General features: G+C 70.4%; 95 protein-coding genes (2 of these 95 only partly in view). 46 read left to right on the plus strand and 49 right to left on the minus strand.

The annotated features are described in order from the left end of the window. From VZQ01_RS42810 to VZQ01_RS42825, 4 genes are all read left to right on the plus strand, one after another. On the plus strand, positions 1–220 hold the 3' end of the coding sequence (locus VZQ01_RS42810; protein WP_223784412.1) for an ABC transporter ATP-binding protein. It extends 725 nt beyond the left edge of the window; 220 of the gene's 945 nt are visible here — the last part of the coding sequence; its start codon lies beyond the left edge, outside the window; it ends in the stop codon at positions 218–220. Continuing rightward, positions 217–1,053 (plus strand): hypothetical protein, encoded by an 837-nt coding sequence (locus VZQ01_RS42815; protein WP_046713530.1) that lies wholly within the window; start codon positions 217–219, stop codon positions 1,051–1,053. Before VZQ01_RS42810 ends, VZQ01_RS42815 begins: the two co-directional genes overlap by 4 nt. A gap of 1 nt (position 1,054) precedes the next feature. Then, entirely contained in the window at positions 1,055–2,218 is a 1,164-nt protein-coding gene (locus VZQ01_RS42820; protein WP_223784410.1) for a hypothetical protein, read from the plus strand. A gap of 162 nt (positions 2,219–2,380) precedes the next feature. After that, positions 2,381–5,641, plus strand: a complete 3,261-nt coding sequence (locus VZQ01_RS42825) for a fused MFS/spermidine synthase (protein WP_426746529.1) — start codon at positions 2,381–2,383, stop codon at positions 5,639–5,641. 37 nt (positions 5,642–5,678) lie between these two features. Here the strand turns inward: VZQ01_RS42825 and VZQ01_RS42830 are convergent, their stop codons facing one another. The 3 genes from VZQ01_RS42830 to VZQ01_RS42840 all read right to left on the minus strand — a co-directional run bounded on the left by VZQ01_RS42830 (position 5,679) and on the right by VZQ01_RS42840 (position 8,927). Then, entirely contained in the window at positions 5,679–6,473 is a 795-nt protein-coding gene (locus VZQ01_RS42830; protein ID WP_426746531.1) for a tRNA1(Val) (adenine(37)-N6)-methyltransferase, read from the minus strand. 9 nt (positions 6,474–6,482) lie between these two features. After that, positions 6,483–7,628: a DUF1015 family protein gene (locus tag VZQ01_RS42835; protein ID WP_426746532.1), complete on the minus strand. Its 1,146-nt coding sequence runs from the start codon at positions 7,626–7,628 to the stop codon at positions 6,483–6,485. Between the two features lie 69 nt (positions 7,629–7,697). After that, positions 7,698–8,927, minus strand: coding sequence for a hypothetical protein (locus VZQ01_RS42840; RefSeq protein WP_426746533.1), 1,230 nt, complete (start codon positions 8,925–8,927; stop codon positions 7,698–7,700). A 182-nt stretch (positions 8,928–9,109) separates the two neighbouring features. Here VZQ01_RS42840 and VZQ01_RS42845 point away from each other — a divergent pair, with 182 nt between their 5' ends. After that, a complete protein-coding gene (locus VZQ01_RS42845; RefSeq protein WP_426749037.1) occupies positions 9,110–10,573 on the plus strand; it encodes a deoxyribodipyrimidine photo-lyase in 1,464 nt (487 codons plus the stop codon). A gap of 107 nt (positions 10,574–10,680) precedes the next feature. Continuing rightward, a complete protein-coding gene (locus VZQ01_RS42850; protein ID WP_046713526.1) occupies positions 10,681–11,001 on the plus strand; it encodes a polyhydroxyalkanoic acid system family protein in 321 nt (106 codons plus the stop codon). Positions 11,002–11,025: 24 nt separating this feature from the next. Here VZQ01_RS42850 and VZQ01_RS42855 read toward each other — a convergent pair whose 3' ends face one another. The 6 genes from VZQ01_RS42855 to VZQ01_RS42880 are packed head-to-tail and all read right to left on the minus strand — an operon-like array spanning position 11,026 to position 18,289. Next, positions 11,026–12,810: a CheR family methyltransferase gene (locus VZQ01_RS42855; RefSeq protein WP_426746534.1), complete on the minus strand. Its 1,785-nt coding sequence runs from the start codon at positions 12,808–12,810 to the stop codon at positions 11,026–11,028. Then, positions 12,804–13,808, minus strand: coding sequence for a chemotaxis protein CheB (locus VZQ01_RS42860; protein WP_223750040.1), 1,005 nt, complete (start codon positions 13,806–13,808; stop codon positions 12,804–12,806). Before VZQ01_RS42860 ends, VZQ01_RS42855 begins: the two co-directional genes overlap by 7 nt. Positions 13,809–13,842: 34 nt before the next feature. Then, positions 13,843–16,119, minus strand: a complete 2,277-nt coding sequence (locus VZQ01_RS42865) for a hybrid sensor histidine kinase/response regulator (protein WP_426746535.1) — start codon at positions 16,117–16,119, stop codon at positions 13,843–13,845. A gap of 39 nt (positions 16,120–16,158) precedes the next feature. Further along, positions 16,159–17,415: a methyl-accepting chemotaxis protein gene (locus VZQ01_RS42870; protein ID WP_223784405.1), complete on the minus strand. Its 1,257-nt coding sequence runs from the start codon at positions 17,413–17,415 to the stop codon at positions 16,159–16,161. Between the two features lie 5 nt (positions 17,416–17,420). Then, on the minus strand, positions 17,421–17,810 hold the full coding sequence (locus tag VZQ01_RS42875; RefSeq protein WP_223749971.1) for a Frizzy aggregation protein FrzB: 390 nt from the start codon (positions 17,808–17,810) through the stop codon (positions 17,421–17,423). Then, on the minus strand, positions 17,807–18,289 hold the full coding sequence (locus tag VZQ01_RS42880) for a chemotaxis protein CheW (protein ID WP_141332955.1): 483 nt from the start codon (positions 18,287–18,289) through the stop codon (positions 17,807–17,809). The genes VZQ01_RS42875 and VZQ01_RS42880 overlap by 4 nt, the downstream gene beginning before the upstream one ends. Before the next feature lie 170 nt (positions 18,290–18,459). On the opposite strand from VZQ01_RS42880, the gene VZQ01_RS42885 reads away from it, so the two are divergent. Next, positions 18,460–19,329, plus strand: coding sequence for a response regulator (locus tag VZQ01_RS42885; RefSeq protein WP_426746536.1), 870 nt, complete (start codon positions 18,460–18,462; stop codon positions 19,327–19,329). A 73-nt stretch (positions 19,330–19,402) separates the two neighbouring features. Here the strand turns inward: VZQ01_RS42885 and VZQ01_RS42890 are convergent, their stop codons facing one another. After that, a complete protein-coding gene (locus VZQ01_RS42890) occupies positions 19,403–20,707 on the minus strand; it encodes a radical SAM family protein (RefSeq protein WP_426746537.1) in 1,305 nt (434 codons plus the stop codon). A 204-nt stretch (positions 20,708–20,911) separates the two neighbouring features. Here VZQ01_RS42890 and ald point away from each other — a divergent pair, with 204 nt between their 5' ends. The 4 genes from ald (at position 20,912) to VZQ01_RS42910 (ending at position 25,778) form a co-directional block, all read left to right on the plus strand. Further along, positions 20,912–22,036 (plus strand): alanine dehydrogenase, encoded by a 1,125-nt coding sequence (ald, locus tag VZQ01_RS42895; protein WP_223749974.1) that lies wholly within the window; start codon positions 20,912–20,914, stop codon positions 22,034–22,036. A 244-nt stretch (positions 22,037–22,280) separates the two neighbouring features. Beyond that, positions 22,281–22,922 (plus strand): sigma-70 family RNA polymerase sigma factor, encoded by a 642-nt coding sequence (locus VZQ01_RS42900; RefSeq protein WP_141331222.1) that lies wholly within the window; start codon positions 22,281–22,283, stop codon positions 22,920–22,922. A gap of 23 nt (positions 22,923–22,945) precedes the next feature. Beyond that, a complete protein-coding gene (locus VZQ01_RS42905; protein WP_426746539.1) occupies positions 22,946–23,827 on the plus strand; it encodes an anti-sigma factor family protein in 882 nt (293 codons plus the stop codon). Positions 23,828–24,005: 178 nt separating this feature from the next. Then, complete coding sequence (locus VZQ01_RS42910; protein WP_223784401.1) at positions 24,006–25,778, plus strand: response regulator; 1,773 nt, start codon at positions 24,006–24,008, stop codon at positions 25,776–25,778. A 109-nt stretch (positions 25,779–25,887) separates the two neighbouring features. Here the strand turns inward: VZQ01_RS42910 and VZQ01_RS42915 are convergent, their stop codons facing one another. The 6 genes from VZQ01_RS42915 to VZQ01_RS42940 form a co-directional block, all read right to left on the minus strand. Continuing rightward, the gene (locus tag VZQ01_RS42915) at positions 25,888–27,030 is read right to left on the minus strand and encodes a hypothetical protein (protein ID WP_141331228.1); all 1,143 of its coding nucleotides are present in this window, start codon (positions 27,028–27,030) and stop codon (positions 25,888–25,890) included. Then, positions 27,027–27,797 carry a type III pantothenate kinase gene (locus tag VZQ01_RS42920; protein WP_223749977.1) on the minus strand — a complete coding sequence of 257 codons (771 nt, stop codon included), beginning with the start codon at positions 27,795–27,797 and terminating at the stop codon, positions 27,027–27,029. Before VZQ01_RS42920 ends, VZQ01_RS42915 begins: the two co-directional genes overlap by 4 nt. A 31-nt stretch (positions 27,798–27,828) precedes the next feature. Further along, complete coding sequence (locus VZQ01_RS42925; protein ID WP_255666032.1) at positions 27,829–28,854, minus strand: biotin--[acetyl-CoA-carboxylase] ligase; 1,026 nt, start codon at positions 28,852–28,854, stop codon at positions 27,829–27,831. 108 nt (positions 28,855–28,962) lie between these two features. Beyond that, complete coding sequence (locus tag VZQ01_RS42930) at positions 28,963–29,616, minus strand: hypothetical protein (protein WP_223784399.1); 654 nt, start codon at positions 29,614–29,616, stop codon at positions 28,963–28,965. Then, complete coding sequence (locus VZQ01_RS42935) at positions 29,594–30,508, minus strand: HEAT repeat domain-containing protein (RefSeq protein WP_223749980.1); 915 nt, start codon at positions 30,506–30,508, stop codon at positions 29,594–29,596. Before VZQ01_RS42935 ends, VZQ01_RS42930 begins: the two co-directional genes overlap by 23 nt. Positions 30,509–30,575: 67 nt before the next feature. Continuing rightward, the gene (locus tag VZQ01_RS42940) at positions 30,576–32,768 is read right to left on the minus strand and encodes an HTH domain-containing protein (RefSeq protein ID WP_426746540.1); all 2,193 of its coding nucleotides are present in this window, start codon (positions 32,766–32,768) and stop codon (positions 30,576–30,578) included. A gap of 98 nt (positions 32,769–32,866) precedes the next feature. Between VZQ01_RS42940 and VZQ01_RS42945 the strand changes: the two genes are divergently transcribed. Further along, a complete protein-coding gene (locus tag VZQ01_RS42945) occupies positions 32,867–35,065 on the plus strand; it encodes an outer membrane protein assembly factor BamB family protein (protein WP_267696366.1) in 2,199 nt (732 codons plus the stop codon). Positions 35,066–35,105: 40 nt separating this feature from the next. On the opposite strand, the gene VZQ01_RS42950 is transcribed toward VZQ01_RS42945, so the two are convergent. Continuing rightward, complete coding sequence (locus VZQ01_RS42950) at positions 35,106–36,014, minus strand: hypothetical protein (RefSeq protein WP_426746541.1); 909 nt, start codon at positions 36,012–36,014, stop codon at positions 35,106–35,108. A gap of 51 nt (positions 36,015–36,065) precedes the next feature. On the opposite strand from VZQ01_RS42950, the gene VZQ01_RS42955 reads away from it, so the two are divergent. Then, entirely contained in the window at positions 36,066–37,100 is a 1,035-nt protein-coding gene (locus VZQ01_RS42955) for a homoserine O-acetyltransferase family protein (RefSeq protein WP_267696367.1), read from the plus strand. 10 nt (positions 37,101–37,110) lie between these two features. On the opposite strand, the gene udk is transcribed toward VZQ01_RS42955, so the two are convergent. Next, complete coding sequence (gene udk / locus VZQ01_RS42960; RefSeq protein ID WP_074956956.1) at positions 37,111–37,749, minus strand: uridine kinase; 639 nt, start codon at positions 37,747–37,749, stop codon at positions 37,111–37,113. An 11-nt stretch (positions 37,750–37,760) separates the two neighbouring features. After that, entirely contained in the window at positions 37,761–39,458 is a 1,698-nt protein-coding gene (locus VZQ01_RS42965; protein WP_426746542.1) for an MbnB/TglH/ChrH family RiPP precursor modification enzyme, read from the minus strand. A 532-nt stretch (positions 39,459–39,990) separates the two neighbouring features. On the opposite strand from VZQ01_RS42965, the gene VZQ01_RS42970 reads away from it, so the two are divergent. The 4 genes from VZQ01_RS42970 (at position 39,991) to VZQ01_RS42985 (ending at position 44,318) form a co-directional block, all read left to right on the plus strand. Further along, entirely contained in the window at positions 39,991–40,380 is a 390-nt protein-coding gene (locus VZQ01_RS42970) for a hypothetical protein (RefSeq protein ID WP_426746543.1), read from the plus strand. A 290-nt stretch (positions 40,381–40,670) separates the two neighbouring features. Continuing rightward, positions 40,671–42,236 carry a vWA domain-containing protein gene (locus tag VZQ01_RS42975; protein ID WP_426746544.1) on the plus strand — a complete coding sequence of 522 codons (1,566 nt, stop codon included), beginning with the start codon at positions 40,671–40,673 and terminating at the stop codon, positions 42,234–42,236. 91 nt (positions 42,237–42,327) lie between these two features. Further along, the gene (locus VZQ01_RS42980) at positions 42,328–43,143 is read left to right on the plus strand and encodes a GNAT family N-acetyltransferase (protein ID WP_426746545.1); all 816 of its coding nucleotides are present in this window, start codon (positions 42,328–42,330) and stop codon (positions 43,141–43,143) included. 350 nt (positions 43,144–43,493) lie between these two features. Beyond that, complete coding sequence (locus tag VZQ01_RS42985; protein ID WP_426746546.1) at positions 43,494–44,318, plus strand: hypothetical protein; 825 nt, start codon at positions 43,494–43,496, stop codon at positions 44,316–44,318. 69 nt (positions 44,319–44,387) lie between these two features. Here the strand turns inward: VZQ01_RS42985 and VZQ01_RS42990 are convergent, their stop codons facing one another. Continuing rightward, positions 44,388–45,395: a hypothetical protein gene (locus VZQ01_RS42990; RefSeq protein WP_223749990.1), complete on the minus strand. Its 1,008-nt coding sequence runs from the start codon at positions 45,393–45,395 to the stop codon at positions 44,388–44,390. A gap of 351 nt (positions 45,396–45,746) precedes the next feature. Here VZQ01_RS42990 and VZQ01_RS42995 point away from each other — a divergent pair, with 351 nt between their 5' ends. From VZQ01_RS42995 to VZQ01_RS43010, 4 genes are all read left to right on the plus strand, one after another. Next, on the plus strand, positions 45,747–46,268 hold the full coding sequence (locus VZQ01_RS42995) for a hypothetical protein (protein ID WP_074956942.1): 522 nt from the start codon (positions 45,747–45,749) through the stop codon (positions 46,266–46,268). 143 nt (positions 46,269–46,411) lie between these two features. Next, on the plus strand, positions 46,412–47,116 hold the full coding sequence (locus VZQ01_RS43000) for a DNA-binding protein (RefSeq protein ID WP_426746547.1): 705 nt from the start codon (positions 46,412–46,414) through the stop codon (positions 47,114–47,116). A 472-nt stretch (positions 47,117–47,588) separates the two neighbouring features. Continuing rightward, positions 47,589–48,284, plus strand: a complete 696-nt coding sequence (locus VZQ01_RS43005) for a response regulator transcription factor (protein ID WP_141329011.1) — start codon at positions 47,589–47,591, stop codon at positions 48,282–48,284. Continuing rightward, on the plus strand, positions 48,253–49,887 hold the full coding sequence (locus VZQ01_RS43010; RefSeq protein WP_426746548.1) for a sensor histidine kinase: 1,635 nt from the start codon (positions 48,253–48,255) through the stop codon (positions 49,885–49,887). Before VZQ01_RS43005 ends, VZQ01_RS43010 begins: the two co-directional genes overlap by 32 nt. Here the strand turns inward: VZQ01_RS43010 and VZQ01_RS43015 are convergent. Next, positions 49,875–51,056, minus strand: coding sequence for a hypothetical protein (locus VZQ01_RS43015; RefSeq protein ID WP_426746549.1), 1,182 nt, complete (start codon positions 51,054–51,056; stop codon positions 49,875–49,877). The two genes, VZQ01_RS43010 and VZQ01_RS43015, sit on opposite strands and share 13 nt — an antisense overlap. Positions 51,057–51,063: 7 nt before the next feature. Continuing rightward, the gene (locus VZQ01_RS43020; protein WP_426746550.1) at positions 51,064–52,377 is read right to left on the minus strand and encodes a hypothetical protein; all 1,314 of its coding nucleotides are present in this window, start codon (positions 52,375–52,377) and stop codon (positions 51,064–51,066) included. A gap of 278 nt (positions 52,378–52,655) precedes the next feature. On the opposite strand from VZQ01_RS43020, the gene VZQ01_RS43025 reads away from it, so the two are divergent. Continuing rightward, positions 52,656–53,324: a class I SAM-dependent methyltransferase gene (locus tag VZQ01_RS43025; protein WP_223749996.1), complete on the plus strand. Its 669-nt coding sequence runs from the start codon at positions 52,656–52,658 to the stop codon at positions 53,322–53,324. 15 nt (positions 53,325–53,339) lie between these two features. Here the strand turns inward: VZQ01_RS43025 and VZQ01_RS43030 are convergent, their stop codons facing one another. The 8 genes from VZQ01_RS43030 to VZQ01_RS43065 form a co-directional block, all read right to left on the minus strand. Continuing rightward, positions 53,340–54,758 carry an RICIN domain-containing protein gene (locus tag VZQ01_RS43030; protein ID WP_426746551.1) on the minus strand — a complete coding sequence of 473 codons (1,419 nt, stop codon included), beginning with the start codon at positions 54,756–54,758 and terminating at the stop codon, positions 53,340–53,342. Between the two features lie 192 nt (positions 54,759–54,950). Beyond that, a complete protein-coding gene (locus tag VZQ01_RS43035; protein ID WP_426746552.1) occupies positions 54,951–55,949 on the minus strand; it encodes a cysteine synthase A in 999 nt (332 codons plus the stop codon). A gap of 56 nt (positions 55,950–56,005) precedes the next feature. Next, positions 56,006–57,238, minus strand: a complete 1,233-nt coding sequence (locus tag VZQ01_RS43040) for an ABC transporter permease (protein ID WP_223749999.1) — start codon at positions 57,236–57,238, stop codon at positions 56,006–56,008. Between the two features lie 4 nt (positions 57,239–57,242). Next, complete coding sequence (locus tag VZQ01_RS43045) at positions 57,243–58,481, minus strand: ABC transporter permease (protein ID WP_223750000.1); 1,239 nt, start codon at positions 58,479–58,481, stop codon at positions 57,243–57,245. Further along, entirely contained in the window at positions 58,478–59,233 is a 756-nt protein-coding gene (locus VZQ01_RS43050) for an ABC transporter ATP-binding protein (protein ID WP_141328993.1), read from the minus strand. Before VZQ01_RS43050 ends, VZQ01_RS43045 begins: the two co-directional genes overlap by 4 nt. Beyond that, entirely contained in the window at positions 59,230–60,498 is a 1,269-nt protein-coding gene (locus tag VZQ01_RS43055) for an efflux RND transporter periplasmic adaptor subunit (RefSeq protein WP_223750001.1), read from the minus strand. The genes VZQ01_RS43050 and VZQ01_RS43055 overlap by 4 nt, the downstream gene beginning before the upstream one ends. Continuing rightward, entirely contained in the window at positions 60,495–61,838 is a 1,344-nt protein-coding gene (locus VZQ01_RS43060) for a TolC family protein (protein WP_223750002.1), read from the minus strand. The genes VZQ01_RS43055 and VZQ01_RS43060 overlap by 4 nt, the downstream gene beginning before the upstream one ends. Further along, complete coding sequence (locus VZQ01_RS43065) at positions 61,835–62,542, minus strand: YIP1 family protein (protein WP_223750003.1); 708 nt, start codon at positions 62,540–62,542, stop codon at positions 61,835–61,837. The genes VZQ01_RS43060 and VZQ01_RS43065 overlap by 4 nt, the downstream gene beginning before the upstream one ends. 229 nt (positions 62,543–62,771) lie before the next feature. On the opposite strand from VZQ01_RS43065, the gene VZQ01_RS43070 reads away from it, so the two are divergent. Continuing rightward, a complete protein-coding gene (locus VZQ01_RS43070) occupies positions 62,772–65,363 on the plus strand; it encodes an AAA family ATPase (protein ID WP_267696386.1) in 2,592 nt (863 codons plus the stop codon). Positions 65,364–65,469: 106 nt separating this feature from the next. On the opposite strand, the gene VZQ01_RS43075 is transcribed toward VZQ01_RS43070, so the two are convergent. Next, complete coding sequence (locus VZQ01_RS43075; RefSeq protein WP_408891844.1) at positions 65,470–65,913, minus strand: hypothetical protein; 444 nt, start codon at positions 65,911–65,913, stop codon at positions 65,470–65,472. A 94-nt stretch (positions 65,914–66,007) separates the two neighbouring features. On the opposite strand from VZQ01_RS43075, the gene VZQ01_RS43080 reads away from it, so the two are divergent. Next, the gene (locus tag VZQ01_RS43080; protein WP_426749038.1) at positions 66,008–66,769 is read left to right on the plus strand and encodes a DUF2520 domain-containing protein; all 762 of its coding nucleotides are present in this window, start codon (positions 66,008–66,010) and stop codon (positions 66,767–66,769) included. Here the strand turns inward: VZQ01_RS43080 and VZQ01_RS43085 are convergent. Beyond that, on the minus strand, positions 66,762–68,078 hold the full coding sequence (locus VZQ01_RS43085) for a hypothetical protein (RefSeq protein ID WP_141329576.1): 1,317 nt from the start codon (positions 68,076–68,078) through the stop codon (positions 66,762–66,764). The two genes, VZQ01_RS43080 and VZQ01_RS43085, sit on opposite strands and share 8 nt — an antisense overlap. Positions 68,079–68,301: 223 nt before the next feature. On the opposite strand from VZQ01_RS43085, the gene VZQ01_RS43090 reads away from it, so the two are divergent. Beyond that, entirely contained in the window at positions 68,302–71,529 is a 3,228-nt protein-coding gene (locus tag VZQ01_RS43090) for a hypothetical protein (RefSeq protein ID WP_426746554.1), read from the plus strand. Here VZQ01_RS43090 and VZQ01_RS43095 read toward each other — a convergent pair. The 6 genes from VZQ01_RS43095 to VZQ01_RS43120 all read right to left on the minus strand — a co-directional run bounded on the left by VZQ01_RS43095 (position 71,526) and on the right by VZQ01_RS43120 (position 76,774). After that, the gene (locus VZQ01_RS43095) at positions 71,526–72,128 is read right to left on the minus strand and encodes a hypothetical protein (protein WP_223750006.1); all 603 of its coding nucleotides are present in this window, start codon (positions 72,126–72,128) and stop codon (positions 71,526–71,528) included. The two genes, VZQ01_RS43090 and VZQ01_RS43095, sit on opposite strands and share 4 nt — an antisense overlap. Positions 72,129–72,158: 30 nt before the next feature. Further along, positions 72,159–72,665, minus strand: coding sequence for a nicotinate-nicotinamide nucleotide adenylyltransferase (locus tag VZQ01_RS43100; protein ID WP_245772468.1), 507 nt, complete (start codon positions 72,663–72,665; stop codon positions 72,159–72,161). Between the two features lie 68 nt (positions 72,666–72,733). Further along, complete coding sequence (locus tag VZQ01_RS43105) at positions 72,734–73,405, minus strand: hypothetical protein (protein ID WP_223750008.1); 672 nt, start codon at positions 73,403–73,405, stop codon at positions 72,734–72,736. A gap of 16 nt (positions 73,406–73,421) precedes the next feature. Then, a complete protein-coding gene (locus VZQ01_RS43110; protein WP_223750009.1) occupies positions 73,422–74,603 on the minus strand; it encodes an exo-beta-N-acetylmuramidase NamZ family protein in 1,182 nt (393 codons plus the stop codon). A 39-nt stretch (positions 74,604–74,642) separates the two neighbouring features. Continuing rightward, positions 74,643–75,968 (minus strand): adenylate/guanylate cyclase domain-containing protein, encoded by a 1,326-nt coding sequence (locus VZQ01_RS43115; RefSeq protein ID WP_223750010.1) that lies wholly within the window; start codon positions 75,966–75,968, stop codon positions 74,643–74,645. A 65-nt stretch (positions 75,969–76,033) separates the two neighbouring features. After that, on the minus strand, positions 76,034–76,774 hold the full coding sequence (locus tag VZQ01_RS43120) for a tetratricopeptide repeat protein (RefSeq protein ID WP_426749039.1): 741 nt from the start codon (positions 76,772–76,774) through the stop codon (positions 76,034–76,036). A 75-nt stretch (positions 76,775–76,849) separates the two neighbouring features. On the opposite strand from VZQ01_RS43120, the gene VZQ01_RS43125 reads away from it, so the two are divergent. Then, positions 76,850–79,255, plus strand: a complete 2,406-nt coding sequence (locus VZQ01_RS43125; RefSeq protein WP_223784462.1) for an endonuclease MutS2 — start codon at positions 76,850–76,852, stop codon at positions 79,253–79,255. A gap of 59 nt (positions 79,256–79,314) precedes the next feature. Continuing rightward, positions 79,315–80,082: an ATP-grasp domain-containing protein gene (locus VZQ01_RS43130; RefSeq protein ID WP_426746555.1), complete on the plus strand. Its 768-nt coding sequence runs from the start codon at positions 79,315–79,317 to the stop codon at positions 80,080–80,082. A gap of 50 nt (positions 80,083–80,132) precedes the next feature. Here VZQ01_RS43130 and VZQ01_RS43135 read toward each other — a convergent pair whose 3' ends face one another. Next, on the minus strand, positions 80,133–81,698 hold the full coding sequence (locus VZQ01_RS43135) for a hydroxymethylglutaryl-CoA reductase (RefSeq protein WP_426746556.1): 1,566 nt from the start codon (positions 81,696–81,698) through the stop codon (positions 80,133–80,135). A 59-nt stretch (positions 81,699–81,757) separates the two neighbouring features. Further along, positions 81,758–83,455: a phosphatidylinositol-specific phospholipase C domain-containing protein gene (locus VZQ01_RS43140; RefSeq protein WP_426746557.1), complete on the minus strand. Its 1,698-nt coding sequence runs from the start codon at positions 83,453–83,455 to the stop codon at positions 81,758–81,760. 135 nt (positions 83,456–83,590) lie between these two features. Between VZQ01_RS43140 and VZQ01_RS43145 the strand changes: the two genes are divergently transcribed. Further along, positions 83,591–83,986: a VOC family protein gene (locus VZQ01_RS43145; RefSeq protein WP_223750014.1), complete on the plus strand. Its 396-nt coding sequence runs from the start codon at positions 83,591–83,593 to the stop codon at positions 83,984–83,986. 10 nt (positions 83,987–83,996) lie between these two features. Here VZQ01_RS43145 and VZQ01_RS43150 read toward each other — a convergent pair whose 3' ends face one another. Then, positions 83,997–84,461 carry a tetratricopeptide repeat protein gene (locus VZQ01_RS43150; RefSeq protein WP_223750015.1) on the minus strand — a complete coding sequence of 155 codons (465 nt, stop codon included), beginning with the start codon at positions 84,459–84,461 and terminating at the stop codon, positions 83,997–83,999. A gap of 99 nt (positions 84,462–84,560) precedes the next feature. Here VZQ01_RS43150 and VZQ01_RS43155 point away from each other — a divergent pair, with 99 nt between their 5' ends. After that, complete coding sequence (locus VZQ01_RS43155) at positions 84,561–85,142, plus strand: hypothetical protein (protein ID WP_223750016.1); 582 nt, start codon at positions 84,561–84,563, stop codon at positions 85,140–85,142. A gap of 16 nt (positions 85,143–85,158) precedes the next feature. Here the strand turns inward: VZQ01_RS43155 and VZQ01_RS43160 are convergent, their stop codons facing one another. Together VZQ01_RS43160 and VZQ01_RS43165 are read right to left on the minus strand one after the other, a co-directional pair. Next, complete coding sequence (locus VZQ01_RS43160) at positions 85,159–86,505, minus strand: sigma-54-dependent transcriptional regulator (protein ID WP_223750017.1); 1,347 nt, start codon at positions 86,503–86,505, stop codon at positions 85,159–85,161. Position 86,506: 1 nt separating this feature from the next. Beyond that, the gene (locus tag VZQ01_RS43165; protein ID WP_408890573.1) at positions 86,507–87,751 is read right to left on the minus strand and encodes a sensor histidine kinase; all 1,245 of its coding nucleotides are present in this window, start codon (positions 87,749–87,751) and stop codon (positions 86,507–86,509) included. 490 nt (positions 87,752–88,241) lie between these two features. Here VZQ01_RS43165 and VZQ01_RS43170 point away from each other — a divergent pair, with 490 nt between their 5' ends. From VZQ01_RS43170 to VZQ01_RS43185, 4 genes are read left to right on the plus strand one after another with little or no spacing between them, the layout of a single operon-like run. After that, positions 88,242–89,726 carry a TolC family protein gene (locus VZQ01_RS43170; protein WP_223750019.1) on the plus strand — a complete coding sequence of 495 codons (1,485 nt, stop codon included), beginning with the start codon at positions 88,242–88,244 and terminating at the stop codon, positions 89,724–89,726. A gap of 8 nt (positions 89,727–89,734) precedes the next feature. Then, positions 89,735–90,469, plus strand: coding sequence for an ABC transporter ATP-binding protein (locus VZQ01_RS43175; RefSeq protein WP_223750044.1), 735 nt, complete (start codon positions 89,735–89,737; stop codon positions 90,467–90,469). A gap of 49 nt (positions 90,470–90,518) precedes the next feature. Continuing rightward, the gene (locus VZQ01_RS43180; protein ID WP_223750020.1) at positions 90,519–91,949 is read left to right on the plus strand and encodes an efflux RND transporter periplasmic adaptor subunit; all 1,431 of its coding nucleotides are present in this window, start codon (positions 90,519–90,521) and stop codon (positions 91,947–91,949) included. Positions 91,950–91,976: 27 nt separating this feature from the next. After that, positions 91,977–93,182: an ABC transporter permease gene (locus VZQ01_RS43185; RefSeq protein WP_223750021.1), complete on the plus strand. Its 1,206-nt coding sequence runs from the start codon at positions 91,977–91,979 to the stop codon at positions 93,180–93,182. A 43-nt stretch (positions 93,183–93,225) separates the two neighbouring features. On the opposite strand, the gene VZQ01_RS43190 is transcribed toward VZQ01_RS43185, so the two are convergent. Then, a complete protein-coding gene (locus VZQ01_RS43190) occupies positions 93,226–93,996 on the minus strand; it encodes an SDR family oxidoreductase (RefSeq protein WP_223784380.1) in 771 nt (256 codons plus the stop codon). A 176-nt stretch (positions 93,997–94,172) separates the two neighbouring features. Between VZQ01_RS43190 and VZQ01_RS43195 the strand changes: the two genes are divergently transcribed. After that, positions 94,173–95,369: a metallophosphoesterase gene (locus VZQ01_RS43195; protein WP_426746558.1), complete on the plus strand. Its 1,197-nt coding sequence runs from the start codon at positions 94,173–94,175 to the stop codon at positions 95,367–95,369. 1 nt (position 95,370) lies between these two features. Here the strand turns inward: VZQ01_RS43195 and VZQ01_RS43200 are convergent, their stop codons facing one another. Then, positions 95,371–95,808, minus strand: a complete 438-nt coding sequence (locus VZQ01_RS43200) for a hypothetical protein (protein WP_223750024.1) — start codon at positions 95,806–95,808, stop codon at positions 95,371–95,373. Then, complete coding sequence (locus tag VZQ01_RS43205) at positions 95,805–97,349, minus strand: alkaline phosphatase D family protein (protein ID WP_223784378.1); 1,545 nt, start codon at positions 97,347–97,349, stop codon at positions 95,805–95,807. Before VZQ01_RS43205 ends, VZQ01_RS43200 begins: the two co-directional genes overlap by 4 nt. Before the next feature lie 284 nt (positions 97,350–97,633). On the opposite strand from VZQ01_RS43205, the gene VZQ01_RS43210 reads away from it, so the two are divergent. The 5 genes from VZQ01_RS43210 (at position 97,634) to VZQ01_RS43230 (ending at position 102,556) form a co-directional block, all read left to right on the plus strand. After that, positions 97,634–98,422 (plus strand): tetratricopeptide repeat protein, encoded by a 789-nt coding sequence (locus VZQ01_RS43210; RefSeq protein ID WP_223750026.1) that lies wholly within the window; start codon positions 97,634–97,636, stop codon positions 98,420–98,422. Positions 98,423–98,597: 175 nt separating this feature from the next. After that, a complete protein-coding gene (locus VZQ01_RS43215) occupies positions 98,598–99,710 on the plus strand; it encodes an S-(hydroxymethyl)glutathione dehydrogenase/class III alcohol dehydrogenase (RefSeq protein WP_046713461.1) in 1,113 nt (370 codons plus the stop codon). Continuing rightward, positions 99,707–100,558: an S-formylglutathione hydrolase gene (gene fghA, locus VZQ01_RS43220; RefSeq protein WP_223750027.1), complete on the plus strand. Its 852-nt coding sequence runs from the start codon at positions 99,707–99,709 to the stop codon at positions 100,556–100,558. The genes VZQ01_RS43215 and fghA overlap by 4 nt, the downstream gene beginning before the upstream one ends. A gap of 95 nt (positions 100,559–100,653) precedes the next feature. After that, on the plus strand, positions 100,654–101,397 hold the full coding sequence (locus VZQ01_RS43225; protein WP_223750028.1) for a head GIN domain-containing protein: 744 nt from the start codon (positions 100,654–100,656) through the stop codon (positions 101,395–101,397). Between the two features lie 82 nt (positions 101,398–101,479). Beyond that, a complete protein-coding gene (locus VZQ01_RS43230; protein ID WP_223750029.1) occupies positions 101,480–102,556 on the plus strand; it encodes an aquaporin in 1,077 nt (358 codons plus the stop codon). 225 nt (positions 102,557–102,781) lie between these two features. Here VZQ01_RS43230 and VZQ01_RS43235 read toward each other — a convergent pair whose 3' ends face one another. After that, complete coding sequence (locus VZQ01_RS43235) at positions 102,782–103,003, minus strand: DUF3185 family protein (protein ID WP_174816766.1); 222 nt, start codon at positions 103,001–103,003, stop codon at positions 102,782–102,784. Between the two features lie 442 nt (positions 103,004–103,445). Here VZQ01_RS43235 and VZQ01_RS43240 point away from each other — a divergent pair, with 442 nt between their 5' ends. From VZQ01_RS43240 to VZQ01_RS43270, 7 genes are all read left to right on the plus strand, one after another. Then, a complete protein-coding gene (locus tag VZQ01_RS43240) occupies positions 103,446–104,954 on the plus strand; it encodes a hypothetical protein (protein ID WP_426746560.1) in 1,509 nt (502 codons plus the stop codon). Between the two features lie 172 nt (positions 104,955–105,126). Next, a complete protein-coding gene (locus VZQ01_RS43245) occupies positions 105,127–108,222 on the plus strand; it encodes an amino acid adenylation domain-containing protein (RefSeq protein WP_426746561.1) in 3,096 nt (1,031 codons plus the stop codon). Positions 108,223–108,424: 202 nt separating this feature from the next. Next, complete coding sequence (locus VZQ01_RS43250) at positions 108,425–110,023, plus strand: hypothetical protein (RefSeq protein ID WP_426746562.1); 1,599 nt, start codon at positions 108,425–108,427, stop codon at positions 110,021–110,023. A 278-nt stretch (positions 110,024–110,301) separates the two neighbouring features. Next, a complete protein-coding gene (locus VZQ01_RS43255) occupies positions 110,302–110,838 on the plus strand; it encodes a DUF4833 domain-containing protein (protein WP_223751126.1) in 537 nt (178 codons plus the stop codon). A gap of 232 nt (positions 110,839–111,070) precedes the next feature. Further along, positions 111,071–112,228 carry an endonuclease gene (locus VZQ01_RS43260; protein ID WP_426746563.1) on the plus strand — a complete coding sequence of 386 codons (1,158 nt, stop codon included), beginning with the start codon at positions 111,071–111,073 and terminating at the stop codon, positions 112,226–112,228. Positions 112,229–112,486: 258 nt separating this feature from the next. Continuing rightward, entirely contained in the window at positions 112,487–113,140 is a 654-nt protein-coding gene (locus VZQ01_RS43265) for a hypothetical protein (RefSeq protein WP_426746564.1), read from the plus strand. Between the two features lie 276 nt (positions 113,141–113,416). After that, the gene (locus tag VZQ01_RS43270) at positions 113,417–114,463 is read left to right on the plus strand and encodes a serine/threonine-protein kinase (protein WP_426746565.1); all 1,047 of its coding nucleotides are present in this window, start codon (positions 113,417–113,419) and stop codon (positions 114,461–114,463) included. 66 nt (positions 114,464–114,529) lie between these two features. Here the strand turns inward: VZQ01_RS43270 and VZQ01_RS43275 are convergent, their stop codons facing one another. Beyond that, positions 114,530–115,051 (minus strand): hypothetical protein, encoded by a 522-nt coding sequence (locus tag VZQ01_RS43275; protein ID WP_223784368.1) that lies wholly within the window; start codon positions 115,049–115,051, stop codon positions 114,530–114,532. A gap of 12 nt (positions 115,052–115,063) precedes the next feature. Then, on the minus strand, positions 115,064–115,343 hold the 3' end of the coding sequence (locus VZQ01_RS43280) for a DUF6923 family protein (RefSeq protein WP_426746566.1). It continues 1,289 nt past the right edge of the window; only the last 280 of its 1,569 coding nucleotides appear in the window; its start codon lies off the right edge, out of view; it ends in the stop codon at positions 115,064–115,066.

Genomic DNA, 115,343 nt, shown 5'->3' on the forward strand with positions numbered 1-115,343 from the left:
GAGCGCCGAGGCGCTGGCCGTCGCGGGCTTCACCCAGGCGCGGGCGGACGGCGTGTACCACGTGGAGGCCGAGGACCCGGCGGCGCTCAACGGCGCGCTGGACCGGGCGCGGGCCACCGGGGCGTTGCTGGTCGAGCTGCGGCGGGACGGGATGGATCTGGAGTCGGTGCTGCTGGGGACGATGGGCGCCGGCGCGGGGCGGGCGGAGGTGGCGGCATGAGGCCGGTGGTGGGAATCGCGGGTTACGTGCTGCGCGAGGCGGTGTCGCGCAAGTTCATCCTCGCCTTCATGGTGGGCATCACCCTGGTGCTGGCGGTGGTGGCGCTGAGCCTGAGGCTGGAGGTCATCGACGGGGCGCTGGCGGCGTCGCGGCTGTTCGGTCAGGACATCCGCGCGAACATCCAGTCCGTCGACGTGGCGTTGCGGCCGGTGTACCAGGCGGCGGCGTTCATCGTGTTCTACGGGGGCATCCTGTTCGGCATCGTCGCGTGCTCGGACTTCGCGCCCAGCCTGATGTCGCCGGGGAGAATCGAGCACCTGCTCGCGCTGCCCATCCAGCGCTGGCACCTGCTCGCGGGGACGTTCCTGGGGGTGATGACGCTGGCGCTGGGCGGGACGCTGTATGGCACCACGGGGCTGGTGCTCATCTTCGGGGTGAAGGCGGGGTACTGGACGGTGGGGCCGCTCGTCGCGGGGTTGATGGCGTGCGTGGGCTTCGCGGCGGTGTACGCGGTGATGTTGACCACGGCGACGCTGGTGCGCAGCGCGGCCTTGTGCGCGGCGGCGGGCTTCGCCTTCATGGTGGGCGGCATCATCGCGGGCAACCGGCAGCAGATCGCCCGGTTCTTCGAGGAGGGGCTGAGCCGCGACGCGTTCCTGGGGGTGACGCTGCTGCTCCCCCGGCTGTCCGCGCTGGCGGAGGCCGCCGGGGACCTGGCCGCGTCGCTGCCCCTGGAGGTGAGCTCGCTGGGGACGCTGCTGCTGGGCGTCTTCGTCTTCGGGATGGCGGCGCTGGTGGTGGGATTCTGGCGGTTCGAGGGAAAGGACTACTGAGATGGAGAGGCGCCAGAAGCGAGGGGCGTGGTTGGCGATGGCGGCGCTGCTGTTCGTGGCCGCGGCGGTGTTGATGTTCCTGGGTCAGGGAGACAAGACCGAGACCGAGGAGCCCAAGGTGGAGTTCCCCCGACGGATGCGCGCGCCGGAGCGGGAGCGCGCGGAGCGGCGCAGGACGCAGCCGACGCCCGTCGCGCCGGACGCGGGCGAGCAGGCCGCGGTGCCCGCGAAGCCGAGGGATCCACTGCTCGCGGCGCTGCCCCGGGGTCCGGGCAAGACGGCGGTGGTCATCGAGGCCAACGCGCTGAGGCACTCGCCCATCGGCGCGCTGCTGCTGGACTGCATGATGCGCGACGGCGGCAAGCAGCTGGAGCAGTTCCGCCAGAAGAGCGGCGTGGATCCGCTCCAGGACCTGGACCGGCTGGTCATCACCGACGAGGGGATGATGCTGTCGGGCAACTTCAGCAACGCGCGCTACCAGGAGCTGTTGGGCGACCGCGTGTCCGCGGACTACGGCCAGGGCGCGCGCGTGTACGAGCCGGGCGAGTCCACCGACACGCTGAAGGACGGCACCACCGTCACGCGACGGGGTGGGCCCTCCATCGGGACGTGGAACAACCAGTTGCTCGTCATGGGCAGGTCCCCCGATGAGGTGAAGGCCGCCATCGACCGCGTCGAGGGGCGCGGGCCGGACGAGCCGCCCGCCATCTCCGAGAACAGCACGTACGGAGAGATGTACGGTGTGCTGTCCGTGGAGCACATCGCCCGGCTGCTGCCGAAGGAGCAGGCGGCGCTCGCGCAACGGCTGCGTGACGTGGCCCAGAACGTGGAACTGCACCTGGACGCCAGCTCGGACGTGGCGCTGGTGGCGGAGATCCAGGGCGCCAACGCGGACGACGTGACGGACCTGGGCAAGTCCCTGGGCGCCGCGCTGTCACTGGCGCGCATCAAGGCCCAGGCGGGCGAGGACAAGGACCTGGCCCAGCTGCTCGACTTCGCCAAGGTGAAGCCGGATGGCAACTCCTTCACCCTGGAGATGGCCGTCCCCCTGGCCGTCATCCAGGAGCGGCTGGCCTTCTGCAAGGAGGAGCGCCGCGCCGCCGAGGCCGCTGTCCCCACCGGGAGCGAGGCCAAGGTGGGGGTCGAGCAGGCCCCAGCGCCCTGATCCACGGCCGGACGCCCGGTGGGCGCATGCTCTCCGAGCGTCCGGAGGACCGAGCGCCATGGCCAAGTCGCGGGGATCTCTGCGACACTCTCGCGCCGTAAGGCCTGTCTCACCCCCCTCGAGACAGTCCCCCGACGAGAGAACCGATTGATGATTTCACGTGTGTCGAGGGTCGCCCCGTTGCTGTTCGGCTCGGGGCTCTGCGCCCTTGTCTACCAGACGGTGTGGCTGCGGGAGTTCCGTCTCATCTTCGGCGCCAGCACCGCGGCGTCGGCGGCCGTGCTGGCCATCTTCATGGCGGGGCTGGGACTGGGCGGTGTGCTCCTCGGCGCGCGCGCGGACCGGAACCCACGCCCGCTGAACTACTACGCCAACCTGGAGCTGCTCATCGCGGCCAGCGCGGGCCTGAGCCCGTTCCTGGTGGAGCTGGCGCGCGCGGCCTACATCGGCGTCGGCGGCACGCCCAGCCTGGGGCTCTTCGGCGGCAGCGTGGCGCGGCTGGTGCTCTCCACGCTCGTGCTCGCCGTGCCGACGGTGCTGATGGGCGGCACGCTGCCGGCCGCCGCGCGCGCGGTGCAGTCGGATGAGGACCCCGCGCGTCGACACCTCGCCATCCTCTACGGCGTCAACACGCTGGGCGCCGTCACCGGCGCGACGCTGTCCACCTTCTTCATGCTGGAGGTGTACGGCAACCGCACCACGCTGTGGATCGCCTGCCTCCTCAACGCGGCCGTCGCCATCTGCGCGCGCAGCGTGAGCCGCTCCATGGAGCCGGAGGCCGCGACGGCGAAGCCCCAGGCCGCGTCCGAGCCCTCCGCCGCGCCCGTCGCTGCTGACGTCGTCGCCGCACCGGTGGCGCAGCCCTCGAGCTCCGTGGCGCGCGCGACGCCGTCGTCCATGTTCGCGCTGGTGGCGGCCCTGCTCGTCGGCTTCTCGTTCCTCCTGATGGAGCTCGTCTGGTACCGGATGCTGGGCCCCATCCTGGGCGGGACCACCTTCACCTTCGGCCTCATCCTGGCCATGGCGTTGCTCGGCATCGGCCTGGGTGGCGCGGCCTACTCCATCGTCTTCCGGCATCGGCCGGCCACGCTGTCGGGCTTCGCGCTGACGTGTGCCCTGGAGGCCGCGTTCATCGCCCTGCCCTTCGCGCTGGGAGACAGGCTCGCGGTGTTCGCCGCGCTGCTACGCCCCTTGGGCGGCGCCGGCTTCGGCGGGATGATGCTGGGTTGGGCGCTGGTGGGCTCGGTGGTCATCCTCCCCGCCGCGTTCATCTCCGGCGTGCAGTTCCCGCTGCTGCTCGCGCTCGTGGGCAAGGGCAGTCAGGACGTGGGCAAGCAGGTGGGCCAGGTCTATGCCTGGAACACGGTGGGCTCCATCGTCGGCTCACTGGCGGGGGGCTTCGGTGTGATTCCGCTGATGAGCGCGCCGGTCACCTGGCAGCTCGTCGCGGGCATCCTCGCCGTGCTGGGCCTCGCGTCCGCGGTGCTGTCGCTGAAGCTGGAGCGCCAGGTGCCGGCGCTGTTCGCTCCCGTCTCCGTCGCCGTGCTCGCGCTGGTGCTGCTGTCGACCCAGGGCCCCACCGCGGCGTGGCGGCACGGGAGCGTGGGCGCCGGACGCGCCGCGCTCGCCAACCCGACGCTCAACCACATCGATGCATGGGTGCGCAGCAAGTCGCGCGGCATCGTGTGGGAGAAGGATGGCGTCGAGAGCAGCGTCGCGCTCAACTCCGACAACGGCCTGTCCTTCATCGTCAACGGCAAGTCGGACGGCAACGCCATCGGTGATGCGCCGACCCAGGTGATGAGCGGGCTGCTGGGCGCCCTGCTCCATCAGGAGGCCCGCAACTCGCTCGTCATCGGCCTGGGAACCGGCAGCACCGCGGGATGGCTGGGCGCCGTGCCGGGCATGGAGCGCGTGGACGTGGTGGAGATCGAGCCCGCCATCCTCGACGTCGCGCGGCGATGCGAGGCGGTCAACCAGAAGGTGATGGACAACCCCAAGGTCCACACGTTCATCGCCGACGCGCGCGAGGTGCTGCTCACCACGCGGCAGCGCTACGACATCATCTTCTCCGAGCCGTCCAATCCCTACCGCGCGGGCATCTCCAGCCTCTTCACGCGCGACTTCTATCAGGCCGTGAAGGAGCGCCTGGCCGAGGGCGGCATCTTCGTCCAGTGGCTCCAGGCCTATGAAGTGGACGCGCTCACGGTGCAGAGCGCCTATGCCACGCTCTCCTCGGAGTTCGAGGCCGTGGAGACGTGGCAGGTCCACTCCGGGGACCTGCTGCTGGTGGCGACGCGCAAGCCGCTGGTCCACGACGTCGACAGGATGCGGACCCGCATCGCCGAAGAGCCCTACCGCAGCGCGCTGCGCGCCACCTGGCGCACGGACGAGGTGGAGGGCGTGCTCGCGCGCTTCGTGGCCGGTCCGGCCTTCACCGCCAAGGTCGCGGAGGAGAGCCAGGAGCTCATCAACACGGACGACGTGTCGTTCATGGAGTTCGCCTTCGCGCGCAGCCTGGGCCGGGACACCGGATTCTCCATCCGCACGCTGTGGTCCATGACGAACGTGCTGGGCACGGGCCGTCCGGACATCAAGGGAAAGGTGGACTGGGACCGGGTGGCCATCAACCGCGCCTGGTACACCATCCCGCTGTCGCGCGAGGAGGCCAACAGCTCCCTCGTGAAGGGCTGGGTTCCCATCATCGATGCGTTCAACAAGGGGCAGCTGGGCGCCATCCACGCGCATTGGAAGAAGGAGCGGTGGGAGCCGGTGGGCCCGCGCGAACAGCTGGTGCTGGCGCGGGTGCTCGCGAGTGTCGGCGACGAGGAGGCCCTGAAGTATCTCGAGCCCATGCGCGCGACGCTCCCCGTGGAGGCGGACCTGCTCGAGGGTGTGCTGCGAATGCGACAGCGCAAGCTGCCCGAGGCCGCCGCCCTGTTCGAGCGAGGACTCATCGCCCTGCGCACGAATCCATGGCCGGCGCGCGAGGTGACCTCCTCCATCTTCGCGGAGCTGGCCGTCATCGCCCGCACGGACAAGGCCCTGGGCCGCAAGCTGGTGGACGTGCTGGCCGTGCCGTTCGCGGCGGACTCGCTGACCGTGGCGCGCGAGGAGACCCGCATCGAGCTCGCGAAGCTCGTGGACTGGATGGGCCTGTGTGTCTCCGTGCTGGAGCCCACCGAGCCCTTCACCGTCTGGGACAGCAAGATGCTGGATGACCGGCGGCGCTGCTACGAGCACCACGGCCACCCCATGGCACTCAACGCGGAAGCGGACCTGCAACGACTCATCTCCCAGGCCCCGGCTGTGTTCATGAGCCAGACGATGGAGACTCCCGCGCCCGTGCAGCAGTCCTCGGATGCGGCCCCCACGCCCGCGGCGCCCACCGCCCCGGGTCAGGCCACCGAGACGGCGCCGTAGCACGGACGCACCGAGGGCGGCCCACACCGGGCCGCCCTCACACCACCATGGCGCGCACCTCGTCCGTGAAGGCGTGCTCGTCCTCGGTGTGCACCACCAACGGTGGCAGGACGGTCAGCTCCGGGGGTCCCCCCTTCACCGCGTGCAACAGCACCAGCTTCGCGGGCCGGTCCGCACGCGGATGGACCCACCGCACCACGCGCGGCTCCAGCCCGAAGACGCGCAGCACCGTCACCAGCTCCGCGAAGCGTGACGCCGGGTACACCATGCACAGCCCTCCCCGGGGTTCGAGCAGGTGCGCAGCGGCCCTCGACACGTCCGACAGCTCGCACGCGAGCTCATGCCTCGCCAGCGCCTTCTCCGTGGACAGGCTGGTGTGCCCCGTCGCCCGCGCGCGGTAGGGCGGATTGCACAGCACCTGCGCGAAGCCGCCCGCCGGGAACTGCTCGTCCACGCGCCGCAAATCCCCCAACACCAGCGACACCTCGCGCTCGCAGTGGTTGAGCAGCACGTTGCGTCGCGCCAGGGAGAACAGGCCCGGCTGCAGCTCGAGCCCGAGGAGGTCCTTGCCGCGCCACCGACAGGCGAGCACCAGCGGGATGATGCCGCAGCCCGTGCCCAGGTCCATCAGCCGCCCGCGCCCCGCGCCGCCCACCGACACCGCGAAGTGCACCAGCAACAGCGGGTCCAACGTGAAGCGATAGCCCAGCCGGCGCTGGAGCACCCGCACCGCTCCGCCACAGATGGCATCCAACGTCTCGCCGGGCCCCGCCTGGAGCTCCGGCGCCGAGCGCCCCGACTCGTCCGGCGCGCTGTGCGTCAGCACCCTCACGCGGGCGGACTACGCTTCCGTGTCGAGGAACAGCAGGCCCGCCGGAGGCAACGGCTCCACACGGAGTGTCCTCGGCGGCAGCGTGGCCTGCGCCTCCATCACCGCGCGCACCTCCCAGATGGGCGGCGGATTGAGCGCGAAGCCGACCTGGAACGTGCCCGACTCCACCCCCTTCACCAGCGTCTCCAGCCCCTGCACCGGGAACACCTGGGGATGTCCCGCCGCCTCGGGCTCGCGGATGCCCAGCACCGTCCTCAGCACCAGCGCGTTGAGCAGCGCCAGGTCCAGGCTGCGCAGCGTCGGGTTGCGCGGCGCGCCCTTCAGGTGCGCCAGGTCCAGCCCCTGCCGGAAGCGCAGGATGCGCCCCCTGCCGCCCGGCAACACCAGCAGCACCGCGTGGTGCCCGGTGATGAGCGTCGCCAGCCGCTCCCGCGCGGCGACGAGCCCTCGAGGTGTGTCGAGCGGCTCGTCCAGCTCGTACACCCGCGCGTACGCGGTGACGAGGGTGAGGAAGGTCTCCTCCTTGAACGTCTCCACGCCCTTGAGCGCGCGGTGGATGGGGAGCACCTCCAGCCCCGGGTCCGACAGGGGCACCACCGCGGCCAGCGTGGGCCCGCCTTCCGCCAGCGCGCTGAGCGGGCGCATGGGGGCCTCGTCCAGCACGGCCTGGATGCGCTTGGAGACGGGCGAAGGTTCGATGCGGCGCAGCGACAGCGGGTGGCCGTCGTAGTCGCCCTCCCACACCAGGGCGGAGCGCTCGCTCGCCTCGGCCAGCAGGCCCCGGAAGACCCCATGGTCGTCCGCGGTCAGCGTGACGGCGGGCTCGGCCTCCCACGCACGGGGCCGGTACGGGTCATCCTCCAGCGGGGTGCCCGCGTCCGGCCGCAGCGAGCACAGCAGGTAGCGGACCGGTGGGCCGCCCAGCTTGCCCGCCGGGCTGTGGACCTCCACCACGTAGAGCGCGGGCCGGGCGTCGCGCAGCAACGTGCCCGACTCCCGCTGGCGTCGCAGCTCCGCCGAGGGGTTGGCGGCCTCCAGCAGGGGCCGGACGTGGGAAGGCTGGGGCACCGCGTTGCTGCGCGGCACGTAGCCGCTGGGCTCGAGGGTCCGAGCCAGCGGGGTCAGCAGGGCCGTGAAGGGATGGACGCGCGCCATGTCGCGAGGAAAGGTGGTGTCTGCCTCCCCTCGGTGCCACGACGCATGCTCGCCCGCCCCCCGGGCCGTCTACCACCAGACGTTGCGGTAGGGCCGGTCCTTGGCGGACTTCAGCGCGGAGCGGTCCACGCTCTCCTCCCACAGCAGGCTCACCGTGGTGATGGCGCCCGCGGAGCCGAGGAAGGACAGCACGTACGGCGTCGACTGGTCGAAGCCGCCCAGCACCAGGCCGGAGATGAGCAGCACCGCCGCGCCCACGCCCGCGCCGAACAGGTCCGCGCGCAGAATCTGCGAGGGCGTCGGGTTGTAGCGCATGGTGGCCAGCGCCAGCGCGCCCGCGCCGATGCCCGGCGCGAGCAGCAGCGTGTCCCGCCACGTCTTCGAGGAGATGTCCGTTCCGGAGAAGTGGATGACGGCCAGCAGCAGCGCCGCGTAGGCCGCGCCCCACCCCGCGCCGGAGGAGATCAACAGGCCGTCGTTCAGCGGGAGCTGCCCGCCGCCGAGCCCCGCCGTCAGCCACGCGCCCAGCTCCGCGCCCAGGAACGCGGACCAGGTGAGCACCCCCGCGTCCTGGGTGAAGAGGTCCATGAAGCCGGCCATGAAGGCGCCGCCCACGCCCGAGTTGATGATGGTGAAGGACGCCATGGGCTTGTCCACCCAGTTGTTGAATTGCCACCAGGAGGACGCGCCGAAGCCCAGGCCCGCGCCAATCAACGTGCCGGCCAGCATCGCCTCGCGCGAGCTCTGGTCGAAGTCGAAGTCATTGGCGAACGCCTGCGTGAAGAAGCCACCCAGCGCGCCCAGCGCGGTGTGATGCGCGATGAAGCGGAAGCTGCCCGGCCCCGACAGGAAGGGCCCCAGGCGCTGACGCCCATCCAGGATGGCGCCGCTGTCCACATACGGCGGCGGCGTGGCCGAGGCCGACGGCGTCAGCGACGCGGGCGTGCCGTCCTGCGTCAGCGGTGACTGGCGCAGGTCCGGCGCGTCCGCGCGCGGCACGTCTGACGTTTGTGGAGGGTTGTCCACGCGAGGCATCGTCGCCGGGTTCGGAGGAGTGGCCGGCACGGTGTTCGACGGCGGCGGCTCGGCCATCCGAGGGTCGGCGTACGGGTCCACGGGCGGCAGCGGCGACGGCTCCGGCGGAGTCGAGGGCGCGGGATCCTGCGGAGGATACGCGGGCTGCGCCGGAGCCGGCTCCGACGGGTACGACGAGCCCACCTGGGCGCGCGCGCCTTCGGGCGTCGCGAGCAGCAGCGTGAAGACGGAGCAGAGACAGAGCCAGTTTCGCAGAGGTGACACGCAAGGACTCCTTGGGTCCAAACGACACAAGACCACAACCCAGGCCCGGGTGGTGTTTTTTGCGCGCACCTGGGCGGGTGGAAGTGTGTCTCGGTGGCTCGAAGCGTCACGGGCACGGCATTCGTGCACGGCTGCTTCAATTCCCTCGCGACCCGGAGCGACCTCGGGCATCCGTGCACATCATGCCCAACGGGTTCTCGTGGTCCGAGCTCGATGTCGACTCCGCTCGTGTGGTCGTCATCAAGGATGTCCCCCTGCCCTCCTCACGTCGGGACTTCGTCCTGTACTGGTGCATGGTCAACCATCGCGCCGAGGAGAACCACGCGCTCGATGCGGCCATCGCGCTGGGCAACCACCTGGGGTTGCCCGTCGTCGTGTATCAAGCGCTGCGTCCGGACTACCCCCATGCATCGGACCGGCTCCACGCGTGGGCGCTGGAGGGCATGGTGGACCTCGCGTCGGCCTTCGCGTCGCGCGGCCTGCCCTACTGGCTGGAGCTGCCGCGCACGACGAAGCAGCATCGCCCCCGACTGGCGGAGCTGGGACGGCGCGCGGCGGCGGTGGTGTCCGACCTCTTCCCCACGTACATCATCCCCGGCCACTTGCGAGGCGCGGCCAAGGCCCTGGATGTGCCGCTGTTCGCGGTGGACGCCTCGTGCGTGGTGCCCATGCAGCGCATCCCCACGGTGCAGGCCGGCGCGTACACGCTGCGCCCCAAGCTCCAGAAGCTGTGGCCCGAGTACCTTGGACGGACGTTGCGCGCGCGTCCGGTGAAGGCCGCGGCCGCGGGGCGCGCCCTGGAGCCGGACTTCGAGCTGGCCGACGCGAAGCAGGCCCGGCAGGAGCTGTCCGCCTTCCACATCGACCACAAGGTGGCGGCGCTCGAGGAGCGCGGTGGACGCAAGGCGGCGCTCAAGACGCTGGAGGCCTTCCTCCACGGCAAGCTCGACGGCTACGACACCGAGCGCAATGACCCCGGCCGCGCGCACCAGTCCGGCCTGTCCCCCTTCTTCCACTGGGGCAACCTCTTCGCGGGCGAGGCGGCCCGGGCGGCCATCCGCGCGCGTGGCACGGACCACCCCGCGGTGAGGAGCTTCCTCGAGGAGCTGCTGGTGCGGCGCGAGCTGGGCTTCAACTTCTGCTTCCACACGCCCGAGGACAAGCAGCTCTCCGTGGAGTCCCTGCCGGGCTGGGCGCGCGAGACGCTGTCCACCCACCAGAAGGACCCGCGCGAGCACCTGTACTCCCTGGAGCAGTTGGAGCACGCGCGCACGGCGGACGGCCTGTGGAACGCGGCGCAGCGCGAGCTCCTGGAGCGCGGCCGCATCCACAACTACCTGCGCATGCTGTGGGGCAAGAAGATCCTCGAGTGGAGCGCCACGCCCGACGAGGGCCTGAAGCGCATCGCCCACCTCAATGACAAGTACGCAGTGGACGGCAGGGACCCCGCGAGCGTGGCCAACTTCATGTGGGTCCTGGGGCTGCACGACAGGCCGTTCCAGGAGCGCAAGGTGCTGGGCAAGGTGCGGCCGATGAGCTCGCCGCGCACGGCGGAGAAGTTCAACCTGGCGCCTTACATGACGCGCTGGGGCCGGCCGGGAGATCCGCCGGTGAAGCTCAAGCGCTCACGCCGCGTCCAGGAGTGATGCGCCGGGCCGTTGACATTCGTGCGCTCAAGGGTGACTCGGCGGTTCCCTTCTCGGCCCGGCGTCGATAAACGAATGGCCAGGACACTGAAATCAGGAGCCGTGCCATGGGCATGCTGAAGTTCGATATCCCCCACTCCCTGCCGAAGGACCAGGTGAAGCAGCGCGTCGAGGAGCTCCTCCGGTACTGGGGTGGCAAGTACGGAGTGAAGGCCGACTGGCAGGGCGAGGGCGCCAAGATTGTCGGCAAGGTGATGGGCATCCAGCTGGACGCCTCGTTCGTCATCACCGACAAGGCCGTCGAGGGCGAGGGCACGGACCCGGGCATGCTCCTGCGCGGGCAGGCCAAGTCCTACCTCCAGAAGAAGTTCGGCGCCGTGCTGGACCCCAGCAAGTCGCTGGACCAGGTGAAGTCCTCGCTGGACTGAGGGCCCTCGGCCTCCGCGCGACACTCAGTGCGGAGGCTGCTCCTCCAGCGCGGCGAGCGCATAGCGCGCCGCGCGGGAGATGGCCTCGGCCGAGTCCAGCATCTCCGGGTAGTGCCCCGCCAGCGTGCGCTGGGGGAAGCGCAGCTGCGCAATCGCGTTGCGGTAGCTGCGACGGGCCGCCTCGGAGTCGTGGCTGCGCTCCTGCACCTGTGCCAGCAGGTAGTGGCCGATGGCGAGCGTGGGCTCCAGGAAGAGCGCCTTGCCCAGCTCCGAGCGCGCCTCCCGCAGCTCCCCGGCCTGCAGCGCGGCCACGCCACCGAACACGCGCGCCTCCACGCACAGCGGCTCGCGCTGGATGGCCTGGGCGAACGCCTCCCGCGCCTCGGTGATGCGGCCGGTGAGCGAGTAGAGATTGCCCAGCGTGAGCAGCGCGTCGAGATCACTCGGCTCGTCCACCAGCAGGCGCTGCACGCCCTGGATGGCGGCGGGGAAATCCCCCTGCGTCATCTTCCGCACCGCCATGGCCAGCCGCTCCGCGGGAGGCAGCAGCTTGGGCCATGCGGTGGCGGCGGGAAGCTCACCGGTGACGGTGCGCGCGGGCGCGGACACCGCCGGCAGCTCCACGGTGGGACGCGTGCGGACCGCGTCCGCGGCGCTCACCGCCGGCAGCTCCACGGTGACGCGGGGACGGCCCAGGTCGTTGGTCTTCGTCGTCGCGGGCGGATGCGTGCCGGAGGCCTGCGTCGTGGACGCGGCGGGCAGCGGGCGCACGGCCGGGAAGGCACCGGAGAGCGCGCCGGGACCTCGGGTGGACGCGGTGTCCGGGGTGCTCGCGCGAGGACGGGCGCCCTGGGCCAGCTCGACCGCGGGGCGGGCGTAGACGGCCGGGGAGAAGGGCTCGGGCTCCGGCGCGCGGGCCTGAGGCTCGGTGGAGACGGGGTACGGGTGGATGCGCAGCGGCGGCGGACGGTAGCCCTTGTCGCTGGGCGGGCGCCGGTACACGAAGGCGCCGTCGACCTCGATCATCTCGAAGCGGTCATAGACCTTGAAGAGGCTCTCCGAGTACCCGAGGAACAAGAGCCCCCCGGGCCGGAGCGCGCTCAGGAAGCGGTCCATCAGCCCGCGGATGGTGGGCAGGTCGAAGTAGATGATGACGTTGCGGCAGAGGATGAGGTCCAGCGAGTTCAGCGCGACCTTGTCGAAGACGGGGACCGCCAGGTTCTGTCCATCGAAGCGGATGTACTCACGCAGCGCGGGCAGCGCCTCGTGGCCATCCTCGACGGGGCGGAAGAAGCGGGCCAGCCGCTCCGGATGGATGCTGATGCTCCGGCGCGTGGAGAACCTCCCCTGCCGGGCGGCCTCCACCGCGGCCAGGTTCAGGTCGGTGGCCCACAGGTCCACCTCCGCGGACAGCGCCCCCAGCTCCGCCAGCACCATGGCCATGCTGTAGGGCTCCTCGCCCGTCGCACAGCCCGCGGACCAGATGGACACCTTGCGCATCTCCCGCCGCGCGCGGGCGAGCAGGTCCGGCAGCACGCTCTTCTCCAGCGCGCGGAACTGCTTGGCGTCGCGGAAGAACTCCGTGTGCCCCACCGTCACCAGGGGCAACAGCGAGCGCAGCTCCTCCTCGCCCCCCACGCCCGTCAGGCGCTGGAGGTAGCGCTCCGGCTCCTCGATGCCGAGCACGGGCATGCGGGTGGACAGGGCCAGCCGCAGGCTGTGGAACCCATCCGGGGTGATCTTCAGCCCCGCGCGCTCCAGGAGGAGCGCGGCCAGCTGCTGAAGCACTTTGTTGCTCACGTTCAGCACGCTTCCACCCACTGCACCAACGTGGGGCCGATGCGCTCCAGCGGCAGCACCTCCTGCGCCGCCCCGAGCAACACCGCCTCGCGAGGCATGCCCCACACCGCGGACGTGCTCTCATCCTGGGCGATGGTCCGCCCTCCCCGCTCCCGGATCTCCTTCATCCCCCGAGCCCCATCCCGCCCCATTCCCGTCAGGATGACTCCGACACAGCGCGAGCCGAAGGACTCCCCGGCCGAAGTGAGCAGCATGTCACACGAGGGCCGGAATCCACGGAGCGCGGGCCCCGAGTCCAGCTCCAACCTGCCCTCGGGTCGCACCAACAGGTGACTGCCCGACGGGGCGATGTACACCGTCCCGGGCACCATCACCATGCCGTGCTCCGCCTCCGTCACTCCCAGCGCCGTCTCCATCGTCAGCCAGTGCGCGAGGCCCTCCGTGAAACCCTCGCTGATGTGCTGGCAGTAGGCGATGGGCGCGGGAAAGTCTCGTGGAATCTTCCGCAGTACCTGTGCGACCGCCTTGGGCCCCCCCAGGGAGGCGGCAATGGCCACCAGGGGATAGGGCGGCGCGGGCAGGTCCTCCTTGGGCAGCTTCGCCGAGGGGCGCGTCTGGGTCTGCCGCACGGCCTTCACCTGGGCCAGCATCACCAGCTTGCGCGACACGTGGGCCCAGAACTCCGGGCCCGGAATCGCGGGGCGCTCCATCACGTCCAGCGCGCCCAGGGCCATGGCCTGGAAGGCCTCCTGGCCGGTGAGGGCCCCGGGGTGGAGCGCCAGCACGGGCACGGGCCGCCCCGCCATCACCTGCTCGATGGCCTCCAGCGCCTCCAGGCCGGTGAGGTCCACCAGCGCCACGTCCGGGAAGTGGCGCTGCACGGCGACGAGCGCGCCGGGGAAGTCGACCTCGGCGGGCCCCACCGGGACGAGCGACTCGCCGTCGAACAGGCCCCGGGCCGCGAGCGCGCGCAGCCCCTTGCCCACCATGAGCACCCTGAACGCCATCGCCGCCGCGACCGGTCCGCCCAAACGCCGCTCCTCAGGTCAGCCGATCGATGGCCTGGGCGAGCACTTCCACGCCCAGCTCTCCCTTGACGAGGTACGCGTCCGCGCCCGCATCCAGGCCGCGCCGCTTGTCCTCGGGCGAGGCGAGCGACGACAGGATGATGACGGGGATGCGTGCCACGGCGGGGGTCGACTTCAGCCTGCGCGCGAGCGAGAAGCCGTCCATCTTCGGCATCTGCACGTCGGTGAGGATGAGGTCGTAGGTGTTGTTCTGCACCTTGCCGTAGGCCTCCTCGCCGTCCTGCGCCTCCTCCACCATGTGCCCCAGCGCCTTGACGAGCGCGCCCTCGGTGGCGCGGGCAATGGGCGAGTCGTCCACCAGCAAGACCCGCAGACGCTTGGCGGCCGGAGCCTGGGTGACGGGCCGCGCCATGCGGCGCACCTCCGTCATGATGTCTGGGACGTGCAGCAGCACGGCGATGCGACCGTCCTCCAGCGCGGCGGTGCCCGCGATGAAGGGCGCGCCCTTGAGGAACTCCCCGCCGCACGGCTTCACCGCCACCTCGCGCTCGTCCACGAAGCCGTCGACGACCAGCGCCGCGTGGTCCTCGCCGTGGCGCACGACGACGGCCGGCGGCTTGTCGAAGCGGTTGCCGCCGTTGAGGCCGAGCAGCGGCCCCAGCGCGACGAGCGCCGTGGGCTTGCCCCGGTGGCGCACCGCGAGGGTGCCGAAGATCTCCAGCCGGTCCTCCGGCTTGACGCGCATCACGGCCTCGACGTCCGCGGCGGGCATGCCGTAGACGTCGTCGCCCAGGCGCACCAGCAGCACCTTCATCAACGCGAGCGACTGGGGCAGCCGCAGGGTGATGGTGGTGCCACGACCGATGCGGCTGTTGACGCCGACGGAGCCGCCGAGCGTCTCCACCTTGCGCTTCACCACGTCCATGCCCACGCCGCGGCCGGACAGCTCGCTGACCTGCTCGCGGGTGGAGAAACCCGGACGGAAGATGAGCTCGATGGCCTCGCGCTCCGACAGCGAGGCGGCCTGCACCGCGGTGATGAGGCGCTTGTTGATGGCCACCTGGCGCAGGCGCTCCGGGTCGATGCCGCGCCCGTCGTCCTCCACCTCGATGTGCAGCATGTCGCCGTCCACGCGCACGCGGATGCGGATGCGGCCCGTCTGCGGCTTGCCCAGCGCCTGGCGCGTGTCCGGGGACTCCAGGCCGTGGTCCACCGAGTTGCGCAAGAGGTGCACCAGCGCGTCGCGCACGTCGCCCAGCATGGATCGGTCCACGCCGATGTCGGCGTTCTCGATGAGCAGGTCCACTTCCTTCGTCTGCGTGCGCGCCATGTCGCGCACCGCACGCGGGAAGGCGTCGAACACCGTGGACAGCGGCACCAGCCGGGCCTCGGCCACGTGGTCCGCCATCTTCGACAGGTTGCCGTGCAGCGTGTTGATGCCGTCGTCGTTGCGCCGCACGAAGCGGAACGCATCGTCGCGCAGCATGTGCAGGTCGCTCTCGACGCGGTCCAGCTGCGCGCGCACCTCCAGCGGGATGTCCAGCGCCTCCGCCAGGCGCAGGAACCGGTCGCCCATGCGGCTGAAGCGCTCGAACAGCTCCTCCGTCTCGGAGCTGCGCAGCCGCCCTCGGGCGCTCTCCACCAGCAGGTCGCCGGCGAGCAGCCCCAGCGAGTCCAGCACCTCCACGTTGACGCGGATGGTGCGGTCGGCGATGGCCGACTTGGCGGCGCTCGGGGCCTCCTCCTCCGCGCGGCCCGACGCGGGCGCGGGAGCATGGGCCACGGGCGCGGCGACGACGGGCGCCTCCACCACCGGAGCCCGGACCACGGGCGCCTGCACCGGCGCGGCCACCACGGGGGCGGGCGCGGGCGGCGGGGGCTTCGCGCCGGGGATGGCGGGCGCGGCCTGACCGGAGACCTCCGCCAGCGCGCGGACCATGTCCTCGCTGGCGGGCGTGCCGGTGTTGGCACCGGACAGGTCCTCGATGAGGTCCGACAGGACGTCGCAGGCACGGAGCATGACGTCCGTGGCGATCTCCGTGGCCGTGCGTCCCTCGCGCTCGGCGCGCAGGACGTCCTCCGCCGCGTGGGCGAGCTGACCGATGGCGGCGAGGCCCAGCATGCGGGCCTCTCCCTTCATCGTGTGCAGCTCGCGCGCGACGTCGTCCGCGGCCTGGTCCGCGGTTTCCTTCTCCAGGTCCAACACGCCCAGCTGAATCTTCTGGAGGCGGTCGGCCGTGACCTCCTGGAACTTCTTCAGGAGGGATTTCTTGAGAGCCTCGGTGTCCATGGGCGGTGAGTGCTGCGCACCCTCCCCTTCCCGGAAGAGCTAGTCGGCCTTGAAGCGCTTGATGAGCTCCGCGAGACGAGCGGCCAGCTGCGTGAGCTCCGCGGCCGCGCCCGTCGCCTGCTTCGACGCCTGCGTCGTCTGACGCGTCACGTCCTCGATCTCCGCCATGGACGCCACCACCTGCTCGGTGGCCGTGCGCTGCTGCTGCGTGGCGAGGTTGATGACGCGCGCGGCGTCGCTCGTCTCCTGCACGCCGGCGAGGATGCCCTCGACGGCCTGCGCGGCGACGGCGCCCAGCTTCTCACCGGACTCGGTGGCGGACTTGGACGCCTCGGCGGCGCCCGCGGCCGCGGCGGTGGCCTCGCGGATCTCCGTGATGAGGTTCTTGATCTCCTTGGTGGAGTCCAGGACGTTCTCCGCCAGCCGGCGCATCTCCGCCGCGACGATGGAGAAGCCCTTGCCCGCCTCACCCGCGCGGCTGCCCTCGAGCGCCGCGTTCAGCGCGAGCAGGTCCGAGCGGTCGGCGATCTCGTCGATGACCTCCACCACGGTGCCGATGCGCTCCACGCGCTTGGACAGCTTGGCGATGGAGTCCGCCACCGCGACGCCGTCGCTGCGGATCTGCTGCATCGCCTGGATGAACTCACCGATGGCGCCCCGGCCCGCGCGCGCCGCGCCCAGCGTCTCCTCGGCCACGCGCGCCACGCTGCCCGCGTTCTCGGCGATCTGCGCGGAGGCGTGCTTGAGCTCCTCCATGGTCGCCGTCGTCTCGTGGATGGCGGCGGCCTGCTCCGTGGAGGACGTCTCGTGCTGCGTGGACGCCGCGAGCACCTGGTTGGCGGACGAGGACAGCCTCAGCGCCGCCTCGTTGATCTCCCGCACGAACGTGCGCAGCGTCTCGATGACCTTGCCGAAGCCCTCGAGCAGCGGCCCCAGCTGGGGGTCCTCGGTGGTGGTGTTCCACCGGGACAAATCGCCCTCGCGCACCAGGCTGATGAGCGCGTCCAGGGCCTGGTCGATCTCCTGCGCCGCCACGTGCTTGCGGTGCTCGGAGCTGGCGAAGTTGTCCAGCACCTGGTTGAGCAGGTGGGCCAGCTCCTCGCCGCCCTCGCCCACCAGCTCCTTGGGGACGCGGGCCTGGAGGTTGCCGGCGAGCACCGTCAACAGCGTGTCGGTGAAGGCCTTGTGGGGGATGGGGGCCGCGGGCGCGGCGGCACCGGCCGCCTTGGAGGCAGGGGCCTTCCGGGCGGAACGGGCCTTGGACGTGGGCTTCTCGTTGGGGGTGTCCAGGGACATTGCGGTCAGTGCCTTCCTTGAGTTCCTCGGGTCCTGGCGGTCTCCACCAGGTCAATCAGCAACACGGTGCGGGCTTCTTCCAGGCACACACCGACGGCATAAGCGGCCGCGCCCGCCGTGGGGGGCATGCGGCGAAGTTGAGTCACGGGGATGGGGCGCACGCCCCGGACGGCGTCCACCTTCAGGTGGCCCTCGCCCTCCGGCGTGTCGAACACCAGCGCGCGATTGCCCCGGTGCAACAGGCCCAGCTCCGGCAGGGTGATGTCCTCCGGCAACGAGCGATCGATCCGCAGCACCTGCGACGCGTCCGTGCCGAACACGCCCCCGCCGATCTCGAAGAAGAGGATGTCCACCTCCTCCACCTTCTCCTCCAGGTCGAGCGACTCGTCGTTCATCGGGCCACCGCGCGCTGCCTGGCCGTCTGCAAGAGCTTGGAGAAGTTGAGCAGGTTGATGCTGTCCTGCGGCGTGGCGCCCGGCACCACGCCCATCAGGTGCTCGGCCGCCGCGTCACCGCCCAGCGGCGGTGGGAGGATGTCCGCCACGGGGATGCGGCGCAGGCCCAGCACCGTGTCGGCGACGACCCCGGCGACGATGCTCCCGGTGATGCCGATGAACAGGCGCGTGCGGGGACCGATGCGCGCCTCGCCCTTGGAGAGGAAGCGCAGGAGGTCCACCACGGGCAGCACCTCGCCGCGGTGGCCCGTGACGCCCATGATGAAGGAGGGCGTCCTCGGCAGGGGGGTGAGCAGGCCGGCGCGGAACACCTCGAGGACGTTCTCGCTGGGCACGCCGAGCCGCAGGTCTCCCACCCGGAAGCAGAAGAACTCCTGCTCCGGTCGGGCTTGGACGGCCACGGCGCGGTCCGGAGCCATCCGGAGTGCTCGCTGGAGGGGAGTCGAGGTCGTGGTCAAGGCGTCCGAGTATCCGGAGGGGACGAAAACCGGTCAAGTGTCGGCATCAAGCTGGCCGGCCGCTCGCCGTTTCGATGGTCCGCGCTGAACCAAAGGTGTAGGGTTCCACCCCGAATCCTTTGAGGAGGACGATGTCGCGCGTACTGGTCATTGATGACAGCCCGATGCTGGTGGAGCTCACCGTCCGGGCCCTCACCGCCGCCGGCTATCAGGTGAGCGGGGCCCAGGACCTGACGAGCCTCAACCAGAAGCTCTCCGAGGGGCCGTTCGCGCTCATCCTCATGGACGTGAACATGCCGGAGATGTTCGGCGACGACGTCGTCGAGTACCTCCGGAGCCAGAAGAAGGTCACCTCCAAGCTGGTGCTCTACTCCGACATCTCGGAGGCGGAGCTGGCCGGCAAGACGAAGGCCTCCGGCGCGGACGGCTACATCCTCAAGAGCGGCGGCCTGGAGGCCGTCATCAGCGGCGTGATGAACCTCATCGGCGCCCCCGCCCTGGGTGTCCCCGCCGCCGTCCCCGCTCCCGCCGCGCCCGCCTCCACGGAGGCCCCCCAGGCGGCCCCCGCCGCGCCCGCGCCCATCGCCTCCACGGGCCTCAAGGCCGCGCCCAGCACGGGCGGCCGCAAGCCGCGCATCCTCATCGTCGACGACAGTGAGATGACCGCGCGGATCATCGAGGCGGACCTGGTCGCCAAGGGCTTCGAGGTCCACGTCGCGGACACCGCGGACAAGGCCACGAAGATCATCCTCAAGAAGCAGACGCGTCCGGACCTGGTGCTGCTGGACGTGCGCATGCCCAACGTGAACGGCGAGCAGTTCTGCCGCTTCATCAAGAGCAACAGCCTCTTCAAGGGCATCAAGGTGCTCTTGTGCTCCGGCGAGAATGTCGAGGAGCTCCAGCGCATCTGCCGCGAGGCTGGCGCCGACGGCTACATCCCCAAGGACGCCGTGATGGGCAACCTGGTGGCCAAGGAGCTGATGCCCCCCGGCGGCGAGTAGCCCTCCGCCCACGTCGTCCCGTCCTGGATGAAGGGCCCTCCTCACCGGGCCCCATCCTCCCGAGTCGAGCGCCCTACCCGCGCCCCGCGGCGTTCTCGCGCTCCTCGAGTCCCCGCGCGAAGTTGCCGATGATGATGCCGGGCCGCGCCGCCTTCAGCCGCTGCAGCAGCGTGCGCACGCCCACCGGCTCTCCGCCCGCGCCCACGTCGCGCGCGGCCTCCAGGTACTGGAGCGGGTCGATGGCCAGCGAGCGCGTCTGCACCTGGTCCACGCGGTACTTCTTCACCAGCCGCTCCAGCGCCTTCACCTCGCCCTCGCGGTCCGTGACGCCGGGGAACAGGAGCAGGTTGAGCGCCAGGTACGCGCCGCGCTCGCGCGCGAGGGCGATGGACGCCTCCACGTCCTCCCAGCCGTACTTCACCGGCTTGTAGTACGCCTCGTAGAGGCCCTTGGTCGCCGCGTTGAGCGACACGCGCACGGCGTCCAGGCCCGCGTCGAGCAGCGCCTCCAGTCCCTGGGTGAGGCTGGCGTTGGTGTTGATGTTGATGGAGCCCTTCTGCGTGCGCGCGCGCATGTAGCGGATGGACTCCGCGATGAACTTCCAGCGCGTGAGCGGCTCGCCCTCGCAGCCCTGGCCGAAGCTCACCATGGTGCGGCCCTGCGCGTTCTCCAGATGGAACAGGCCGATGGCGCCCATCTCCTCCGCGGTGGGCCCGTCATCCATGCGCTCGTGCGACGCGGGAGGCCCGTCCGCCGGCTGGTCGGAGATGCAGCCCACGCATCTGGCGTTGCACATCACCGACGCGGGGATGGCCGCCTCGTCGCGGACGTAGAACGTGTTCTGCGACGTGAAGCACCGGTACAACAGCGCGCACGTCTTGAGCTGCTTGAGCACGCGGTTGTCCGGGAAGCGCTTCAGGTGCGCGTCCACGAGCGCCTTCATGTCCGGCGTGGAGTAGCGCTCCGGATCCCAATGCGAGCGGCGGTCCGTGTGGATGGCCCACGCCACCGGCCCATCCTTCCCCCACGCCGCCGCCGTGTACGCCCACTGCGGCAGCACCGGCCCGTCTCCCTTCACCTCGCCCGGAAGGAACGTGCGCGTGTAGCCCGGGGGCAGCAGCGCGCCCACCGCGTTGGGGACGAACGTCTTGCCACCCACGTTCATCTGCCGCACCAGCTCCAGTTCCCCCGTGTCGGGGTGCAGGCCCACGGGCAGCCTGCCCGGCAGGTGCACCAGCCGCCCGGCGGACGGCAGCGGGATGGGCTTGTCCTGGGGAGGAACGAGCTCTTCTCCGCTGCGCAGCGTGGCCAGCAGGTAGGGATGCTCCATCACCCGGCCCTTGGGGTCGGCGAACAGCAGCTTCGGCGCGGACGTCATGGGGACGCTAACTACCACCGGCCCCCCTTCTGTTTCGATGCCGAACCGTCATCGGACGCACTGCATTCAACGCCGCGCGTCATCCCTCCGAGGTAACAAAGGCTCACCGGTGACATGTGCACCGCTTGGGCGGACGCCTTGATTCCCTCTGGGGGCCCCGTTAGGGTCCGCGCGCTTTTTCAGTCCCCCTCTCGGAGGCAAGTCGTGATCGTCGGAGTTCCCAAGGAGATCAAAACCCGTGAGTACCGCGTCGGCATGGTGCCTGCGGGCGTGCGCGCGCTCACGAGCGCGGGCCACACGGTGCTGGTCGAGACGAACGCCGGCGTCGGCTCTGGCATCCCCGACTCGGAGTACCAGCGCGTGGGCGCGACGCTCGTCGCCAGCGCGGACGAGGTCTGGAAGCGCGCGGAGATGATCGTCAAGGTGAAGGAGCCCATCGCGCCGGAGTACGAGCGCATCCAGCCCGGGCAGATCATCTACACGTACTTCCATCTGGCCGGCGTGGACCCGGAGCTGACGAAGACGCTGGTGAAGAAGAAGGCCGCGGCCGTCGCCTACGAGACGCTGCAGCTGGATGACGGCAGCCTGCCCCTGCTCAAGCCCATGTCCGAGGTGGCCGGGAAGATGGCCATCCAGGTGGGCGCCGCGTGCCTGGAGAAGGCGCACGGTGGCAAGGGCATCCTGCTGGGCGGCGTGCCCGGCGTGCGCCGCGGCCGCGTCACCGTCATCGGTGGCGGCGTCGTCGGCCTGTGCGCCGCGAAGGTCGCCGTGGGCATGGGCGCCGAGGTCACCATCCTCGACGTCAACCTGGAGCGCCTGACCTACCTGGACGACGTGTTCCTCGGCCGCGTCAGCGTGCTCGCCTCCGACACGGAGAGCATCGCCGCCTCCGTGCGCGAGGCCGACCTGGTCGTGGGCGCGGTGCTCATCCCCGGCGGCAAGGCCCCCAAGCTCGTCTCCGAGTCGCTCATCTCCGAGATGACCCCGGGCTCCGTCGTCGTCGACGTCGCGGTGGACCAGGGCGGCTGCATCGAGACCTGCAAGCCCACCACGCACGACAACCCGACGTTCGAGGTGCACGGCGTCGTCCACTACTGCGTCGCCAACATGCCCGGCGCCGTCCCCCAGACGTCCACGTACGCCCTCACCAACACCACCCGTCCCTACTCGCGGAAGATCGCCGACATGGGCCTGGTGGAGGCCGTGAAGTCGGACCGCGCCCTGGCCCGTGCGATGAACACCTACAACGGCCACGTCACCTACGAGGCCGTCGCCAAGGACCTGGGGTACGAGTACCTCTCCATCTCCGAGGCGCTCGCGCGCAAGTAGCCCGCCCAGCAGCCTGACAGTCAGGGCACTTCCCGAGGGGGAGGCGTGGATGGCGACATCCCGTCTCCCCTTCGTTATTGAAAATGGGGAATAAAGTTCCCCGTCGGGAGTCTGGCGTACCCGAAGCGACCGGACGGGCGGGTGTGACTGGGAAGCCGTTGTTGCCAGTTCTGTTCCCGTGCATACATTGATGGGCAGGCGACAACTCATTCCCCAATTGTTTCGGGCCTCTGGAAGGCGGGACATGTTGGATTTCAGACAACCCAACCGGACGAAGCAGGAATTCGAGGAACTGGCGCTGGCCCACCTGGACCCGCTCTATTCGGCGGCCCTGCGCCTGACGAAGAACGAGCGCGATGCCGAGGACCTGGTGCAGGACACCTGCATGAGGGCCTACCGCTTCTTCGACAAGTTCGAGCGGGGCACCAACATCAAGGCCTGGCTCTTCAAGATCCTCACCAACACGTTCATCAACCGCTACCGGCGCAAGGTGAAGGAGCGCACGGTGGTGGAGGGCGTCGAGCGCGAGGCGGTGCACGAGCGCTTCGTGAGCCGGGACGCGACGGACTTCGCGGCCAACCCGGAGCAGTACTTCTTCGACCGGCTCCTGTCGGACGACGTGCTGCGCGCCATCGACTCCTTGCCCATCGACTTCAGGCTGGTGGTCATCCTCGCGGACCTGCAGGAGTTCTCCTACAAGGAGATCGCCGAGATCCTCGAGTGCCCTGTCGGCACCGTGATGAGCCGCCTGTTCCGAGGCCGCAAGCTCCTGCAGAAGACGCTGCGCGAGTACGCGGTGGGCCAGGGTGTCTTCCGCCACGAGGGAGAGGGCGCGGAGACCCCGGCGAACCTCGAAGAGTATCGTCAAAGGAAGAAGACGGGGTAGAAACAGGTTCCTACCGCGCGCCCATGACCTGCCAGGAACTCGAACGGCTTCTGTATCCGTACCTCGACGGCGAATTCCAGCCGGAGGAGCGGGTCGACCTCGAATCCCACCTCTCCGCGTGCGCTGGATGTCAGCGCCGCGTGGAGGAAGAGCGGAACATGCAGCTCGCCCTGCGGCGGGCCGCCAGACACTCCGTGCAGCGGATGCAGGCCCCGGCCTCGCTCCGCGCGGGCATCGCCCAGGGGCTCCACCAGGAGCACCGCCGCGCGCAATATGGGGTCTGGCTGCGCGCGGGCGCCGTCGCCCTGGTGGTGGTGACGGTGACGAGCGGCTGGTCCGCGTATCAGGCGGGCAAGCGGGAGCGTCTGGCGAAGGAAGAGCTGGTCCTGCGCTTCAAGCGTCCGCTGCCGTACGAAGTCACCGCGTCCAACTCCGAGCAGCTGGAGACGTGGTTCAAGGGCACGGTGGACCCTCGCGTCGCACTGCCGCAGCTGCCTCGCGCCAAGCCGCTGGGCGGCCGCATCTCCATCCTCAACGGCCGCGAAGTGGCGTACATCAGCTACGAGACGCTCCCCGACGAGGGTGGCCCCAGCCGGCGGCTCGGCGTTTTCGTGGTGCCGGACGAGGCGAGCCCCCGTCCCCAGGCGCTGCCCGCGGTGGAGGTCGACTCCGCGCAGGGCTTCAACATCGTGACCTGGCGGGATCACGAGGTCGTCTACGAGATGGTCACCGACATGGACGAGCGTGACATCCTGCGCATGCTCGAGGAGCGCGAGCAAGGCGCCGCGTTGGCCAGCACGCCCCGGGCGATGGAGTCCGCGGACGGGAATTACTCGTACCAGACACTCCCGATGCCCGCGCGCTCGCGCCCCGCCGTCTCCGTCGAGCCCGCGTCGTTTCCCTGAAGCGTGCTGTTGCGCGCGCCGTGGCGCCTGCCCGACTGCCCTGCGGGCGGAGTTTCGTACGGCCCGAACATTTGACGGTCCCTGACATGGCCGATAGCCTCGACGGCGCTTCTTTCCTCGCGCGCCACCGTCACCCGTGGCGCCCGCGCGCGCCGCACCCAGGTCGGGCCGTTCCTACATGTCCAAGAAAATCCTGATCGTCGAAAAGAGCGACACCGCCCTCGCAGCCACCCTGAGGCCCGTCCTGGAGGGACGGGGCTTCACCGTGGAGGACACCGCGGACGGCAAGGGCAGCGTGGAGCAGATTCGCCGCGACAGGCCCGACCTCGTCGTGCTGGCGGTGGAGCTGTCCGCCGGACAGAACGGCTACCTCATCTGCGGCAAGCTGAAGAAGGACGACGACCTCAAGAACGTCCCCATCGTCATCGTCGGCAACCCGGATGGCTTCGCGCAGCACCGCAAGCTGAAGGCGCACGCGGACGAGTACGTGCCCATGCCGGTGGACGCCAACCTGCTCACCGAGCGCGTGGGCGCCATCATCGGCTTCCCCGAAGTGGCCGTCTCCGAGGACGTGGTCGACGAGAGCCTCACGCTGGACGCGCTCGGCGACGAGCCGATGACGGCGGACTTCGGTGAGGAGATCTCCGTCGACACCGGCGAGGACGAGGAGCCCGCGGTCGCCGGCGAGGAGCTGGACCTGGACGCGGCGTTCAGCGACATGTCGTCGCCGGAGCCCGAGCCCGCCGCCATCGTCGAGGAGCCCGTGGAGGCCCCGCCCGACGCCGTCGTCGAGGGCGTGGAGGAGGACTTCTCCGGCCTGGACGCGCTCGGCTCGGACGCGGACGACGCGCTGGACTCGCTGGACGACTCGGAGAAGACGGTCGTGGGCTTCATGCCCGTCGCCACCGCGCCGGTGGCGCCCGCCCCGCTGAAGGTCATCGAGCCGCCCAAGGCCACCACCCCGCCCCCCGCGCGCACGCCGACGCCGCCCGCGCGCACGCCCGCGGTGGCCACCAGCGCGCCCGTGGCCGCGGCGCCTGTCACCTCCGCCGCGGACGCCGCCGAGCTGCGCAGCCTGCGCGCGAAGGTGGCCGAGCTGCAGGCCGCGTTGGAGGACTCGCGCGGCACCGCCTCCCAGGCCGAGGACCGGGTGCGTGAGCTGGAGGCCGAGCTGGAGGGCAAGGCCACCGAGCTGGAGACGGCCCGCGCCGCCACCGGCAAGAACGACAAGGACACCTTCGCGCTGCGCGACGCCGTCAACAAGCGCGACAAGGAGATCCTCCGCCTCAAGACGGAGCTGAACCAGAAGGACCAGGAGATCGTCGAGCTCAAGGACCAGCACCTGGAGCTCGAGCAGGCGTCCAGCACGACCGAGTCGGAGATGGCCCGGCGCGACGCGCAGATCAAGACGCTCACCACCCGCGTGGACACGCTGACGGCGGAGCGCAAGCGCGTGGACCAGCAGCTCGCCACCTCCAAGGAGGAGGCGCGTGGCGCCGCCGCCCAGGTGACGACGCTCCAGGAGGAGCTGGATCAGCAGGCCGCGCAGACGGCGGGCCTCAACGCGGAGCTGGAGGAGCTGCGCAACCGCACCGGTCAGCTCGAGGTCGACGTGCAGACCGCGCGCGAGGAGGCCGACACCCTGCGCGGCCAGGTGGAGAGCGCCCAGCGCGAGGCCGAGGAGCTGCGCTCCCAGCTGGAGCAGACGCAGACAGAGCTGTCCGAGCAGGGCACCCGCGCGGCCGAGGAGGCCGACGAGCTGCGCCGCCGCATCGCCGAGCTGGAGGCCACCGCCGTGCGCAACGAGGAGCGGGTCACCAAGCTCTACGCGCGCATCAAGAACGACGAGAAGCTGCGCGAGAAGACGAAGAAGGCGCTCGCCATCGCCCAGCAGCTGCTCGAGGAGAACGCCTCCTCCGTGGCCGACGACGCCGACGAAGCGGCGGCCTGAGGCAGCCCCCACGCCGCTCCCGCCACTGGCTCGACGCAAGGCGCTGGAGCGGCGGTGGAACCCGGGGTCGAAGCCCTCTTTGAAAGAGGGCTCCCCCACCCCGCCCCGTCTACTTGTCGTCGGTCTTCTTGGGGGCGGTCTTCTTCTCCAGCAGCTTCTTGGCGAACGTCTGCACCGCGGCCGGCACGTTCTTGTCGCGGCTCAGGTCCTTGAGCTCGCCGTCGCGCAGGGCGTTGAGGAACTTCATCGTGACGGTGAGCGGCACCTTGGGGTTCTTCACCAGGGCCAGCTTCACCTTCATGTTCTTGGTCCACTCGCGGTTGTTGTAGATGACGCGCAGCACGTCATCCATCATCGCGCGGTTGGAGGCGCACGCGAGCACCTCGCCGTCGGTGATGCGCGGGCTGCGGATGACCGCGACGGCGACCAGCTTGTTCGTCTCGCGGATGAGCGCGCCGCGGGCCTCCTTGTTGCCCAGCGTGGCCAGCTTGATCTTCTCCGCGATGGACATCTTCATCAGCCGCTGGGCCAGCGTCAGGCGCTTGCCCTCCTCCATGGGCGCGGCGTTCTCGTCCGCCACCTCGCCGCCCATCTCCTGGAGCACCTCCTGCGCGGTGGGGCCCGGGTCCGGCGGGGCCTCGGCGGCCTCGGGGCCGAACAGGCGCACGCGCGCGGCCTTCATCTGCGGCACGTCCGTCAGCTGCAGGCCGCTGCGCACCGCGAAGTCACAGACGCTGTCGATGAGGGACACCGGCGCCTGGGCGTTGGCGCACAGGCCGCGCAGGATGTCCTCGTAGCGCAACAGGCGCAGCTGGTTCTGCCCGATGATCTCCGCCAGCTTCGGTCCACACTCGCGCGCCACCTGGGCCACGGCCTCGTCGGGCGTGTTCGAGTTGAGGACGAGCATCTCCGCGTAGGCATCCTTGTCCTTGAGCAGCCCGAGGAAGTAGCCCAGCACCTGGGGCTGCACCTCCTCGTCGCGCAGCGCGGAGCCGAGGATCTTCTCGGGCAGGCCCGCGGACGTCTTCGCCGCCGTCTCGCGCACGCCCGCGTCCGGGTCGTACGTCAGCATGTACAGCGCGCCCAGCATGTCGGACGGGCTGAGCGGCACGAGCGACTTGGCGGCCATCATCCGCAGCGGCACCGGCGCGGCCGGGTCCACGTGCTTGCGCAGGTTGGGCGGGAGGAACTCCGCGTTGAAGGGGCAGCCCGGGGGAGGCGCCGGGACGTTGCTGGGGGCGGCGGTGGTCATGTCGCGTGGTTCCTTCCGTAGATGATGCGCAGGCCCTCGAGCGTGAGGAACTCGTCCACTTCGTGGATGGCCTTGGATTCACTGGCCACCAGCGGCGCGAGCCCTCCGGTGGCGACGACCCTCACGGGGTGGCCCAGGTCGGCCTGCATGCGCGCGCAGATGCCGTCCACCATCCCGACGTAGCCGTACACGAGCCCCGACTGCATCGAGTGCACCGTGTTGCGGCCGATGACATGCGGCGGCCGCGCGAACTCCACGCGCGGCAGCTTGGAGGCGTTCTGGAACAAGGCCTCCATGGAGATGTTGATGCCCGGGCAGATGCAGCCGCCCAGGTACTCGCCCCGCGCGGACACCGCGTCGAACGTGGTGGCGGTGCCGAAGTCCACGACGATGAGCGCCGAGCGGTGCTTCTCGTACGCGGACACCGCGTTGACGATGCGGTCCGCGCCCACCTCGCGAGGGTTGTCGTAGAGGATGGGCATGCCCGTCTTCACGCCAGGCCCCACGAACATGGGCCGCATGCGGAAGTAGCGCTCGCTCATCTTCTCCAGGCTGAACTGGAGCGGCGGCACCACGCTGGACACCGCCACCGCGCCCACCTTCGCCGCGTCGATGCCGCTGTGCGAGAAGAGCTGGCGCACCAGGATGCCGTACTCATCCGAGGTGCGCCGGGTGCTCGTCTCCACGCGCCAGTGGTCGAGCAGCCGTCGGCCCTCGAACACCCCGAGGGCGGTGTTGGTGTTGCCAACGTCGATGGCCAGGAGCATCACCCCGCGCACTCTACTCCGAAGGCGCCGCTCAGCGGGGCGTCTGGCGCGAGCGCGGCGACTGCCTGGGGCGCAGCTGCTCCACGTCTCCGGCCAGCACGCGCTCCAGCTGTCCGCCCTCCGTGCGCACCAGCAGCGCGCCGGATGGGTCGATGTCCTCGGCCAGGCCCCGCAGCTCGCTGCGGTCCGTGCGCACCAGCACGTCCTGCCCCAGGGTGGACGACAGCTCCTTCCACCGGGCGCGCACCGCGTCGAAGCCCGTCTCCAGGTACAGGTCCAGCCACTCCTCCATGCGCGTCCACAGGGAGGCGGCGAACCGGGCACGGTGCACCTTCTCGCCCCGGGCCAGCGACAGCGAGGTGGCCACCCCGCGCAGCTCCTCGGGGAAGTGCTCGTCCTGGCAGTTGAGGTTGACCCCCACCCCGACGATGACGAAGTGCACCCGCTCCGGCTCGGCCGACAGCTCCGTGAGGATGCCCGCCACCTTGCGCCCGTCGATGTGCACGTCGTTGGGCCACTTGATGGCGGCGTCCACCCCGCACTCGCGCAGCGTCTCCGCCAGCGCGACGGCGGCCACCAGCGTCAGCTCCGGCGCGCGCTGGGGGGGCAGCTCCGGGCGGAGGATGGCGGAGAAGTACAGGTTCAGCCCCGGCGGCGACACCCAGGCGCGGCCCCGGCGGCCCTTGCCAGAGGTCTGCTGCTCGGCCACCACCACCTCGCCGTGCTCGGCGCCGTCCTGCGCCAGCCGGAACGCCACCTCGTTGGTGGAGCCCAGCACCGCGTGGTGATGGACCGTCCGGCCCAGGTCATGGGTCTCCAGCAGCGGCGCGACCTCCAGCGCGGTGAGGCGGTCCGGGACCTCCACCAGCCGGTAGCCCCGGGCGGGGATGGCCTCGATGCGATAGCCCTTGATGCGCAGGGCCTCCACCCGCTTCCAGACCGCCGTGCGGGACAGCCCCAGCTTGCCCGACAGGGCCTCCCCGGAGGTGTAGTCCTCACCACTCTCGGAGAGGAACCCGAGGATGAGTTCCTCCTGCGTCTGCTCGGTCGATTCCAGGGCCACGGCGACACCTCACGAGAGCGCAAGGGTACGGAGCGGCGGCCGGGCTTTCAACTCGCCGGGCCGGGGCCCTCGGCGGCCCCTCCTCGCCCTCCGTCCCGGCCTTCAGCCGGCCGGTGGGGTGCTCGCCCCGGGGGCACGACTCCCACCCACCTCGTAGGCGGTGAGCTCCAGGTGCGTCTGGGGGATGCGCTGCTGGCTCGCCGTCTCCAGGAAGATCTCCATGCGCACCATCCCGACGCCCGGCGCGAACGTCATCGCGTTGACGAGCGTGGCCTGGGCATCCACCCGGTTGCGCCCCTCCACCTGCACGCAGGACGGGAAGGTGCCCGCGGGGGTGTCACACGCGCTGCCCGCCTGGACGATGCGATAGCGCTCGGTGGACGACACCGACACCACGTTCGTCCACGCGTGCCCGGTCTCCAGGGGGCCCCGCAGCAGGTAGCGCTTGGGGTCCCTCAGCCCGTAGGCATCCACGGCGAGCTGGCCGCCCTGGTTGTCGTGGAAGAAGCCCTCCTCCTGCTTGAGGATCTCCACCGTGACGAGCTTGTCGGCGCGGCCGTTCTGCCGGTACGTCCAGCTGTTGCCCACCGCGAGCGGGTAGTAGTCCGCCACGCTCCCGGCCACGGCCGACGTCTGCGACTCCGACTCCACGCGCTTGGAGCAGCCGCTCCCCAGCATCATCGTGGCCAGCAGGGCGGCGGCGCCCACTCCGAACGAACGGTTCATCTCGATGTCAGTCCGCGTGGTCCCGGCCACGCGCCTCCGCGGTGATGTGCTTGCGTGAAGCGTAGAGCGTCTCCAGGGCCTGCTGCGCCGCGGCCTGCACGGCGGGCGCGTCATGCCCCTGGGCCACCGTATACAGGTACGCCTCCGCCTCCGGGCCACCAATCTCGCCCACCGCGAAGACGAGCTCCTGCACGAAGCCGTTGTCCTTGCCGCGCGCCAGGTCGATGAGCGCCGGCACGGCCACGCGCGCCTTCATCTCCACCAGCGCGCCAATCGTCTTGCGCAGCACGTCCCCGTCCGAGGACTCCTTGAGCCGCTCGATGAGCAGCGGCGCCGCGGCGGGGTGCTGGCGCTCGGCCAGCGTGCGCAGCGCGAACTCACGCAGCCGCGCATCGTCCGCGCGCAGCTCCTGCACCAGCACGTCGTCCGTGCGCTCCAGCGCGTTGAGCTGCATCACCGCGGAGTCCGTCACCTGCTTGAGCACGGCGTCCAGCGCGGCGCGCATGGCGGCCTGCCGGCCCGCGGGCGAGTCCTCCATCACCGGCGCCTCGCCCAGTCCCACCACCTCGTAGTGCTGGGGCAGCTCCCCTCCGAAGCGCTCCAGCACGAGGTTGGCGCCCACCTCGGCGAAGCTGCGCGGATCCCCGTCCTTCAGGACCTCGCGCGTGAAGGGCACGTCCAACGTCAGGCGCCAGGGCCGGACGTCCTTCGTCACCTCGTCGCCCTTCAGCTCGAAGCGGCCGGAGGACTTCAGGGACTGGGTGAACAACGTCGCCACGCCCTCAGGCGCCAGGCCCAGGAGGGCGTTGTCCTTCACCGTCGCTCCGGAGACATCCACCGGAGAGACGGGGTAGCGCGGCGCCTGCGAGCGGCAGGCGCCGAGGAGGACGGCGCAGAAGGCGAGAATCAGGGCCGGCTTCATCGCCCCCTCAGGGTAACACCCGAAGCGGGCCCGCGCCGGCCATTCCCGCCCTCCGCGCCAGACGGTGTCAGCCCTCTCCCCCTTCGGACGGGCTCTTCGCGGGACGGTGCGCATCCTCTCGCACCTCGTGCGACTCCGCTTCCGGACCGGACACGGACGGGACGACCGCCTCCGGCTGGACCTGCGCCTCGCGGACCGGCGCCTCGGGCTCGGTGATGCCCTCGGTCCGGGTGCTGGCCTCCAGCGCCTCGGCCAGGGAACCCGCCACGGGGACGGCCTCCGGGCTCGGCGCGGTGGCCTCGCTCACGCCGACCTCGGGCGCGGCCGCCAGGTCCTGGTGCTTCGCGATGCCCGCCTCACCGTCGGGAGAGGGGGTGCCCTCCGCCTGGGGCTGGGGCGCGGCGATGCTCGCCTCACCCTCGGGAGCCGGAGCGCCCTCCGCCTGCGCCTGGGGCGCGCTCGCGGCCTCGCCCGTGGGAGCGGCGCCGCTCGCGGCCTCCGCCGGAGTTCCACCCGCCGGAGTGGCGCCAGCCTCGGCGCCCCGGTTCCCACGACCCCGACGTCCACGACGGCGACGGCGGCGGCGCTTGCGGTCTCCCTGGCCGGGCTCGCCGTTCGCTTCGGCGCCCTCCGGACGGGCCCCCACGAAGGCGCTCGCGGCCTCCAGGTCGTCGTCATCACCCTCGTCGTCGTCCTCGCCCTCCTCGTCCTCGGAGCCCGTATTCTGCGGCGCGGGCGCGGACACGGCGGGAGCGGCCTCGACCGCGACGTCGCCCTGGGCGCGAGCCTCACCGCCCTCGGAGGAGACCTCCACCTCGTCGGACGAAGGCGAAGCGGACGCGCGCTTCTCGCCACGCTCGCGGCGACGCTTCTCGCGCGGGCGCTCCGACGACGCGGCGACCTCGGGGGACTCGTCCTCGCGGGACTGCTTCTCGCGCTGACGCTCCTCGCGGCGCTTCTGGGCCTCCTCGGCGTCCAGCTTGGCGGCCTCGAAGAAGCGCTCGTCGATCTCGTACAGCTCCACCCGGGTGACGGTGACGGCCGTCTCGGCCTCCAGGAACTTCTCACCCAGCGCGTCGCCGCACCACAGCATCACCAGCGAGCCGCTGGCCTGCGCCTCGGTGCGCGCGTCTCCACGCACGTCGCCCGCGCTCACCAGCAGGCCCACCTGCGCCGAGTAGTGGCTCAGGTCGCGCCGCAGCTCCTGCACGGCCTTGCGGTCGATGCCGGGCGTGCCCTTGAGCATCCGAACCGCGTAGCGCAGCTCCACGCTGCCCTCGCGCTTGCGCGCCGTGAGCAGGGGGCCTTCCTTGGAGCGCTTGGCCACCTTCAGCTCGCGGAAGCCCAGCCCGTGCATCATCTTCACGACGGACTTCTCGAACGTGCCCACGTCCGCGTCGCCCAGGCGCTTGCGCAGCCCTCGCGCCACCGCGCGGCGCGCGTCCTTGAGCGACGTGCGCAGCGTGGTGAGCAGCGCCGCGTCCACCACCGGCTCGCCCGCGACCGCCGCGGCCGAGGAGCGCGCCAGCACCGGCCGGCCCGCCTCCAGCGGAATCCCCAGCGCCTGCGCGAACGCGGCCTGCAGCTCCAGCGACGGCGCCTCGCTCGGCGAGCCCGCGCGCTCCAGCGTCACCTCGCCGGAGTCCTTGTTGAACGCGTACTGCGGCCGGCGACCCGCGTCGATGCGACGCTGGTTGTCCTCCAGGAGCGCCGTGAGCACCGCCTCCACCGTGAGGTCCTCGGCGCACAGCTCCTTGCTCCGGGCGCGCTCGATGATGGCCTCCGTGCGCAGCCCACCGTCGGCGTCGCTGAGGATCTCGAACACCACCTCCGGCAGCGGCGGGAAGCGCTTGCGCTTTCCACCCCGCTCCTCGTCCTCGTCCCGGCGGCGCTTGCGCTCACTGCCCCGGCCCGCCGCTCGCACGTTGTCCGTGCGCGGCTCCGGGTGGCGCTCCGCCGGCCTGAGCGGCGGCAGGTCCTCTTCCGGATTCGGCTCGATTACGCCTGTCTGCGCAAGCGCCTCCACGTCCTCGGGAATCGACCAGTCCACCAGGGCGAAGGTGTCCTTCGCCGTCACAATCACCTTGCGATCCCTCGTGCGACGCGCCATGGCGGCCAGGCGCGAGAGCATCGTCACCTCGGGCGTCTTGCCGACGTGGGAGAGCAGGCTTTGTTGGATGGACTTCTCGGTGATTTCAAGGAAGTGGAGGGGACGTCCTTCGCTCTCCAGGATGCGGAGCGCGGCCTCGTAAAATGTCATCGAGTATTCCCCAAGAATTCCGAACGGTTACAAAAATGTAGGTCCGTATGGGCGGCGGATGCTAGCCATCGCTAAACTGGCTTGTCAACGAACGGAAGATGACCCGCATACGCATCGGACAGCGCTGGAAACGCGAACCCTCGGCCTCCCCGCTGGATTCCATCGCACTGGAACTGGACGGCGTGGACCTGCTGTCCGGAGCGGTGGAGGAGTCCTTAGCAGAAGTGGTGCCCGCTTTGGTGCGCGCAGTGGCCTCTCTTCGCACGGGGGGCCGGCCCATGGCCCAGGTCTCCCTGGCGGAGGCCCACCTGGAGCTGGTCCTGAGACGGGTGGGCGCCGAGGTGGAGCTGCTCGTGGTGAGCCTGGCCCGCCCCGCCCGGCTGATGCGGCCCCCCGTGAGGGTGGACGCCGAGGAGCTGACCGAGGCCGTGAAGGCCACCGGCGCGCGCTTCCTCGCGGACGTCACCCAGGTGGCGCCCAAGGGTGTCTCCGCCCCCCTCGCCCAGGCGCTGGCGGAGCCGCTCAAGCAGCTCGCGAGGCCTTCGCGGCCCCCGGATGAGGAGCCCGCCCGCCCCTCGGTGAAGCGCGTGGAGCCGCCCCAGACGCCCGGCTTCGGCTTCGAGCTCCGGGACGCCGGCGCCCGGGGGCATCGCTCCGGAGGCAAGCGGAGCCCGTCCGGGACGCTGGCCCCCCTGCTGGGCCCAGGCGAGGTGTGGCTCGCCCTGCCCGGCAAGCCGGAGGCGTGGAAGGTCCAGGCGCCGCCGTTCCTCACGGTGCTGGAGCTGTCGCGGCAGGCGGTGGAGCTGGCTCGGGCGGTGGAGCTCAAGGAGCCCCGGTTCCAGCTGGAGCCCGCGGGCACCCGCTCCCCGCTGCTGCTCGACCTGGAGGCCGGCAAGGCCCGGGTGGGCCGCGCGGGCGTGCCCTTCCCGCTCACCGGCATGCAGCTCGCGGCCAGCCTCTTCCACCTGGGCGAGGCGCTCGCGGCCACCTTCGCGGAGGAGGACCGGACGCAGGTGGGCAACCCCTACCTGGTGGAGCTGGCGGAGCGCTGCCGGGAGGGCCTCTCCCATCTGCGCGGCCCCGTGGAGCCCCCCGAGCAGTCCGGCGCGGCGAGGGAGAAGCGCACCCGGACGACGGAGAGCGCCTCCAAGCCGCTCAAGGTCCCCGGCCGGCTGCGACGGCTGCGCTTCGAGCGGCTGTGGGAGCAGCGCGGGCTCGAGGACGCGGAGGAGTCGCGGCTGCTGCTCGGACGTCACGGGCCGGTGTGCTGCTCGCCTCAAGCGGCGGTGGCCTTCTCGCGCAAGGACGGGTCTCGGCTGTGGCGCCGCGCCGCGGCGCTGGGCGTGGCGGCCTCGGCGGACGGCCACGCGGTGGCGGCGGACCTCTCCCGCGTGTACGGCTTCACGGGCCGGGGCGCGGGGGCGCGCTGGCTGCATGACCACGACGGCATCCCCCTGGGGCCGCTGCTCCTGCGCAAGGACGGGCTCTTGCTCACGCTGTCCGAGGACCGCACCGTGGTGGCCTTCGCGGAGGCCACCGGGCGCGAGGTGTGGCGGCTGGCCCCTCCGCGCACGCAGCGAAGCTGGCTGACGACGCAGGGCCACCGCGCCCTCGTCACCACGGACTCCGGCTATGTCTACGGGCTCGACCTGGAGGATGGACAGGTGCGCTACCGGATGCGCGCGCCCCTGCCCTTCCACGGCGCTCCGGTGCCGTGGGGTCGTCGGTTCCTCGCGCTGCTCGGTCGGGGTTCGCACTGGGCGCTGCTGCTCGCGGACGCGCACACGGGCGAGGCGGCGTGGACGCACGAGCCGGACCTCACCCACCCGTCGGCGCCGCTGCCGGTGGGCTCGCGCGTCTTCATCGCCGGGGAGCGCGAGCGCGAAGGCATGCTCTTGTGCCTGGACGCCAAGGGCCAGCGCGTGTGGGAGCGGCCGCTGAACCTGGGGCCGGGGCCGTACGCGCTCTCGCCCCTGCCTCGCGCCGTGGTGGTGACCAGCGCCTCGGGGGCCGCGGCGCGCGTGGCCTCGTCGGGCACCGTGGACTGGCGCGTGGGCGCCGCGGGGGAGCCGCTCATCGGCGCACTGCCGGCACGCACCGCGCGCGGGGTGACGCTGGTGCCGGGTGAGCGGGTGCGCGCGGTGGACCCTCGAGGAGGTCAGGTGCTGGCCGAGGTGCGCGCGGGGGCGGGGCTCGTCGCGCTCCAGGCCGACGTGCGCCTCAACCTCTACTTCCTGGACGACACCGGCGCGCTGTCCGCGTACCGGCTGGGCTCCCACTTCACCGTGGTGGAGTGAGGGCGAACACCCGCTTCGCCCTCCCCCACCCGGCACACCGCTAGTTCGCGGCGGCCTTCTTCGCCGGGTCGATCTCCTCCTCGGGACGCTCCTCCTGCGTGGCGCCCTCCCACGTCTCACCCGCGCCCAGCTTCCACTCCGAGGGCACGTCCAGCTTCCACACGTACGTGGCCGTGGCGTCCCCGCCCGAGGGCGAGCGCGACGAGACGGTGATGGTCATGTCCAGCTTCGCCACCTCGTTGGGCATCAGGTCCAGGTCGTAGTGGCCCAGCACCAGCTGCGGCGGGAACTCCGCGATGAAGCGCTCCGGGTGGTCGATCTTCATCGACGGATCCCCACCGCGCATCTCGCCCAGGAGCTTCCCCTTCGCGTCGGTGAGCTTCCACACCGTGTCGAACGTGGCGCTGGTCAGCATCTTGAGGACCTTGCCCTCGTCCTTGAGCTGCCGCTGCGCGCCCCACAGCGCGAGCTGCAGCCGGATCTGCGGCTTGCCCATCACCATGATGGTGTCCGAGGACACCACGTCCAGGCGCATGCCCTTGTCCGTCGCCGTCCACACCGGGCGGTAGCGACCCTCGCGCAGGCTGTCGAACACCTTGCGCGTGTAGTCGTAGAACGCCTTGCGGTCCCCGGCGCGCTCGTCCTTCTCCGCCCGCTTCTCCAGCTCCTGGAGATAGCCGTCGAAGTTCTTGTTCCCGTTGAACGCCTTCAGGTGGTCATCCACCTGCTCGAAGTACGTCTTGAAGAACGGCTTGAGCTCCTCGCGATAGGCGTTCTCGTCCGGATTGACCCGGAGCCAGGCCACGCGCTCCAGATAGTCCGCGCGGATGCGCTGGACGTCTGCCTCGCGCTGCGCCTCCTGGGTGCGGGCACTGGCGCTGCGGTAGCTCATGATGGCGCCCAGCAGCACACCAGCGACGAGGACAATGACTCCGAAATAGCGCTTCAAGCGGCAGTCTCCTGTGCGGTGGAGCAGGCAGTGATATGAAAATTCCCCAACGTGATCCAGGCCACCGGCACCCACCTGTTCACCTCCCTGCTCCCTCTGGAGGAAGGCGAGCTGCTGCGCAACCCCCAGGTGGCGTGGGAGGCGTACGGAGAACCGTGCGACGGCAAAGCGGTGGTGCTGCTGCACGACCTGTCGCATTCGCACCGGGCGGTGGGGCCGGCGGAGGACTCCGCGTATCAGCCGTCGGGTTGGGCGCGTGAGCTGGTGGGGCCGGGGCTGCCGTTGGACCCGGACATCATGCCGGTCATCGTCCCGGGGCTCTTGGGCAGTCCGTTCGGCAGCACCTCGAACGCGTCGATGGACCGGGAGACGGGCGAGCGACTGGGCCTGAGCCTGCCTCCCCTCACGGTGCTCGACATGGCGCGCGGGGTGTCCGCGCTGCTGCGAGCCCGGGGGCTGAACCACGTGCGCGCGCTGGTCGGTGTTGGCCTGGGGGCGCAGGTGGCGCTGCGGCTGGCGGCGCTGTTCCCGGAGCTGTCGGACTCGGTGGTGGCCATCGGCTCGGCGCGCGCGCTGCCGGAGGGCGTGCGCGAGAAGCTGGGCCTGGCGTGGCAACTGTTGCGCGCGGACCCGGACTTCCGCGAGGGCCTCTATGCGCCGGACGCGCAGCCTCGCAAGACGATGCGGCGGCTGAGGCTGGACTTCCAGAAGCTGCTCTACGGCCGCGAGTACCTGTCGCAGCGCTTCGCCGACGCCGAGGCGGCGAGGCTCGCGCTGGACGCGGAGGCGGACGCCTTCTCCGAGTCGTTCGACGCGTCGTCATGGGCGACGCTGTGCTCGGCCTACTCGGGCTGTGACGTGGCGGACTGCTTCGCGCAGATCCGGGCGCGGGTGCTGCTGGTGGCGGGGAGCTCGGACGTGCTCGCGCCGGTGAACCGGGTGCGGGACACCTACCACCTGCTGTCCGCCGCGGGCGTGAGCGCCCGGCTGGTGGAGCTGCCCGGCCCGGGGGACCATGGCGCGCTCCTGACGGAGACCGAGCGGCTGCGCGCGCCACTCGGAGACTTCCTGCGGCGCGTGGGCTGAGGCGCTGGGGCTACTCGCGCGGCTGCGGAGCGGAGAGCTTCCCGCGCAGCGCGCCCACCAGCATGCTGATGGCGATCTCGTTGTTGCCGCCGTGCGGGATGATGATGTCCGCGAAGTGCTTGGACGGCTCGACGAAGCCCATGTGCATGGGGCGCACGTGGCGCAGGTACTGGCTGACGACGTGGTCGAAGTCGCGGCCGCGGTCCTTGATGTCGCGGGTGAGGCGACGAAGGATGCGCAGGTCATCATCCGCGTCGACGTAGATCTTCACGTCCATCAGCTCGCGCACTTCCTTCATGTGCAGGACGAGGATGCCCTCGATGAGGATGATGTCCCCCGGGTCCACGCCCATGGTGCGGGGCTGACGCGACGAGGTGACGAAGTCGTAGACGGGCTTCTGGATGGGCCGCCCGGCCTTCAACTCCCGGAGGTGACTCACCAGCAACTCGGTGTCGAACGCGTCGGGATGGTCGAAGTTCACCTCCCGGCGGTCCGCGATGGGGAGGTCCTTCAGGTCTCGGTAGTACGAGTCCTGATCGATGAAGGCCACGCGGCAGTCGGCAAGCGCCTCACGAACCTTTCGGGCGACGGTGGTCTTGCCGGACGCGGTGCCACCCGCGATGCCGATAACGAGGGGTGACGACGTCATTGCGGCGCGACCTACCCTACCGGACGCACAGGCGCAAGGGTTCGGTCCACCCCGGAAGCATCCCCCAGGCGGATCATCCGCTGATTCAGCCCCTCCGCCAGGACCTCCGGGGGCACCGACTCCACCGGCACGGGCCTGGAACCCAACTCCCGGAGCAGCACCGCCAGCCCCCGTGACACGCCCGACACCTCGAATCCCGGGGCCTTGCGTCGCACGGCGAAGCTCCACGGGGTGCCCCCCGGACGCCGGGCCACCTGGGCCAGCGCCTCCAGCCCGGACAGCTCCAGCGCCCCACATGCCCACGCACGGGCGGTGAGGTGGCGGCGGACGGCGCGCGCGGCGAAGACGAGCTCGGACAGGTCCACGGGGAAGCTACCGGGCCGGACGTCCTCCGCGAGCCCCACCTGTCCGGGGCCCGGCGCCGGGGCGGTCTTCAGGAAGGTGGTGGGCGCGAGCATCTCCAGGCTCAGCGCGGCGGAGGCGCCCTCGTCGGGCTGCTCCCGGAGCCGGCGCATCGCCCAGGCGGAGAAGACCTGCGGCAGTGAGCGCCCTCCCCCGCCGAAGAGGCCGCGGTACTCGCGCGAGCGGGTGAAGTCGAGCAGCGCCTCGCGCGTGCCGGCCAGGAGCAGGCGCGTCAGCGGCCAGTCCTTGTCCAGCGTCTCGGCGACCACCGCGAGGCGGAAGTCCTGGTCGGCGGCGGTGCCCTCCGGGTCCTCGCTCGCGTCCGGGGCCGACACGCCGTGGCCCGCGTCGAACAGCTCCCACGGACGGCTGTCGCCCGAGAGCACCGGAGGCGCGCTCACGCCGGGCGCGCGCAGCGTCAGCGGCTCGCGAGGGCCCTGGGGGATGAGCGTGCGCAGCCGCCGCAGGGAGAGTCGAGCCACCTCGGGGGGATGACCGTCACCCTCGAAGGTGACGGCGCGCAGGGACGGACAACGCGGTAGCAAGGACTCCAACAGATTGAACAGCTCCTCGCGCACCGGCTGCGTGTGGTCGTCGACGTAGAACCGACGCGAGCCCCGGCGCGTCACCACACCGCCCGCGAGGTGGATCTCCACGACCTGCTCCAGCGGGAAGCCGTCCAGGCCCGCCTCGAGCGGCAGCCCGGCGGAGAGCTGGTGGCTGAACAGGTGGCCCAGGTCCAGGAGCAGCGGCAGCCCCGTGCGCTGGTGCAGCTTCGCGAGGAAGTCGAGCGCGTGCAGCTCGCCTCGGCGCGCCAGCACCGCGGGGTTCTCCAGCACGAGCGGCATGGAGAGGTGTGACTGGACATGGAGCGCGTGCGCGGCGCAGTCCGCGAGCCCGGCCTCGTTGAACGGGGGCGTGATGTAGAGGTAGCCGGGGAACGGCTGGCCCTGCACGTGCCACCACCCCACGTCATTGCCCACCCACGGGCTGCCCACGGCGCGCGCGTGCGCGTCCAGGGCCTTCAGCGTGGCGGCGGGCTCCAGCTCCGGCCCCCACAGGTTGAGGTGCACGGGGTGGAAGAGCACGGGCACGTCGGCGCGGCGGCGCCACATCTCCGGAAACAGCGAGGCCTGGGCACGCGCCTCCTCCAGGTCCAACGGAGCGCTGTACTCGACGAAGTCGAAGAGCCCCGGCGACGCGTCCAACAGCCGGTACGGCTGCGGCACATCCGCGGTGCTCAGGTTGCTGCTCAGCCCCAGACCCCGCCAGGGCAACGTCCATGCGTCCGAAACGGCCTGCGTCATGCGGCGCAACCTAGTCCACCGCTCGCGTCTGTTGTGCTCGGAGTTGCGGGCGACCGGGCGAGCCCGCGTGAGGCCCGCACACCCTCCGTGGGCATTTGAAAAACAACATCGAGCGGCCCCTCGGTGATTCATCGTGATGACAACCCAGCGCCGGGTTCACAGACATCGAACATGGCCCGTGTCGACGAATCAGACAGCCTTGAAGTCAACCTGCCCTCCATTCTCGAGCGCATCCATCCGGAGCGAGCGTTGCACGGAGACGAAGCGCGTCCCCGCTTCGACGAGTCCGCGCAAGACGTGCTCCACGCCAGGAAGGCCAGCGCGGACTCGCCCTTCGCGGACCAGGGCCCGCCTGCGAGGCACCGCGGAGGGAGCGCCGTCGAAGGCAGACCTGGCCTGGAGGGTGAGCGTCCATGGCGAGGACGGCCTCGTCCGGGAGGTCCTCCAACGCGCGCGAGCAGGCGCCAACCAGGGCCGGAGCACCAAGTCCTCGGAGGTCTCCGGCTGCACGCATCCGCTGTGACAGCAGACGATGAACGAACAGGGCCTGAGAGGCACAGCGGGCTACCCCACGTTCGCCGTGGCGGTGCTCGGCGAACTCAGCACGGGGGAGTTCGGGGACTGGCGGCAGGACTACCTGGCCACCCTCATCTATGGCTTCTACGTCGAATACACCGTGGACATGTCGGGCGGCGAGCACCACAGCAAGCCTCCGACCACAGGCATGCCATCTGGCGCTGTGAGCAACACGCCAGGAAGGTCCTCCGCGAGGAGGCTGGCGAATACTTCGACCGAACTACACGGCGGACCTGAGCTGGGGATGGATGACACCAGCGCGAGGCCTCGGGTGAATCCGCGGAACCTTTTCCACGGACCGCTGTCGGAGCACTGGCGAATCCAGGAACAGGGAGGCAGTGAATGAGGCGGAACCTCAAGGCCGTCACGGGTGTCGTGTGTGCGCTCGCGTTGAGCGGAGTGGTGTTCTCGTGCCGGTCATCGGACGTGGACACGAAGAACCTGGCCCCTCGTGACGCGCACGCGGGACAGATGGCCTCCAAGTCCCCCCCTTCCCAGGCAGACACGGCCCTGGCGCCAGCCGCCGGGACCACGAGCCCTGATGCCCCCTCCCCCGTCGCCGCTCTCGAAAAACCTGCCCCCGCACCGAGCGCGGCGCCCCCGCCCTCCGGGAACTCCGCGCGCCTGCGCTCCGCGATGGGCAACATGTTCGGAGCGGCCGGCGCGGCCCATGGCCAGAGCGGACTGGGGGTCAAGGGCAGCGGCTCCGGTGGCGGTGGCGTCGCGATACTGGGTGGCAAGAGCAGCGGCATCACGGGTATCGGCACCATGGGTCGCGGCAGCGGACGCCTCGCGGGCTCGTCCCGAGGTCCTGCTGCCGACGCCACTTCCAGCCAGGAGGGCTACCGCGACCACGGCGTGAATCCCTTCGTCTCCACGGAGAAGGACCGCCTCTCCACGTTCGCGGCGGATGTCGACACGGCCTCGTACACGCTGGCACGGCGCAAGCTCAAGGAAGGCACCCTGCCGCCGCGTGAAGCCGTGCGCGTGGAGGAGATGCTCAACTACTTCCGCTACACGTACCCCGCGCCCGCACCGGACGAGGGCCCCTTCGCCGTGCACCTCGACGCCGCGCCCTCCCCCTTCACGCCCGGACGACACCTGCTGCGCGTCGGCGTGCAGGGCAAGCGCCTGAGCGTCTCCGAGCGCAAGCCCGCGCACCTCACCTTCCTCGTGGACGTCTCCGGGTCGATGCAGTCCCCGGACCGCCTGCCGCTCGCGAAGCGCGCCCTGCGGATGCTCGTGGACCAGCTCCGCGACGGCGACACCGTGGCGCTCGTCACCTACGCGAGCGCGGTGCGCCGCGTCCTGCCGCCCACGGGCATGGAGCACAAGGCCCGCATCCACGCCGCCATCGAGGACCTGACCGCGGGCGGGAGCACCGCGATGGGCTCCGGCATCCAGCTGGCCTACCAGGAGGCGATGAAGACGCTAGATGGCGAGTCGGTGTCGCGCGTCGTCATCCTGTCCGACGGCGACGCCAACGTGGGGAGCACCTCCCACGAGGAGATCCTGAAGACCATCCGAGGCCACGTGAAGGAAGGCATCACCGTCACCACGGTGGGCTTCGGGATGGGCAACTACCAGGACACGATGATGGAGCAGCTCGCGGACCAGGGGAACGGAAACCACCACTACGTGGACTCGCTGATGGCCGCGCGGCGCATCTTCGTGGAGCAGCTCGGAGGCACGCTGGAGGTCATCGCGAAGGACGTGAAGCTCCAGGTGGAGTTCGACCCCAAGCAGGTGTCCCGCTATCGCCTCGTCGGCTACGAGAACCGCGACATCGCGGACGAGGACTTCCGCAATGACCGCGTGGACGCGGGAGAGCTGGGCTCGGGCCACTCCGTCACCGCGCTGTACGAGCTGGAGCTCATGCCCGGCGCGGGCGAGGGTCTGGCCACGGTGCGCGTGCGCGCCAAGCGCCCTCGTGGAGAGAGTGCCTCCGAGCGCGCCTTCCCCTTCCCCGCCAGCGCGCTCTCCCCCACGTTCAAGCAGGCCCCTTCGGACCTGCGCTTCGCGACCGCGGTGATGGGCGCGGCGGAGCTGTTGCGACGCAGCCCCCACGCGGAGAAATGGAGCCTGGACCAGGTGCGGGAGATCGCGCGCTCCGCGACGCCCTCGGGCAACGAGGAGCGTGAGGAGTTCCTCGCGCTGCTGGGCGAGGCGCATCACCTGCTGCGCGACGTGGCCGCGCGTTGAGTCAGGAACAGAGGGCACCGGGGGCACCGCGCCTCCAGACGGAGCACCTGGGGTACAATCGATCCTTCACCCCTCGCCCCTGGAGCCCTCCATGCACTCCGCGACGCAGGCAGAGATCGACGAGTCCCATGCGCAATTCCGAGGCGCCTGGCGGAAGATGGCCCTGGGCGGCAGGGCGGGCGAGGTGGTGGAGCGCCCCGAGGTCTTCATCGCGTCGAGCCATGTCTCCTGGGCGATGATGAACGCGGCCTTCCTGCGCGCGCCCGCCACGACGGAGCAGGCGCTCTCGGCCGCCGTCGCGTCCGCGGCCCGCTACTTCTCCACCGGCCGTCATCCGTGGACGTTCGTCATCTCGGACGACTGGCTCGCGCCCCAGGTGCGCGAGCGCGCCGAATCCATCCTCGCCTGGTACAAGCTGCGCCCGCTCACCACCGTCACCGGCATGGTGTGCGAGCGGCTCTCGGAGCCCGTGCGCGCCCTGCCCTCGCTCGACGTGCGCCCCGTGAAGGACACCTGGGGACGCCAGGCCGTGGCCGACATCAACTCGCTCGCCTACGACGTGAGCCGCGAGTCGGGGCGCGAGGCCCTGGACGCGGAGGCCCTGTACGACGAGGAGATCCGAGGCTTCGTGGCCTGCCGCGATGGCGCTCCCGCGAGCAGCACCGTGGTGCTCCGGGTGGACGGCCTCGCGTACATCGCGCTCGTCGCCACGTCCCCCGGCCACCGGCGGCTCGGCGCCGCGGAGCTCGTCATGAGGCACGCGCTGCGCGAGGCTCGCGACACGTGGGGCATCGAGCGCTCCGTGCTCCACGCCACCGACGCCGGCGCGCCCGTGTATCAACGCATGGGCTATCGCCCCGTGACGCGCTTCCGAATGTACGAGGCCCCCGCGCCCGGGAGCACCTGACACGCACGCGGCTCCCGCCACGAGGACGTCCTCACCCCTCCCTCGCGAACGAGGGCTCTGCACGAAATCCCACCCTGGAGGGCACGAAGGACCCATGGGCCCGAGGCCTCATCATTCTCGCGGTACCAATCCAGCAATGTGCGACAGCCTCGCGAAGAAACGTGACCTCACGAGAACACGGGCACCATTTTCTGCCGGGCCTGAAAGCGCGCGGCCATTCAGGGATGAGAGAGCGAGAGGCGGTGGCGGAAGCGCTGACCCAGGCTCGTGAAACCGCGTGGCTGTGGCAGACTTGGTCTCCAGGGGGATCGCCGGAGACAAGAGGCGCCGCAGCACACGGGAGTCCGCGAATGGCGACGTGGAATGACCTCATCCTGGCCACACCTCGACAGGTGAACGGCAGGCATCAGGAAGAGGGACCGGTGGCGCTGCAGGAGGCGCTGCTTGGGACGGAGGGAGAGCAGCTGGTCCTGCTGGGCCATCTGCATCGGGAGCCGCACCTGCTGCGCGAGGGCGCATTCCACGCCGGGCGCGCGCACCTGGAGGCCTCCACCCGGCCCTCGTGTACGCGCGACGAGCGGCTGGAGCAGATCAGGGCCGCGGGCCACCGCTTCACGGAGGCGCTGGGCGCCGAGCGCGACACGGCCCGCGTCTCGCTCATCTCCCTGCACCTGGGCCTGTGCCGGTTGCTGCTGGGCAGCCCGAAGGACGCGCGCGAGTGGCTGGGGATGGCGAACCAGTCCGCGGTGGAGACGCTCAAGGACATCCTCACCGAAGCGACGGGCGAGCAGGGCTTCACCCGCAACCGGCTGCTCGGGGGGATGCTCAACTTCGTGATGTTCTTCACCAGCTCCGCCACGCTCGGCGCGGGCTACCTGGTGTGGGATCGCGTGATGAGCAAGCGCTCGGACAAGGTGCTGCGGCGCGCGCTCGCGAGGATGGAGCCGCTGGCGGGCTACATCGACGCCGTGCGGGAGATGCGCCTGCGCCTGGGTGAGCCCGCCTCCAGCGTGCCGCGCTACGTGGTGACGCACACCGTGGATGACAGCCAGTGCCTGTCGCGCATCACCATCCGCACGCTGGTGGGCGAAGGCGAGGCCGTGGACTTCAACGGCCGGGAGACCCGCCGCGTGTCGAGGACCGGCTCGGAGCGCACCACCCCGCTCATCCGCTGAAGGCATGCGCGGGGGGCAGCGGCGGAATCCCCTGCCCCCGTGAAGCCGCTCAACCGCGGACGCCCGGAGTCACGGCGCGGGCGTGGAGACGACGCACAGCTTCACCGAGCCGGAGCGGACGCCACCGCGGCTGTCCCGAGCCGTCATGGTGACACTGCAGTTGTTGCACGCGCCGGACGGCACTTCCGTCGGCGTGAAGTTCGAGGACTGCCCGGTCGGCGTGCTGAACGTGCCGGGGCAGGACGCGGTCCACTGGTAGGTCACCGCATCGCGCTCCTGGTCGAACACGTTCGCGATGACGGCCGTGCTCTGTCCGAGCACCACCCGGCCCTCGCTCGCGTGCACGTAGAGCACCAGCGGCGGCCTGTTGAAGCTCACGTGGACCTCCGCGCTCCCGCCCGGGGGAGGCGGCGCTCCGACGACCTCCACCGTGAGGCGCGCGGTGCTGACGCCATTGCGCTGGTCGCGCACCGTCAGCGTGAGCGTCACCGTCTGCGGCGACGTCGGCGCCGTCCACGTGGGGTTGGCCACCGTGGTGCTGCTCAGCTGCCCCGCCGTGGCGCCCCACGAGTACGACAGCAGGTCGTTCGGCACCGGGTCATGCGCCGTGGCGCCCAGCGTGAGCTGCTCCCCGACCACCACCGTGCTCGACGACACCGACACCGAGTCGATGATGGGCACGTCGTTGTCGTCGTGATGGCCGAACGTCATGTCATGCAGCGTGACGGCCACCAGCGCCGTCTCGCCCCCGACGATGGTGACGCCCGTCGCCTGGCCCTGGTACTCGAGCCCGTTGTTCGCCGCGAAGGCCGACACCGTGAGCGTCCTGTCGGTGCCCGCGGGAATCCCGGCGATGGTGCCTCCCCAGACCGAGCCCGTCTTCACCAGGTCCTGCTGGATGTCCGCGAAGTCCGCGCCGGAGACGACCACCTGGATGCGGACGACGCTCGCCTCCGTCGCCGCCGCCTCCTGGTCGCCAATCACCAACTGCACGGCCCCCGACTGCGAACCGGAGCCACAGCCCACCACCATCGCCAGCAGGAAGCCGACGACGCAGACACTCTTCGCCATGCGCATGGATGTTCCCCTTCTCGCACGCAGTCGCGAATCGCCTGGCCGTGCGCGGAGCCCCAGCCTGCAACAATGACAGACACGCCGGAAGTGGAATCAGACACAATCACAACCGGGGCCAGGTCGACACCCGTGCGCAAATCATGCGCGTCGGTTTTGGACCGCCCACCCGGCCCACGCCCCAGGGAGGGATGGGTCATTCCGGATGCCTCCGCAAGCGCCCCACGTCACGAGACGATGTTTCACGGACCCGACAACTCCCGGGGAAAGGAGGAGTGAACAGACATACAGGGAGTTCACGAGAACCCACCCTCGTGATAGAGACACGCGCCGAACCAATCACCTGGGAGTCTCTTCATGACCTCGGCTGTCCGAAAGCTCTGCGCCCTCGCGCTGTTCCTCGCGTCCTCGTCGTCCTTCGCCATCGAGCACTGGGCGGATGGCCGCGCGTCGCTGCACTCCTGTCTGTACGCCAGCTCCTACGAGGCGGAGATCCGGATGTCGTACCGGAACCTCTCCCTGCCGTGGGGCACGTCGGTGGAGCTCATCCACGGCTGGGGCGGGCTGGACAACTGGGTCGCCTTCGACTGGGACAACACGCAGACGGTCGCCGCGCCCGCGTCCGCGCCGTGGACCTGGACGGTGACGGTGCGCAGCTTCATCTCCCACCGCACGTCCCCCAAGTGGTACGACAGCTTCAACTTCGTGTGGAAGGTCACCCTGCCCGGCGGCAGCGTGTTCTACGAGAAGGGCAACGGCTCCACCTTCGGCTTCTACTCGGCCAACCTGGGTGACATCGCCGAGCGGCCCTGCACCAACAACTCCAGCTTCTCCGGCCCCCCGTTCGCGCTGACCATCACCTCCATCGAGCGGTGGTAGTCCCGCGCCACGTCCTCCGGGCAGGGCTGCTCCTTGGAGCCCCTGCCCCGCTGTACCTCCAGTCCTCCGCGTGGTGTCGACGAGCCACCGCGCACGCACTCCCCGGATTGAATGCGAGGCACGGAAGGCCCTAGACAGGTGGGATGCTCGATTCCCCTGGAAGGCTCCGTACCAGCTCGCGCTCCGTGTTCCGCGCGAAGAGCTGGGTGCTGCTCGCGCTTCTCGCCCTCGTCGCTCCGGCGTGTGACGACTCGGACGACCCCTCACCCGCGACGCCCATCGGCGAGGCGCGCGGACGCGCCACCGGCGAGGCCGTCACCGTCGAAGGCCACGTCACCGTCCCGCCTGGCGCCTTCAGCTCAGCGCTCGGAGATCAGGGCTTCGCGGTGCAGGACGACACCGGCGGCGTCTACGTCAAGCTGGAGGAGAAGCTGTCGCTCGCCGTGGGCGCCCGCGTTCGCGTCACCGGGACGCTCGACGAGCAGAACCAGCTCCGCATCCTGAAGGCCGTGCCCGCGGACGTGTCGACGCGAAGTGGAACCCAGACACCCACCCCGAAGAACATCAGCACCGGCTCCGTCAAGGAGCCCGTCGAAGGCCAGCTCATCCGCGTCACCGGCGCCGTGACCAAGACCTTCGAGGATGACTCGCCCTACGGGTACAAGCTCTACATCGACGATGGGTCCGGAGAGGTCCAGGTGTTCGTCCACGCCTCCGCCGGCTTCAACCCGGACACGCTGCGAGCCCTGCCCCTCGGCCAGAGCATCACCGTCGTGGGGCTCGCCGCCCAGTACGAGACGACCTACGAGGTCGCCCCCCGGGAACCCGCCGACCTGAGCATCCCCTGAGCCGGAGCGTCACACCTCTCCTGACACCGGGAGTCCGGGGTATTTCAGGTTTTCCGGAGAAGGAACGTCAGACCCCTCCGCCATAGTGCATGGAGGAGGGAGACGGTGACGGCTCAAACGTTGTTGGTGTTCGTTCCGGTGGTGTTGATGCTCGCGGCGGCGGTGGCCATCCGTCGCCCGCGACGGCGCTCGCGGCGACTGAAGGTTCGCGAAGCCCACTGACAGGCTGAGCCGGGGCGCAGGCAGCCGCCCCGGCTCGAACCGGACGAGCCCCTCCCCCGAGGTCGCTCGTCCTTCCGTCAATCAGGTGGCGCTGACTTCCCCCGAAGCCAGACGACCGCATTCCTTGGGGTTATCGGTCCTGCCCGCACCGGGTTGCGTCCGACCCGAATAAAAAATGGAAAGGTGACTGTACGCCCAGGTCCGGGCGTGTCGGAGGTAGACTCCACGCCCTCCCCAACCCGAGTGCCGCGTGGCTGAACGTCCCACCGTCCTGGTCGTCGATGATGATCCGCACCTGCGGGACATCGTCCGTTTCGCGCTGGAGCAAGGCGGCTTCCGCGTGGAGGAGGCCGCGGAGGGGCGAGCGGCGCTGGCCCACGTCCAGCGCTCGCCCCCCGCGCTCATCGTCCTGGACATCATGATGCCGGAGATGGACGGGCTCACGGTGTGCCGCGAGGTGCGGCGCACGCACGAACTGCCCATCGTCTTCCTCTCCTCGCGGGACGACGAGGTGGACCGCATCCTCGGCCTGGAGCTGGGCGGCGACGACTACCTCACCAAGCCCTTCAGCCCGCGCGAGCTGGTGGCGCGCGTGAAGGCGGTGCTGCGCCGCGCGCGGCCCGCGCCCGAGAACCCGGCCTCCGCGGCGTCGAAGCCGTTGATGCGCGGCCCCTTGAAGCTGGACGAGGAGCGCTTCCGTGCCTGGTGGGGCGAGCACGAGGTGGTGCTCACCGTGACGGAGTTCCACCTGCTCGCGGCGCTGTTGCGCGTGCCGGGCAAGGTCTTCACCCGGGACGAGGTCATGACGCGCGTCTACGACGACGGCGTGGTGAGTGACCGGACCATCGACAGCCACGTGCGTCGGGTGCGGCAGAAGTTCGCCGGCGTCGGCGGCGAAGTCATCGAGACGGTGCATGGCCTCGGCTATCGGCTCGCCATCCCGTAGCCGCCGCCCGCAGCCCCGGCTGTGGATGGTCTTCGCGGCCGTGGGGCTCGCGGGCTTCGTGCTCACGCTGGGTGGGCTCGCCTTCGTGCGCGTCTATGACAACCAGCTCATCCGCCAGACGGAGATGGAGCTGCTCACGCAGGGCGCGGTGGTGGTGGAGCTCTATCGCGCCACGCTGGCCGAGCGCGTCGGCGACGGCGACTACGGACGGGCTCGCACCGCGAAGTGGCCCTTCCCCATCCCCGATGACAAGCGGCTGCGGCCCATCCTCCCCTCGCTCAAGGCCTCGGACGAGCCGCTCCCTGCGGACGAGGAGCCGCCGCGCGCGCTCGTGCCCGGCGAGCCGTGGGCCCTGGAGACGGGCCTGAAGCTCAACCCGCTCCTGGAGAACGTGCGCGCCGCCACGCTCGCGGGCATCCGGGTGGTCGACACCAGCGGCGTGGTGGTGGCCAGCAGCAGCCCGGCCGTGCTGGGCACGACGCTGGCCGACCGACCCGAGGTGCAGCAGGCCCTGCGAGGAGAGCCCGCGAGCGTGCTGCGCCGCCGCCACTCCGAGGCCGAGGACACACCCCTGGCCTCGCTCAGTCGAGACACCGGCATCCGCGTCTCGGTGGCGCTGCCCGTCCTTCAAGGCGAGCGCGTCTGGGGCGTGGTGGTGCTGGCGCGCACGCCGATGACCTTCGCCAAGGCCACGTACGCGGACCGCTGGAACCTGACGGCCACGGGCCTGGTGCTGCTCGGCGCGCTCGGGTTGATGTCGCTGGCCGCCGCCGCGCTGCTGGGCCGCCCGGTGCGAGCCCTGGTGAAGCAGACGCGCGCCATCGCCGCCAGCGCGCCGGAGGGCTACGAGCCTTTGGCCCGTCCCGTCGTCGCGGAGCTGGCCGAGCTGTCCGAGTCGCTCGCCGGCATGGCCACCGCGCTCAGGGACCGCAACCAGTACATCCGCTCCTTCGCGGCCAACGTCTCGCACGAGTTCAAGACCCCGCTGGCCTCCATCCAGGGCGCGGTGGAGCTGTTGCGCGACAGCGCGGACGCGATGACACCCGAGCAGCGCACGCGCTTCCTCTCCAACATCGACGCCGACGCTCGCCGCCTCACGCGGCTGGTGCAGCGGCTGCTGGAGCTGGCCCGCGCCGACTCCATCACCGCCACGCCCGCCCAGGTGGAGCTGGCCCCGCTGCTCAAGGCCGTCACCGCGAGGGCCCACGCCGAGGGACTGGAGCGCGTGGACGTGGGCCCCGTTCCCGAGGGCCTCACCGTGGCCCTGCCCTCCGAGGTGATGGAGGACGTGCTCTGGCAGCTCGTCACCAACGCCCGCCAGCACGGTGGCGAGGACGTGCGCGTGTCGCTCGCCGTGGAGACGCAGGCGGACGGCGTCGTGCGCGTCGTGGTGCGGGACGACGGGAGAGGCATCTCCGAGTCGAACCGCGCCCGCATCTTCGACGCCTTCTTCACCACGGCGCGCGAGCGCGGAGGCACGGGCCTGGGTCTCACCATCTCCCAGTCCATGCTGCGCGCGTTCGGCTCCACCCTGGAACTCCTGCCCGCGAGCCCGGAGACGAAGGGCTCCGCCTTCGCCGTCGCCGTGCATCAGCGGAAGTAGCTGTTGGAGATGTCCACCGAGTAGCCCAGCTCGAGCGTGGGCGAGGACGCGGCCACCAGGTATTGACGGAAGTGCAGCACCTTGCCCGGCAACGTCGCGCCCTGGCTCGTGGCCTCGGCCGCCTCGAACTGCTCCAGGCTGCCGCCCTCCCGCCGGTAGTTGAACACCGCGGGGAAGTGCGCGCGGGCTCGCAGCTCCGCCACCGGCCACGAGACGCGCGGCAGCGCCAGCTTCAACCGACCGGACAGGTGGAACACGCCCAGCTCCCGCGTCATCACCACCTCGAGCGCACCCGACGTCTCGCCCAGCCGCGCGGGCGCCACCTTCAGCCGCAGCACCCCCTCCGTCACCGCCTCCACCGGCACCGGGATGGCGTTGAGCGTGACGCGCTCCAATGCGTGGCCCTCCGGGATGCTCAGCTCCAGCGCCTGCTCGCGGTCCAGGCTCAACGTGTAGCCGACACGGAGCGTGGCCCGGCCCTCCAGCGTGGACACCCACGTCGCGGTGGCCTCGGAGATGCGCGGCTCCAGCGGAGGACGCACCTGCGGCTTCGTCGCCTGCGACACCTGGGACGCCGCCCTCCAACCGACGCGCAGCGCGCCCTGCACGGGATAGAGCGCATAGCCCTCACCCGAGGACGGCAGCGACTCCAGCAGCGTGAACACGGACGTGTCCGCCTCCAGCGCCAGCGGCACCGGCGAGGCATGAGGACCGAAGCGGAGCTGCGCGCGACGCTCCGGCCCCGTGCCCGACGAGCGCACGGTGAGGCTCACGTCGAAGCTCTGGCGCCCCGCCTTGCGGGTGAGGAGGCACAGGTAGCCATCCACCACGCCCACCGTGGCGCCCTCCAGCGTGGGCAGGGCCGTGGGGTACGTGTCCGCGTCGAGTTGCAGCAAGCGCACCTGCGTCCAGCGTCCATCCGCGAGCACCTCCACCTCGAAGCTCGCCTCCACTTGCAGCGCGTCCGCGGACAACCGTCCGCTCAGCTCGGTCTTCACCAGCGCCTCGGTGGGAGGCGCGGGAGGTGGTGTCTGTCGCTGCGAGTACAGCGGGATGAGCTGCTCCAGCGGCACGGTGGCGGTGCCGGCGGGAGCCGGAGTGGACTCGGGCGCGCCCAGTGCCTCGGGAGCGAGCAGCAGGATTCCGACGACGAGAGAAAGCTTCCGCATGATGGGCTCAGCTCGCTTCCGGGGTGACAGGGGTGGACACGGGGGCCGCGCTCGGGGCCGCGCCGGGCTGGGACAGGTCCGACAGGAACGCGCGCACGCTCGCGCGGGTGGAGAGCACCATCAGCCCGAGCAGGCCGGCGAGGATCTCCAGCGTGTAGATGAGGCCCGTGTAGCCCTCCAGGATGACGGCGCCGGTGGGCACCAGCAGCGTCGCGGCCCACAGCCCCGCGAGCACCGACGTGCGCTCCTTCGGGAACAGCCACCGGGCATACGCCACCACCGCCGCGCCCAGGCCCAGCGCGCTCACCGCATAGGCCACGTAGAAGTTCATGAAGGCCGCCAGGTACGCGAGCAGCACGAAGAAGAAGCCGTACACGGCGGCGAGCAGATACGACTCATGCAGCGCGAGCTGCCGCTTGTGCCTCAAGCCCAGCGCCGCGAGCAGCGCCACCAGCACCAGGAACGGCACCCACGCGCGCCCCGCCATGCGCGACACCATCGAGTCGAACGTCTTCTCCGACGGGAGGATGACGCCCAGGTTGACGCCGGACTCGAGCGACTGGAACGCCCAGTCCAGCGTGACGGTGTCGCTGCCCGCCTGCACGGACGACGCGGACAGCACGCCCGCCGGATAGTCGTAGTTGTCCCCGCCCTCGACGGCCAGGTGCACGCGCACGTCGCGCGCGGAGAGCGCCGGATCCAACTTGTAGATGAACGAGTCGAGCCCTCGCGCGCGGTAGCGGATGACGAAGCGGGCCGTGGCCCCCTTGGCGATGCGGCCCGTCCAGACGAGCCGGTTGCCGGACTCGCCCAGGTCCAGGCTGGCTTCCTTGCCGTCCACCAGGAACTGGAGCTCCGACAGGAGCACCTGAGACTTGTCCATCTCCATGGGGAAGATGAACGCCACGTCGATGTCGTGGCCCTCGCGGTTGACCACCGCGTGCTCCGCGCCCAGGTTGAAGTCGAAGCCGGAGAAGTAGCGCAGGCCGCGCTTGCGGTAGTTCATCTTCGCCAGCACCTCCACGTGCTGACGGTCGAACGCCAACGGCTTGAGCTCGGTGAAGATGGTGCCGCTGTGCACGTAGCGCAGCGACGGCGCGGGCTGCACCACGGGCGCGCCCCACCGGTCCTCCACCCCGGCCGCCAGCTCCGAGTTCGCGAAGTCCGTCCGCCCCGCCACCTGACCGGCAATCACCGCGGTGGCGAAGACGACGATGAAGAGACTGCCGAAGACGTGGTGCGCGACGAGCCACCGGAACGCCCCGCGGATGGGGCCATCGGACGTCCTCGGAGCACGAGGCGGGAAGGCAGGAGGATTCATGCACCCAGACTCGTCCCGCGCGGTGCAACGCGGATGGCGCACCCGTGCGCTTCCCGAGGAATGTTCGTGCGGATTTCGTGCAAGCCCTCGTCACAGGCCCCGGAGGTGAGTGCGCGTCGACCCGCACGCGTCGAACGCGGCTGAGCACACCTCGCGACGGAGTCCTCTCGGACCACACCGGCCGCCCCGACTGTGACTTTCCGCGCCCGTCGCGCGCACCGCGCCCGTCGCTGTCACAAAGTTGTCAGCCGCCCCAGGAAGGGGCTCAAATCCAGGAAATGGAGAGAGTCGAGGAGATCTACCAGGGCTTCGTGGTCGATCATCAGCTCGAGCGCGCGGGCCTCTTCGAGGTGCTCCGCGAGCGTTACGTGGCGGTGGACACGGTGCTGTACCCGGGGTGCTTCGTGCACATCACCCCGTCGTTCTTCTTCCAGCACGTGGTCTACGTGGACCGCAACGATCTGGCGCAGGGCTTCTTCGCGAACAAGGACGGCGTGCTGCGGAAGATCAGCTCGCGGCAGCAGTACGCGCAGAAGGCCTACGTGCGCTTCGTCGCGCAGGACTTCACGCAGCCCATCCCCATCCTGGACGAGAGCTTCGACCTGGTGCTCTCGCTCTACGCCGGAGGCATCGCCCGCGCGTGCGGGAAGTACCTGAAGGTGGGCGGCCTGCTGGTGACGAACGACCACCACGGCGACGCGGCCGACGCCGCGGCCGAGGAGAACCTGGCGCTCGTCGCGGTGGTGAAGGAGCTGCGCGGCAAGTTCACCTTCAGCGACCAGGAACTCGACACGTACCTGGTCCCCCGGCAGGCCACGCGGGGGCCTCGCGCGTCACGCTCCGAGGGCCGCCCCGAGTGGACGCGCCACGCGGACTACTACGTGTTCCGCAAGACACACCCGGGCCCCTCGACCCAGGAGCCCGGGCGATTCTCCGCGCCGCACTGAGCGCGCGGACGTGCGCTACCGCGGCTCCAGTCGGAACTGCTGGCAGTCGTTGTTGGACCAAGTCCACTGCTGCAGCACGGTGCCGTTGGTGCTCGACCCGCAGTTCGTCACGTCGAGCACCTTGCCGCTGTGCCGCGCCTCGATGCGGACGTAGCCGCCGGACGTCGCCACCGCGCGGAACTGCTGGTTGGCGCCGCCGCCATAACCCCACTGCTGGATTCCCGCGCCGTCCGCGGTGCTCACGTCCCGCACGTCCAGCGCCTTGCCGCTGTGCAGGGTGACGAAGCGCGAGTAGCCGCTGTCGGTGGGCTCCACCACCCAGATCTGGCTCGCGCCGGTATGGCAATCCCACTGGTGGATGGTGGCGCCGTCCGCCGTGCTGGGCCCGTCGATGTCCAGGCACCGCCCGGTGCTCTTGTTGACGATGCGGTAGCGCTGCGTCGGGCTGCCTTGCGCCGCGTTGTAGATGGCGAGCAGCAGCGACGTGTCGTTGCGCGTGTCCTGGCTCAGCTCCCAGATCATCACCCCGCCGCCGTGCTGCAACGCCAGCCGCGTCTTCGCCTGGATGGTGGCGATGCCGTTGTAGAAGACGTCGCCCACGTTGTCCTTGTACGGCGCCTGCGCGTCGCGAGCGACCAGGTCCGCGTAGCCGACATACGACGACGGCGAGCGCCCGTAGAACGGCACGCCCAGCACCGCCTTGGACGCGGGCAGCCCCCGCCCCTTCCAGTAGTTCAGCGACTGCACCGCGTAGTCGTACGTCGAATGCGGCTGGCCGCCGTCGTACGCCATGATGTTGAGGAAGTCGAAGTCGGTGAACGTCGACGCGGGGACGCCGTCACCGTAGTAGCCGTTGGCCACCACCGCCGCGGTGAGCAGCTTGCCGCGAGCGCGCATCGCCACGCCGAGCTCACGGATGAGCGCCGCGAAGTTCTGCGCGGACGCGCCCGGGTCCGGGTACTCCCAGTCGATGTCCACCCCGTCCAGACCCGCCGTGGTGACGTAGCTCACCAGCGTGTTGACGAACGTGGTCCGCGTGCCCGCGCTCGCCGCGAGCTGCTCGAAGGCGCTGTCGTCGCCGTTGTTCCACCCGCCCACCGCGATGAGCACCTTCACGCCACGCGCGTGCGCCGCGGTGACGAGCGAGCGCAGCCGCGCATCCGTCGCCCCAGGGCCCGTCAGCCCACCCCACGCCGTGGGCACCACGAACGCGTAGTTGATGTGCGTGAGCCGCTCGTAGGGAATCGCGTTGACGTCCCCCGCCCACGTCGGGAAGTAGCCGACCACGCGCGTCGCGAGCGCCGCGTCCTCCCGTCGCTCCAGCGATGCGTCCCTCGGCGCCGCCTCGTCCGGCGGCCCCGAACACGCCATCAGCACCACCGCCAACACCGCTTCGAGGACCAAGGCCCTGGATGTGAATCCCGTGCGCGACATGCGGACTCCCTCGTGAGCCCCCGCCCCGACGCGGGACGGATGGGTCGCGCACCTGTAGCGCCGCCACAAACCAGCAACAACGGTTTTTCCAGAAACCGAAGAAAGACTATCCAGTCCTGTCGGACGTTTGGCGAGGGCCTGGAGCCTCTTGCGGGGGCGTCCGTATTTTCTGCGGGGACTGCACGGCGGGCGTCAGCGGGCGTCGGTGGGGAGCGGCTTCACCTGGAGCTGCTTGGACGCGAGGAACTCCGCGTTGAAGACCTTGGACGCGTAGCGGCTGCCGTGATCACACAGGAAGGTGACGATGCGCAGGCCCTTCCCCGCGTGCTGCCGCGCGATTTCATACGCGGCGCGCACGTTGAGCGCCGCGGAGGTGCCCACCACCAGCGCGTCCTCGCGGGCCAGGTGGTAGAGCATGTCGAGCATCTCGCCGTCGCCCAGCCGCATCGCCTCGTCCACGCGAGCGGCCTGGAAGTTGGCGGTGAGTCGCATGATGCCGATGCCCTCGGTGATGGAGGAACCCGACGACTCCAGCTTCCCCTCGCGCACGTAGCAGTAGAGGCCCGAGCCCGCCGGGTCCACGAGCACCACGCGCAGCGCGGGGTTCTTCTCCTTGAGGAAGCGACTGACGCCGGACATCGTCCCGCCGCTGCCCACGGAGGCGACGAGCACGTCCACCTGCCCCTCGCACTGCTCCCAGATTTCGGGCCCGGTCGTCTCGTAGTGGAAGTCGCCGTTGGCCGTGTTCTCGAACTGGTTGGCCCAGAACCAGCCATGCGCCTCCGACAGCGCGCGGGCCTGGTGGAAGAAGTGGGCCGGGTTGGCGAAGGGCACGGGCGGCACCTTGCGGACCTCCACGCCCATGGCCTCCAGGTACTCGTACTTCTCGCGCGCCTGGTTGTCCGGCATCGTCACCACGACGCGGTAGCCACGCTCGCGGCCGAGCAGCCCCAGGCCGATGCCCGTGTTGCCCGCGGTGCCCTCGACGATGGTGCCGCCGGGCTTCAAGCGCCCCTGCTCCTCCGCGCGGCGGATCATCCCCTTGGCGGCGCGGTCCTTGATGCTGCCGCCCGGGTTCATGAACTCCGCCTTGCCCAGGATGTCGCAGCCGGTGACGCGGCTGAGCGAGCCGATGCGAAGCAGCGGGGTGTTGCCGACCGAGTCCCACAGCGAGCCGATGCGAGGCGCCATGCCCCCTCCCCTAATGGAGTCCGGGGAGGGAGGCAACCGGCCAGGTCCGCTTGCGGCTACTCGTTGCGCATCGCCTCGACGGGGTCCAGCTTCGCGGCGCGGGCGGCCGGGTAGATTCCGAACAACAGGCCCACCCCGCAGCTCATCGACAGCGCCAGGGCCACGGCCCACGGCGGCACGGACATGGGGAAGCCCACCATCCAGTCGCCCAGGAACACCAGGCCGAAGCCCAGGCCCACCCCCATGGCGCCGCCCAGCAGCGCCAGCAGCACCGCCTCCGTGGCGAACTGCCCCAGGATGCGCCGCCGCTTCGCGCCCAGCGCCTTGCGCACGCCAATCTCCCGCGTGCGCTCCATCACCGACACCAACATGATGTTCAGGATGCCGATGCCGCCCACCACCAGCGACAACAGGCACACGCCCACGCCGGCGATGGTGATGACCTGCGAGAGCTGGTTGAACGACGCCGTCACCGACTCGTTGGTGTGCAGCTCGAAGTCGTTGGCCTCGTCGGGCGCCAGGTTGTGCCGGCGGCGCATCAGCGTGGCCACCTCGTCCTGCGCCTTGCGGAACAGGCCGGGGTCCTTCGCCTGGATGTCGATGTCCAGCGAGCGCTCCTTGCCATAGAGCTGCTGGAACACGCGCAGCGGGATCATGGCCTGGTTGTCCAGGCTCACCATGCCCAGGAAGCTGCCGCGCCGCTGGAGCACGCCAATCACCCGGAACGGCCGGCCCTTCAGGCGGACCTCGAAGCCCACCGGGTCGATGCCGGGGAACAGCTCGTCCGCCACGTCCACGCCCAGGATGATGACGTTGCGGCCGTCCAGCCCCTCCACCTCGTTGAAGAAGCGGCCGGACTGCACGGACACCCCGCTCACCGCCGGGTACGTCGTGGACGCGCCCATGATGAGCACCGCGGGCCGCGTCTCCTTGCTCACCGTGGACACCTTCTGCCCGCCCTGGTCGTCCGAGGGCGCCACCAGCCCCACCGACGGACAGAACTGCTCCAGGGCGCGCACGTCCTCCAGGGTCATGTCCGGACGCTTGGCGAACTTGGCCCAGTTGAAGCGGCCGAAGCCGCCCGCGGGCCACTTGGTGAGCTGGAAGGTGTGCGCGCCCAGGCGGCCCAGGTCGCGGTTCACCTTGGTGCGCAGGCCCTCGATGAGCCCCATCATGGTGATGACCGTGGCCACGCCGATGACGATGCCCAGCAGCGTGAGCAGCGAGCGCAGCGGGTTGCCCAGGAACGTGCCCAGCGCCAGCCGGAGGTTGTCGAAGAAGGCTCGCATCGGCTCACTCGTACCGGAGGGCTTCCACCGGGTCCAGGTTCGCCGCGCGCGCCGCCGGCCAGATGCCGAACAAGAGGCCCACCAGCGCCGCGAAGAACACCCCGCCCAGGATGGTGCCCGTCTGCACGTCCGCCGCCAGGGGCGTTATCAGCGACACCACCTTGGCCGTCCCCAGCCCCACTGTCGTCCCCAGCAGGCCGCCCACCGCGGACACGCTGGCGGCCTCCATCAGGAACTGCACCACGATGGTGCGCTTGCGCGCCCCCAGCGCGCGCCGCACGCCGATCTCCCGCGTCCGCTCGCGCACCGACACCAGCATGATGTTCATGATGCCGATGCCGCCCACCAGCAGCGTGATGAGGCCCACGCCCACCGCGACGCCATACAGCGCGCCCGTGAGCTGCGCGTACGTCTGCGCCATGGCCTCCGGCTTGTTGATGTTGAAGTCGTCCGGCTCACCCGGCGTCGTGCCGCGGATGCGCCGGAGGATGCCGATGAGCTGGTCCTCGGCCGCGCGCACCTGGCCCGCGTCCGCCACCGCCATGGCGATCTCGAACGGGCGCCCCTTGCCGAAGCTGCTGTAGAAGGTCTTGAAGGGGATGATGACGAGCAGGTCCATGCTCTGGTTCACCACCTTGCCCTTGCGGCTGAGCGTGCCCACCACCTGGAAGGAGCGGTTGTCCACGCGGATGGTGCGCCCCACCGGGCTGATGCCGGGGAAGAGCCGGTCCGCCACGTCCGCGCCCAGCACCGCCACCGGCCGCGTCACCTCTTCGTCCGCCTCCGTGAGGAAGCGCCCGCTGGTGATGTCGAACCCGGAGATGCTCAGGTACTCGTGGTTGACGCCCTGGATGCGCACCGTGGACATCTGCTCGCTGGCGTACGACACGTCCGCCAGCCGCGACACCGACGGCGACATCGCGCTGATGAAGGGCGCCATGGAGCGCAGCCGCTGCACCTGGTCGAGCGTGAAGTTCTTGCGCCCGCGGTACTTCCACCAGTCGCCCTTGATGATCATCGGGTACTTGCTCACGTAGAGCGTGTTCGCCCCGAAGCTCGCGAGCTGCCGGTGGAAGGACGTGTTGAGCCCCTGGATGATGCCGACGATGGCCAGCAGCGTGGCCACGCCGATGCCGATGCCCATCGTCGTCAGCACGGTGCGCAGGCGGTTGGCGCGCAGCGAGAACAGGGCGATGCGCGCGCCCTCCAGGATGTCCACCCGAAAACCCGCCCAGTGCTTCATGCGCCCCCCGCAGCCATCGCCGCGGCGTTGCCCAGCGCCACCTCGCGCCCCGGCCCGTCGGCGACGATCTCACCGTCGCTCAGGCGGATGGCCCTCGGACACCGGGCCGCCAGCTTCGGCTCGTGCGTGACGAGCACCAGCGTGTGGCCGGCCTGGTGCAACTGCTCGAACAGCCGGACGATCTCCTCGCCCGTGGCCGAGTCCAGGTTGCCCGTGGGCTCGTCCGCCAGCAGCATGGACGGCTCGGACACCAGCGCGCGGGCAATCGCCACGCGCTGACGCTGACCGCCCGACAGCTCGTTGGGCCGGTGGTGCATGCGGTGCGTGAGCTGCACCTTGTCCAGCGCCGCCTTCGCCCGCTCCCGCCGCTCCTTGGCGGGCATGCCGCGGTACACCAGCGGCAGCTCCACGTTGGCCAGCGCCGTCTCCTTCGGCAGCAGCTGGAACGTCTGGAAGATGAAGCCGATCTCCACGTTGCGGATGACGGCCAGCTCGTCGTCGCTCATGCGCGACACGTCCTTGCCGTTGAGCATGTAGCGGCCGCTGGAGGGCGTATCCAGGCAGCCCAGCACGTTCATCATCGTGCTCTTGCCGGAGCCGGACTGACCGATGATGGCCACCCATTCGCCCCGGCCCACGCCGAAGGTGACGCCTCGCAGCGCCCGCACCTCCTCGCCACCGACGTGGAAGACGCGGGTGATGTTGTCCACCTGGATGAGCCGGCCATCGCCGGCGCCGCTGCCGTGGCTCACGACTTCCGCCCGCCCTTCATTCCGCCCGGACCGCCGCCCTGCTCGGGCTCCTGCACGTTGTCCCCGTGGTTGAGCTCCTTCGACAGCGTGCGGTAGGGGCCCTCCACCACGCGGTCGCCATCGTTCAGCCCGGAGAGGATCTCCAGCTCCGTGTCGGACGCGATGCCCGTCTGCACCCGCCGCACCTGCGCCTTGTTCGCCGCGTCCACCACGAACACCACCTTGGCCAGCGACTCGGTGCGCCGCGCCTTGAGCGCGCCACCCTCGATGGGCTCCTTGTAATCGGGCAGCGTGCGCTCCGCACGCACCGTGACCGCCTGGATGGGCACCAGGACGACGTCGCTGCGCGTCTCCGCGGAGATACGGGCCTCCGCGCTCATGCCCGGCAGCACGCCCGGCGGCCGCATGTCCAGCGCCACCGTGACGGGGAAGCTGGTCACCTCGGCCTCCGTGCCCTCGTTCTTGATGAGCGCCTTCTGGGCGATCTCCACCACGGAGCCCGCGAAGGTCTGCCCCTCCAGCGCGTCCAGCGTCACGTCCGCGGGCTGGCCCGGCTTGAGGTGCACCACCTCGTGCTCACCCACCTCGAACTTCACCTCCATGGCGGACAGCGCCGCGATGGTCATCACCACGTCCTCGGCCAGCTCCGAGCCACGCACGCGCTCACCCACCTCGCGCGACAGCTCGATGACGTTGCCGTCGATGGGCGAGAACATCGTCGTGCGCGACAGGTCCGTCTGCGCCTGCTCCACGACGGCGACGTTGCGCGCGAGCAGCTGCCTGGCGGACGCGAGCCGGGCCTCCGCCGTGTTCTTGCTCGCCTTGGCGACGTCCAGCTCCGCCCCGGACGCCAGGCCCTTGGTCACCAGGCCCTCCACGCGTCCGAGCTCCTGCGTGGTGCGGCTGACCTCCACCTCCGCCACCTGGGCGTCGGCGCGCGCCGCGTTCTGCGAGGCCATCGCCTGCTTCAGCGCCGCCTCGTACACGCGCCGGTCGATGCGGGCCAGCACCTGGCCCTTCTTCACCGCGTCGCCATCCTTGACCAGCAGCTCCACCAGGTCTCCAGAGAGGCTGGAGGAGATCTTCACCGTCGTGGCCGCCTGCACCTTGCCCGCGCCGGTGATGGTGCGGGTGATGGTGCCCTTGCGAGCCTTGGCGATCTGCACCTCCTGGGACGGCGGGGGACGCTCCTTCAGGCCTCCCGCCGTGATGGCCGCGGCACCGAGGAACAGCGCACCGGCGATCACACCCTTCCACCACTTCATTTCGTCTCTCCCGGGCTCATCAGGGCGCCCATGGCCCGCATCAAGGTGAAGCGGGCGATTTCGACATCGATTCTGTTTTCCAACAAGCTGAGCTCCGCCTGCGTGAGGCTGAGCTGCGCGTCACGGACCTCCAGCGTGGAGCCCGCACCGGCCTTGAAGCGCTCCTCGGCCAGGTTGAGTCCCTGGACGGCGGCCTCGCGGTTCTCCGCGGCCAGCCGGGCGGCGACGATCTGCGCCTCCAGCGACTGGTGCGCGGTGCGCACCTCGGCCTCGATCTCCCGCGCGGACTGCGCCAGCTGCAGCTGGGCCTTGCGGATGTTGGCCTCTGCCCGCTTGGTCTGCGCGGGGGTGATGAAGCCGTTGAAGATGTTCCAGTCCAGGTTGAGGCGGGCGATGACGTTGTTCTGCAGCCGCGGCTCGGTGAAGACCTGGCCGGCGTCCGGGCCCTGGCGGGTGTAGAGGCCCTGGGCCGACAGCTTCGGGATGTAGTCCGCGCGGGCGATGGCGCGCTCCAGCTCCGCCGCGCTCACCCGCGCCTCGAGCGCCTTGAGCAGCGGGCGCTGCTCGCGGGCCACGCTGATGGCCTGCTCGATGGTGGGCGCGGGGCCGGGCTCCGACTGGAGCACGCCCGGGTCCACCGCCTCCACGGGCTGGGTGCCCGGACGCGTCAGCCACACCGCGAGCTGGCCCTGGTCCGTGACGAGCTGGCTGAGCGACTGGACGAAGGAGATGCGATCATTGCCCAGGTTCACCAGGGCGGAGATCTCCTCCACCTTGCCCACGCGGCCGGCCAGGAACAGGGAGCGGGCGCGCTCGAGCTGCTCCTCGCTGCGCTTGACGGTGGCGTCCAGCACCTGGCGGGTGGCCTGGGTGCGGAAGAGCGTGAAGAAGCGGCGGATGGCCTCCAGCTCCGCGGTGTCCGCCTCCTCCTTGGCCTGGCTCGCCTGCGCGTCGCGCAGCACCCCGGCCTGCTCCAGCTGCTTCCAGAGCGCGCGGTCATAGACGCTCTGGCTCAGGACGGCGCCCAGGTCGTAGTCGCCCGTGCTGGTCGGCTTGGACTCGACGGAGATCTGCACGAACTCGCCGGGGTTGTTCACATCCGGCACCAGGTCGAACTGCTGCCGGCGGCCCAGCCAACGCTTGCCCACGAAGCCATTGATGGAGAGCTGGGGCAGGAGCGCGGAGCGGCGGATGTTCACGTCCTGCTGGCTGACCTCCAGGTCCTGGAGCGCCGTGAGGGCGGTGGTGCTCTGGCGGCCCTCCTCGCGGGCCTGCTGCAGGGTGATGGGCGTGGGCGCGGGGGACGCGGACAGGAGCGTCGCGACGATGAGGGCGTTCATTGGCCACCTCCCGCCGAGCCGGGCAAGCCCACCATCATGACGCCCGCGAACATCGCGTAGAGCGCCAGGGACAGCAGCAGCGCGCGGGTGCGCGGCATGCCGGTGGCGGCGGAGAAGCCCAGGCCGAGCAGCGCGGTGCTCCAGAGGTTGAAGAAGTCCACGGTGGAGGCGACGCGCGCCATCTTCGGGCTCAGCTCCCCCAGGAACGCGCCCAGGTGGGACGGGACCAGCTGGAGCACGCGCGAGACGGAGACGGTGTGCTGCGCCGCGAGGCAGCCGGTGAGGATGAGGTGGTACAGCGCGATGGGCAGCAGCGCGATGGCTGCCACCGACATCAGCTTCTCGAAGTGGACGGGCCGGTCGAACAGCCACGACACGACCCAGAGCATGGCGGCCAGCAGCAGCGCCATGAACGGCATCACGAAGACGCCCTTGGCGATGCCGCCCACCAGCGCCTTGCGGGAGGCGGTCTGGATCTTGTCGCTCAGGTCCGCCTCGGAGATGGTCGCCATCTCCCCGGAGGACTGGAGCTCACGGATGACATCCGGGGTCGCGTCCCAGCGCAGGGAAAACAGCGTCCCGGAGGCGGACACGCAGAGGGCGAGGATGAGGAGGGGCCAGACCCAACGGCGGGCTTCGACGGCGGCGGGCGTCCCCTCGACAGGGTCGATGAAGACGCGCACGGGTTGGACGAGTGAGGTCATAAGGTGGGTGGTCTCGGAGGGAAGTACGGCAGTCCCCCTCAGGCAATTGCTCGGCCAGTCGAAATTCCGCGGTGAACGGGCAGCCAGCCGGCCGAATTCCATCCGCATGGAAGGTCGGGCGGCTTTCTACTTCAAGGATTCCGCAGACCTGTAGCAACCTGTTGCGGAAATTTTGCCGTCGGGATCGAGAGGGTGTATTCCGCTCGGCTGCACGCCTGCCGGAGCTCGAATGGTCGAAAGCACGGATCTCGCCCAGGTCCTCCAAGAAGCCAACGACATTGCCCGGAGCGTGGCCCAGAAGCTTACCTCGGCCCACGTGCTCCTGGCGCTGTTCACGGTGGAGAACCGGGCGCAGCTGCTCCTCAAGGAGCGGGGCGTGGACGAGGATGCCCTCCTCCAGCTGCTCACCGCCGCCCCCGCCGAGCACGATGGCCTGGTCCGCGAGCTGCGGGAGAAGGCCCGTGAAATCGCGGTGAGCTGCGGTTCCCAGGAGGCGGACTGCCTCCATCTGCTCATCGCGGTGACGCGGGTGCGCTGCGGGGCCCAGGAGCTGCTGATGCACGCGGGCCTGGATCTGGCGACGCTGCGCACCACGGCGGTCTCCTACTTCGTGAGCGGGCGGATGCCGCGCAAGCTGCAGCCAGGGCGCACGCACGTCACCACCTCGCGGCCGGTGCAGAGCCGACCGCTCGGGGCGCCGCCGTCTCCCCTGCCCTTCTCCGCGGTGGCGGTGAGCCTGCCGCGCCCGATGCCGGCCGCGCCGCCGAAGCCTCCTCCCCCCGCCCCCCCGCGCGCGACGACGCCCGCGCTGTCGCCTCGCGACCTCATCGACGTGGACGAGGAGCCGCAGGAGAAGGCCGCGCCCCCCGCTGCCGCTCCGCCGCCTCCGGCTCCCGCTCCGACCGCGCGCGTCACGCCCACCGTGACGCCCCCGGCGCCGACGTCGGCGCCCGTGGCGCGTCCCACGCCGCCCCCCGCGCCCGCTCCGGCGGCGCGTCCCGCCCAGGCGGCCGTGGCGGTGGCGAAGGGCCCCTCGATGGCGCTGGACCCCAAGGCGTTCCCGCTGCTCACGTCGCTGGGTCGCAACCTGAGCCAGGCGGCCCGTGAGGGGAAGCTGGACCCGGTGGTGGGCCGCGCGCGCGAAATCGAGGAGGTCATCGACGTCCTCGGCAAGCGCCGCACGAACAACCCCTGCCTCCTGGGTGAGGCGGGCGTGGGCAAGACGGCGGTGGTGGAGGGCGTGGCGCAGCGGCTGCTGGGGCTGCGTGGCGGGCTGGCGGAGAAGGTGGTGGTGGAGCTGGACATGGCCTCGCTGGTGGCGGGCACCCAGCTTCGCGGCTCGTTCTCCGAGAAGCTCAACGCGTTGAAGGAGGAGGTCCGCCGCGCCGAGGGGCGCGTGATGGTCTTCATCGACGAAATCCACACGCTGGTGGGCGCGGGCTCCACGGGCGACGGGCCGCAGGACGCGGCCAACGAGCTGAAGACGGCGATGGCGCGGGGTGAGTTCCCCTGCATCGGCGCGACGACGCACGACGAGTACCGCAAGTTCATCAGCGCGGACCCGGCGCTCGAGCGGCGCTTCACGGCGGTGGTGGTGCACGAGCCGTCGGTGCCGGAGACGGTGGAGATCCTCCGCGGCATCATCGGCCGGTACGAGGAGCACCACGCGCTGCGCTATCGGCCGGAGGCGCTGGAGGCCGCGGCGTCGCTGGCGAGCCGCTACGTGACGGACCGGTTCATGCCGGACAAGGCCATCTCGGTGGTGGACCTGGCGGGGAGCCGGTGCCACCGCGAGGGGCGTGACGTGGTGGAGCCGTCGGACGTGGCGCGGGTGGTGGCGAAGCTCGCGGGCGTTCCGGAGGAGCGGCTGCTCATGAACGACTCGGCGCGGCTGCTCCGGTTGGAGCAGGACCTGGGCGAGCGGGTCATCGGACACGAGGAGGCGATCGCGCGCATCGCGCGGGTCATCCGTCGCAACTACGCGGGCTTCGCGTCGCGGCGCCCCATGGGCAGCTTCCTGTTCCTGGGCCCCACGGGCGTGGGCAAGACGGAGATGGCGCGCGGGCTGGCGGAGGTGCTCTTCGGCAACCGCGACGCGCTGGTGCGGCTGGACATGAGCGAGATGTCGGAGGCTCACGGGGTGTCGCGCCTCATCGGCTCGCCGGCGGGTTACGTGGGCCATGGCGAGGGTGGCCAGCTGACGGAGCCGGTGCGTCGGCGTCCCTCGTCCGTGGTGGTGCTGGACGAAATCGAGAAGGCGCACCGCGAGGTGCAACTGCTGCTGCTCCAGGTCCTGGAGGAGGGGCGGCTGACGGATGGCAAGGGTCGGCACATCGACTTCTCGAACACCGTCATCGTGCTGACGACCAACCTGGGCGCGGAGGCGTTCTCGCGCACGGGTCGTCCGCTGGGCTTCGGGCAGGAGAGCTCGGGCGCGGCGAGCGCGCTGGAGCACGCGGCGTCGGCCGCGCGTCGGGCGCTTCCGCCGGAGTTGTGGAACCGCATCGACGAGCGGCTCCCCTTCCGTCCGCTGGAGGAGGAGGAGGTCGCGCGCATCGCGACGCTGCTGCTGGAGGAGAGCAGCAAGCGGCTGTCGACCGAGCGCGGCATCGAGTACGTGGCGGGCGACGACGTGGTGGGGCACCTGCTGAAGTCGGGCGGCTTCGACCCGCAGCTCGGCGCGCGTCCCATGCGGCAGATGGTGCAGCGGCTGGTGGAAGGTCCGCTGGCCGAGCGCATCCTGTCCGGTGAGTTCGGCGCGGGAGACCGCGTGCGCGTCGCGCTCCACGCCGGACAGCTCGCGTTCCAGCGGGAGCGATGAGTCAGCGCGCCTCGCGGAAGCGAAGTGCCCCGAGGAAGGAATCCTCCCGGGGCCGCGCGACCGCGAAGCGCCCCGCGTCCGCCAGCGACGGGGGGATAGAGCCTCATCAGGAGAGCTCTCCGACGACCCTCGAGACCGTCATCGGCGCCGCGCAGGTCGAGGTCTCATCGAAGAGACCCGGCGGGAAGCGAGCTACCAGCACCACGAAGCGGTCCGCATCCACTGGCGCCGGGCAGGCTGAAGTCTCATCGAACAGACCCGGCGGGAAGCGAGCTACCAGCACCACGAAGCGGTCCGCATCCGCCGGCGCCGCGCAGGCCGAAGCATCATCGAGAAAACCCGGCGCGAAGCGAGCTACCTCCACCGCGAAGCGGTCAGCCCCCTCAGGCGTCGAGCCCACGGAGGCAGCGCAGGAACTCCCCGTCGCGAACCGCGTCACACCGCCCGCTACGCCTCCTGTCGCCACCAGCGCAAAGCGCGTGAAGCCCCCGCGACGAAGCACCTCCGCGAGCCACACCACCAACATCCGCCCGGCACCCGGCAGCGTCACCAGCGCACCGACTCCACGAGCCACACGCTCAGCGAAGCGTCCCCCTGTCGTCATCGTCGGAACAGGTCGCCTCGGCGGAGCCCTCGGTCTCGCGCTGAGCGCGACGGGCTGGCCCGTGACGCTCCACTCACGCGGTGACGAAGGTCGTCGGCGGATCGCAGCACTCGGCCTGAAGCCATCGACACCCGAGGACTTGCGGCGCGCGCGGCTCATCCTCCTCTGCGTCCCGGATGCGGAGGTCCCCCGCGTCGCGAAAGAGCTCGCCAGCACCCTGCCCCGCTCCGTCGCCCTCGTGCACACGGCCGGAGCGCTGTCACTCCAAGCCCTCGGCGAGCCACGAGGCCGCGCCCTCGGCTCGTTCCATCCGCTCTGCGCCGTGTCGTCCGCGCACGACTCGCTCGCCGGCCACACCGCGTCCATCAGCACGCGCTCCAGCCCCCTGCGCGAAGTGCTTCGCCACATGGCCGAGGACGTGAAGCTCGAAGCCATCGAGGTCCCCGAGGCTCACCGCCCCGCCTACCACGCGGGCGCGGTGATGAGCGCGGGGCTCGTCGTGGCGCTCGCCGACGCGGCCGTCGCGGCGCTCGGCACCGCGGGAATCGCGCCCGACGCAGCACTCCGCGCCCTGCTGCCCCTGATGCGCTCCGCGCTGCGAGGCATGGACGCACGCGGCCTCGCCGGGAGCCTCACCGGTCCCATCGTCCGGGGCGATGCGGGCGTGGTCGGCGCGCACCTGGATGCGCTCCCGGACGACCTCGCCCCCATCTACCGACTGCTGTCGCGGCGCGCGCTGAAGCTCGTCTCGGAGAGACTCAGCCCTGAATCGCGCGCCGCGCTGGAGAAGCGGCTCAGGTGATGATGAGCGAGCCCTGAAGGCCCTTGCGCACCGAACCCAGGGCGCGCTCGGAGGCGGCCTCGGCCTCGGTGAGGCGGCGCAGGCACAGCTCGCCCTTGCCCTCACCCACGCCGCGCTTCAGGTCCGACAGCAGCGTGAGCGAGGCCTGGAGCATTTCCTTGCCCTGCGGCGTGTCGTTGACCGGCTTGCCCGCGGCCGTCGCCACCGTCTCGCCGAACGTCTTGATGCTCGTCGCGAGCTTCTGCGCGTCGAAGCTGGCCAGCAGCGGCTTGATGCGCGTGGGGTCGATGCGGATGAGCCGCAGCGCGCCCACCCGAGCGAAGCCCGGGTGCAAGAGGCCGATGTCGCTCATCTCGAACGCGCCCAGCAGGCCCTCGTCCGGCGCGCTGTGCGCGTGCGGCACCACGTCCACGAACAGCGGCAGCGGGTCCGCGCCGTTGCGGAACAGCTCCAGCTCCTCGTCATCCAGCGGCGGGAACGTGGTCGGCGCGCCGATGAAGAGCAGCGGCAGGACGATGTCGTGCCAGAAGTCCTCGGGCGCCGAACCCGTGCCGTTCACCGTGGCGAACAGGTGCACCATCAGCTCCGCCAGACGCGGGGCGCGCTCGGCCTGCTCGATGAGCGACTTGCTGGGATCCAATCGCTGCAGGGACTGGACGATCTGCCCCTCGAACTGCTGGCGAGCCTCGGCCGGCAGGTCCTGCGCGCGGCCCAGGGCGGCGCGCACGTCACGGGCGAGCACATCCGGCTTGGTCTCCAGCGCCGTCTTCGCCTTCGCCGGGTCCACCACGACGAACTGCAGGAAGCCGGGGTCGAACAGCCGCTGGTAGTCCACCGGCGTCAGCTTGGGGGCCTGCCCCCCCAGCGCCTGGGCCGGGTTGGTGCCGAAGCGGGCCTGGCCCAGCGAACGGCGGATGTCCCCCGCCAGGTCGTCCAGCCGGCTCAGCTTGCTCTGCCCCAGCGCGTCCATCGCCGCGCCGAACGGCGACAGCATGATGATGGCCTCGGGGAAGCCCAGCGTGGCGCCCTCGGGCGAGTCCCGGTTGGGGAACCAGAACGCCTGGTGCTCCATGATGAGGCGCATGGCGAAGGCGCCTGCCAGGCCCAGCGCCAGCGTCTGGTGCTCGGGCTGGTTCACCTGGAACGGGCCACCGAGCACCTTCGCGACCGCCTTCTCCACATCAGCCCAGGGCGCCTTGAGCAGATCGATCGGCTTGCCCTCGGCCTTCTCGAGGGCCGCGGCGACCTGGAGCTGCGCCTGGTGGACATGCTGGGGAACAGGATGCGCCTGGGTATCCGGTTGGGACATGGAGGAATCCGAAATCGTAAGGGAAGCGGAGGGCCTCCCCTTACCGTGAAAAACGCGTTCGTGGCTACGAATTGTGGCCAGTAGGATGGCTCCCATGCCTGCTACCCGCCGGCCCCTCCGCTGGCACGCCTGGGTCGTCTGTCTCCTGCTGACATGCTGGGGGTGCGCTTCCGTCACACCCCGTTTTCCCCAAGACATCCAGACGTCCTTCGCGCGCGACTCGATGCGGAAGCTGACGACGGAGTCACTGGAGCTCTATTACCCGGAGCACCTGCGCGCCTCCGCGTTGCGCATGGCGGCGAGGCTGGAGGGCTGCGTGGAGCGGCTGCGCGGCCACACCGTGCGGCAGAAGCCGAGGGACAAGGTCCTCGTCTACCTGACGAGCGCGAACTTCAACAACGCGTACGTCGTCCCGGACTACGCCAGCGTCCCCCAGCAGATGGTGATGCCGGCGCACATGACGCTGGAGCTGTTCCACCTCTTCGGGCTGGGCGAGGTGGACGTGGGCGACGTGGCCTGCCACGAGGCCGTGCACTACGTGCAGCTCCAGCAGGCGGACGGGCTCTGGGGTTTCCTCAACACCTTCACGGGGGGCCTGTTCCAACCCAACACCTTCACGGAGTCCTGGTTCCTGGAGGGCCTGGCCACGTACTACGAGGGCCGCTTCGGCAAGGACACGGGGCGTCCGCACAGCCCGGTGTGGCGTGGCTGGTTCGAATCGGTGGTGCAGGTGCGTGACGGCAGGATGGACCCGGGGTTCCTGTCGCCGGAGAACCGCGCGCTGGATCCGTTCGGCGGCAACTACCTGACGGGCATGCACTTCGTGGAGTACCTGGCCTCGCAGTACGGCGAGGAGAAGCTCTGGAAGCTGGTGGATGACCAGGGCAGCACCATCATCCCGCCCATCGCGGTGACCCTGCGCTTCAAGCGGGTATACGGCCGGGACATCGGCTCGCTGTTCGCCGAGTTCACCAAGAACCTGCGTGAGCAGCTCATCGTCCGCGAGCGCCCTCCGACGCAGACGGTGTGGCAGCGCGACGCGGGCTACTTCTCGCGGCTCGCCTCGCATCCGGACTCGGGGACGACAGCGCTGGTGAGCGTGGGGCGCACGGAGTATTCGCGGCTGACGGTGCGCGAGAAGGACGGGCGCGTGCGCTTCGAGCGGCCCTTGGTGGAGTTGCTGCCCTTCCGCCGCTGGGTGCTGGGGACGTCCACGCTGGTCAGCGGCATGTCGTTCAGCGCGGATGGCGCGTGGCTGTACCTGGTCATGGCGGACCTGAACGCGGTGGGCGCGTACGAGGCGAAGCTGTGGCGCGTGGACGCGCGCTCGGGCGACGTCGTGCGCGTCTGGGATGGCCTGAAGGGCATGGGCGGGAGCATCACCCCGGACGGCAAGGCGTATGTCTTTGTCCACGTCGAGGGGGATACCGCCAACCTGCGGCGGCTGGAGTTGGACACGGGGAAGCAGGAGCCGCTCACGAGCTTCGAGGCGAGCGCTCCGGTGGGACCGCCCTCCGTGTCTCCGGAGGGGAAGCGCATCGTGTTCCCGCTCGGCGGGAGCCAGGGCTGGGACCTGGTGATGCGCGAGGAGGATGGGCGTCTGAGGTGGCTGACGCGAGATGGTCAGTTCAACTACTCACCCCGCTGGCTGGACGCGGAGCGCATCGTGTTCCTGCGGGAGTACGAGGCGCGCCTCCAGGCGCACGTGATGAACGTCGACACGCGCGCGTTCGAGCGAATCACCGACGCGCCCTTCCTGGTGCTGGATGTGAATCCCGTGGGCACGAAGGAGGTGACGTTCCTGAACAGGGATGGCACCGCGTTCACCATCGACCACGCGCCCATGGTGGACATCCCCGAGCGACAGGCCACGGTGGCTCCCGTCATTGCCCCCACGGGGACGACGTCCTCGCACGCCGAGGCGACCTCGGAGGACTCGCCGATGAGCCCCCCTCCGCTCACCGCCGCCCCCACCGGAACGTCGCCGTCGGAGCAGGGCGCCGCGTCATCGATGCCGGGGCAAGAGGTCACACCGGCACCGGCTCCTTCCCCACCGGATGCAGCGCCGCCAACGGGAGCGGTCGCGTCGACCCCGGAGACGGGAAACGTGACGTCCGAGGCAACGAGCCCGCCCGGTCCGGCGAACACGCCCGTCGCCAACGAACAGGCACCCGCGGGGAGCGAGCCACCACCGAGCGACTTCACGCCAACGCCCTTCCCCGCCGCGCCCGATGCCCCTCTCGCGGAGACCGTTCCCACCGCGCCGCCGCCCATCGCGGTGCCGCCGTCGACCGTGCCCGTCGCGGACCTGGGAGACCTGGACGCGCCCGTGGTCGCGCCGCCTCCGGACCCCGGCAAGGCCGTCACGGTCCTCGGCGATGAGCCCTACTCGACGCTCGAGGGCTTCCTCATCCCCGAGTTCCGTCTGCCCTACGTGTGGCTCGCGACCGAGAGCGAGGACTCGGACGACCTCATCTTCAGCGGCGGCCTCGCGCTCGCGGGACAGGACCGGCTCGGCTTCCACGCCTACGCGCTGTCCTTCGCCTACAGCACGCAGGACAAGGAGCCGAACGTCGCGCTCGCGTACGGCAACGCGCAGCTGGCGCCCTGGTATCTCCAGGCCTCCGTCTCGCGCCTGCGCGAGAACGAGCGCACGGACCTGCAGGCCCTGGCCTACGCGTCGCGCACGTTCTGGACGACGCCCGTGACGATTGGCGTGCTCGCCCTGCGGCGCGAGTACGACGCCGTGGGCCGCTTCCCCGGCCTCGTCACCCGGCTGATCGGTCCGGAGGTCTCCACGTCCTACTTCGCGGGCGATGCGACGTCCTACGGCGGTCTCCAGCGCGGACTGGGCATCAACCTGAGCGCCGCCATCTATCCGGGGGCCTTCGCCCTGGACTCGACGGTGGGTGATCTGCGCGTGGGCCTGGACGCGTTCCTCGCGGGATTCTTCATCGGGAGGGATCACCTCCAGCTCTCCGCGGTGGGCCGCTATCTGCCCGGCGCGCCCGAGGGCCTGCTGGAGGTCGGCGGTCTCACCGCGGGGCAGACCTGGTACAGCAGCCGCCGCTCCACGGAGACGCGCCCCCTCCCCCTCCAGCTCCAGCCCGGAATCGCCTTCAGCGAGTACGTGCGCGGCTACGAGGACATCACCCTCCGCGCGAAGAACGCGATGGTCGGCACGGCGACGTATCGCTACCGCATGCCCATCGACTACGGCTGGGCCTCCGCGCTGTGGCTGTTCCCGTCGCTGTTCGTGAGCAACCTCCAGCTCGAGGTCTTCGGGACGCTGGCGCGCACGGACAACCGGGACAACCACGGGGCCTTCGGCACCGCGCTGTCGCTGCAGTCCACCATCGGCCAGTCGGTGCCGTTCTCCATCTTCTACCAGTTCGCCCGTCGCTACGACGATGGGCTGGGAGACCTGCACCTCGTGGGGTTCGGCCTCTAATCGCGGAAGTGTGACTCCGCCACGGACGCGCCCCAGCAGCACGCGTCCTCGCCCTCCGCATCCGCGGGGAGCGAAGTATGCAGCGGGGCGCCCGGCTTCACGTCCGCGAAGTAGAAGAGGTTCCGAGGCACCAGGACGAGGGCGCGGTCTCCCTGACGCGTGCGCAGGGTGAGCTGGCCGAGCGTCGGCGCGGACAGGTCCGCGGCACCGTCCGGGAAGAACGTCTCCTGCTTCGGAGGCTCGAACGCGCCGCCCACGTTGCAGCCACCGTCCTCCGTGAAGACGTCCACCTCACGCAGCCGGCAGCCCTGCCCCGCCTCGAAGCGGAACACCGCCTGCAGCCGGGTGAAGTAGCAGTCGGGCGTCCCGCAGTCCGCGCTGTGGACATCCGCCATCACCGACAGGCGAACGTCGCCTCCCGCGAGCGACGCCACCATGCCGCCGCGCGCGAAGCGCTCGAACAGCGAGGCCTTCGCGCAATCGGAGGACGACGACGGCTTCACATCCACGGCACGCGACGCGCAGTTCGTCAGACACAGCAGAAGCACGAGGGAGCACAGGGCACGCGTCAGCGACATGCCCACGGTCATATCAAGCACGGGCCCTGATTCCTGGCGAACCGCCACGACCTACCGCGCGCGGCCCAGCCCGTACAGCCCCGCCGCGCGGGCATGGGCCAGCACTCCCGAGGGCACCAGGTCCGAGGGCTCCTTGCCTCGGGCCAGCAGCTCGCGAATCTCCGTGGAGGACACCTCCGCCAAGGGAGGCCCCACGGTGTTGGGCGCCGGATAGCCCGCGCGGTACAGCACCAGCACGCGCGACATCGCCTCGATGCGGTGGAAGTCCTTCCAGTGCGGCAGGTCCCTCAGGATGTCGCTGCCGATGATGATGGACCAGCGCACGTCCGGATGACGCGCCACCAGCAGCTCGAGCGTGTCCACCGTGCGCCCCGTCAACCCCGGCTCGCTCTCGATGCGCGTCGTCCTCAGCCAGCCCGAGGTCTCCCGACACATCGCCTCGCACATCGCGATGCGGTGGTCGAAGTCCTCCATCTGCTTGCCGAACGGGTGCTGCCAGGACGGCATCAGCCACACCTGGTCCACGCCCTGCGTCGCGTGCACATACGAGGCGGCCATCAGGTGCCCCACGTGCGGCGGGTTGAACGAGCCTCCAAGCAGCGCGACCTGCACGTCAGGGCCTCACGTCACTTCAAGGTCAGCTTCGGGGACTTCTTGTCCAGCGTCAGCACGCGGGGCTCCAGCACCACGTGGCCATCCAGCCGGTACGCGGAGAAGCGCAGCTCCCGGTCCACCCGGTCCAACAGCGCGCACGTCTGCTCCGCCGCGCCCACCAGCCTCCCCGGCGTCAGGAAGTAGCGCGGGCCAATCTGCACCACCTTGGGCTCCGGGTCCTTCCCATGGATGAACACCAGCGCGTTGAGCAGGTCCTCGCGCGTCAGGTCGTTCTTGTCGTGCACCACGCAGCACAGCGTGTCGCCCAGCAGGTCCATCGCCTTGTTGTTGATGGCGGGGTCCCGATACTGGAGCGAGTCCCGCTCCGGCACGCGCACGAAGCGCTCCATCACCAGCCGCCGGTCCTCCTCGGAGGCCACATCCGCGGGGGCCTCGCCCCGGGACGGCGTGCGGGGCAGCGCGTCCTGGCTGCCCAGCCACTGGCTCACGTCCGCCAGGAAGTCCGCGTCCGAGTACTCCCGGCCGCCGCGCGACTTCTGCCGGCGCCAGAGCAGCCACTCGTCCAGGTCCGTGTAGCGCGCGCCCGTGAACAGGAACCGCCGCGCCCCCAGGGAGCGCAGCAGCTCGTAGGCCGCATCGAAGGCTTGAAGGTCGCCGTGGCTGTCGGAGAAGACACCAATCACGTGGAAGGTCCCACGCTCAAGCGTACAGCAGGTAGGGCTCCCTGTGCCCGGCGAAGCGCTCGGATTGGGCCTGGAACCCCTCCATCAGCCGGTCCAGGCTCCACCCCTCCAGGATGCCCCGGCGCACCTGGTCCGTCCCGCACAGCAGGTCGAACGCCGGCACGTCCTCCACGAACTCGTACGCGTCCGCCCGCCAGTCGAACCTCCCCGGGCCGATGTCGTGCAACGCCTGGAAGATGGCGATGCCCGTGCGCAGCGGCTGGAACGTCCGCCGGTCCGTCACGTGGATGAAGGCCCCGTTGCAGGACTCACCCCGGTACTTGTCGAACGTCGGCGTGAAGCCCACCGCGCGGAAGGCCACCCCCGGCAGCTGCTCTTTCGCCAGCCGCGCCAGCAGCGCGTCAGTGTCCACCCAGGGCGCGCCGAACTGCTCGAACGGGCGGCATGTCCCACGTCCTTCGGAGACGTTGGTGCCCTCGCCCAGGCACATGCCCGGGTACACCAGCGCCGTGTCCGGCGTGGGCATGTTGGGCGACGGGGAGATGAACGGCAGGCCCGTCTCGGACCAGAACTGCTCGCGGCGCCAGCCCTCGCACGGCACCACCGTCAGGTCGCAGCCGAAGCCCTCCTGCGCGTTGAACAGCCGCGCCAGCTCCCCCGCCGTCATGCCGTGACGGTTGGGCAGCGCATACAGGCCCACGAAGGAGCGGAAGCCCTCCCCCACCAGGTTGCCCTCCATCGCCACGCCGTTGAGCGGGTTGGGCCTGTCCAACACGTAGAAGGGCACGCCCGCCTTCGCCGCCACCTTCATCGCCAGGGCCATGGTGTAGACGTAGGTGTAGTAGCGGCTGCCCACGTCCTGGATGTCGAACACGAGCGCGTCCAGCCCCTTGAGCCACTCGGCGCGCGGGGACAGCGACTCGAAGGTGGAGCCATAGAGGCTGTGCACGGGCACGCCCGTGCGCCGGTCCTTCGCCTCGTCCACGGCGACCATGTACTGCGCCTCTCCGCGCACGCCGTGCTCGGGGCCGAACAGCGCCGCCAGCGTCACGCCCGGCGCCTGGGACAACAGGTCCGCCAGGTGCCGGAAGCGCGAGTCCACGCTGGTGGGATTGACGATGGCGCCCACGCGCTTGCCCTTCAGCGCGCAGAAGCCCTGCTCCACCCAGACATCCAGTCCCGTCTTCACCTTCGTCACGGTGATTCCTTCCTCGCGCGAGCCCATCCGGGCCCGGGCCTAATCCTTGAAGCTCTTGAGCGCGTGCTCGGCATACGCCCGGGAGTCACACTTCCCCATGCCCAGAAAGCCGCCCGAGCCATCATCCGGGCCGCCATCCTCGGCGAGGTCCTCCAGCGCCGACACCGCGCTCGTCAGCTTGAGCGAGCGCACCGTGTCCACCGCGGCCACGCGCACGTTGCAGGTCGGATGCGCCAGCAACTCGATGATGCGCTTCTCCGCGTCGCGGTTGCCCACCTTCGCCGAGCGCCCGTAGTCCTCCAGCGAGCGACGGGTGTTCTCCATCGCCTCGTCCAGCCGCCCCTGCAGGTAGAGCCGCTGGCCCGGGTCCTGCTCCTCGGCGATGACCTTGCGCGCCTCCTTCACCAGCGGGTCGCGCTCCGCCTTGGGCGCCTTCTCCACCGCGGAGATGGCCCGCATCGCGGGGCCGCCACCGAGCGCCACCATGCCCACGCCCGCCACCGCGACCGCCAGCAACACGCAGCCGGCCACCACCAGCGCCTTGCGCTGGGAAGACAGCGCCCTCAACGCCCCCGAGACGCCACCCACCTCCTCGAAGCGGGAGGTGGCATGTCGCCCGAGTCCCACCGCCTGCTGCCCCAACACCACCGCGTGCTGCCCCAGCACCGCCGCGCCCGCCGCGGCCTTCTGGCCCAGCGCCGCCGCCTTCACGCCCAGCTGCGCCAGCTCTCCGCCGGGCGCCTCCAGCGCGGACTCCGGCACCCGCGACAGGGCCAGGTTGCCGTAGGGCGGATTCGATTCGCTGCCCGGCGCCTCGGCGATGGCGCCCGCCGACGGCGCCTCCACCCGGTACGGCGCACGCGGCACCTGGAAGACGCGGATCTTCCCGGGGATGCCCTTGAGCTCGAAGGCCCCCACCTCGCGCGCGGGCACCTCGGCCCGGTTCATCGCGAGGTAGACGGCCTCCGTGAAGTACACCTCGCCCGCCTCGGCCAGCCCCTCCACGCGCGCGGCGATGTTCACCGGCTCGCCGAAGATGTCGTTGCCATCCAGGCGCACCTCGCCCACGTTGATGGCGAAGCGCACGTGGAGCTGGTCCGCCTCCGGGGACACCCGGTTGTGGTGCCACAGCCGGTCCTGGATGGCGACGCCGCTGAGCACGGCCTGGGTGGGCGACTCGAAGGTGACCAGCAGCGCGTCACCGATGGACTTGATGATGCGGCCACCGAACGCCTTGAAGAGCGGCGACAGCAGGGCACCGTGGATGCGCAGCAGCCGCTGGTTCTCCTCCAGCGTCTGCCGACTGGTCCGCTCGGTGAAGCCCTTGATGTCGGTGAAGACGATGGCGAGGTTGGCGGTCTTCAAAGCGCGCGCAGTCTATGCGCCACGCTCTGGGGTGCAATCGCAACGACGCATCGCGACGTCGACCGTCAGCGACGCGACGGCTTGAGTGCTCGCATGCGCCGCTTCTCCTGCGGCTCCATGGACTTGCGCACCTTCGCCGCGAGCTGGGGCCGCTCCGTGCGGTCATAGAAGTCGGCCAGTCGCCGGAGCACCAACGGGCTGTCCGGCTGGAAGCTCCTCGCCGCCAAGAGCTCCGTCTCCGCGTCCAGCAGCCGCTCCTGCTTCTCCAGCACGTCCGCCAGTTGCAGGCGCACCTGCACCCACTCGGGCTTCGCGCGCGCCAGGTAGCGGTAGTGGAGCTCCGCCTTGAGCAGGTCGCCCAGCGCCACCCACAGGCCCCCGAGCCGGAAGCGGGCCTCCTCGTAGGAGCCCCGGTGCTGCACCGCCGTCTCGTAGGCGCGGGCCGCCTGCATGGGGTTGCCGCGCTCCTCCCAGATGAGCCCCCGCAGGTACCAGGCGCGGGGGTTGGTGGGGGCCTCGCGGGTGGCGACCTCCAGGTGGGCCTCGGCCTGCTCCATGGAGCCTCCCAGCTTCAGGAGCAGCCGGGCTGCCTCCATCCGTGGCAGCTCCCACCGGGGCTGGCCAAGAACCAGGGCCTCCACGGCCTGGAGCGCGGCGGCGTCGTCCCCACCCGCCTCCAGGGCGAGCGCGTCCGACAGCGTGCCGGGCGAGGGGGCGGCGGCCGGGGTTCGCGCTCCCGTCAGGGCGGAGGGCTGTGCGGCGTCAGAGGCGCCCGCCAGGCACGCCACCAGGATGACCCAGTGCATGCGCGGCAGATAGCAGAGCCGAGCCGGGCGCCTCAATAGATCCTCTTGACGGCCGGACGGCCACGCATGAAACCCATGACCGTGCAGATATCCCAAAAGACGCTGGAAGACCTCGGATTCGCGGATGTGCTCCGAGCGCTGACGCAGCGGTGTCGGACGGAGCCAGGCCGGGAGCGCGTGCTCGCCCGCCCGTTCCTCGACACGGCCGAGCAGGTCTCGGAGGCGCTGGCCCTGGTGGGTGAGGCGCGAACCCTCTCCCAGGAGCAGTTCTCCCTCCCGCTCGGCGGCGTGGTGGACCTGCGCATCCACGTGGGCCACGCCGCCAAGGGCGGCACCCTGGAGCCCCGGCAGCTCATCGACGGCGCCCAGCTCCTGTTCGCCTTCGTGCGCACCCGCGAGGCCCTGGACGAGCGCAAGGAGCGCGTGCCCCGGCTGATGGACATCGCCCGGCGGCTGCCCCTGCTGGAGTCGCTGGCCCGGCGCATCGACCAGTGTTTCGAACCGGACGGTGAGATTTCGGACCGGGCGAGCCCGGAGCTTCGCGAGGCCCGCGACAGGGCGCGCGGCCTGCACCGTCGCATCAAGTCGCGCCTGGACGAGATGCTCCACGACCAGGGCTTCGTCGCCAAGCTGCGGGAGAACTACTACACCCTGCGCAATGGCCGTTACGTGGTGCCGGTGGTGTCGAACTACCGCGCGGAGGTGGACGGCATCGTCCACAACGCGAGCCAGACGGGCCAGACGCTCTTCATGGAGCCGCAGGCCATGGTGGGGCTGGGCAACGACCTGGCCATCGCGCAGTCGGTGGTGTTGGAGGAGGAGCGGCGGGTGCTCCAGGAGCTGAGCCAGCTGCTCGGCCGGGAGGCGGACCGCATCCTGGAGGGCCTGGAGGCGGTGGCGGAGCTGGACGAGGTGGAGGCGGTGGCCATCCTCTCCTCGGACCTGGACGCGACGACGCCGGAGTTCGCGGGCGTCACGGAGCTCCAGTTGCGGATGCTGCGCCACCCACGCCTGGTGTTGCGAGGCACCGAGGTGGTGGCCAACGACGTGACGCTCAACGGCGGGGCGAAGGCGCTCATCGTGTCCGGCCCCAACGCGGGCGGCAAGACGGTGACGCTGACGGGCGTGGGGCTGTGCGCGCTGATGCTGCGCGCGGGCCTGCCGATTCCGGTGGGCGAAGGCTCGCGGATGCCGCTGTACCGCTCGGTGCACTCGACGGTGGGCGACTCGCAGGACCTGGCGCAGGGCCTGTCGACGTTCAGCGCGCACGTGGTGATGCTGCGCGACATCATCGCGGAGGTCGGCGAGGGCTCGCTGGTGATGATCGATGAGATCGCCGCGGACACGGACCCGCGCGAGGGCGCGGCCATCGCCATCGCGGTGCTCGAGGACCTGCTGGCCAAGAACGCCGTGGCCCTGGTGACGACGCACCTGGAGGAGCTCAAGGCGCTGGCGCACATGGACCCGCGCTTCCTGAACGCGCGGGTGGGCTTCGACTCGAAGCGCATGGCGCCGACGTACCGGCTCCAGATTGGCGCCGCGGGACAGTCCTCGGCCATCGAGGTCGCGGCGCGGGTGGGCCTGCCCCAGAGGGTGTGCGAGCGCGCCCGTGAGCTGACGATGAACGCGGGCGGTCCCCTGTCGCAGGCCCTGGCGGCGGCCGAGGAGGAGCGGCGCAAGCTCTCCGAGGAGCTGGAGAAGGCGCGGGTGGCGGCGAAGGAGGCCGAGGCGCTGCGCGTGGAGCTGGAGAAGCAGAAGCAGACCTTCGAGCGCGAGCGCCGCGCGAAGATGATGCAGTTCAACGAGGACGTCCACGCGGCGAGCGAGCTGGCGGCGACGGAGGTCCAGAAGCTGCTCACGAAGCTGCGCGCCGAGCAGAACGAGAAGGCGCTGTCGGAGGCGCGGCAGCAGTTGCTGCAGCGGGCCGAGGACGCGCAGAAGCGGGCCCTGGCCGCGAGGGCGGAGCTGTTCCAGGTGGAGGCTCCGGCGCCGGTGAACCTCAAGGTCGGCGCGTGGGTGCACCACTCGGGGCTGGCTCGGGATGTGGAGATCCTCGAGCTGGCGGATGGGCACGCGGTGGTGTCCGCGGGCGGCGCGATGAAGATGCGGGTGCCCACCTCGGAGCTGTCGGGCTCTCGCACGCGCAAGCCGCAGCAGGCGAAGTTCCCGGAGCGGCAGAAGCAGGATGCGGCGCTGAAGCGCGCGTCCACGGCGGCGGGCGCGCCGGTGGACGCGATGAACTTCCGCTGCGACGTGCGCGGCATGCGCGCGGACGAGGCCCTGGCGGAGGTGGAGTCCTTCCTGGACCAGGGCATGCGCAGCGGTGAAGAGGCCGCGCTCATCGTCCACGGACATGGCACGGGCGCGCTGAAGCAGGCGCTGCGGGACTATCTGGCGAACTCGCCCTACATCCGGATGTATCGCCCGGGAGAGAGCCACGAGGGCGGCGACGGCGTCACGGTGGTCGCGCTGCGCTCCTGAGTCAGGCCCCGTGGAGCCCGAGCGTCCCCGGCGCTCGCGGTTCCACGGAGGGCCATGTCATGCACTGGGTCGTTCAGGACAACCTGTTCAACGAGCGCGGCTTCCACGAGCTGCTGCGGGTCCTGGAGCGCGGCGGCATTCCGCACACCCTGGTGAAGGTCATTCCGTTCGACGGGAGCGTCGAGCCCACCGTCGACGTGGACGGGCACGTCATGGTGATGGGCTCGTTGAGCCTGGCCCGGTACGCGCGGCGGCGCGGATGGACGCCAGGGGCGTTCATCAACGAGCGGTTCGACTTCCGCGTCTGGCGCGAGCACCTGGGGGAATTCCTCCTGAACGGGGACGCGCGCGTCTGCCGGTTCGCCGAGGTGCCTCGCCAGGAGGGCGCGTTCTTCATCCGCCCCTGCCTCGATGACAAGGCGTTCTCGGGGATGGTGGCGCGGTGGGAGGACTTCGAGCCCTGGCGCGAGCAGGTGTTGCGAGTGGGCGACACGCCGCAGCTCACCGCGGAGACCTGGGTCGCCGTGAGCGAGCCTCGTCGCATCCAGAGCGAGTACCGGATGGTGGTCGTGGATGGCCGCGTCGTCACCGGGACGCGCTACAAGCTGGGTGACCGGGTCTTCTCCTCGTCGGAGGTGGAGCCGGACGTATGGACCTTCGCGCGGCGGATGGCGGCGCGGTGGGGGCCGGACAGGGCCTATGCCCTGGACATCTTCGTCCACGAGCACCGGCCCCACGTCGGGGAGATCAACACGCTCAACGCCGCGGGCTTCTATGCCTACGACGTGGGGAAGATGGTCGACGCCATCGAGTCGATGCCGTTCTGAGACGATGGAGACAGTAAGGCGCCGGCCTCTCGCGAGCGGCCGGCGCGCCCTCAGTGATGTCGCCCCAGGCTCTCGTGGCTCGTCACCCACTCCTCCGAGCCCAACGCGGAGGCCACCGCGCAGGCCAGCGACAGCTCCCCCGCGAGCACCACGCCAGCGACAATCTCCGCGAGCCGACGCACCTTGCCTCGCCCGAAGCAGTCCATCAGCTCCAGACACTCGCGCTGCGTGGGCAGCCCCGTGCCACCTCCGTGTGTTGCCAGCACCAGCGACGGGAGCGTGATGGAGGCATGCAGGTCGCCCTCCGGCGTCTCGTCCATGTACAGGTCGCCCGCGGCCGACTCCGCCAGCGTCGCCACGTCCTGGCCGGTGGCGATGAACAACGCCGCGAGCGCGTTGGCGGACTGACACCCGTTGTTGTGCGCCCCCGCGAGGCTGGAGCCCTCCGCGCTGACCCGCTGCAACAGGACGACCTGCTGCACGGAGGTCCGCATCTTCTCCAGCAACAGCGCCTTGGGTACCACCACCTCCGCCGTCACGCGCTTGCCCCGCGTCTGGAGGATGTTCAGCCGTGACGACTTCTTGTCGGTGGAGACGTTCCCATCCAGGAAGCTCGCTCGGATGTGCGGATACTGCTCGCGAATCCAGAGCAGCGCCGCGAACGTGGCCTTTCCCACCATGTTCTGGCCCGCCGCGTCCCCCGTCGCGAAGTTGAACCGCACGAAGACGAACCGGTGGAGCTGATACGTCTCCAGGCGCAGCAACTTCGCCACATGGCTCGTCGCCTCGGCCTGCTCCGCGATGGCGGACTCGTTCGCTCGCAGCCACCGCGAGAAATCACGCCCCGCCCTCGCATCGTCGAACACGAAGACCGGCGCGCGCTGCATGGCATCCTCCAGCACCGTACAGCGGGCTCCGCCACACGCGTTGAGCAGCTTGATGCCCCGGTTGTAGCTCGCCACCATCGCGCCCTCCGTCGTGGCCAGCGGAATCAGGTACGGACCGTGGGCGTACTCTCCCTGGATGATGAGCGGTCCCGCGAGGCCCAGCGGGACCTGCGCCACCCCGGTGAAGTGCTCACACGCGTTCCTCGCATGCGCGGGCTCGAACGAGGGGCTCGACACATGGCTCAGCCGCGTCCCAGCCCACTGCTCCGCGTGGGCCCGCCGCGCGCGGACGACCCCCTCGGCGAAGTCGTCATCCGGGGCGCGCGGAATCCGCCCATCCGCCTCCGGATGCGGCTCGTCGATGACCTGGGTCACGTCCGCGCGGATGACGCCATGAACCCCACACTCGAGCTCCAGCTCGACGCGGTGCTCCCCCATCGCGAGCGGCGGAATACCGACCCGGAGCCACACACGCCGTTGTCGCTCGAAGAGGAACGGACACCGGGACGACAGGTCCACACCGGGCCACACGGCCCCCTCCTCGGGGACCAGGACGATGTCCTCCAGCGGAACCTCGCGCCCGTTCACCCGCACCACCCCCACCCGGATGAGCTGGAGGTCCGCGACCTGGTTCGTCAGCGAGACCTCCACGGCTCCACGTCGATTCCTGAGACGCGGCCCCAACACCATCGGGGCCACCCCATCCAAGCCGGTGCCTTCGTTGCTCATGTCCCCTCCCACCGGGAACATGATTCACGTGCTCACCGCCGACCACGGCCCCGGGTCCCTTAGCGTGAGACAGCGAGCGAGGAGATGCGATCATTCCACGGCCCGCCCGCCACCGAGTCGACACTGTCGATGCTGGAGGACGTGCTGAAACACCGTCCAGACATGAACGCATGCTCACACAGCGTCGCCTGATATGAGCCGAGCACCGTCACGGAGCTGGTGACGTCGTTGAAGCCGAAGTCCCCCAGGTTGCCGACACTCGACGTGAGCCGCATCACGTTGCCCTCGTGGCCCCCGTGCTCGTGCAGGTACACGCCGTCCCCCGCCGAGTACCCCTGCACCGCATACGTGTAATCACCCGACGACGTCTTGTAACCACGACCGTAGTCCGAGTACGCCCAGTTGCTCAGGCCTCCCGGTGAGCGCTTCACCACCACGGACCAGAGCTGGAACGGAAAGCGCGCACTCAGCCGGCCATGGAGCTGCGTGGCCCGATCTCCCGCGCCGCCAGAGAGGCTCCCGAGCTGCCCGTTCACGTAGCTGGCGAGATACGCGGGCCCCACCACGCTCGTCACCGTGCGCGTCGTGAAGGCCAGGTGCGTGTACTCATCCATGGAGTCGGACTGGAGGAACGCGCCCTCGTAGTGCATCCAGCCGCCCCACTCCCGCTTCAGCGCCAGGATGTGCCAGTACCGCCCCGGCGCCGCGTTCTGGAGGAACGCCCGCGTCCCGCGCCACCGGGCCTCGGCGTCACCGCCCACCGTGTGCGCGGTGTTCCGGAAGATGATGCCGAAGTCCGGAGGGAGCGCCGCGCTGCTCGGCAGGAGCCGCACGTTGAGCGCGAGGATGGCGTCAATCAGGCCCGCCCCGGGGAAGTCCATCATCAGGATTCCCGCGCGCTGCGCGTACCCGCCCACCAGGTGGTCGATGGCGAAGTCGTTCACCCCGCGATAGCCGATGCCCAGGACGTTGATGCCGCCCGCGACATGGAGCGGATGCGCCATGGCGGAGGCGCCGCTCAGGAAGTTCACGAACAGCTTCGACGGCGCGCCACCCTGCGTCCGGTCCAGGTGCGCCCGGACCTTGTTCCACTTGTCGTCGATGTCCGCGAGCTGCGACACGGTCCAGTCATCCTGGAGCTCCAGCGCCCCCCAGGGGATGCCGTAAGCGCCCCCCGCGAAGTCGTCCAACACGACGATGCGCCCGCGCACCTCGCCCAGCGTGGGCACATGCGAGCCTCGCCAGAGATACGGACTGTAGGCCGGCTGGTCGCGATACCACTCGAAGGTCTGGTTGAAGCTCCGGGTGATGTCCTCCTCGGTGTGCTCGCGCTTCACGCGCATCACCACCGTCTCGGTGGGGTTGTCGCTCAGGAACTGGATGGTGGTGCGCAGGACGTCATCGAAGTTGACGTGCAGGTACACCACGCCGTGATGGATGGTGAACCGGTCGCCGATGTGTCGACACCGGATGTCCAACGCGCGCACGCCCGCATCCAACTGCTTGCGCAGGTCCAACGACTGCGTCTGCGTCAGGCTCCCGCCATACGACTGATACGCCATGGTGTCGTGCGTGCCGGGGATGGACAACGACGCGAGGCTCGTCGAGTTCGACACCCAGCTCATCCACGAAGGATGGGTCGTCTCGATGCTGCCGGAGTCGTTGTAGTAGCGCCCTCGCGCGAGCGCGGAGGGGGCCGCCGCCACCAGCCCCACCGCCAGGGACACGAAGATGTGACGCAGACGCAGGACTGACATGAAGCCCTCGACAAGGATGAGCGATAAGCCGCAAAAGCAGCATAACACTCAAAACGCTATCCAGGCGGGAAGGCAGGCGCCCGGCACTCCGGGAGGAGCTTGTCGAGGGAACGGGCGGGTCCACACCGTACGGGCATGCTCCAGCTCGACCACTTCGGTTTCGTGACGACGGACCTGGACGCGAGCGTGCGCTTCTACGAGGCGTGCCTGAAACCGCTTGGCCTGGGCGTCCTGGAGCGCGGGGAGGGCTTCGTCATCTTCGGCACGGACGCGAAGTCGCCGTTCCTCTGGGTGGGCACGTTGCGGCCATCGACCTGGACGGCCGAGCACGCGCCGGCGCGCAGCCCGCTCCACCTCGCGTTCTCCACGAAGGAGCGCGAGGTGGTGGACGCCTTCCACCAGCGGGGCCTCGCCGCGGGAGGACGGAACAACGGCGCCCCCGGTGTCCGCGAGGGCGGCTTCTCCTACTACGCCGCCTTCCTGTTGGACCCGGACGGCAACAACATCGAGGCCTGTGTCCGGCTGACGTGAGGCCCTGGCCTCAGCCGGGGGACTGTCCCGACAACACGCGCTCCAGCGCCGCCGCCTGCTCCCGCTGGTCCGCGTCCGCGCTCCGGCTCGCGGGCTTCAGGTGAGCCTTCGCCCGCTCCGGGTCCGTCTTGGCCAGCGCCATGGCCATGCAGAGGTTCGCCCTGGGGTGGTCGGGCTGCGCCGCGAGCACCGGCGCCAGGACCTCCGCCGCGCGCGCGTCCTCGGTGCGCTCCAGCAGGGCCATCGCCAGCTCACACGCGGCCTCGGGGTCCGAGGGCGCCTTCGCGTGAACCAACTCCAGGAGCTGCACGGAGCGCTCCCGCTCGCCCGTCACATCCAGGGCCCGCGACAACGCATGCATCACCTTCACGTCTCCGGGGGCCTCGCGAAGCGCGGCCTCCAACAGGCGCGCCGCCTCCCGCCCATCCCCCGCCTCCAGCCGAGCCACTCCGTCTCGATACAGGTCCGCGCCCACGTGCTCTCCTTCTCACAATGCGATGCGTCAATCCCACCCGCGCAACTTCCACCCTACAAATTGCGACAACCCGAGAGAAGCTTTCCCCCGGGTCCCTTCATGCTCGTTCGCAACGCTCCCGTCGCCCCCCGCCGCCAGACGCCCTCCGCCTCGGAGGCTCCGGCCTCGGAGAAGGCCCAGAACACGGCCCTGGTCCGTCCGAACACCGAGGACACCTTCACGAAGGGCACGGCCGCCACGGCGCGCGTGGGCAAGGCGCCCGCCGGAGACCACGGCAAGCTGATGACGGAGTACCTCACGGGTGCCCGTCCTCCTCCGGCCGACTTCGAGAAGGTCATGGGCTACAAGCCCTTCGCCATCCAGACGAAGCACGGTCAGCGCATGCAGGACCCGCACGGCTCCGCGTCCGCGCCCGGCAAGATTGGACCGGACAAGGAGTTCGACCCCGCGGCGAAGACGCACGACTACGGGTACGACCTGCTGCGCTACTTCGACCGCAAGGGCACGCCCCTGAGCGGCGACGCGCGCAAGGCCGCCGACGCGCTCTTCCGCAAGGACCTGTTCGACTACGCCAATGACCAGAAGGGCTTCGGCGACCGGCTGAAGTACCGCACGTGGGCGCAGATCTACGCCACCGCGGTGGAGCTCAACTCCCGCGTGCAGGGCTACGGCCCTCCGTGAGCCGCGCCCCGCGGCGCTACTGCATCCCGTAGCGCCGCAGCTTGTCGTAGAGCGTCCGCAGGCCGATGCCCAGTCGCTGGGCCGCGCGCTTGCGGTTGCCGCCCTCGTCCGCGATGGCCTGCTCGATGGCCATCCGCTCCAGCTCCTCCAACGTCTTGTCCGGCAGCCGCGCTCCCACCGCCGGCGTCGGCGTGGACGTCGGCGCGCTGGTCGGGTCCAGCCACAGGTGACGCGACTCCACCACCGCGCCGTCCGCGAGGATGGCCGCGCGCTCCAGTGCATTGCGCAGCTCCCGGACGTTGCCCGGCCAGGCGAACGACTCCAGCCGCTCCGACGCCTCCGGTGACAGCTTCAACCCCGGACGTCCCAGCTCCTCGCCGATGCGCCGCAGCAGCAGCTCCGCCAACGGCCGCAGGTCCTCGCGTCGCTCGCGCAGCGAGGGCAGCCGGATGGGGAACACCGCCAGCCGGTGGTAGAGGTCCTCGCGGAACTCGCCGTGCGCCATCATCGTCTTGAGGTCACGGTTGGTCGCCGCCACCCAGCGCACGTCCGCCTCCAGCGTCCGCGTCCCACCCACGCGCTCGAAGCGCCGCTCCTGCAAGACACGCAAGAGCTTCGCCTGCAGCTCCGCCTTCAGCTCGCCCACCTCGTCCAGGAAGAAGGTGCCACCCTGGGCCAGCTCGATGCGCCCGCGCCGCTGCGCCACCGCGCCCGTGAACGCGCCCTTCTCGTGGCCGAACAGCTCGCTCTCCAACAGCGTCTCGGTCAACGCCGCGCAGTTGACCGCGATGAACGGCCCCTCGGAGCGCTCGCTCCACTGATGCAGCGCGCGCGCCGCCACCTCCTTGCCCGTGCCGCTCTCCCCCACCAGCAGCACCGTGGCCTGCGTGGGCGCCACCTTGCGCAGCGCCTCCACCACCGGGCCCATCGTCGGCGCGCCCCAGCTGAGCACCACCTCGCTCGTGGACTGGCGCGCCTCCGTCTTCAGGTTGAGCAGCGCGCGCCGCTCCAGCGCCCGCGCCACCGTCAGCCGCAGCTCCGCGGGACTGCCCACGGGCTTGAGCAGGTACTCGAACGCGCCGGCCTTCATCGCCGACACCGCGCTCTCCACCGAGCCCACCGCCGTGAGCACGATGACCTCCACGTCCGGCTGCTCCTCGCGCACCTTGCGCAACAGCGTCAGCCCGTCCATGCCCGGCATGCGCAGGTCCGTGACGAGCAGATCCACGCCCTGCTTCGACAACAGCCGCGCGGCCTCCTCGCCGTCGGCCGCCGTCGTCACCGCGTGGCCCTCCACCTCGAGCGCCTCCGCGATGAACGAGCGCACGCCCTCTTCGTCATCCGCCACCAGGATGCGCGCCATCTCAGGTCCCCCTCGCCGGCACGGTGAGGCGGAACTCCGCGCCTCCCTCCGCGTGCGTCCTCGCGCTCACCGAGCCCCCATGCAGCTCGACGATGCGGCGGGTGATGGCCAGCCCCAACCCCACGCCCCGCAGGCGCCCGGTGACGAAGGGCTCGAAGATGCGCTCCTCGTCGCCCTTGGGGATGCCCGGACCATGGTCCCTCACCGTGAAGACGAGCGCCGGCCCCTCCTGCGCCACCCCCACCTCCACGCGCTGCCCCGCGGGGCTCACCTGCACCGCGTTGCGCAGCACGTTCTCCAGCGCCTGCTGGAAGCGGCCCGCGTCCAGCTCCACCTTCTCGTGGCCCGGCAGGTACCGCGCCTCCACGCTCGACTCACCCGTGGCCTCCACCGCCGCGCGCAGCACCTCGTTGGGGTCCGTGCCCGAGCGGCGCAGCTCGCCGCTGCGCACGAAGTTCAGCAGGTCGTTCATCAACTGCTCCAGCCGCACCGCCTCGCCGACGATGCGGTCCGCCTTGGGACGCAGCACCTCGTCGCGCTCCACGCGCTCGGCCAGCAGCTGCGCATGCCCCTTGAGCGACGCCAGCGGGTTTCGCAGTTCGTGCGCCAGCACCGCGGACATGGTGCCCAGCGCCGCCAGCCGACGCCCACGCTCCAGCTCCGCCGCCAGCGCCTCACGCTGCGCCAGCGAGCGCGAGAACGCGAACGCCAGCCCCAGGATGCCCATGCATGACACCGCGGCCACGAACAGCAGCCGCTGTGAGCGCTCCTTCAACTCCAGCGCCGTGACGGGCTCGAAGTCGTAGCCGATGCGCAGGTTGCGGCGAGGCTCCTGCGAGACAGGAGGCTCCACCATCGGCGGCGTCCCGCTCACGGCGGGCGGGCCGTCCGGCGGCCTCGGCTTGCGCAGCCGGTGGATGAAGCGGCCCCGCCCCTCCTCGAAGCGCAGCTGCGTGCCGTCTTCGATCTTCCCCAACGAGCCGACACCCGCCGAGGCGAGCACCTGCCCGTCCTCGACGATGGCGACGTAGCGCAGCCCGCCCTCCTGGTGGGTGTTCAGGAAGGCCTCCAGCGCCTGCTGGCTCGGCACGCCCGTGCCCTCCCGGAAGGCCTCCACGCCGGCGAGCATCAGCACGTTCGCCATGCCGCGCACCACCAGCGAGGACGACTCCAGCGCCGAGCGACGGATGAACACGACGGCGGACAGCAGCACCGCGCACATCAGCCCGGCCGCCACCCAGGGCATCCAGGGACCCCGCGGTCTCCAACGGGCCGGGCCACTCATCGACGCGGCCCTCGCTCCGGGTGTCTTCCACTCCATGCGGCTCCTCCACTCGCTGCGAACTCTGCATCCAGGATGCGGAATCCGCACTCCCTTCCGTCACGACGTGGCGCCGCGTGGGCTCCTCCTTGCTTGAACGCTGCCGAGCCCATCTGTCTCTCCCCGAGGGTTGGGGGTGGCGCCCGAGCCGGGTCACCACCTCTCTTCGAGACTCTGTTGTGCAAGCACGAGGCCCATGGCCCCATCCCCCGATGACGAGCCGCGTCGAGCGCATGCGGAATCCGCACCCCACCGGCGACTCCCGCAGTCGGTGGAGACATTTTCCATGTGATTCCGCAGGGTTGAAATGTGGCAAGGTGCATGCAATCGACCCTGCCTGGGAACGCCGGAGCGCCAGGAGCGCACCGGCCTGCAACGGGACATGGCGGCGATGACGATGCTCCGGAAAGCGTGGTTGAAGAGGCGGCCCCAGCGGCTGACGGCGCTGACCCTGGGGATGCTCGGCGTGGTGGTGGTGCCCGGTACGGGTCTGGCGGGCGCGACGAAGGGCGCCGCGCTGTTGCCGGGTGATGCGCCCACGAAGGTCGCCCTCCTGGGCCTCGCCCAGGCGGGCGTGGTGCCCGCGCCGGCGGAGACCGCGGCGCCTCCGAAGGAGCCGAGCGCTCCGAGCGAGGCGGTGCCCACGGACCTGGGCGTCACCAGGCAGGCCCAGCCGGAGGTGCCCAGCGTCTCGCTGGAGGAGGCCATCGCGCGGGCGCTGAAGACGAACCCGGCGGTGGCGCAGTCCGAGGGCAACGTCACCAACGCGGCGGCGGCCGAGCGCAGCGCCGTGGGCGCGTACATCCCCACGCTGTCGGCGAGCGCGAGCGGCTCGCTCTCCAGCACCCAGCGCGTCGAGCCGGTGACGGGCGCGGTCATCAACGGCTCGGCCGACAACTACAGCGCGGGCCTGTCCACCGGGTGGAACGTCTTCACCGGCGGCCAGCGCAGCGCCACGCGCGAGCAGACCAAGGCCCAGTCGGGCGCGGCCTCCGCGCAGCTGAGGGCGCAGCGCGCCAGCGCGGTGCTCGAGGTGCAGCGCGCGTACTACGAGGTCCTCCGCGGCACGGGCCTGGAGAACGTGGCGCGCTCGCGCATCGAACGGGCCCGGCAGAACGAGGAGGCCGCGCAGCGCCGGTTGGCGGTGGGCTCGGCGACGCGCTCGGACCTGCTGCGCGCGCAGCTGGACCACACCACGGCGCGCGATGCCCTGCGCACGGCGGAGACGCAGCGCGCCTCCGCGGCCCTGGCGCTCGGACGGCTCATCGGCGCGGAGGGCGCGGTGGAGGCCAAGGGCACGGAGAACCTGGACCCGAAGCCGCTCGCCGTCTCCGATGAGACGCTGGTGTCGGACCTGGAGGCGCAGGCCCCCGCGGTGCTCGCGGCGGCCTCCACGCTGAGCGCCTCCGCGGCGGGCGTGGACGTGGCCAAGGCCACCTACCTGCCGACGGTGCGCTTGTCCGCCGGCTACGATTGGTTCAACCAGGACCCGAGCTTCAATGGCGGCAGGACGAGCTGGAACGTCCGGCTGGGACTCTCCTACCCCATCTTCGACGGCTTCCTGCGCGAGGAGCGCGTGCAGCGGGCGAAGACGGCGGAGGTGGTGTCGCAGGTGCAGCTCGCGGACACGCGGCGCGCGGTGCGCACCGGTGCCCACCAGGCGCTCAACCAGCTGCGCCTGTCCGCCGACCGCATCGGCCTCTCCGAGCAGTCGGTGGAGGTGGCGCGCGAGGACCTGAAGGTGCAGGAAGAGCGCTACCGTCTGGGGGCCACCACCATCCTGGAGCTGCTGACGTCCCAGGAGAACCTGGTCCAGGCGGAGATCAACCTCGTGTCCTCGCGCTTCGACTATCGCATCGCGCACGCGGAGCTGGAGGCGCTCGCCGGGAGGCAGCTGTGACGACACCCATGAACGACACGACGGGAGCACCGGCCGACAAGGCGCGCGACATCGCGGACGTGGTCATCCGGGTGGAGGGCCTTTGCAAGGACTACACCATGGGCTCGGAGGTGGTGCGCGCGCTGCGCGGCGTGGACCTCACCATCCGCCGCAACGAATACGTGGCCGTCATGGGCCCGTCCGGCTCGGGCAAGTCCACCTTCATGAACCTCATCGGCTGCCTGGACGTGCCCAGCGAGGGCCAGTACTGGCTCAACGGCCAGCCGGTGGCGGGCATGACGGAGAACGCGCTGGCGCGCATCCGCAACCGCGAGCTGGGCTTCGTGTTCCAGAGCTTCAACCTGCTGCCGCGCGCGTCCGCGCTCGACAACGTGGCGCTGCCCCTGGTGTACGCGCGCGTGCCCAAGAAGCTCCGCCTGGAGCGCGCCGCGGCCATGCTGGACAAGGTGGGCCTGGGCAGCCGCAAGGACCACCGCCCCAACGAGCTGTCCGGCGGCCAGCGCCAGCGCGTGGCGATCGCGCGCGCCCTGGTGACGCAGCCGGCGCTGCTGCTCGCGGACGAGCCCACGGGCGCGCTCGACAGTCGCACGGGCGAGGAGATCATGGCCCTCTTCGGGGAGCTGCACTCGCAGGGACAGACGCTGATGCTCGTCACGCACGAGTCGGACATCGCGGCGCACGCGCAGCGGGTGCTGTTCCTGAAGGACGGCGTCATCGAGCGGGACGAGCTGAAGAAGCACTGAGCAGGTCCGTCTCCTGGATGGAGAAGGCCACGAAGATTTGGAGGTCGTCGTGAGCAAGGTGAAGAAGGTGGTCATCACGGGTGTCGCGGCGGTCCTGATTGGCGCGGGCGTGTACGCCACCCAGCAGGGAAGCCAGCCGAAGACGCCCGAGCGCTCGGCGGCGGTGGCCGTCGTGGAGCGCCGGGACATGGAGGTCGTCGCGGAGTCCGCGGGCCTGGTGGAGCCTCTGCGCGTGGTGGAGGTGAAGTCCAAGGCCTCCGGCGAGGTGCTCCGCGTGCTCTTCGACACCGGCGACAAGGTGGAGAAGGACGCCCTGCTGGCGGAGATCGACCCGCGCGACGTGCAGAATGCGCTCGCGCAGGCGCAGGCGGACGTGGAGTCCGCGCGGGTGCGGCTGAACACGACTGACGCCCAGCGCCAGCGCATGGAGTCGCTGCGGCAGTCCGGCTACGTCACCCAGCAGGAGTACGAGTCCGCCATCGACGCGTTCGCCACGGCGCGGGCGGCCAAGGTGCGCGCGGAGACCAACCTCCAGCTCGCCAAGGAGCGCAGCCGCGACGTCACCATCCGCGCGCCCAGCTCGGGCACGCTGCTGGAGCGGCAGATCCAACCCGGGCAGATCATCGCCTCGGCCATCTCCAACGTGTCCGGCGGCAACACGCTGTTCAAGATGGCGGACCTGTCGGTGATGCAGGTGCGCGCCAAGGTGGACGAGACGGACGTGGGCCAGCTCAAGGCGGGCCTCAAGGCGCGCGTGACGATGGAGGCATACCCGGGCCGGACGTTCATCGGCGAGGTCGTGAAGATCGAACCGCAGGCGCTGGTGGAGCAGAACGTCACCCTCTTCCCGGTGCTCGTGCGCCTGGACAACCCGGAGGGCCTGCTCCGGCCGGGCATGAACGCGGAGGTGGCGATTGAAATCTCCCGCCGGCGTGACGCCATCACCGTCCCCAACTCCGCCGTGGTGGGCCTGCGGGACGCGCGCGCCGCGGCGCTCGCGGTGGGGCTGACCGAGGAGTCCGTGCGCTCGCTGATGCGGCCGACGGGCGGCAGCGGCAACGCGGGGGCGCCGGGCGGTGACGCGGCGGCGCGTCCCGAGGGCGCGGCGGACAAGGGCGCGGTGGCGCCGGGTGGAGCGACGCCGGTGAACGTGAGCGCGCAGGCGGCGGAGCCGGGCGCGGAGGGTGGCGGCCGTCGCAACCGGGGCGGTGGGCGCGAGGGTCGTCAGGGCACCGGGGACACGCGGCCGGGCATCGTCTTCGTGAAGGGGCCGAACGGACCGGAGCCGCGCCGGGTGACGCTGGGGCTGAGCGACTGGGAGAGCTCCGAGGTGCTGAGCGGCCTGACGGAGGGCGACCAGGTGATGCTGGTGTCGGTGGCGCAGCTCCAGCAGCAACAGCAGCAGCGCTCGGAGCGCATGCGTCAGTCGGCCGGCATGATTCCGGGTGCGGGCGGCGGCGGCATGCGCGGCGGACGGTAGTCGGCGGCAGGAGGAGGAGGACAGGTCATGGGAGAAATCATCCGGGTCGCGTTCGACGCGGTCCTCGCCAACAAGCTGCGCTCCCTGCTGACGATGTTGGGCATCGTCATCGGCATCGCGGCGGTCATCACCATGGTGGCGCTGGGCGAGGGAGCCCAGCGCTCGGTGGAGCAGCGGCTCAAGACGCTGGGGACCAACGTCCTCACCGTGCGCCCTGGACAGTCCTTCTCCGGCGGTCTCGGCCGAGGTCAGGCCACCATGACCATCGACGACGCGGAGGCGCTGCGCGCCAACCCCAAGCACATCCAGAACGTGGCCCCGGAGATCGAGTCCCGCTTCCAGGTGGAGTACGGCGCAGGCAACGCGAACCTGTCCGTCGTCGGTACGTGGCCGGCGTACTTCAACATCAACGAGTCGAACATCGTCTCGGGGCGGCTCTTCACCGAGGCGGAGGACAAGGGCCGGCGCCGCGTGGTGGTGCTGGGCGCGCTGGCGGCCGGGCAGCTGGGGGTGCGGGACTCCTCGGCGCTGGTGGGCGAGACGATTCGCATCCGCGGCATCCCCTTCGAGGTCATCGGCGTGCTCGCAGAGAAGGGCTCGCAGGGCTTCTCCAACCCGGACGAGAGCCTCTACATCCCGCTGGCCACCGCGCAGTTCCGGGTGATGGGCAGCAACCGCATCCGCTCGATTGCCGTGCAGGCCTCGGGTGAGGGCGCCATGGATGACGCGATGGCGGAGATCGACCTCAAGCTGCGCCGCGAGCACCGGCTGCGCCCCGAGGAGCAGGCGGACTTCAACATCCGCGACCAGGCGTCGCTGCTCGCGACGGTGCAGGAGACGACGCAGACCTTCTCGCTGCTCCTGGCGGGCATCGCCGCCATCTCCCTGCTGGTGGGCGGCATCGGCATCATGAACATCATGCTCGTCTCGGTGACGGAGCGGACGCGCGAGATCGGCCTGCGCAAGGCGCTGGGTGCCACCGGCACGGACATCCTGCTCCAGTTCCTGGTGGAGTCGCTGGTGCTCTGCCTCGCGGGCGGCACGCTGGGACTGGCGCTGGGCGTGGGCGGCGCCGCGCTGCTGCAGAAGCTCATGGGGTGGACGATGGTGGTGGCGCCCGAGGCCATCGTCCTGGCCATCGCCTTCTCGGCCACCGTCGGCGTGTTCTTCGGCATCTGGCCCGCGCGCCGCGCCGCGAGCCTCGCGCCCATCGAGTCGCTGCGCTACGAGTGACGTCGCGTCGGGCCCGGGAGCACGCCTCCCGGGCCTCGCGCGTTCAGCGTCCGGGGCGAGCGCCGGGGTCCAGCTCGTAGGCGGCGACGTCGCGGTAGTAGCGCTCCACCTCCTGCTGCGCCGCGGGCCGCGTGAAGACCTCCGGGCGCGGATGCGCGATGGCGTCGAGGATGACCTCCACGGCCTCCTCCACCCGCTGCGCGCCGGGCAGCATGCGCGAGTCCGGCCCACCTCCCAGAGCGTTCGTCCCGAACTCCGTGGCCACCACGCCCGGCATCACCACCGTGACGTGGATGCCGGGATGGGTCTTGTGCAGGTCCTGCCGCAGACAGGCGCTCAGCGCGTTCAGCGCGTGCTTGGCCGCGCTGTACGCGGAGCGATGGGGCACGACGGGCAGGCGCCCCAGCGTGCTGGAGATGTTGAGGATCTGCCCCGCGTTGCGTGCCTGGAAGTGCGGCAGGACGGCCTGCATCCCGTAGAGGGCGCTGTTGACGTTGGCTCGCCACATCTCGTCCAGGTCCTGGTCGGTGAGCTCCGCCACGGAGCGGGTGATGCCGCGCCCCGCGTTGTTCACCCAGACGTCGATGTGACCGAAGCGCTCCAGCGCCGCGTCGCGCAGCTTCTCCACCTGCGCGCGGGACGTCACGTCGGTGACGACCGCCAGCGAGTCCCGGCCGGAGCGGGTCGCCACCGTCTCCAACGCATCCTTGCGACGGGCCGCCAGCACCAGCTTCGCCCCACGCGCGCCCGCCACCCGCGCCAGCTCCGCGCCGATTCCTCCACTCGCCCCCGTGATGACGATGACCTTGTCCATGTGTGTCCCCTCCCGAGGCTCGCCTGCTGTCACGGCCGGGGAATCTACCTGCCCGGAGCACACCTGGCCGGTTCTCGTCCGCCGTGTGCCACGCTCAGTGTTCAATCTCCGGGACACGGTCGGGCCCGAGGCCGCGTGCTACCCTGCCCGTCCGTTCTCAGCCCGGGCACATCCCCATGCCGTTCCGGTTCTCCTCCTTCTCGATGCTCATCGGCCTCGGCGCGGTGCTGGGCCACCTGTATCTCTACCGGCGACTGGTGCGTGAGCTGGTGCGAGGCCGCGTCGGCAGGCTCGTGGCCATGGTCGTCCTGGGCCTGCTCACGCTGTTCCTGGGGCTGCGACGCACGCTCCTGGACGCCGTCCCCGAGCAGCACGAGCAAACCGTCACGGTGGCCACGTACACGTGGATGGGCGTGGCGCTCTGCCTCGTGCTGGCCCTGGGAGCCATGGACCTCGCCCGCGCGTTCCTCGTGTTGGGTCGCCGCCTCCAGCAGCGCCGGGCCACGCCGCTCGCGTCCCCGAACGAGGAGCCCATCGACCCGGAGCGGAGGAAGTTCCTCGGACGCGCGCTGGCGGGAGGCGCGGCCATCGCGGGAGGTGGCCTCGCGTCCTACGGCCACTGGCGAGCCTTCGCGCCGCCGATGGTGACCGAGGTCGCCATCCGGATTCCCAAGCTGCCGCGCGCGCTCGACGGGCTCAGCATCGTGCAGCTCACGGACATCCACGTGGGCCCGTTCATCCAGCGCCGGTTCATGGACGAGCTGGTGCGGCAGGCCAACGCGCTGAAGCCGGACCTGTTCGCCATCACCGGCGACCTGGTGGACGGCGACGTGCCCACGCTGGGTCCCTCCGTCGCGGCGCTGCGGGACTTGCGCTCGCGGTACGGCAGCTACTTCGTCACCGGCAATCACGACTACTACTCGGGTGACGTGGAGTGGACCACGTTCCTCCAGTCGCTCGACATCCAGTCGCTGCGCAACCGCCACGTGCGCATCGGTGACGCGGGCGCATCCTTGGACCTGGTCGGCGTGGATGACTGGAGCGGCTGGAAGCGACGCAACCAGAAGGGCTACGACCTGGATCTCGCGCTCCAAGGGAGGGCCCCGGAGCGCGCGGCGGTGTTGCTCGCGCACCAGCCCGCGAACTTCAAGGTGGCCGCGGAGCGCGGGATGGACCTCCAGATTTCAGGCCACACGCACGGCGGGCAGCTCGTGCCCATGACGCTGCTCATCAACTTCGCCTGGGAGCACGTGGCGGGCCTGTACCGCCATCAGGACTCGCACATCTACGTGAGCCGGGGCTGCGGCTTCTGGGGACCGCCCATGCGCGTGGGCAGTCCTCCGGAGCTGGTGAAGCTCGTGCTCACCACGTGAGTCATCCCCGAGGAGGGATGCGGGGCGTATAGCGACGGTGGCTGTCGACGCGGCCACAGGCCGGACACGTCACCTCGACCCGGAGCTCTCCGCCCTTGCGCTCGGTGGCGGCGGCGACGGTGTGCACGCTGAACGTCGCGCGTGCGCCGCACCCGGTACACGGGCTCCAGGTCTGCTCGAAGGCGGTGTTGCGCACCACCACGCCCTCCTCGCACGAGCCGCACCACCAGACGTGATAGTCCACGGCGCCGCTCTGCTCGTGGCGTCGTTGCTCCGCGTCGAGGTGATGGTCATCCAGCTCCTCGTCGAGCAGCTCGCGCGCCTTCCCACAGCGAGCACATGCCCCGAGCGACGGAACCGGAAGCGCGCGCCGGTTCGTCATCAGGTGCCAACCCAAGGCCGCCGCCCCGAGCGAGAACACGATGACCACCCACGTCATCGGCTCGGCTCCAGCTCCACCTGATGCAGGGCCTTGCCCGTGAGGTCGTGGATGGCCACGGTCATCACGCCCGATGCGCCCTGGATGCGGACGCTGCCGAAGTACTGCTGCCCCTCCCACGGCGCCGCGTTCATCACCGTGGCCGGCTTCTGCCACTTCACCTCGGGGCCGAAGGTCTCGTCGAGCGGGCTCGGGCCGAACGTCCCCGCGTTGAGCGGCCCCGCGACGAACTCCCAGAACGGGTCGAAGTCCCGGAAGCGCGCCCGGTCCGGATGGAAGTGGTGCATCGCCGGGTAGTGCACGTCCGCGGTGAGGAACACCACGTTGCGCACCCGTCGCTCCTTCAGGAACGAGAGCAGCTCCGCCAGCTCCAGCTCGCGCCCCATCGGCGCGCCCGGCCCGTTGGCCCAGGCCTCCATGAGCGGACCGTCCGGCGTCTTCTCCGCGGGCACCACGAGCCCCAGCGGCATGCTGGTCGCAATCACCTTCCACGTCGCGCGCGAGGACGCCAGGGCCTGCTTCAAGCCATCGAGCTGCGCGCGTCCCAGGAAGGCCGTCTCCGGGCCCTGCTTCGTCTGACGGTTGAGCGTGTTCGGCCCTCGGAACGCCCGCACGTCCGGGATGAAGACATCCAGCAGCGGCCCCTGGGAGAGCTGACGGTGGATGCGCCCCTCCGCGCGAGCGGCGCCGCCCACGGGTGAGTACTCGAAGAACGCCTGACGCGCCCGTGCACCGAGCACGCCGTCATCCGAGACCCGCGTGTAGCGCGGGTCCTCCGCCATGGAGCGGCCCGGATACCAGTTGTTGCGCACCTCATGGTCGTCCCACTGGTACGCAATGGGCACCTCGCGAGCGAAGGCCCGCAGGGACTCGTCGAGGAAGTTGTAGGCGAAGTTCCCGCGCAGCTCCTCGAGCGTCTCGGCGACCTTGGACTTCGCGGGCGTGACGACGTTGCGCCACACGCGCCCGTCCGGGAGCGTCACCTCGGGCAACAGCGGGTTGTCCGCGTAGATGACGTCGCCGACGTGCAGGAAGAAGTCCGGCTTCAGCGCGCGCAGGGCCGCGAAGCCGCGATACCCACCCCACTCCCGGTTGATGCCCCACCCCTGCCCGCAGACATCCGCGCTCCAGGCGAAGGAGAGGTCCCGGGCGGTATCCGAGGCCGACAGGAATCTCCCCGTCCACGCCTCCCCCGTGGCACCGCCCTCCTCCGCGAGCACCCGCACGAAGAGCTGCCGCCCCGGAGGCAGCCCCGTGAGGTCCACCACGCCGGTGAAGTCCGTCTCGGCCGTGAGCCGTCCCCCCTCGACCCGGTGGACGCCCCGGGCGAAGCGCGAGTCCTCGCTCCACTCCACCACGAGCCGGGACGCCCGCTCCGCCTTGCCCCAGACGCTGACGGCCCCGGTGCGCACGTCGCCCAGCTGCGCGCCCAGGAGCAGCGACGGTCCGGAGCGCGGCGCGACGAGGGGGCGCGTCGAGGCACAGCCCGCGGCGGTGACGGCGAGCCCCTGGAGGACGGTACGTCGGGTGAGGACGGTCATGGCGCGAGAGCTCCGACGGGGGGAAACACGGGGCCGCACCCTAGCAGCGCCCCCACACCCCGGGTGTCCACAGGCGCCCCCACGTCGGGTGGACCGGGGCCCAGGAGGGGGTGGCCGGAAGGCAGGGAGGCAGGCGCGCGCTGCTCCTGGGTGGCGGGGCCGTGACTTCGGGTATGCTCGCCCCTGATTCCGGATCCGCGTGAGGGCGGGTCCCACGCTGAGCGAACAGCAGGATGGACTGGGCCGGGGTCGACTCCCCAGGCCCGCTCGAGAGGTTCACACACATGAAGCGACTGGCACGAGTCGGTCTGATGGTCGGAGTTCTCGCACTGGGTGGCACCGTGGCCTGTAGCGAGGAGAACGACGTCGCCAAGCAGAACCGCGTCAAGGGCACCAACCACCTGGCGAAGAAGGAGTACAAGGAGGCCACCGAGGCCTACGCCCTGTCGCTCCAGGCGGACCCCAAGCAGGAGAAGGTCTGGGAGAAGAAGGCCTTCGCCCACCTCGAGCTCGGACAGATGGACAAGGCCAGCGAGGCCGTCCTGAAGATCCTCGAGATGAAGACCACCCCCGCGGACAAGGCCGAGACCTACCGCACCCTGGCCAGCATGCACATGAAGGGCGGCACGCTGGAGGACGCGGAGAAGTACTTCAACGAGGCGCTCAAGATCGAGCCCAAGGACGAGGCGTCCCTCGGGTGGATCGCGGAGATCTACGCGCAGAAGGGCGGCGCGCGCTCCATGTCGGCCCCCATCGTCAAGGCGGACCTGGAGAAGTCGCTGAGCATCTATGACCAGGTCATCGCCATCAACCCGAACTCCGCCAACACGTACCTCAACAAGCGCGTCGTGATGGGCCGCCTCATGGAGTACGAGCGGCAGCAGAAGGACATGGCGCTGTCCGAGGCCGCCGAGAACGCCAAGGACAAGACCATCGTCGACGAGGCCAACGCCCGCGCCGCCGAGCACCAGAAGAAGATGGACGAGTACCAGGGTCAGTTCGCGGAGATGACCAAGAAGTTCAGCGAGGCGCAGAAGGCCGCCAAGGCCCAGGCCGCGGCCGGCACGCCGTAGTCCCGCCCCTGCCTTGCCCGAAGGGCCTGGAACCGCGCGTCGGCTCCAGGCCCTTCTTCATTTGTCGATAAGCCCCGGAAGCGTCCGCCAGGCATCAGCGAGCGAATCCGTCGTGCGACGCCCGCCCGCCGCGCATTACGCTCCCGCCCTTCATTTCTCACAGGGAGGCTCGTGTATGGACGTGCGCGCGGCGGTGGCGCTCGAGGCAGGCAAGCCGTTGGTCATCGAGACGGTGCACCTGGAGGGACCCAAGGCGGGCGAGGTGCTCGTGGAGCTGAAGGCCACCGGCATCTGCCACACGGACCAGTTCACGCTCTCCGGAGCGGACCCGGAGGGGCTCTTCCCCGCCATCCTCGGCCACGAGGGCGCGGGCGTGGTGGTGGACGTGGGCCCGGGCGTGACGTCGGTGCGCAAGGGCGACCACGTCATCCCGCTCTACACGCCCGAGTGCCGGCAGTGTAAGTCGTGCCTGTCGCGCAAGACGAACCTGTGTACGGCCATCCGCGCCACGCAGGGCAAGGGCCTGATGCCGGACGGCACCAGCCGCTTCCGCCTGGGCAAGCAGGCCGTGCACCACTACATGGGCACGTCCACCTTCGCGCAGTACACGGTGCTGCCGGAGATCGCCGTCGCGAAGATTCGCGAGGACGCTCCGTTCGACAAGGTCTGCTACATCGGCTGCGGCGTGACGACGGGCATCGGCGCCGTCGTGTACACGGCCAAGGTGGAGGCCGGCGCGCGCGTCGTCGTCTTCGGCCTGGGCGGCATCGGCCTCAACGTGGTGCAGGCGGCCCGCATGGTGGGCGCGGACCAGATCGTCGGCGTGGACATCAACCCGGCGCGCAAGGCCATGGCGGAGAAGTTCGGCCTCACCCACTTCGTCAACCCGAAGGAGGTTGAGGGCGACCTGGTGCCGTACCTGGTCAACCTGACCAACGGCGGCGCGGACTACAGCTTCGAGTGCATCGGCAACGTGAACACGATGCGCCAGGCGCTCGAGTGCTGCCACCGCGGCTGGGGCGAGAGCATCGTCATCGGCGTGGCGGGCGCGGGGCAGGAGATCAAGACGCGGCCGTTCCAGCTCGTCACCGGGCGCGTGTGGAAGGGCAGCGCCTTCGGCGGCGCGCGCGGCCGCACGGACGTGCCGCAGATCGTCGACTGGTACATGAACGGGAAGATCAACGTCGACGACCTCATCACCCACACGCTGAAGCTGGAGGACATCAACCAGGGCTTCGACCTGATGCACAAGGGAGAGTCCATCCGCAGCGTGGTGAAGTACTCATGACGGCGGCGCCCACGCTCCTCAGCCAGCACCGCTGCTTCGACGGCACGCAGGGCTTCTACAAGCACGTGTCCGAGGCGTGCGGGGGCGAGATGCGCTTCGGCGTCTTCGTCCCGCCGCAGGCGCGGGAGCGCAAGGTGCCGGTGCTCTACTACCTCGCGGGCCTCACGTGCACGGAGGAGACCTTCCTGACGAAGGGCGGCGCGCAGCGTGTGGCGGCACAGCTGGGGGTGATGCTGGTGGCGCCGGACACCAGCCCTCGGGGCGCGGGGTATCCGGGCGAGGACGCGTCCTGGGACTTCGGCGTGGGGGCGGGCTTCTACCTGGACGCCACCCAGGCCCCGTGGTCCGCGCGCTACCGCATGGGCACGTACGTCACGAAGGAGCTGCCCGCGCTCATCGCCGGACACTTCCCGGCCCGCGAGGACCGGGAGGGCATCTTCGGCCACTCCATGGGAGGCCATGGCGCGCTCGTGTCGGCGCTGCGGCAGCCCGGGCGCTACCGCTCCGTGTCCGCGTTCGCCCCCATCGTCGCGCCCATGCGCGTGCCGTGGGGACAGAAGGCCTTCAAGGGCTACCTGGGCGAGGACACCCAGGCGTGGCGCGCGTATGACGCCACGGAGCTGATCCGCGCCGCGAAGCAGCACCTTCCCACGCTGCTGGTGGACCAGGGCACGGGCGACAAGTTCCTCCAGGAGCAGCTCAAGCCGGAGCTGCTGCGCGAGGCCTGCGCCGCCACGGGACAGCCGCTCACCCTGCGCATCCACGAGGGGTACGACCACGGCTACTACTTCGTCTCCACGTTCATGGAGGACCACCTGCGGCACCACGCCGCGGCGCTGAACGCGTAGGCCCCCCTTTCGCGAGCTCCGTGGGGGCCCGGGTGACACATCCCGGCCCCCGCGGTGTTCCAGTGCCCGGACCTGTCGGACACGGGAGCGGGACGATGCGACTGGGAGCACGGGAGCAAGGCGCGGGGCTCGCGCTGCTGGCGGCGGCGTGGTTGTCGGGCTGTGGTTTCGGGCACCACCTGGAGGGCAGCGGGCATTCGATTGAGGAGTCGCGGACGACGCCCGTGTTCGACCGGCTGGAGGTGGAGGACGGCATCCCCGCGCACGTCCAGGTGGACCCGACGCGGCCCCACTCGGTCCTCATCATCGGCGATGACAACCTCGTCGCCCGCATGCGGACGGACCACGACGGGGACCGGTTGCGGGTGCACTTCGGCGGGCACGGCTCGGTGGGCTGGGACTCGCCCAATCCGCTGCGCGTCGAGGTGGTGGTGCCGAGCCTGGAGGCGCTGGAGCGCTCGGGTGGCGGGCGCACGGACGTGACGGGCGGCGTCGACGCGAATCACTTCAGCGTGTCCGCCAGCGGAGGCGGCGCCATCCTGGTGCGTGAGCTGCGCGCGCAGTCGGTGGCGCTCTCCCTGAGCGGAGGCGCGTATGCGCTCCTGGAGGGCGAGGCGCGCCAGATGAGGCTGGACCTGTCGGGTGGGAGCGAGGTGTATGCGGGAAAGCTCGCGTCGCGGGAGGCGGCGCTGGAGTCCAGCGGCGGCGGCATGGCCTCGCTGCGAGTGTCCGACACCTTGCGAGTGAGCGCTTCGGGCGGCAGCCACGTGCGCGTCTTCGGCCGCCCCGAGATGCTGGAGGAGGACCTGTCCGGTGGCTCCTCGCTGACCTTCGAATAGTCGTGCCGGGCAGGCGCTCGCGTCGGCTTTGACGGCCCTTTCCCCCAGGCATAGGGTGGGAGCGCCGCTGGAGGGCCCCGCGATGACGAGCGCAGATGCATCCACGACCTCCGCCAGCGCCGGGCGGCTCAATCGCCCCCGACGGCTCGCCGTCGAAGCGCTCGGCTGCGGACTGCTCGTGGTGGCCCTGGAGGGCGCGCACCACGGCGCCGAGCACCTGGGCGTGAGCGCCACCGACAACCGCCTCTTCATGTCCCTGGCGGCCGGCGTCGTGCTCGCGTGCCTCACCTGGGTGCTCCAGCCGCTGTCCGGCGCGCACTTCAACCCCGCCCTCACCTTCGCGGACGCGCTGGAGGACGGCACTCCGTGGCGGGACGTGCCGCGCTACGTGCTGGCACAGCTGGGCGGAGGGCTCGCGGGACGGCTGGTGGCACACCTCATGTGCGGAGAGCCGCTGCTCATCGCCACGCGGACGCCCTCGGCCAGCTCGGCGCAGTTTCTCACGGAGCTGGTGGCGACGTTCGGCCTGCTCATCGTGGTGCGCGGCTGCGTGCGCACCCGGCCCTCCGCCACCCACTTCGTCGTGGCCGGGTATGCCGCGGCCACGGTGTGGTTCACCGACTCGCGCTCGCTGGCGAACCCGGCGCTCATCCTCGCCCGGGCGGTGAGCACCCGTGCCAGCGCCCTGCACGCGATGGATGTCGAGTCCTTCGTGGCCGCGCAGTTGCTCGGCGCGACGCTCGCGGTGTTCTTGTTCCGATGGCTGATGACGCCGACGGCGAAGCCCACGCACCGCCCCTGGTGCGTCATCTTCGAGTGCTCCCACCGCGGCGTGGCTGAGCAGGCCGCCGCCGTGTTCAACGGCCTGTGCGCACCGGACCGGGCGCATGCCACGCTGGACACGGGGACAGGCGCCGTGGACGCCCTGGGGCCGCCGCCGATGGTCATCCGGCTCATGCTGGAGGGCGAGGCGCCTCCCTCCGGAGAGGGCGCCGCCGTCTGGCGAGTGCCCGCGAGCGGAGAGGGAACGCCGGACGCGGAGCAGCGACTGCGAGCCTCGCTGCGTGAGCCCATCCACCGGCTGCTGCGGGAGCGGGGATGGTCCCGACTGCACGCCGTCGGCGACCCCGCGCACGAGGCGCCGGTGCGCCCTACCTGAGCAACTGCTCGCGCGCTGACGCGCGGCCGGGAGGCAGACCGCTTCCGGGTAGCGCGCAGCGGGGGCGATGGGCAACACCTGCGCCCGCGAGTGACCCGGACGAGGAAACGCCCGCGCCAGCGCGCGACCCGGACGAAGCAACACCCGCGCCCGCGAGCGACTCAGCAGGGGCGACACCTGCTCGCGCCGGGGCGGCGCGAGAAACCAGCCCCCGCTCGTGCGGGACTAGCGACGCTTGCCGCGACCGCCGCCGAACAGCACCAGCAGGAGGCCTCCCGCGAGCGCGGCGCCCCCGCCCGCCAGGTACAGCGTGGTCTGCTCCGTGTACTTGCCGGTGAAGGCCTGGGTGGCTCGCTCGGTGAGCGACTCCCGCGCATTGAGCCCCGTCCACAGCAACACGCCGCCCGCGACGGCGAGCATCACTCCCACGAGCCGGATGATTCCCACGAGTTCTCCTCGAGCTGTCCAGGCAGCGTTATAGCGCCCGGTGACTCGCCGAGGGGAACTCAGATGCCCCCCTCCCCCCTGGGCCCAGGAACCTCGCGCCACGGCGCCACGAATCAGCCACCGGGATTCAAGAACAACTCCATGGCGATATCGCCAGGCCCTGCGCTTCGATTCGACATCAGCGGCGCCCGCCGGCAAGGCGTGCTCGCCCAATGGACGCACGCGGGACTGCTGCCAGGGTGAGCAGCTCACGGGGGACTGCTCCTGCTCGTTCGGCATCTGGGCCTGCACGGCCTTCGCCCCGTAACCCCCATGCGGGTGTCCTCCCTTTCGAGGGAGGGCACCTGTCCGTCCCTGAATAGGGGCTCGCCTCGCTGGCGGATAGGGGAATCCCTTCCGCTCATCCCATCCTCCGTCGGTTGTCGCCACGGAGGAGAGGGACATGCAAGCGAGACATGTGTGTGTGCTGATGGGTCTGGTGTTCGCCGGCTGCGGGGGCCCCACCCGACTTGAGCTTCGAGGCGCGGGCGTCTCGCCCCCCACCCGCTCCACGGCGGGCTTCCGGGGAGCCACTGCGCACAAGGAGATCACGGAGCAGGTCTGCCCGGGACTCCCCGCGCGCCTCGCCGTGGTCATCCCCCCCGGCTCGGGCGCCACGCTCAACGGCCCCTTCCCCGAGTGGTTCGCCGACGTCGAAGGCACGCTCTACTTCGCCACCAACCTGTTCGACGGAAGCGCCGCCCTCTGGCGCAGCAACGGCACGGCGGTGGGGACGACCCGGGTGAAGTCCTTCCCCGCGGCGTCGGTGGGAATCCCCGCGCTGCGCAACCTGATACCCGTGGGCCCTCGGGTGTTCTTCCTGCTCGACCAGCCCGCGACGGGACGCGAGCTGTGGGTCAGCAATGGCACCGAGGCGGGCACGCACCTGGTCCGGGACCTGACCCCTGGCCCTGAAGGCACGCACCTCAGCTTCGTCGCGGCCCAGAACGGGAAGCTCACCTTCCTGCGCCAATGGAGCCCCACGCCCGGGGCACCGGAGCTCGAGCTGTGGCACACGGATGGAACGCCCGAGGGCACGCTGCGCTTCGCGCGCTTCGGTCCGGAGTCGACGCTCGGGAACATGTCGCTGCGCGTGGGCCCCTACCAGCTCTTCTTCCTGTCCTCGGCGGCGCAGGGCACCTCCCTGTGGCGCACGGACGGCACCGCCGCCGGCACGGCCCTCGTCAAGAAGGTCGATGCCCAGCAAGTGCCCATCACCGGCACGGGACAGGCCGGTGACGTGGGGCTGTTCCTGTTCGTGGACGGAGCGAACACGGAGGTGTGGAGGACGGATGGCACCGCGACGGGGACCCGGCGGGTGGATGCCTTCGGCAAGGGTGTCACCCTGCTCGGCACCTTGAAGGGCAATGCCTACCTGGCCTCGGTCGACGCCACGAGCATGCGGATGCGCATCCAGAGACTGTCGTTGAGTGGCGGCGGAAAGGGCGCGGTCGTCACCCTCCCCAATCCCCATGCGGGCGAGGAGGCGGCTTATCCCTATCTGCAACAATACACTGTCTCGGGAGAGCGGCTCTTCTTCTCCGTGGCCATCGCGAGCCCCGGGCCCGCACCGCGCGCCGCGACACTCTGGACCTCCGACGGCACCACCGCGGGCACCTCCGCCCTGTCGGAAGCGCTCAGCCTGAGTGACGAGTACACCTCGCCCCTGTTCCCGGTGGGCAAGGGCGCCGCCGTCTTCGCCGCCTCGGCGCCGGGCGAAGGGCTCGAACCCTGGTTCACCCACGGCACGGTCGCCTCCAGCCTTCCCCTGGCGGACATCGCGACGCGCGGCGAGAGCTCGCTCCCGGAGGGCTTCACCCGCGTCGGCGACCGCATCTATTTCCGCGCCATCGATGACACCGGCTCCTTCCAGGTGTGGTTCATCCCGCTTCAAGACTGCGACGACACCTGAGGCAGACATCGAGCCCGCATGAACAGACGCTGCGGGCACGCCCCACGCCCGCATGCGCCGCCTGCCTTATTCGAACACGCCTCCACAAGGAATTTCATAGACAAACACCCAATTACTATTAGACAAATGTCGAACCCCCACCCGACACATCCATGAGGAGCGCGCGACGAGCATGCACATCATCGAATCCCCATCGAAAAGCAGCGCTCCTGCAGGACTTTATCCGTCTCAGGCAGGGCTCGCGGACCTGTGGAAGGCCCAGGTCCGCCTCCAGCCCGGAGCCGTCGCCATCCACTGGGGCGTCAGGCGCGTCACGTATGACGCCCTGGACCGCCGGGCCAATCAGCTCGCGAACGCGCTGCGCAAGCGAGGCGTGGGCGAGGAGACGCCCGTCGCCGTGGCCATGCGGCGCGGCATCGAGGCCATCGTGGCGCACGTGGCCCTCGCGAAGCTCGGGGCCTCTCACGTCCCGCTGGACCTCCAGCACCCTCGCGAGAGAATCACATACATCCTGGAAAACTCCGGCACACAGGTCCTCCTCACCGAGACCCTGACGGAAGAGACGCATTGCGCCCGGGCTGGATTGAGCTGCCTTTGCCTGGAACGCGACGCGGACGGCGTGGCGCGCGAGCCCGAGACCTTCACTGGCCCGCGCGACACCCCGGAGCGACGGACATACATCATGTACACGTCCGGGACGACGGGGCGCCCCAAGGGCATCGAGGTCCTCGCGAAGGGCATCCGCCGGCTGGTCATCGACAATCCCATCCTCGGCATCCGCTCCGCGGAGCGCGTCACGCAGCTCACGAACCACGCGTTCGACATCTCGCTGTATGAAATCTGGGGCGCGCTGCTCAACGGGGCCGCGCTCGTGGTGGTCTCCAAGGCGACGCTCCTGGATCCCCAGGCCTTCCGCCAGGCGCTGCGCGACATGCGCGTCGACGTGATGACCATCGCCACCGCCCTGTTCAACATGGTGGCCCAGGCCTGTCCGGATGCCTTCAGCGGGCTTCGGCTGGTGGTCGTGGGGGGAGAGCGCGCCAACCCCCGCCTCTTCCGCGCAGTGCTGGAGAACCACCCTCCCGAGCGGCTCGTCAACGGCTACGGCCCCACCGAGGCCTCCATCTACGCGACGGCCCACGAGGCGCGCCTCCAGGATGCCTTGAGCGGGTCCATCTCCATCGGGAGGCCCATCGCCCGCACCGAGGTCTTCCTGCTCGATGAGGACCTGCGCCCCGTGGTGCCAGGACAAACCGGAGAGCTGTGCCTCGCGGGAGAGGGCCTCGCGCGCGGCTATCTCCACCAGCCGGAGCTCACCGCCGAGCGCTTCCCCACCGTGTCCGGGCTGAAGGATGGCCAGGCGCTGCGCATCTACCGCACCGGAGACCTGGCGCGGTGGCGCGAGAACGCGACGCTGGAGTACCTGGGCCGGGCCGACCATCAGGTGAAGATTCGCGGCCACCGCATCGAGCTGGACGAGGTCTCCAAGTCGCTCCTGCAGAGCGGGCTCGTCTGGGACGCGGTCGTGACTCTCCAGGAGCGACCCGATGGCGAGAAGTCGCTGGCGGCTTTCGTCGTACCCAAGGAGACCGGCGCGGGCCTCGAGGACGCCCTCCGCGATTTCATGCGCGACAGGGTGTCGGAGCCCATGGTGCCGTCTCGCTTCGTCATGCTGGAGCGGCTCCCCGTCACGGTCAATGGCAAGGTCGACCGCGCCGCGCTGCCCCACCCCGTGTCGCCCGGCGGCGCCGCGGCGCACCCACGAAGCGCGCCCCCGTCGGAGGACCCGGTCGTCGCGGGCGTGAGCGACATCTGGACCGAGCTGCTCGGCGTGGAGACCGCGTCTGCTGGCGATGACTTCGTGCGCCTGGGCGGCAACTCCCTGATGACGGGACGTCTGGCGCTGCGGCTGCGCGAGAAGTTCGGCGTGGGCCTCTCCGCGCACGCCCTCCATGAGGCGCGGACGTTGGGGGACTACATCGAAGCGGTGCGGCAGGCCCTCGTGGGTGTCCAGGATGAGGGCCGCGCCATCGCGGGCCCCGACGCCTGGCGCGAGGACGCGCGGCTGCCCGAGGACATCGCCCCCGCTCCAGGCAGGCCGGTGGTGAAGGGACGCGCGTTGGAGGACATGCGCTGCATCTTCCTCACGGGCGCCACGGGCTTCCTCGGCGCCTTCATGCTCCGCGACCTGATGCGGATGACGAAAGCCCAGGTGGCTTGCCTCGTCCGCGCGAGGGACTCGGAGACAGGGCTCGCGCGCATCCAGCGGGCCCTGGAGAAGTACGACCTGTGGGAGGACGGCTTCGCCGCGCGCATCGAGCCGGTGCTCGGAGACCTCGGCGTGCCCCGCATGGGCTTGAGCGCAGGGCAACGACAGGCCCTCGTCGAGCGGGCCGAGGCCATCCTCCACGTCGGCGCGCACGTGAACTACGTGCAGCCCTACGAAGCGCACAAGGCCGTCAACGTCGATGGCACCACGGAGGTGCTGCGGCTGGCCGCGCTGGGGCCCACGCCCGTGCACTACGTGTCCACCATCGCCGTGTTCGGTCCCACCGGTTACTTCAACGGCACCCAGGTCCTGCGCGAGGACGAGGACCTGGACAAGCACCTGGACTGCCTGCGCTACGACCTGGGCTACTCCGCCAGCAAGTGGGTGGCCGAGAAGCGCGTATGGGAAGCCGTCGAGCGAGGGCTGGCGGTGAACATCTACCGCTCGGGCTTCATCATGGGACACACCCGCACGGGCGTCGGCAATCCAGATGACTTCGTCGCGCGCTTCGTCCGCGGCTGCGTCCAGATTGGCAGTTGCCCCATCCTCCCGCGTCAACGCAAGGAGATGGTGCCCGTGGACTTCGTCAGCGGTGCCCTCCTCGGCATCGCCTCTCGCGAGGGCGCCATCGGCAAGGCCTATCACCTGGTGCCCCCCTCCCCTCGCGACTCCATCGACATGGACTCCCTCTATGACCTCCTCGACGACTGTGGTCAGCCCCTCAGCCGCGTCCCTTACGAGGAATGGGTGGACCGGCTCATGAAGGACCCCCGCGCGGCCGACAACCCGCTCTGCGCCCTGGTGCCCATGCTCTACGAGCAGGTCTACGGCGGCGGCTCGACGCGCTGGGAGGTCTACGAGGGCATGCCTGTCTACGACGCCCGCAACACCCGCGAGGCCCTCGCGGGACTCGGGCTCGGGTTCCATCGCCTGGACCGCGAGCTGATGTCCCTCTACCTGGACGACTGGCGCAAGAAGGGCCTGCTTCCCACGTGTTGAGGCGCGCCACGGCTCCCCGTGAAGCCGCGGGGGTCCGCCGTTTCGACCTCCGGGCAGACCTCCGCAAGCACCACACCCGACGCGCCCGGATTGCGCAAAACACACGCGGATGATTTCGCGGTGAGGGATTGATTCGCTAAGACAACCAGAGCCAAGGTGCCCGCGCGTATTGTGACCGCGGCATTTCCATCAGGAGGTCTTCGTGAAGCGGTCTCGTTTCTCCGCGGTACTCGGCTCGGCATGCGTGGTCTGGTTGGTCGGATGTGGCGCAGCCCCCGGACAGGAGCAGGAACTGGATGATGGGCAGGCGAACATCGACCCGGGGACGGAGAGCTCCCCCACCGATGGGGGCCCCACCCCCGACGCGGGCCCCACCCCCGACGCGGTGCTGGTGACCGACACCACGCGCTTCTACACGTCGGTGGGCATCGCCGAGCAGGTCAATGACCTGTCCGCCAACCCGCCCGAAATCCTCGTGCAGCAGGGCTCCACCTTCCAGCTCATCCTCGGCTCCGCGGTGCCGGGCGGCTGGCGCTTCAATGGTGTGCCCTCCGGCCCGTTCTACCTGCGCACCGGCGCCACCCACGTCATCACCGACGCGCGCCACATCGACCTCGGCCGCAACCGCCTGGGGCGGATGGACGCCGAGTACTCGAACAGCTACCTCACCGCGCTGCAGATCAACCTGCTCAACCTGGCGCCGTGGCAGAACACCTGGAGCAGCCAGCAGCCCGGCTCCAGCCTCCAGCTCACCTCCGGTGAGGTGGACCTGTTCGGCTATGTGAACGTCTTCGACCAGATTCCCGACGGCCAGACGACGCTGCTCACCAACCAGGCCGACCTCAGCCTGAGCAGCGGCTACAACCTGCCCACCTTCGACGCCTCCAAGGGCGACCGGATGTATGTCAATCAGCTCAGCCAGTTCAGCGCCGGCACGGCGCCGGATGGGACGGCGCTGGGCTACGCCGCGGTGGAGCGCTCCGTGCAGATGGGCGCGTTCGACTACGTGCCGGACGGCATCACCCCGCTGCCCGTGACGGGCTACCTGCAGCCCACGCCGATGCGCGAGTTCCCCATCGAGTGGCGCCTGCCCGCGTACACCCAGTTCGCCACGGACGTGCACCCGCAGGCCACCGGCTCCACGCCCCTCTTCGAGGTCCTCCCCAACGCGCACAACACCGGCGGGCGCTGGGTGGGCTACTCCGGAGAGCTGCTCAACCTGTTCCTCCCCCGGAACGCGTCGTTCAACTTCACCAGCCGCCTGAAGTTCGGCAATCCCTTCCCGTCCAGCTGGGGCCTCGTCGGCATCCACAGCTATCCGTTCCGCGTCCTGTCCCCGGTGCCGGATGACTCGGGCGTCTCCATGTACCTGTCGGGTCGCCTCTACTCGTACGACGTGTTCGACAACCTCATCGCCGGCCCCGTGCAGCCGCAGGTGTCCCCGCCCCGCTCGCTGACCATCGACGGCGTCCCCGCGAACGTGCAGCGCGAGGTGGGCACCAACAGCCCCGTCCTCGCCTGGACGCCGCCCACGCTCGGCACGCCCCACGCCTACCGGGTGACGCTCTACCGGTATGACGCCCAGCTGCGCTTCCTGATGCCCGCCGGCAGCATCTACGCCCCCGGCTCCACCACCCAGGTCCGCCTGCCTCCGGGCACGCTGCAGCCCGACAGCATCTACTACCTGCGCGTGGCCTCCATCGTGTCGCCCGGGTTCGACCTGAGCGAGCCCTTCACGTCGCTCGAGAAGCTGCCCTTCCACAGCGCCGAGGCCATCAGCTCCTTCTTCACCACGCCGTGATGCACCACCCGGGCCTGGGGCACGCACCGCCCGGGCCCTGGGTCCAGCCCTCCCTGGCGGTTCGTCATGCGGCCGCCAGGGGCCGGGGTTAAGTCAGGCCACGCGCGGGCGCCCACCGCAGGACACCCGGGCGCGTGTGAAAGCAGACCCGGGCCGCCGTCCATGCTAGGCACCGCCCGGCCGCAGGGCTCGGGCCGGGTGACAGCTGGCGGCGGCTGGGGTGTTTACCTTCCCAGCATCGCCGTCCGCGTCACTCCGCCGTGAAGGGGGGAACCGTCGTGCACCGCAACCTCTGGCTCAGGACCGTCGTCACCGCCGCGCTGGCGCTCATCCCCTCGCTGGCCGCCGCGGAGCCGTCGCCCCAGGAGCCATCCGCCTTCTTCCTCTCTCGGAGCGAGAACCGCAACCAGGTCCACTACGCCGTGCGGCTCGACGAGGCCTGCCATCCGGTGGGGAGCAAGCCCGTGCGCGTGTACTGGCGCATGCTGGAGCGCGGCGAGTCGGAGGTGGAGGACCTGCTCGGTGTCGAGCAACCCGCCTACGGCCTGGAGGACACGCAGCAGGTGGAGCTCACGCCCGACGGGGGCCGCGTCCGCATCCGCCTGCGGGCCTTCGCGGATCGCCCCATCGACCTCACCACCACCCAGGTCCAGGGCGGCGGCTGCGCCGTGCAGGCCTGGACGAGGTTCGGCGCCGGCCCCGCCCAGCTGCTCCACATCTTCGTAAAGACGTCCTGGCCCTTCTCCGTCGACTTCGTCCGCCTGGATGGCCTCGGCGCCGACGGCCGGACGCAGACCGAGCTCCTCCGGAACTGAGCCTCCGCGGCTTCAGGCCGCCGCCAAACCCTGGAAAAAACGTCAATATCGCCGGGAAATCCCCAGTTTTCCGGCGTCATCAAAAAAGACACGGAGACGGGACAACCTGTGACGCGTCGTTGCCGATAATGCCCGCATGACCAGTGTCGTCGGCCCCCGTCGCTCGCCCCTCCCTGCCCGCCCGACTGAAACTGAGACCACCCGTGAGACGTCCGCCCCCCGGACGGCCTCGGTGGCTCGCAACGAGTTCGAGCCCTCGCGCTCCGGACTCGCGGGCCTGTCGCCCTCCCTGCTGACGAAGCTCGGCGCCGTCTTCGTGCCGGTGAAGCCCACCGTGTCGAACGCGGCCGCCGAGGGCCTGAAGGCCGCCGCCGGCGCCCAGGCCGCCCCGCTGGTCCACACCACCAGCCCCAACGCGGCCATCAAGGACAACGCCACCGTCACCAGCACCCTGGACGTCGCGGACGACGCCAAGGTGGAGTCGCTCAAGCTGGACCTGGACATCGCCCACACCTACCGCGGCGACCTGACGGTGAAGCTGACGGCCCCCTCCGGCAAGAGCGCGGTGGTGTCCAGCCGCCAGGGTGGCTCCGCCGACGACCTCAAGGGCAGCTTCGACCTGACCGCCTTCGCCGGCGAGTCCACGAAGGGCACCTGGACGCTGGAGGTGCAGGACCAGGCCAAGGGCGACACGGGCACGCTGAAGCAGTGGGGCCTGAACATCGTCCCGGAGACGAAGGCGCCCGAGCCGGATCCCGAGCCGTCGGATGACCCGTTCGACGGGCTGCGTGACGACGCGCTCCTGCGCGCCGTGCGCGAGTCGTCCTCCGACAAGAAGGTCGTCAGCTACAACGAGGCGCGCCGGCTCATCTTCACCAGCCTGGACGTGAACGCCGCGGGCAACGTGGAGTGCGTCTACACGGGCCTGGAGACCAAGGGCGGCAAGATTCCGAACAACGCGGTGATGAACGTGGAGCACACGTGGCCCCAGTCCAAGGGCGCCACGGGCGCGGCCAAGAGCGACCTGCACCACCTGTTCCCCACCGACAGCAAGGCCAACTCGCGCCGCAGCAGCTTCCCGTTCGGCGAGGTGGTCAACGTCAAGTGGAGCCACAACGGCGCCAAGCTGGGCACCGACAGCAAGGGCAACACCGTCTTCGAGCCGCCGGACTCCCACAAGGGCAACGTGGCGCGCGCGATGTTCTACTTCTCCTCCACGTACAACAAGCCCATCCCCAACGACGAGGAAGCGGCCCTCAAGGCGTGGAACAAGCTGGACGCCGTGGACGCCGCGGAGATCGAGCGCAACCGCCGCGTGGCCAACATCCAGGGCAACACCAACGCCTTCGTCGACAACGCCAACCTGGCGGACCGCATCAAGGACTTCTAGGCGCCCGCTTCACGCGCCGCTGAGCCACGGGGTTGGACGGTGCCCACCGTCCAGCCCCGTCTGTCTTTGGCGCCGGCGAGCACGACATGGCCGCCCCTGGGCGCGGAAGGCGGTCCTGACAATCCTGTCGCGAATCGAGTCCCCCATCGCCCGGGCACACGGGCGGGGTCGACGGGGATGACGCGAGGCATGGGTGTTGCTTGGAGACAAACGCCACCCAGCAACAGGAGCGACACCCTGAAACGCATTGCCCTCGCCATGCTGCTCCTCCTCGCGCCCGCGGCGCACGCGCAGGGGGAGCACGACTCCGCTCCGAAGAACGCGCTCTGGCTGTCCCCGGTGACGCACCTGTCGCTGCTCCTGGTGGGCCCCATGACGGAGCGGCTCCACCTGGCCCTCCCCGTCGGCTTCGGGCGGAGCTTCTCGGAGAGCACCACGGGCGTGCTCGAGGTCACCCCCATGATGACGGCCAACCGGTGTGACTTCGAGCCCTCGCGCTGCTCCAAGCTGCGGCAGCTGAAGGTGACGCTGGGCGTGGCCTGGAAGCCCTCGCCGCGGCCCCGAGGCCAGGGCTTCTTCCTCCAGCCGCGGCTGTCGGGCACCTGGAGCCGGGAGACGCTGCGCTACCGCCCCAACGGCAGGAACTACTCGCTGCAGTACGAGGACGAGCAGGGCTTCCAGGTGACGCTCGGCCTGGACGTGGGCTACCGGGCGGTGACGCGCGGCCAGGCCTTCTTCTTCGAGCCTCTCGTCGGCCTGGGCGTGGGCTACAGCTTCAACCAGCGCCGCGACACCGTCGACATCGGCGCGCAGTATGCATTCATCCGCAACAGCGACGACGTGGTGGCGCGCGGAGACCGGGCCATCCTCGACGTGGACATGGACCTGGTCCGCATCGGCTTCCTGTTCTGAGTCCAGTGTCGCGGTACTCGCGGACGGCTTCGCTCTCGGGGCCCGAGAAGCGACGCCTCACGTCCCGAGACAGTCACCGCGGCGCCTTGCACACCCAGTCCGACTCATCAAGGCTTTCGAGGTATCAACGACTGAAACATACGTCATCAGGCGGATACCCCCTCGCCATGTGCGCCACTTGGGTATACCGGTTGATTCATGAGTCGCTCGTCAGCTCGCGTTGGAACTTTGCTGGGTCAGAGGTATCAGCTGCGTCAGCGAATCGGCGTGGGGGCCATGGGCATCGTCTACGAGGCGGCGCCGGTGGACGCGGAGGACGTGGTGGCCATCAAGGTGCTCCAGCAGCACCTGATGGACGATGACGCGGTGCTGGCGCGCTTCAAGCGGGAGGCGCACGCCACCGCGCGGCTGAGCCACCCTCACCTGGTCCAGGTGAAGGACTTCCAGTGCAACGAGGACGAGCCTCCCTTCATGGTGATGGAGCTGCTCCGGGGCCAGACGCTGCGGCTGCTGCTCAAGGAGCAGGGCCCGCTGCCCGTGGCCAGGGCGGCGACGCTGGCGCTCCAGACGCTGTCCGCGCTCGACACCGCGCACAAGGCCGGCGTCATCCACCGGGACATCAAGCCGGACAACCTCTTCATCGTCACCGGCGACCAGGTGAAGGTGCTGGACTTCGGCGTGGCCCGGCTGCTCCACGAGGATGACGCCCGCTCGGTGGGCGCCGAGGCCGGAGCGTGGGTGGGCACGCCCTCCTTCATGCCCCCCGAGCAGGTTCGCTGCCTGCCGGTGGACGCGCGCGGGGACGTCTATGCCCTGGGCGCCTGCTTGTTCCAGATGGTGACGGGCCGGCAGCCCATCGACGTGGCCGACACCGTGGCCCTCTTCTCCGCCATCATCGAGCGGGTGCCGCCCCTGGCGTCGGAGCTGCGTCCGGACGTACCCGAGGACTTCGCCCGGCTCATCGCCCGCGCCTTGAACAAGGACCCCGCGGAGCGCTTCGCGACGGCCGAGGAGATGGCGGACGCGCTGCGGCCCTGGGCCCAGGTGGAGAAGGCGGTCCCCACCCTGCGGCTCGTGGAGCGCCCTCCCGAGCCCGCCGTCGTGGACACGGGCCTCGACGACGATGACGAGGTGACGCAGCTCGAGCCGGCGCCCCTGGAGGCGAAGGTCGACGCCGCGCCCGTGCGCTCACAGGTCAGCGCCGATCCGAAGCCAGCTCCCGCCCCCAAGCCGGTCCGGAGACGCTCCCCCTGGAGGGACAACCTCCTGGTGGTCGGCGCGACGCTGGTGGGAATCGTGGTGGGCGTGGCGCTCGGGCTGTAGCCCGGAACCACCGCTGCCCGCTGGAGGCCTCACGGTCCCCAGCGAGCAGCCCCCTCCCCCCGTCTCTCAGTGGACGACGAACGTCGAGGGCAACAGCACCTTCGCGCCGCGGCCCTGGAAGAAGCTGTCGTTCAGGTGCAGTTGGACGACGACATGCTTGCGCTTCTCCAGCTCCGCGCGCCGGGTCGTGAACAGGAGCGAGCCTGAGCGCGCGTTGATGAGGCCCGACCCGCCCGACGTCTGGAACGCGCCCACGTCATCGAAGTGAACCCGGACGTCCGCCGCGTCCGCCTCCGCCGGGAGGTAGAAGTACCCCAGCAGATAGGCGTGGTCCGTCCGCGCCAGGTCCATGGCCCGCGCCGCGGGCGAGAGCTGGAACGGCACCAGCCGGCCCTGCACCATCACCTCCACGCGCCCCACGCCCAGCATCAGCTTCTCGTAGTCCTCGGCGTCCTGCCCCAGCAGCCGCAGCTCGAAGCGGTCTCCCTGGGGGACATCGATGGGCACCGTCTCGCCGCCGTCACACGCGGTCAAGGACAGCGCCAGGAACACTCCGGACAGGATCTTCCAATTCGGATTCGTCGACATGTCATCCCCCTCTCAGTACTGCGGCTCCACGGCCCGCTCCTGCCCCTTCAGCGGCTCCAGCTTCCAGGCCTTCTTGCCCAACGGAACCGCCAGGCGCGCGCCGGAGCGGTTGTGCTTCTCCAACTGCCCCAGCACCTTCTGGAGCACCATCGGGTGCGGCGCCACCCACGCCTCCAACCCGGCGAGCTGCGGCGCGGGCGTGCCGAAGTAGCGCTCGTTGCACGTGGCCGTGAGCAGCTCACGCGCGAAGCGGGCCTTGAGCGACTCCAGCTCCGAGCGGATGGCCCCGCCC

The sequence above is a fragment of the Myxococcus faecalis genome (assembly GCF_050039385.1).
GTDB lineage: Bacteria > Myxococcota > Myxococcia > Myxococcales > Myxococcaceae > Myxococcus > Myxococcus fulvus.

Bases quoted from the DNA above. Each gene is read 5' to 3' on its own strand.
- VZQ01_RS42985 (WP_426746546.1), top strand. From the start codon at position 43,494: ATGGCGACGTGGAATGACCTCATCCTGGCCACACCTCGACAGGTGAAC.
- VZQ01_RS43030 (WP_426746551.1), bottom strand. From the start codon at position 54,758: ATGTCGCGCACGGGATTCACATCCAGGGCCTTGGTCCTCGAAGCGGTG.
- VZQ01_RS42965 (WP_426746542.1), bottom strand. From the start codon at position 39,458: ATGACGCAGGCCGTTTCGGACGCATGGACGTTGCCCTGGCGGGGTCTG.
- VZQ01_RS43145 (WP_223750014.1), top strand. From the start codon at position 83,591: ATGCTCCAGCTCGACCACTTCGGTTTCGTGACGACGGACCTGGACGCG.
- VZQ01_RS42890 (WP_426746537.1), bottom strand. From the start codon at position 20,707: ATGACGTCCGCGCCGAAGCTGCTGTTCGCCGACCCCAAGGGCCGGGTG.
- VZQ01_RS43165 (WP_408890573.1), bottom strand. From the start codon at position 87,751: ATGCCCTGGGTGGCGGCCGGGCTGATGTGCGCGGTGCTGCTGTCCGCC.
- VZQ01_RS42910 (WP_223784401.1), top strand. From the start codon at position 24,006: ATGTCCAAGAAAATCCTGATCGTCGAAAAGAGCGACACCGCCCTCGCA.
- VZQ01_RS43155 (WP_223750016.1), top strand. From the start codon at position 84,561: ATGCTCGTTCGCAACGCTCCCGTCGCCCCCCGCCGCCAGACGCCCTCC.
- VZQ01_RS42850 (WP_046713526.1), top strand. From the start codon at position 10,681: ATGGGCATGCTGAAGTTCGATATCCCCCACTCCCTGCCGAAGGACCAG.
- VZQ01_RS43175 (WP_223750044.1), top strand. From the start codon at position 89,735: ATGAACGACACGACGGGAGCACCGGCCGACAAGGCGCGCGACATCGCG.
- VZQ01_RS43185 (WP_223750021.1), top strand. From the start codon at position 91,977: ATGGGAGAAATCATCCGGGTCGCGTTCGACGCGGTCCTCGCCAACAAG.
- VZQ01_RS42860 (WP_223750040.1), bottom strand. From the start codon at position 13,808: ATGGCGTTCAGGGTGCTCATGGTGGGCAAGGGGCTGCGCGCGCTCGCG.
- VZQ01_RS43240 (WP_426746560.1), top strand. From the start codon at position 103,446: ATGCAAGCGAGACATGTGTGTGTGCTGATGGGTCTGGTGTTCGCCGGC.
- VZQ01_RS43015 (WP_426746549.1), bottom strand. From the start codon at position 51,056: ATGCGGAAGCTTTCTCTCGTCGTCGGAATCCTGCTGCTCGCTCCCGAG.
- VZQ01_RS42870 (WP_223784405.1), bottom strand. From the start codon at position 17,415: ATGTCCCTGGACACCCCCAACGAGAAGCCCACGTCCAAGGCCCGTTCC.
- VZQ01_RS43135 (WP_426746556.1), bottom strand. From the start codon at position 81,698: ATGAGCAACGAAGGCACCGGCTTGGATGGGGTGGCCCCGATGGTGTTG.
- fghA (WP_223750027.1), top strand. From the start codon at position 99,707: ATGACGGCGGCGCCCACGCTCCTCAGCCAGCACCGCTGCTTCGACGGC.
- VZQ01_RS42875 (WP_223749971.1), bottom strand. From the start codon at position 17,810: ATGAACGACGAGTCGCTCGACCTGGAGGAGAAGGTGGAGGAGGTGGAC.
- VZQ01_RS43100 (WP_245772468.1), bottom strand. From the start codon at position 72,665: ATGGCCGCCTCGTATGTGCACGCGACGCAGGGCGTGGACCAGGTGTGG.
- VZQ01_RS43055 (WP_223750001.1), bottom strand. From the start codon at position 60,498: ATGAAGTGGTGGAAGGGTGTGATCGCCGGTGCGCTGTTCCTCGGTGCC.
- VZQ01_RS43225 (WP_223750028.1), top strand. From the start codon at position 100,654: ATGCGACTGGGAGCACGGGAGCAAGGCGCGGGGCTCGCGCTGCTGGCG.
- VZQ01_RS42820 (WP_223784410.1), top strand. From the start codon at position 1,055: ATGGAGAGGCGCCAGAAGCGAGGGGCGTGGTTGGCGATGGCGGCGCTG.
- VZQ01_RS42880 (WP_141332955.1), bottom strand. From the start codon at position 18,289: ATGGCTCCGGACCGCGCCGTGGCCGTCCAAGCCCGACCGGAGCAGGAG.
- VZQ01_RS43120 (WP_426749039.1), bottom strand. From the start codon at position 76,774: ATGCACTGGGTCATCCTGGTGGCGTGCCTGGCGGGCGCCTCTGACGCC.
- VZQ01_RS42835 (WP_426746532.1), bottom strand. From the start codon at position 7,628: ATGGCGCGCGTCCATCCCTTCACGGCCCTGCTGACCCCGCTGGCTCGG.
- VZQ01_RS42990 (WP_223749990.1), bottom strand. From the start codon at position 45,395: ATGCGCATGGCGAAGAGTGTCTGCGTCGTCGGCTTCCTGCTGGCGATG.
- VZQ01_RS42980 (WP_426746545.1), top strand. From the start codon at position 42,328: ATGCACTCCGCGACGCAGGCAGAGATCGACGAGTCCCATGCGCAATTC.
- VZQ01_RS42845 (WP_426749037.1), top strand. From the start codon at position 9,110: ATGCCCAACGGGTTCTCGTGGTCCGAGCTCGATGTCGACTCCGCTCGT.
- VZQ01_RS43025 (WP_223749996.1), top strand. From the start codon at position 52,656: ATGGAGAGAGTCGAGGAGATCTACCAGGGCTTCGTGGTCGATCATCAG.
- VZQ01_RS43190 (WP_223784380.1), bottom strand. From the start codon at position 93,996: ATGGACAAGGTCATCGTCATCACGGGGGCGAGTGGAGGAATCGGCGCG.
- VZQ01_RS43090 (WP_426746554.1), top strand. From the start codon at position 68,302: ATGCGGAAGCTGACGACGGAGTCACTGGAGCTCTATTACCCGGAGCAC.
- VZQ01_RS43085 (WP_141329576.1), bottom strand. From the start codon at position 68,078: ATGTCCCAACCGGATACCCAGGCGCATCCTGTTCCCCAGCATGTCCAC.
- VZQ01_RS43215 (WP_046713461.1), top strand. From the start codon at position 98,598: ATGGACGTGCGCGCGGCGGTGGCGCTCGAGGCAGGCAAGCCGTTGGTC.
- VZQ01_RS43265 (WP_426746564.1), top strand. From the start codon at position 112,487: ATGCTGCTCCTCCTCGCGCCCGCGGCGCACGCGCAGGGGGAGCACGAC.
- VZQ01_RS43020 (WP_426746550.1), bottom strand. From the start codon at position 52,377: ATGAATCCTCCTGCCTTCCCGCCTCGTGCTCCGAGGACGTCCGATGGC.
- VZQ01_RS42995 (WP_074956942.1), top strand. From the start codon at position 45,747: ATGACCTCGGCTGTCCGAAAGCTCTGCGCCCTCGCGCTGTTCCTCGCG.
- VZQ01_RS42920 (WP_223749977.1), bottom strand. From the start codon at position 27,797: ATGCTCCTGGCCATCGACGTTGGCAACACCAACACCGCCCTCGGGGTG.
- VZQ01_RS43065 (WP_223750003.1), bottom strand. From the start codon at position 62,542: ATGACCTCACTCGTCCAACCCGTGCGCGTCTTCATCGACCCTGTCGAG.
- VZQ01_RS42935 (WP_223749980.1), bottom strand. From the start codon at position 30,508: ATGAAGCCGGCCCTGATTCTCGCCTTCTGCGCCGTCCTCCTCGGCGCC.
- VZQ01_RS42945 (WP_267696366.1), top strand. From the start codon at position 32,867: ATGACCCGCATACGCATCGGACAGCGCTGGAAACGCGAACCCTCGGCC.
- VZQ01_RS42915 (WP_141331228.1), bottom strand. From the start codon at position 27,030: ATGACCACCGCCGCCCCCAGCAACGTCCCGGCGCCTCCCCCGGGCTGC.
- VZQ01_RS43040 (WP_223749999.1), bottom strand. From the start codon at position 57,238: ATGCGAGCCTTCTTCGACAACCTCCGGCTGGCGCTGGGCACGTTCCTG.
- VZQ01_RS43160 (WP_223750017.1), bottom strand. From the start codon at position 86,505: ATGGCGCGCATCCTGGTGGCGGATGACGAAGAGGGCGTGCGCTCGTTC.
- VZQ01_RS43270 (WP_426746565.1), top strand. From the start codon at position 113,417: ATGGGCATCGTCTACGAGGCGGCGCCGGTGGACGCGGAGGACGTGGTG.
- VZQ01_RS43195 (WP_426746558.1), top strand. From the start codon at position 94,173: ATGCCGTTCCGGTTCTCCTCCTTCTCGATGCTCATCGGCCTCGGCGCG.
- VZQ01_RS43035 (WP_426746552.1), bottom strand. From the start codon at position 55,949: ATGGCGCCTCGCATCGGCTCGCTGTGGGACTCGGTCGGCAACACCCCG.
- VZQ01_RS42885 (WP_426746536.1), top strand. From the start codon at position 18,460: ATGTCGCGCGTACTGGTCATTGATGACAGCCCGATGCTGGTGGAGCTC.
- VZQ01_RS43010 (WP_426746548.1), top strand. From the start codon at position 48,253: ATGGCCTCGGCTATCGGCTCGCCATCCCGTAGCCGCCGCCCGCAGCCC.
- VZQ01_RS43200 (WP_223750024.1), bottom strand. From the start codon at position 95,808: ATGACGTGGGTGGTCATCGTGTTCTCGCTCGGGGCGGCGGCCTTGGGT.
- VZQ01_RS43045 (WP_223750000.1), bottom strand. From the start codon at position 58,481: ATGAAGCACTGGGCGGGTTTTCGGGTGGACATCCTGGAGGGCGCGCGC.
- VZQ01_RS42940 (WP_426746540.1), bottom strand. From the start codon at position 32,768: ATGACATTTTACGAGGCCGCGCTCCGCATCCTGGAGAGCGAAGGACGT.
- VZQ01_RS43210 (WP_223750026.1), top strand. From the start codon at position 97,634: ATGAAGCGACTGGCACGAGTCGGTCTGATGGTCGGAGTTCTCGCACTG.
- VZQ01_RS42815 (WP_046713530.1), top strand. From the start codon at position 217: ATGAGGCCGGTGGTGGGAATCGCGGGTTACGTGCTGCGCGAGGCGGTG.
- VZQ01_RS43275 (WP_223784368.1), bottom strand. From the start codon at position 115,051: ATGTCGACGAATCCGAATTGGAAGATCCTGTCCGGAGTGTTCCTGGCG.
- udk (WP_074956956.1), bottom strand. From the start codon at position 37,749: ATGACGTCGTCACCCCTCGTTATCGGCATCGCGGGTGGCACCGCGTCC.
- VZQ01_RS42900 (WP_141331222.1), top strand. From the start codon at position 22,281: ATGTTGGATTTCAGACAACCCAACCGGACGAAGCAGGAATTCGAGGAA.
- VZQ01_RS42865 (WP_426746535.1), bottom strand. From the start codon at position 16,119: ATGGACACCGAGGCTCTCAAGAAATCCCTCCTGAAGAAGTTCCAGGAG.
- VZQ01_RS42975 (WP_426746544.1), top strand. From the start codon at position 40,671: ATGGGCAACATGTTCGGAGCGGCCGGCGCGGCCCATGGCCAGAGCGGA.
- VZQ01_RS43140 (WP_426746557.1), bottom strand. From the start codon at position 83,455: ATGTCAGTCCTGCGTCTGCGTCACATCTTCGTGTCCCTGGCGGTGGGG.
- VZQ01_RS43205 (WP_223784378.1), bottom strand. From the start codon at position 97,349: ATGACCGTCCTCACCCGACGTACCGTCCTCCAGGGGCTCGCCGTCACC.
- VZQ01_RS43060 (WP_223750002.1), bottom strand. From the start codon at position 61,838: ATGAACGCCCTCATCGTCGCGACGCTCCTGTCCGCGTCCCCCGCGCCC.
- VZQ01_RS43130 (WP_426746555.1), top strand. From the start codon at position 79,315: ATGCACTGGGTCGTTCAGGACAACCTGTTCAACGAGCGCGGCTTCCAC.
- VZQ01_RS43245 (WP_426746561.1), top strand. From the start codon at position 105,127: ATGCACATCATCGAATCCCCATCGAAAAGCAGCGCTCCTGCAGGACTT.
- VZQ01_RS42905 (WP_426746539.1), top strand. From the start codon at position 22,946: ATGACCTGCCAGGAACTCGAACGGCTTCTGTATCCGTACCTCGACGGC.
- VZQ01_RS43070 (WP_267696386.1), top strand. From the start codon at position 62,772: ATGGTCGAAAGCACGGATCTCGCCCAGGTCCTCCAAGAAGCCAACGAC.
- VZQ01_RS43125 (WP_223784462.1), top strand. From the start codon at position 76,850: ATGACCGTGCAGATATCCCAAAAGACGCTGGAAGACCTCGGATTCGCG.
- VZQ01_RS42970 (WP_426746543.1), top strand. From the start codon at position 39,991: ATGAACGAACAGGGCCTGAGAGGCACAGCGGGCTACCCCACGTTCGCC.
- VZQ01_RS43230 (WP_223750029.1), top strand. From the start codon at position 101,480: ATGACGAGCGCAGATGCATCCACGACCTCCGCCAGCGCCGGGCGGCTC.
- VZQ01_RS43000 (WP_426746547.1), top strand. From the start codon at position 46,412: ATGCTCGATTCCCCTGGAAGGCTCCGTACCAGCTCGCGCTCCGTGTTC.